Below are 114,855 nucleotides of genomic sequence, written 5' to 3' on the forward strand. Positions count from 1 at the left end.
AGCGCGATCTTCGCCACTGCATTGGCGCTGCTGGTGCTGGCCGTGGTGCCCCGCTCCCCCGCCTCCTGAGCCCGGCGGCGCAATGCCGGGGGCCTGCCCAAGCACTGCCTGGGCCGTAATACAACCATCACCAAAGCTTAATGGCGCTGACACCGCGCCTACATAGCCTGACCCTGCCGCCCCCATGGCGGCATGTCTGCCCTCAGGCCAGCTTTGGAGACACGCCATGACCCAGACCGCCCTCACCGCCGCGCGCCGCCCCGAACGCCAACTGCGGGCAGAGCGCCTGATCGGCCCTGCCGCTGTGCAACAGGCCCAAGCCTTGCGCTATCGCGTATTCAGCGCCGAATTCAATGCGTCCTTGAGCGGTGCCGACAAGGGCCTGGACACCGACGACTTCGACGCCTGGTGCCTGCACATCGGTGTGCGGGACCTGGCCACCGGCGAGCTGGTCGCCACCACCCGCCTGCTCGACCACCGCGCCGCCGGCCACATGGGCCGCTTCTACAGCGAGGGCGAATTCCACCTGCATGGCCTGAGCCACCTGCAAGGCCCGATCCTTGAGATCGGCCGCACCTGCGTGGCAGCCGAGTACCGCAATGGCGGCACCATCGCGGTGCTCTGGAGCGAGCTGGCCGAGGTGCTCAACGAGGGCAACTACAGCTACCTGATGGGCTGCGCGAGCATCTGCATGCAGGACGGGGGGCTGCAAGCCGAAGCCATCATGCGGCGGCTGCGCGAACGCTACCTGTGCAACCAGAACCTGCGCGCCGAGCCCCGCAACCCATTGCCAGCACTGGACGTGCCGGCCAACCTGATCGCCGAAATGCCGCCGCTGCTCAAGGCTTATATGCGCCTGGGGGCGAAGATCTGTGGCGAGCCCTGCTGGGACCGCGAATTCCAGGTAGCCGACGTGTTCATCCTGCTCAAGCGCGCCGAGCTGTGCCCACGTTATGCCCGCCACTTCAAGGCGGCGGTGTAATGCGTGCGCTGCGCCTGGGGCGCATTCTGCTGGCGGTGGGCATGGGCCTGATGATGGCTTGCACCCTCGCACTGTTCGAACGCCTGGGCGTGCCTGACCACCAGGCACGCCGGCAACGCTGGACCCGCCGCTTCATGGCTGCGGTGTGCCAGGGCCTGCCCTATCGCATCCAGGTGCGTGGCACATTACCGACCACGCCGATGCTGTGGCTGAGCAACCATGTGTCGTGGACCGACATCGCGGTACTGGGGCAACTGGCGCCCATGGCTTTTCTTTCCAAGGACGAGGTACGCCATTGGCCGATCGCCGGGTGGTTGGCAACCCGCGCCGGCACCTTCTACATTCGCCGCGGCGCCAGCGACGGCCAGCGGCTGCGCCAGGAAATGGGCGAGCACTTGCGCCAGCGAGGGCCGCTGGTGATCTTCCCCGAAGGCACCACCACCAATGGCCGCGACGTGCGCACCTTCCACGGCCGCCTGCTGGCCTGCGCCATCGAACAAGGTGTGCCGGTGCAGCCGGTTGCGTTGCGCTACCTGCGCGATGGGCAACGCTGTGAAGTCTCGCCCTTCATCGGGGACGACGACATGCTCTCGCACATGATGCGCCTGCTGCGCCAGCCGTTGATCGATGTGGAAGTGCACTTGCTGGCGCCGATTGCCAGCAATGGGCAGGAGCGCGCAGCGCTCGCGCACGCCAGCCAGGCAGCCGTGCGCGGAGCGCTTCAGGGCGTGCCGCTGGCCACGCCCTCCTCCGAGCCGGTGCCTGCAACCGCTTGACGCTGTTGCGCGGCGAACGCTTGCAACACGGGGTAAAAGCGGCGGAAGTCATCAGTGAGCGGCTCGTAAAGCCGCTCCAATTCGTCCATCACCCCGTCCAGCACCCCGGCGCGCGACAGCCGCCGGCCGATACCTTTAAACACCCCCTCCAACACCTCGAAGCGCTGGTAAGCGCCCAGCCAGTCATGGGCGATCATGTGTGGCGCGATCTGCTCCAGGCGGCCGGGCAGGTCGCCAGTGCGCTCCAGCAGGCGGTAAACCGAAGCACTGAACACCGCCAGTGGTTCTTCTGAGTACTGCTGCCAATGGCGGGCCAGGCAATGGTCGAAGAACACGTCCAGCACGATACCGGCGAAACGCCTGCGCCCTTCGGGAAAGCGCGCCAGCGCGGCCAGCACCAGCGGGTGGCTGTCGGTGTAGCGGTCGACGGTTCGATGCAGGCGGATGCTCGCTTCCAAGGCTGGGCTGAATCGCCCTTCGAGCGGGCCTTTGACGAAGTCACCGTAGAGGCTGCCAAGGCGCTGCTGGTCGCTCGGGCCGCCCAGGTGAAGGTGGGCAAGATAGTTCATGGCGCCAGCCTACAACGAAACGCCCCCGCTCCACGCTATCAATCCCATCGATAGCAATCATGCCTGCCAGGCATTGGTATATCGGAAAACTCCGATTTACATTTCGTCTCAACACGATATACGCCACGAGCCGACCATGCCCGACGACCTCGACGCCATCATCAAAGCCCTGGCCCACCCGCTGCGGCGGGAGATCCTGCGTTGGCTCAAGGACCCGCACGGCAATTTTCCCGAGCAGTATCACCCTTATGAGCAAGGGATTTGCGCAGGCCAGATCGACCAGCGCTGCGGGTTGTCTCAATCGACGGTGTCGGCGCACCTGGCCACGCTGCAGCGCGCAGGCCTGATCAGCAGCCAGAAGATCGGCCAGTGGCACTTTTTCAAACGCAACGAAACCACCCTGCAGCGTTTTCTGGAACAGCTGCGCGACGAACTTTGATCGCCCAGGCCGCCTTATCGCCTGGGCCTGGCAACTCACTGACCCAAGAGACGTAGACATGACGACGATTTTCGACCCGATCACACTGGGCGACCTGAACTTGCCCAACCGCATCATCATGGCGCCGCTCACCCGCTGCCGCGCCGATGAAGGCCGCGTACCGAACGCGATGATGGCCGAATACTACGTCCAGCGCGCCAGCGCCGGCCTGATCCTCAGCGAAGCCACCTCGGTGACGCCGATGGGCGTTGGCTATCCCGACACCCCCGGCATCTGGTCGGACGCTCAGGTCAAGGGCTGGGCGAACGTCACCCGCGCCGTGCACGCCGCCGGCGGGCGCATCTTCCTGCAACTGTGGCACGTGGGCCGCATCTCCCACACCAGCTACCTGGACGGCGAGCTGCCGGTAGCACCCAGCGCCATCCAGCCCGCGGGGCACGTCAGCCTGATCCGCCCGCAAGTGGACTTCCCCACCCCACGCGCGCTGGAAACCGCCGAGATCGCCGAAGTGATCGAGGCCTACCGCAAGGGTGCCGAGAACGCTAAAGCTGCCGGTTTCGACGGTGTAGAAATTCACGGTGCCAATGGTTACCTGCTGGATCAGTTCCTGCAGAGCAGCACCAACCAGCGCACCGACCAGTACGGCGGCTCGCTGGAAAACCGTGCCCGGCTGATGCTGGAAGTCACCGATGCTGTTGTCGGTGTATGGGGCGCGGGCCGCGTAGGCATGCACCTGGCGCCGCGCGCCGATGCACACGATATGGGCGATGCCAACCGCCTGGAAACCTTCAGCTACGTGGCTCGTGAACTGGGCAAGCGCGGCATCGCGTTCATCTGCGCCCGTGAGAAGGAGGGCGAGGACAGCCTGGCTGCCCAGCTCAAGCAAGCCTTCGGCGGCGCCTACATCGTCAACGAACGCTTCACCAAGCAGACAGCCAATGCCGCGCTGCAAAGCGGTGTTGCGGACGCTGTCGCGTTCGGTGTGCCGTTTATCGCCAACCCGGACCTGCCCGAGCGCCTGGCGGCCGACGCTGCGTTGAACGAGCCAGACCCCAGCACGTTCTACGGCCAGGGCGCCAAAGGGTATCTGGATTACCCGCGCCTCTGACCTGCCTCTGCAGTGCACACAGCCCTGGCCTCTGGCCGGGGCTTTTTCGTTTTAGGGGCAACATGACCGCACCCTTTCAGGGGATATCGATAAGCGATAGCGATTGGTATCTATTCACTTACGATAAATTGATGCTGTTGCGATGAATTACTATTTACATTTTTTTCACTTTTAAATAGCCTTCTGCCACCCGCCAACCTGGCGGCTTTCTCGCAGGCCTCATGGATGAATACCCGCACTCACGGCGCGCCAACGCAGCGCGCCGCGCGAGGGTGTGTGCCTGCGTTTCTTGCCGAGGACACACAACACATGAAGCACTTCCCCTTGCTCAAGCTGGCAGTGGCGGTCTCGCTGCTCAGCGCCGGTGCTGCCCACGCAGCGGCCGAAACCCCTTCACAAACGCCTGCCACCGAGGCCGATGGCAGCATTTCGCTTGGCGTCACTTCGGTGACCGGCGATGGCGTTGCCGGGCAATCGACGACTGAAGGGACTGGGTCCTATACGACGGGAAGATGAGTACGGCGACCAAGCTGAACCTGTCGCCGCGTGAGACACCACAATCGGTGAGCGTGATTACACGCCAGCGCATAGAAGACAAGGGGATGAACGACCTGAACGACGTCGTGCAGAACGCACCGGGTGTCACCCTTCAGAAATACGGTGCCGATCGCCAGCAGTTCATGTCGCGTGGCTTCAAGATCGACAACATCATGTACGACGGGCTCTCCACCAGCGTCGGGACCTACACCCAGGACACCATTTCTTCAGCCGATATGGCTATGTTCGACCGCGTGGAGGTGGTGCGTGGCGCAACCGGCCTGATGACCGGCGCCGGCAGCCCCGCCGCGACCTTGAACCTGGTGCGCAAGCGCCCCACTGATACACCTCAGGTCAGCGTGACCACCAGCGCGGGCAGCTGGGACCGCTACCGCACCGAGCTGGACGCCTCCAATCGCCTCAACGAATCCGGCACTTTGCGTGGCCGAGTGGTAGCAGCCTATCAGGACAACAAAAGCTTTCAGGACCTGAAGACCAACCAGCGCCAGACCTTCTACGGCGTACTCGAAGCAGATCTGAGCGACGCCACCACCTGGACGATCGGTGCTTCCAAGCAGCGCGACGACAACCGTTCCGACTGGGGCGGCATCCCCAGTGGCCCTAATGGCGAAGACCTGCACCTGCCTCGATCCAGCTTCCTCAGCAACCAGTGGTCGTATTGGGACAAAGACAACTACAGCTTCTTCACCGACGTGACCCACCGTTTCGACAACGGCTGGACGGGCAAACTCGCAGCGCAGAAGATCTGGGCCAATCTGGACTCCTTCGCGGCGTACTCGACCGCCAACACCGATGGCACTTTCAGCCAGAACTCGGGCCACTACATCAACTCGGATTACCAGACCAACTACGATGCGTCGCTGACGGGCCCCTTCCAGCTCTTCGGGCGTGAACACCAGTTGAGTGTGGGCACCAGCTACCGGCAGGAACGGTTCGATCAGAACGGCGGGAACCTGCCTTCGTACACGTATGATCCGTTCAACTTCTATCACAACGCACCGGAAGGTAATCCCAACCTGTACAGCTGGGAGTACCGCAATACCGCGACCGAAAAATCCGCCTATGCCGTGGCGCGCTTCAACCCGATCGACCCGCTGCACGTGATCATCGGTTCGCGGGTGCTCTGGTACAAATGGGATGATCGCTCCGGCGACACCGACTACAACCAGACGCAAAAGGTGACCCCTTACGCCGGCATCGTCTACGACCTGAACGACACCTACTCGGTGTATGCAAGCTACACGCAGATCTTCAAACCTCAGGCGGGCGTGACGGCGAACAACAGCGCGCTTGAGCCCATGACGGGCGAAAACTACGAGTTGGGCCTCAAGGGGGCTTATCTCGATGGCGCACTCAACGGCTCGATCGCGCTGTTCGACCTGACCCAACAGAAACGGGCCTACACACTGGATCAGCGATGCGGGGCGGTTCAGTGCTCGGCAACAGCCGGTGAGGTCCGCAGCCAGGGCATCGACGCCGAGATCAGCGGGGCGATCACGCCCAACTGGCAGGCATCGGCGTCATACACCTATGTGCTCAGCCAGTTCGTCAAGGATCAGGCCAAGGAAGGCATGTTGTTCGACCCATCACAGCCCAAACACCTGTTCAAGGCCGCCACCACCTACAACCTGACGGGCGATCTGCATAAATGGCGCGTCGGTGCCGACATCTATGCTCAGAGCGGGACGTTCCAGCATGTGGGCACCGGCCTGAGCGACCAGGCTAGTTATTCGGTAGTCGGGCTGATGGCCGGCTACCGCTTCAACGACCATTGGGATGGCCGTGTCAACGTGAACAACCTGTTCGACACCAAGTATTGGCAGGGGCTGCCTGAGACCTTCGGCGGGGGCATCTATGGCGACCCACGCAACCTGATGTTCAGCCTGAAGTGGACGCTTTGATCATCTAGGAGCTACAAGCCAGAAGCGCAGAGCTACAACTTCAGGGCCACGGCTAACCACCGTGGCCCGTTTCGTTCGACCGCATCAACGCCGCGCGTCGATCTGCTGCTGCAGGTTCTGGATCTGGCTTTGCAAGGTATTGAAGTTGCGCGTGGCCTGGCCGCGGAAAGAGTCGAACTCCTGATTGCTGGGCCCGTTACTGGCGCTGGCGGCCGGACGGTTTTCCAGTTCGCTGCGCAGCACGATCAGGTCCTGTTCCACCTGGCCGATGCGGTTACCGGTATCACCCTGTTTCTTCAGCGCGGCAACATCGCCTTCCAGCCCTTTGAGGCGGGTGTCGTTGCTGCCCTGCGCGGCCTGGGCAGCCTTGAGGCTGGCGAGGTCGGCGGCCATCGCCTTGAGTGCCTGGTCATGGCTGGCCTGCTGGCTGTTCAATTGCGCCGTGAGTTGGTCCAGGCGCTTGCCCAGGTCGCCCTGTTGGCCGGCCACGCCCTGAGCGGTGCGGCTCTGGTCGTCGAATTGGCCTTGCAACTGCTTGAGCGCCTGCTTGAACGACTCGGTGTCGGTGGTGGCGCTGGTTTCGCCGGCGGCCATCTTGCCGCTGATGTCGCGCAGGCGGCCGGCGGCCTCTTCACTGACCTTGGCAAACTCTCCTGGGTGGCCACCAGCTGTTGCTCCATCAGGGAGATCTGCTGAAAGCTCCACCAGCCCAGCACCCCCAGCGCGATCACCAATGCCAGCACCAGCGCCCAGAGCGCGCCGCTGCCAGGCGCCTTGACCTTTACCACCGGCGGGGAATACACCGCCTCCTGCTCGCGCGCTGGCGCGCGGCGGGCTGCCTTGCGAGGCTCGGTGCCAGGCTCCGGCTCACTCGCGAAGTCATGGTCGCGAGCATCGGCGCGCAGGCTCGGCAGGTTTTCGTCGAAGTCATCAACGGCGTCTTTTCGCATGGCAAGCCTTTGAACAATTCAGATAAATGAGGGCGATTCTAACCCGGAACGCACTCGCCGCTCAGCGATAACGCCCGCTGGCGTCCTGGCTTCGCCACCAGAGTGCGAACTCATCGAGCGCAGGCCACAGGCCCGTGGCCGGGGCATAGCCCAGATAATGCCGCGCGCGATGGGTGTCGAGGGTGAAATCTTCAGTCAGCCGCTTCACGTCCTCGAGGTGCGAACCGTGGCCGCGGCCGGCCCGGCCAGGCCCGGCATGCACCCTCGGCAAGCCCGGCGCGCAACCGCGCCAAGGCAATGCTGCGCCCGGGCGGCACGCGCGGCAGGCCCAGTTGCCGCGCCACATACGCAACCGCGTCCCACAAGGGCACAGGCACACCATTGCTGATGTTGTACGCACGCCCCAACGCCTCATCGTTGGCTTGCAGGGCGAGCCAAAGCGCTTCGCAAAGGTTGTGCACACTGGTGAAATCGACCGGTTCAAACCGTCGCCCAGCACGCTCAGACGCTGCTGCTCATGCAAGCGCACCAGGCGCGGCAACCATTGCCGATCACCGGCACCGACCACGCGCGTTGGGCGCAGTGCAACCACCTGCATCCCGAATTCCTCAGCGCCGAAAACCCGCTGCTCGGCCAGGAACAAAGCCCGCGCGTAGGCGCGGCGGTGCTGAGGCGGGATCTGCTCCTCGCGCACGGCTTCGCGGGCAGCGCCGCTGTAATAGAGCTGAGCGCAAGACAGGTGTACGAAACGCGGCACGTGCTCTTTAAGGCAGGCCTCCACCAGGTGTTCCCGTCACGCCCTGGCGCCCCTGCTCGAGCGCTTGCGCCCGTAACCAGGCGTCGGCGGGGCCAGCGCAATGCACCACGGCCTCGACCCCGGCGCACAGCCGCCGGGCGAAATCGGCATCAGCCAGCTCACCTTCCAGGCACTGCGCGCCCGCACGCACCAGGCCTTCGAGCCGCGCGAGCGCTGCGGCTGGCGATACGCACCTGGCAACCTCGGCCCATCGCCATATGCGCAAAGCGCGCGCCGATGAAACCGCTGGCACCTGTGACCAGAGATATTCATGAAACTCCCTTGTTCGATTGCCCGGTTGCGCTGACGCCCTGCGGCGGGATCAAGGCACGCCGTGCCTGATGCAACAGATGGCGGGTCAGCTGATCGCAGCAGTTGCCCGCCATTGCGCCAATGATGCCAGTACAGCGGCACGTCACTGTGAAATCCGGCAGCAGCTCCACCAGCGTGCCTTCGGCCAGTTGCCGCGCCGCCTGGGCCTGAGGAATCAGCCCCCAGCCGGCGCCCGCCTCGGCCATGCGCAGGAACCCTTCACTGGAAGGGCACAGATGATAGACCTGCACCGTTTCAACGCCCAGCGAAGCCATGTAGCGGTGCTGGAGAAAGTCGTCCGGCCGAAGATCAATGCCGGCGCGCGCGCCAAGGCCTGGGCACTGAAGCCACCCGGCAGGTACTGCTCGATGAATGCCGGCGTTGCCAACGGCAGGTAGCGCATCGCCCCCAGCGGCTGACTGCGCGCGCCTGCGACCGGGCGCTCGGCCGCGCAGACGCAGGCTGCCACCTCACCGGCGCGCATGCGTTTAAGGCCCACATCCTGATCTTCCACCAGCAACTCCAGCAGCAAGCCCTCGGCACGGCAGAAGTCGCCCACCGCCGCTGCCCACCAGGTGGCAAGGCTATCGGCATTGAGTGCGATACGCAGGCGTTCGGGGCGGGTGTCGTCATCCAGGGTCGGTACCTCGCCGCGCAGGTCGCGTTCAAGCAAGCGCACCTGCTGCACATGGTTGAGCAAACGGCGGCCTACGTCGGTGGGCGTGGGAGGGCTGGCCCGCACCAGCACCGGCTGGCCGACGCGTGCTTGCCAGCAACTTGATGCGCTGCGACACGGCCGACTGCGACAGGCCCAAAGCCAGTGCGGCGCGCTCGAAACCACCCTGCTCCACTACGCCAGCCAATGCGGCCAGCAATTTGTAATCGAACAATGTCTGGCTCCGGGCTCAGGAAGTAGGCGATATAAGAATTGCTAATGATGTATATCTTATATTCGTTTTTCTGATTTTTCTTTTTTCGTCACACTTTCTGCCTCTTTTACGGATCTGGATGCACGCAGCCATGTGGCAGAGCTATCTCAACGGGTTACTGGTTTCGGCCAGCCTGATCATTGCCATCGGCACTCAGAACGCCTTCGTACTGGCGCAAAGCCTGCGCCGCGAGCATCACCTGCCGGTAGCCCTGCTGTGCGTGCTGTGCGATGCGGCGCTGATGAGCGCAGGCGTGTTCGGCCTGGCCAGCGTGCTGGCGCACAACGAAACCTTGCTGCTGCTCACTCGCTGGGGCGGCGTCGTGTTCCTGCTTTGGTACGGCGCCAAGGCATTGCGCCGTGCGCTGGCCAAAGAGGCGCTGAGCACCACCGAGGACGCCGGCAAGCGCTCACGCCGGGCGGTATTGCTCAGCGCGCTGGCGGTGACCCTGCTGAACCCGCATGTGTACCTGGACACGGTGCTGCTGGTGGGTTCACTCGGGGCCCAGCAGGCTGAACCGGGGCGTATGTGGCGGGCGCCGCCAGCGCGTCGGCGTTGTGGTTCTTCGCCCTGGCACTGGGGGCTGCGTGGCTGGCACCTTGGCTGGCAAGGCCCGCGACCTGGCGGGCGCTGGACCTGATGGTGGCGGTGATGATGTTCGCGGTGGCCATACAGCTGATGATGAGCTGAACCTGCGATCGCTCTGGAACCTCTATCCCACACAGTTGTTGCGTGGTTATACCCTACACCCGGTGCTATGATCCCGGAGCTCGCCAAAGAGAGTACAAACTCCCTGGCGCCCCTGGCCGCCCGTGAACGGCCCCGAGTTTATGACCTGATCAGGAGAACCGACATGGCTTTTGAATTGCCGCCGCTGCCTTATGCACACGACGCCCTGGCGCCGCACATCTCCAAGGAAACCCTGGAATTCCACCACGACAAGCACCACAACACCTATGTCGTGAACCTCAACGGCCTGGTCCCCGGCACCGAATTCGAAGGCAAGAACCTGGAAGAGATCATCAAGTCCTCTTCCGGTGGCATCTTCAACAATGCCGCCCAGGTGTGGAACCACAGCTTCTACTGGAACTGCCTGTCGCCTAACGGTGGCGGCGAGCCTACCGGCGCACTGGCCGATGCGATCAACGCAGCCTTCGGCTCGTTCGCCAAGTTCAAGGAAGAGTTCACCAAGACCTCCGTCGGCACCTTCGGCTCCGGCTGGGGCTGGCTGGTCAAGAAAGCCGACGGCTCCCTGGCACTGGCCAGCACCATCGGTGCCGGTTGCCCGCTGACCAGCGGCGAAACCCCGCTGCTGACCTGCGACGTCTGGGAACACGCCTACTACATCGATTACCGCAACGTTCGCCCCAAATACGTCGAGGCGTTCTGGAACCTGGTGAACTGGGAATTCGTTGCCCAGCAGTTCGAAGGCAACACCTTCAAGGCCTGATTTTTCAAGCCTTGCCAGCGCCCCGCTTTCGCGGGGCGTTTCTTTTTCAGGCGCTTCTAGCCTGCCCGCTCAAGTTTCAGGCATGATCGGCCGACACATGAAACGACGAACGTCTGCATCAATGTGCCCATAACCGCCTGCGTTCGGGCGCGCCCCTTGACTATCCCTGGCTTTGCGAAGTTTCATGGCGATTTGATGCCAACCAGCGTGTGCGCTCCCAGGCGCCAGCGAGAAGGAATCCTCTACATTGAAGCTGGAACTCAAGCACAGCTTGTCAGTGAAGCTGCTCAGGGTCGTGTTGCTGGCTGCCCTCGCCGTGGGGGTGGTGCTCAGTTGTGCGCAGATCCTGTTCGATGCCAGCAAGGCTCACCATGCGCTGAACACTGATGCGCAGCAGATCCTGGGCATGTTCCGCGACCCCTCGACCCAGGCGGTCTACAGCCTGGACAAGGAAATGGGCATGCAGGTGCTCGAAGGGCTGTTCCAGGATCAGGCAGTTCGCCAGGCCAGTATTGGCGTGCCCGGGGAGCCAATGCTGGCGGAAAAGTCCCGCCCCCTTGCCAGTAACTCCTGGCGCTGGCTGACCGACTCGATCCTGGGCCGGGAAAAGACCGCCAGCATTCGCCTGGTGGGCCGCGAGCCGTACAACGAATACTACGGCGACCTCGCCATCACCCTGGACACCGCCAATTACGGCGAGAGCTTCATCGCAAGTTCGGTGATCATCTTCGTCTCCGGTGTGTTGCGGGCCCTTGCGATGGGCCTGGTGCTCTACCTGGTGTATCACTACCTGCTTACCAAGCCGCTGTCGCGCATGCTCGACAGCCTCACCCAGATCAACCCCGACCGCCCCGCTCAGTACCAGTTGCCCCTGCTCAAGGGCCACGAACGCAACGAGCTGGGGCTGTGGATCAACACTGCCAACCAGTTGCTGGCCTCCATCGAGCGCAACACCAGCCTGCGGCATGAGGCCGAAAACAGCCTGCTGCGCATGGCTCAATACGATTTTCTCACCGGCCTGCCCAACCGCCAGCAGTTGCAGGACCAACTCGACAAGATCCTCACCGACGCTGGCCGCCGACAACGCCGGGTGGCAGTGCTGTGCCTGGGGCTGGATGACTTCAAGGGCGTGAACGAGCAGTTCAGCTACCAGAGCGGCGACCAGTTGCTGCTGGCCCTGGCCGACCGGCTGCGGGCGCACAGCGGTCGGCTGGGTGCGTTGGCACGGCTGGGTGGCGATCAGTTCGCGCTGGTGCAGGCCGATATCGAGCAGCCCTGACGAGGCCGCCGAGCTCGCGCAAGCGGTGCTCGACGACCTGGAGGCACCCTTCGCACTGGATCAGGAACAGATTCACCTGCGCGCAACCATCGGCATCACATTGTTTCCCGAAGACGGTGACAGCACCGAGAAGCTGCTGCAAAAGGCCGAGCAGACCATGACCCTGGCCAAGGCCCGCTCGCGTAACCGCTATCAGTTCTACATCGCCAGCGTCGACAGCGAAATGCGCCGCCGCCGCGAGCTTGAGAAGGACCTGCGCGAAGCCCTGGCCCGCGACCAGCTGAGCCTGGTCTACCAGCCGCAGATCAGCTACCGCGACAACAGCGTGGTGGGCGTCGAGGCGTTGCTGCGCTGGGCCCACCCGGAGCGGGGGAACATTCCGCCCGACCAGTTCATCCCGTTGGCCGAGCAGAACGGCAGCATCATCGCCATCGGCGAATGGGTGCTCGACCAGTCCTGCCGCCAGCTGCGCGACTGGCACGATCAGGGCTTCACCGGCCTGCGCATGGCCGTGAACCTCTCCACCGTGCAACTGCACCACGCCGAGCTGCCGCGGGTGGTCAGCAACCTCATGCAGATCTACCGCCTGCCACCGCGCACGCTGGAACTGGAAGTGACCGAAACCGGCCTGATGGAAGACATCACCAGCGCTGCCCAGCACCTGCTGAGCCTGCGCCGCGCCGGCGCGCTGATCGCCATCGACGACTTCGGTACCGGTTATTCATCGCTCAGCTATCTCAAGTCACTGCCGCTGGACAAGATGAAAATCGACAAGAGCTTCGTCAAGGACGTGCTCGACGACGACGACGACGCCACCATCGTGCGAGCCATCATCCAGTTGGGCAAAAGCCTGGGCATGCAGGTGATCGCCGAAGGGGTCGAAACGCGAGAGCAGGAAGCGTACATCCTGGCTGAAGGGTGCCATGAGGGGCAGGGCTGGCTGTACAGCAAGCCGATGCCGGCCAAGGATGTAACGGCGTTTCTGAGGCAGGCTCGTGAGAGTGTGGTGGGTGAGGCCGCCGGCTGATTTGGGTTGCGCCTCAGGCGTCCCAGGTAGTGGTAAGGCCGGGGACATAAAAGGTGACCAATTACCTGAGCACCGGGTCAGCAATTGAGCAACACTCCTGGCCGCTTCAACCCGCCATCCAAGCCTTCGCACAGGCGGGTACACCCCTCCTGAAATGGCCCAATGGGCAGGCGCTATGAACCTGGCTGAACTCAATCAACAGAACAAGAAAGCTGAAACCACTGTATTCAATACTGCGGTCTTCTCGGCCAATGCCTGGATGACCTTGCTGGCCCCTTTGGTAATAGGGGTGTTAGCTAGCAAGCTCTATGCAAGAGAAGATTTTTCGGGTGTGGAGATCAGCTTTTTCTTCATGGCACTGTCCATACACATCTCCTTTGCATCCATCATTTTTGTCGCCAGCAATCGCAAATCCACCTCGCTGGCGTTCGATGAAATTCATAACGAAAACAAAATCTTCAAGGCTGAAGTCATTCCTAGAGCCAAAATGCTTTATGAGGTGTCAAGGACTCAACAAGCCGTTATCTATCTGATGACGCTTGAGCTGGATGCCGTTTGTGACGAGATAAAACTGCGCTCCGCTGAGTTGACCTTGCCTGAACGCATAAAACGATGGGAGTCAGGGCTTGATCGAATTCTCTCGCATTTGGTCGACCACCGAACCCAGCTGTTTGGCTACAGCCCTGATGCCTTGTACAACTTTGCGCTCTACCTGTTCGATGATGAAAGTGGAGAACTGGTCATCAACTGGCGCTCTCATGATAATCGCTTGAAAGTGTCGAACCGGCGTTGGAAGCCTGGCTTTGGGCACGTGGGGCTCGCTTTCATTCAGGGCGAAGCAAAAATCTGCATGGATATAACCCGCAGCTCCGAAATTTCCAACGCAGCTTTAGCAGGCTCGGATGACAGGAAATATAGGTCATTCATTTCCGTTCCGATCAAGGATGCGTACAAACTTATGGATGGCGAGCGGCCGTTGGGTGTGCTTGTATTCACAAGCAACGAGACAGCGCAGTTTTCCTGGGAGAGGGACAAGCTGTTCACCCTCACCATGGCTAAAATATTGTCGCTTTACATCGAACGTCATATCACTTCGCTGATGGAGGCCAAACCATGAAATCTCTTTTCAGAAAAAGCCAGATTTCCAGCCTGGCAGCCGGGTCCGAAAAGTCGCCCTCCGCGGCCCTGATCTCTGAAAGCCTGGACTTCGAGAGCGCACTCATCGAAGACTCCAAGCGAAATGGCTCTTTCTCCAGAGAGTGGGCTGAAGCAGAAGTGGAAAAAAGCGGCGACTACTTTACCCAACAGCTGTACCAGGGGCTCTGAAAGCAACGCCGCGAAGCAGGTTTGATTACACTGACGCCTGTAGGAGACACCGCACAATTTCCCCCTATGGCTCTTGCGGCGAGGGGAAGCCTTTGAGCACAAAAGGTTTTGTCAGGTCGCATCCGCGTGGCTGATCCACCCCTTGATCAACACCCCGCCACACGCCAGCACCGCCGGCACCAGCAGCGCGGTCAACACCTGCTCGAATTGCCACCCCATCCCCAGCAGGGTCGCACCGATCCAGGCGCCGAGAATGGCGCCGAAGCGGCCCACACCGAGCATCCACGACACCCCGGTAGCGCGTCCGTGAGTCGGGTAGAAGCGCGCGGCCAGCGATGGCATGGCCGATTGCGCGCCGTTCACGCACATGCCCGCGGCGAGCACCAGGGTCGCCAGCAGCATCGTGTCGCCCAGGCTTTTGCCCACGGCCCAGGCGAATACGCCAGCGAACAGGTAGAACACGCCGATGACCTTGTGCGGGTTGAACCGGTCCATGGCCCAGCCGACAGCCACCGAGCTGAGCACGCCGCCGAACTGGAACAGCGCGCCGATGAACGCCGCCTGTTCCAGGCTCGCGCCACTTTCACGCATCAGCGTGGGTAGCCAACTGGTGAGCAGGTAAACGATCACCAGCCCCATGAAATAGGTGAGCCACAGCAGCAAAGTACCGGCGCTGTAGACGCCGCTGAAGATCACCGCGAACACGTTGCGCGCCTTCACGCCCTGCTGTTCCGGCACGCTGAAGGCCTGTGCCTGCGCGGCCTGTTCGCCGATCGGGCGCAGCACCTTGCGCACCCGCTCGGCCGGTTGCCCGCGCACCACCAGAAAGCGTGCCGATTCTGGCAGCCAGAACGCCAGGGCCAAGGCCAGCAGCAGCGGCAGCACACCGCCCACCAGCAGCAGGCTGTGCCAGCCCCAGGCCGGGATCAGCCAGGCCGAGATGAACCCTCCGCCGGCCATGCCCAGGTTGAAGCCGCAGAACATGCTGGTCACCAGCAGCGACTTGAGCCGCTCCGGGGTGTATTCGGACAGCAGCGTGGTGGCATTGGGCATCGCCGCGCCCAGCCCGAGACCGGTGAGCAAGCGCAGCAGCACCAGTTGTTCGAGGTTGGCACTGAACGCACAGGCCAGGCTGAAGATGCCGAACAGGAAGGCCGAAACCACCAGCACACCCTTGCGCCCGAAGCGGTCTGCCAATGGGCCGGAGCCCAGGGCGCCGAATACCATGCCGATCAGCGCGGCGCTCATCACCGGGCCCAACTGGGCGCGGTTGATGCCCCAGTCCTGGCTCAACGCAGGCGCGATGAACCCCATCGCCGCAGTGTCCAGGCCGTCGAGAAACACGATAAGAAAGCACAGCAGCGCGATGCGCCATTGGTATCGCGACAGCGGCTGGGCGTTGATGAATTGCTGGACATCGAGGGTGCCGGCAGGCGAGGCAGCCTGCGCGGGCGCACCGGCAAGCTCGCCGGCAGCAGTCAGCGTCTGGGACATGGCGTTGTGCTCTTGTTGTTGGATGCGGCAAACGCTAAGCGCGGCAGGGCGGGCCAGCAAGGCACCGGCCTGAAATCGGTGCGGTTATCGCACGCTTTGCACTGACGCTGCTTTGCGAAACGCCAAAGGGCTTTGCCCGGTCATGCGCTTGAAGAACCGCGAAAAATACGCCGGCTCAGAAAAACCCAAGGCGTCAGAGAGCTGGTTCACACTCAAGGTCGAATACACTAGCTCCCGCCGTGCCTCCAGCGCCAGGCGCTCATGGAGCATCGCCAATGCGCCCTGCCCGCTCAGCCGCATCACCACATCACGCAGATGCGCTGTGGTGATGCCCAGTTGCCGGGCATAGCGCTCCAGGTTCCAATGCTCACGAAAGTGCGCCTCCACCAGCGCGGTGAACGCGGCCAGGTGCGCCTGCCCTGGCGCCGGCCTGCGGCTGGCCTGGCGTTGCTGGCGTTGCCTGGCCAGCCAGGCAGCGAGCAGGCCCAGCAGCGATTGCACGGCCAATTCCCGTGCCGCCAGCAAGGGGTTGGCGTATTCCGCCGCAAGTTGCTCGAACACCCCTGTTAGCCAGCCGCCCTCCCTGCCCAGCGGATACAACCCGGCACGTTCCAGCACCACACGTTGATCACCCAGCGCGTGCTGCAGGGAAGCCACCAGTGGGGCAGCGAGGGTCAGCACCTGGCCATCGACCGCGTCGCTGAAACGAAACCCGTGCACGCACAGCGGCGGTACCAGCTGAACAGCCGGCTGTTCGATGCGTACCCGGCGCCCTTCCAGCTCGATGTCGGCCCACCCCTGGCGCAGGAACAGCACCTGGGTGAGGTCGGCGTGCCGGTGCGGGCGGATTTCCCAGCCATGCAATCGGCTGCGGCTGGGGATCGATTCACAGTGCAGAAAATCCGGTGCAGGCCACTCCAGGCCATCGCCGTAAAGCTTGAACACCGGCACTGCAACCCCAGGCTGCGCGGGGCGATAGCGCTGCATACACGCCTCCTCGAGTTGCGAAAAGTCCAGAAACTAGCACGGAAAATGCCTTAACCGCAGCACGCTTGCAGGCTAAAAATACAGGAAACCTCTTCACAAGATAGGGCCATGCGCCCACCACAACATGAGGCTACCACCATGCAAACCTGCGTCGCGATCATCGGTGCCGGCCCGGCTGGGCTGCTGCTGGGCCAGCTGCTGCACAACGCTGGCATCGCCAACGTCATCCTCGAACGCCAGAGCGCCAGCCACGTACTGGGGCGCATCCGCGCCGGTGTGCTCGAACAGGGCACCGTCGAGTTGCTCCATGAAGCGGGCGTCGGCCAGCGCCTGGCGGCAGAGGGCCTGGTCCACGAAGGCTTCGAGCTGTCGCTGGGTGATCGCCGCGAGCGCATCGACCTCAAGCGCCTCACCGGCCGCACGGTTACGGTGTACGGGCAAACCGAAGTCACCCGCGACCTGATGCAGGCGCGCGAACGCAGCCAGGCCCTCACCTGTTACAACGCCAGCGACGTTCGCCTGCATGCGCTGGAGAGCGACAAGCCTTACGTGACGTTCGAATACCAAGGTGAGCAGGTGCGCCTGGATTGCGACTACATCGCAGGCTGCGACGGCTTTCATGGCGTGGCCCGGCAGTCGATCCCCAGCGACCGCCTGCGCACCTTCGAGCGCGCCTGGCCGTTCGGTTGGCTGGGGGTGCTGGCCGACACGCCGCCGGTCAACGAGGAGCTGATTTACGCCAGCCACGCGCGCGGTTTTGCTTTGTGCAGCCAACGTTCGCACACCCGTTCGCGTTACTACGTGCAAGTGCCCGCCGATGAAAAGGTCGAGCAGTGGAGCGATGAGCGCTTCTGGAACGAGCTGCGCGCCCGCCTGCCGGGGGATGTTGCCCAGGCCCTTGTCACCGGCCCCTCCATCGAGAAAAGCATTGCCCCACTGCGCAGCTTCGTGGCCGAACCCTTGCAGCATGGCCGCCTGTTCCTGTTGGGCGATGCCGCCCACATCGTGCCGCCCACCGGGGCCAAGGGTTTGAACCTGGCGGCGGGCGATGTCAGCACGCTGTACCGCATCCTGGTGAAGGTTTACCGCGAGCAGCGCACCGACCTGCTTGAGCGGTATTCACCGCTGTGCCTGAAACGCATCTGGAAGGCAGAGCGCTTTTCCTGGTGGATGACCTCGATGCTGCACACCTTCGAGCAGCGTGACGGGTTCAGCGAGCGTATCAGCCAGGCGGAGCTCGAGTATTTCCTCGACTCGGAGGCCGGGCGCACCAGCATCGCGGAAAACTACGTGGGGCTGGCGTACGAACCCATTGAATAAAGGCTACATGAATCAACCGTTTTGTAACCTGAGGTTTCCTTCATCTAGCGCCAAATGAAAATCCTTCGCATCATGTCGGCCGCTCGGGGGCGCCCCCACCGGTTACCTTCATTGATGCAGGATTTCGCCATGACTCGTACTCCACTGGCTGCGGCCAGCTTGCTGGCCATCGCTGTCGCACTCAGCGGCTGCGGCGACAACAAGGACACCAGCAAACCCGCGGCGCAAGCGCCAGCTCCCGCTTTAGCGCCCGCCAGCACTCCTGCGGCAGCGCTTGCCGAGGCGAGCAGCAAGGCGGTGGTGGCGCATTACGCCGAAATGGTCCACGCAGTATTCAGCGACTCGCTGACCGGCGCGCAAAAGTTGCAGGCCGCCATCGACGCCTTCCTCGCCAGCCCCACCGATGCCACATTGAAAGCCGCGCGCCAGGCCTGGATCGACGCCCGCCCGGCTTACCTGCAGAGCGAAGTGTTCCGCTTCGGCAACACGATCATCGATGACTGGGAGGGCCAGGTGAATGCCTGGCCATTGGACGAGGGCTTGATCGACTACGTCGACGAGCATTACGAACAGGCCCTTGGCAACCCGGCCGGCAAAGCCAACATCATCGCCAACACGAAGGTCCAGGTCGGCGAGGACACACTCGACGTCAGCCAGATCACTCCCGAGCTGCTGGCCAGCCTCAATGAAGTGGGCGGTTCGGAGGCCAACGTCGCCACCGGTTACCACGCCATCGAGTTCCTGCTCTGGGGCCAGGACCTCAATGGCACCGGCCCCGGCGCGGGCAACCGACCGGCTTCCGATTACCTGCAAGGCGCCGGTGCCACTGGCGGGCACAACGATCGCCGCCGCGATTACCTCAAGGCCGTGACCCAGCTGCTGATCACCGACCTTGAAGAAATGGTCGGGCAGTGGGCACCGGGCAAAACCGACAACTATCGCGCCACCCTGCTGGCAGAACCCGCCGATGCGGGCCTGCGCAAGATGCTTTTCGGCATGGGCAGCCTGTCGCTGGGCGAGCTGGCCGGTGAACGCATGAAGGTGGCGCTGGAAGCCAATTCGCCGGAAGACGAACACGACTGCTTCAGCGATAACACCCACAACTCCGAGTTCTGGAACGCCAAGGGCATCCGCAACGTTTACCTGGGCGAATACACTCGCCTGGACGGCAGCAAGCTGGCCGGCCCGAGCCTGTCGCAACTGGTGGCCAAGGTCGATGCAGGCACCGACGCTGCGCTCAAGGCAGACCTGGCCGACACCGAGGCCAAGATGCAGGTGCTGGTGGACAAAGCCAACCAGGGCGAGCACTTCGACCAATTGATCGCACCTGGCAACACCGCAGGCAACCAGGTGGTGCGCGATGCCATCGCCGCGCTGGTCAAGCAGACCGGTGCCATCGAACAGGCCGCCGGCAAGCTGGGCATCAGCGACCTGAACCCTGACACCGCCGACCATACGTTCTGAGGCCTGGCCCGCTCTTACGGGGCGGGCCGTTTTTACCTTCATGCTCCGATTGCGCCTTTGCTGGCCAGCCCTGTGGCTGGCCCTTTATCAAGCGGCTGCGACCAGGCCCCGCCGACGAACGTCGTGCAGCCGGGTGAAACACGCCCGGGCGGTGCTGCCACGGTGCCGCGCAGTGGCCGCCATGGCTTTTCATTACCAGCGGCCAACCTCAGCCCCGAGCAACGAGTCGATTTCAGCGTGGGCCGTTCCTTTTCCGCAACCCCTGGGTGATCGCGCCGTCCACCACCACAGCGCGTGATGGCCTGGGGCCTCTGTACAACGCAAACGCTTGCCAGGCCTGCCACCTGCGCAATGGCCGCGGCCATCCGCCGGAGCCAGATGCGCTCAATGCGGTGTCGATGCTGGTGCGCCTGTCCATCCCGGCCGGAGCCGGAAGCAGCGGCACGCTGCGCACCCAGGGCGTTGAGCCAGAGCCTGTCTACGGAACTCAGTTGCAGGACCAGGCCATTCCGGGCGTGCCGCCGGAGGGCCGCGTGCGGGTCAACTACCGCGAGCACAGCGTGCGTTTTGCCGACGGTTTCGAAGTGCGCTTGCGAACGCCAGAACTGATCATCGATCGCTTGGGCTATGGCCCGCTGCACCCCGCCACACAGTTTTCGGCACGCGTCGCGCCGCCGATGATCGGCCTGGGCCTGTTGGAAGCGATCCCCGAGGCCAGCCTGCTGGCCCAGGCCGCTCGCCAGCCGGCGCTTGGCCTGAGCGGGCGGCCCAATTACGTATGGGATAGCGCCAAGGCCCGAACAGTGCTCGGCCGCTTCGGCTGGAAAGCCGCACAACCCAGCCTGGATCAGCAGAACGCCCACGCTGCGCTTTCGGACATGGGCCTGAGCAGTTCGCTGCTGCCGGCGCAGAATTGCACGCCCGCCCAAACCGCCTGCCTGCAGGCTGCCAACGGCAATGGCCTGGAAGGTGAAGGCGAGGTAAGCGACAACATCCGCCGGCTGATGCTGTTCTACACGCGCCACCTGGGCGTGCCGGGCCGCCCCGCCGCTGCCGACCCGCAAGTGCTCGAAGGCAAGCGCCTGTTCCACCAGGCCGGCTGCCAGGGCTGCCACGTGCCCAGCTGGGTGACTGCCAACGACGCCGCCGAGCCATCGCTGGCCGGCCAAACCCTCTGGCCCTACACCGACCTGTTGCTGCATGACATGGGCGAGGGCCTGGCCGATGGCCGCGGCGAGCTCCAGGCCGGCCCACGTGATTGGCGCACCGCGCCGCTGTGGGGGCTGGGCCTGACGCGCGCGGTCAGCGGCCACTCTCAACTGCTGCACGACGGGCGTGCCCGCGACCCGCTTGAAGCCGTGCTCTGGCATGGCGGCGAAGCCGAGCCGGCACGCCAGCAAGTACTGACTTTCGATGCCCGCCAGCGCGCCGCGCTGCTGGCCTTTCTCGACTCACTGTGAAGCCCTTGGGAGCTTTTGCCATGTTTCGCCCCAAACTCTTGTTCACCAGCCTTGCAGCCCTGGCGTTGGGTGCCTGCACCCCGCAGGATCGCCAGGCCAGCACCAGCGCAGCCTTGGCCAAGCAGGTGATCCTGCCCGGCTACAGCCAGTGGCTGGCGGCCGACCGCCAACTGGCTGCCAGCGCCCTGGCCTTTTGCGAAGGCCGCGAAGACCTCGCCAAGGCCCGCGCCGACTTTCTTGCGGCCCAGCGCGCCTGGGCCGCGCTGCAACCGATGCTGGTCGGCCCGCTGGCGGAAGGCAACCGCACCTGGGCAGTGCAGTTCTGGCCCGACAAGAAAAACCTGGTGGGCCGCCAGGTCGAGCAACTGCTCGCCAGTGGCAAGCCCGTCGACGCCGCCAGCCTGGCTCAGGGCAGCGTGGTGATACAGGGCCTCTCGGCCTACGAATACATCCTCTATGACAGCCAGCCCGAGCTGGCAGGCGCTGCACAAAAGGCCCGCTATTGCCCCTTGCTGATCGCCATCGGCGAGCGCCAGCACGCCTTGGCCGAGGACATCCTCGGCGCCTGGAATCGCCAGGGCGGCATGCTCGCGCAGCTCACCCAGTTCCCCAACGAGCGCTACGCCGATGCCCATGAGGCCTTGGCCGACCTGCTGCGCGCGCAGGTCACCGCGCTCGACACCCTGAAGAAAAACTCGGCGCGCCCATGGGCCGGCAAACCAAAGGTGTCGCCCAGCCGTATCAGGCCGAGGCCTGGCGCAGCGACGCCTCGCTGGCCAGTTTGCGCGCCAGCCTGGAGGCCGCCAGAACGGTGTGGGACGGGGTCGACGGCCAGGGTTTCAAGGGTTTGCTGCCCAAGGAGCACAAAGCGGTGGCCGAGCGTATCGATAACGCTTACGCCGCCACGCTTTCGCTGCTCGAACCCGATCAGCGGCTATCGGCCATGCTGCAGACGCCTGAAGGCCAGGAGCAACTCAAACGCCTGTACGACAGCCTCAACAGCGTCCATCGCCTGCATGAAGGCGAGCTGGCCCGCGCCTTGGGCATTCAATTGGGCTTCAACGCCAACGACGGGGACTGACCATGGCCGTGCGAGACCTGCTGAGCGCCGCCTGTAGCCTGGCTGGGCGTTTGCTGCCGGGGCGAGGCGGGCGTGCGCCGCTGCTGCTGTCGGCGCGTGATGATGCCCAGGGCCGGCATTACGCCGTCGCATGCCGGCTGGATGGTCGCGTGCTGTTCGCAACCGAAGTGCCACTGCGCTGCCACGCGGTGATCGACCACCCCCACCTGCCAGTGGCGTTGTGGGTGGCCCGCCGCCCTGGCCGCGAGAGCTACCTGATCGACCTGCGCAACGGCCGCCTGCTCCAGCGGCTGCGCACACCGCCCGAGCGGCACTTTTACGGCCACGCAGTGCTTCACAAAAGCGGCGAATGGCTCTACGCCACCGAAAACGACACCCGCGACCCTGGCCGCGGAGTATTGGGAATCTACCGCTTCGAGGCCAAGGGGCTGACGCGCGAGGGCGAAATGCCCACCCACGGCATAGGCCCGCATGAGGTCGCCTGGCTGCCAGGCGGCGAAACCCTGGTGATCGCCAACGGCGGCATCCGCACCGAGGCCGAGAGCCGGGTGGAGATGAACCTGGAGGCGATGGAACCCAGCCTGGTGCTGATGCAGCGCGACGGGCTGCTGCTGTCGCGGGAAGTGCTGGCGCAACCGATGAACAGCATTCGCCACCTGGCGATCGCCAACGACGGGACGATCCTGGCCTGCCAGCAATACATGGGGGCAGCGAGCGACCTTGCGCCCTTGCTGGCGATCAAACGCCCCGGCCAGGCTTTCGAAGCGTTTCCGGTAGCCGAGGCACAACTGCGCAACATGGCCCAGTACACCGCCAGCGTTGCCGTGCATGATCGCCTGCGGCTGGTGGCCTTGACGGCGCCCCGGGCCAACCGGCTGTTCATCTGGGCGATGGACACTGGCGTACTGCGGCTGGAAGCTCAGGTCCCGGACTGTGCGGGCGTGGCGGCATTGGCCGACGGTTTCGTCGTGAGTTCCGGCCAGGGGCGCTGCCGGCATTACCGCTGTGACAGCCCTGCGATCGAGGCCAACGCCTTGGCGCTGCCTTCCGGCGGCTGGGACAACCACCTGCATCAGGTGGCCTGAAAACACCATCGCCCAGCAAGGCTGGGCGATGGTATTGGTGCTGTCGCTCGTTTTCTTATTGCGCCCTTGTTCCCTGAGCCAAGCCGTAGACCAGTAACAGCAGGTCTGAGTCAGGCTTCACTGCCGCTTGGCTTTGTTGCGCGCGCGGGAGATGGCATAAGCCCTCTCCATGCACGGCACTCAGGATCGCAGGCCCCGGCTGATGCCAGGCTGCCATGGCGGCACCAGTGACCGCCAGGCCCGTGAGCACAAAGGCTGCACGTGCGGTTTTTATATTCATCACTCCAACCCTTTGACAACGCTGCCGAACGCTGCCTCGTAAAAGTAGAGCAATTTGGCCCAATCAGCATCGCTGAACGACGAGTGGCGTCGCAGTTGCCTGAGGTCGTGGGCCGCAGCCCGCTGTGCGCTGAACACCCGGCGGCACTTTTCAAAATCCAGCAGCGCCGCTTCCACCTTCAGCTCAGGGCCTTCCGCTTGAACACGGATGAAAACGTGCTTGATGTAGAGACAGCCGTGCTGCCAGCGGCCGCGGTGCATGCGTGCCAGGTTCTGCGCCAGGTCCTGCAGGAAGCGTTCATGGACCCACTCCCCGGTGTGCTCGCGGCCGCCTTCGGCGATCCACTGCTCATACTCTTCGAACCCTGCCAGCGACTCGGTGACCAGCAACGCCTGCCAACCGCTCTGCTGATCACGCTGTGCTTCGCAGAACCTCAGAGTAGGAACACGTACGTTGAGGCTGGCCACACCGGCCAGGGCATCGCGCTCGCGCAACACGGTAGGCCTGCCGAAGGGATGAAGAGGGCTGCGGTAGATGTGCCCGACCTGGCGCTTGACGTACAGCAGGCTGTCTTCGTCATACAGCCGCTGCACGCCACTTTCTCCACCTCTGCGCCGGTTGGGCTCTTCCACCCACTCCCCTTGGCGCGTCCAGTAATCCTGGAAGCTAGCTATCGCCATTATTGACCCCTCGAGCCGATGCACACGGAACTTTTTCTGGTTAGCACCGTAAGAGCTGCGGCGTACTTGAAAAGTTACGCGGATGTGAAAAAAATGTTTCTCTTTGCTTCTCGATTCACGCCGGGGTGGCAGGGGCAAGGTTTACCGTGAACCGGCAGCCATGGGGCTGCATGTGCGCAAGGTCGACCGACCAGCCCTGGTCGGCGCAAATCCGCTGCACCAGCGACAGCCCAAGCCCGAGGCCCTCGCCGCGCTTTTCGGTGCCGCGCACGAACGGCTTGAACATCGCCTCACGCTTGTCCTTGGGAATGCCCACGCCACTGTCCTCGACCACGAACTCGGTACCCTCGACCGCCAGCCGGATATAGCCCTGTTCGGTGTAATGCAGGGCGTTGCGCACCAGGTTGCTCATCACGGTTTGCAAAAAGGTGGCGTTGTAACTCGCTGCGCCCTCTGTGCGCTCGGGTTGCTCCAGGTGCAGTGCCAGGCCCTTGGCCTCGATCTGCCCCCGCCACTGACTGGCGAGGTCCGCCGCCACCTGGCTAAGGGTGGCCTTGGCAGCGAGGGAATCGTTGCGCTGTGCGCGGGCGAGCATCAGGAAGGTCTGAACCAATTCACGCATGTCTTCGCATGCACGGGTGATTCGCTCGACCTGCCTGCGTGAACGTTCATCGAGCAGGGGGCTTGCCAGCAGCAATTCGCAGGAGGTCGCCAATACCATCAGCGGCGTGCGCAGTTCATGGCTGACGTCACTGGTAAATAACCGTTCGCGGTTGAGCGCCTCACGCAGGCGCCCCAAGGTGGCATCGAATGCCACCGCCAGCTGGCCGACTTCGTCAGCGGCGTAATCCGGTGCCAGCGGCGGCGCCAGGCCCAGCAACTGGTCACGGTGGCGGACCTGGCGGGCCAGCCGGATGACCGGTGCCATCACCCGCCTTGCCAATAACCAGCCCAGAAACACCGCCAGTGCCAGGCTCAGCACAAAGCCGATCAGCACCACGGCAAACAGGATGCGCTCGCGTTCTTCGAAATCGCTCTGATCCTGCAGCAGCACGTAACGGCGGCCGTCTACCACCTGCACCATCGCGTGATAGGAAAGGTCCCCGCGAAACACCTCATGAAAGCCAGGGCCCAGGTGGCGAAGATCCTTGGGCAGGTCGAAGTCGCCCTGCCCGCCACTGAAATAGAACAGCTGGTCAGGCTCCGGGCGATGATTCCAGTCACTGATGCTGTCCATCATCAGCAAGCGCTGCAGGTCGCCACCGAGCCCGGCGGAAATGAGTTTTTCTTCGACCAGATGCACGGTGGCGACGATGCCAACCGCGAAAGCCCCCGCCACCAGTGCGCTCATCAGCGCAAAAGCGATGATGATGCGCTGGGCGAGGCTCTGCTTAAACTCCATCCCGGCCCTCGGTCAGGCGATAACCGACACCGTGCACGGTGTGCAGCAGCGGCTTGTCGAACGGCTTGTCGATCACCTGGCGCAGTTGGTGCACGTGGCTGCGCAGGCTGTCGCTGTCGGGGCAGTCGTCGCCCCACAGCGCTTCTTCGAGAACCTCGCGGCGCAACACATGCGGGCTCTTCTGCATCAGCACCGCCAGCAACTTGAGCCCCACCGGGTTGAGCTTGAGCAACTTGCCGCCCCGGGTGACTTCCAGAGTGTCCAGGTCGTAGATCAAGTCGCCGACCTGCAACGAACGGCGCCCGCCGCCTTGGGCACGGCGCATCACCGCCTCGATACGGGCAGCCAGCTCCGACAGGGCGAACGGCTTGACCAGGTAGTCGTCGGCGCCATTGCGAAAACCCTGCAGGCGGTCGTCGAGCTGGTCGCGGGCAGTGAGCATGATCACTGGCGTATCGCGGCGGGCGTCTTCACGCAGGCGTTTGCACAGGGTGTAGCCATCGATGCCGGGCAGCATGATGTCGAGCACGATCAGGTCGTAATGCTCGGTGGCCGCCAGGTGCAACCCGGACAGCCCATCCTGGGCGCAGTCGACCGTATAGCCCTTGAGCCCAAGGTAATCGGCAAGGTTGGCCAGGATGTCGCGATTGTCTTCGACGACCAGAATTCGCATGGGATTGCCCCTGTGGTGGCGTGGTTCGGTGCAAACGGCGCGCGCAGCTTAAGCCGAACCGGCCGCGGCCGCCAGTGTACATCCGCTTTGACGCTTTTTTTACCCAGGGTTCACAGCGGCCCCACACACACGGGCGCAGGCTGCGCGCTGTCCGTCCCCCCACGCCTTGCGGAGCCCCCATGCCTTCCTCCCCCACCCGGCCGCTGTCGCGCCCGCTCAACCTCTGGCTGACGCTGGGTATTCCGCTGCTCACTGCGGTGCTTTTGATACTGCTGGAACTGACCGACCTGGACATGTACCTGGCGCGATTGGCCTACGACCCGGCCGCAGGCGACTTCATCGGCCGCCACAGCTATTTCCTCGAAGACATCCTGCACGACCGCGCCAAGCAACTGGTGATCTGCATCGGCCTGCTTGCGTTGCTGGCACTCATCGGCAGTGCCTTCAACGAAAAGCTCGAAGGCATACGCCGCGAGCTGGGCTGCCTTGTGTTGTCGATGGCATTGGCCACCAGCTTCGTTACGCCTGTCAAGCAGCTCACTCAGGTGCAGTGCCCCTGGAGCCTGAAGGAATTCGGCGGCAGCGAAATCTACAGCAAGCTGCTGCAACCGCGGCCTGCGACCGACAAGCCCGGCCTGTGCTGGCCCGGCGGCCACGCGGCGACAGGCTTCACCCTGTTCGCGCTGTTCTTCGTGTTCCGTGACCGCAAGCCTAGGCTGGCGCGGGGGATGTTCGTATTCGCCATGGCCCTGGGCTCAGTGTTCTCGATAGGGCGCATGCTGCAAGGCGCGCACTTCTTCTCGCACAATGTGTGGACGGCGGTGTTCTGCTGGCTGATCTGCCTGGGGGCGTATTACGCGGTGCTCTATCGGCGCTCCGGCGAGGCCCGCGAACGGGCCCGGGCGCAATTGCCTCAGGTGTAGATCATCTTGCGGGCCATGCCGCCGTCGATCTGCCAGGCCTGGCCTGTGACGAAGCTGGCCTGCCCCGACAACAGCCACGCGACCAGCGCTGCAACATCCTCGACCGTGCCGACCCGGCCCGCCGGGTGCTGGGCATGCTCGGCAGCCGTGAGCGGCTCGGCGCGGCGTTCAGCGTTGTCGCGTACATCGATCCAGCCGGGGCTTACAGCGTTCACACGGATCTCAGGCCCAAGGCTCACCGCCAGCGCGTGGGTCAGCGCTACCAGGCCACCCTTGCTGGCGGCATAGGCTTCGCTGTCGCGCTCCGATTGCACCGCACGGGTGGAGGCAATATTGACGATCGCGCCGTTGCGCACGCGCAGGTAGGGCACCGCGCGCCTGGCCATCAGCATGGCGCCGGTCAGGTTCACCGCCAGAACGCGATTCCAGTGCGCCAGTGTCAGATGCTCCAGTGGCCGGCTGTGCGGGTCGGCAATCGCCGCGTTGTTCACCAGCGCATCGAGCCGGCCGAAGCGCGCCATGGTCTGCTCCACCGCCGCGGCGGCCTGCGCTTCGTCGGCAACGTCCAGAGTGATGAACATGGCCCTGTCGCCCAGCGCCTGGGCAACCTTCTGCCCCCGCGCTTCGTCGATATCGGCCAGCGCCACACGCCAGCCTTCGCAGATCAGCCAGGCTGCGACGCCCAACCCGATACCGCGTGCAGCGCCGGTAACCAGTGCCACACGGCCGTCATGGAAGCTGCCAGCGGCAGCGCCCATTTCGATCACAGCGCGGCCAGCCCGCGGGCGAGGTCTGCCTGCAGGTCGGCGACATCTTCCAGGCCTACCGCCAGCCGGATCAGGCTGTCGCGGATGCCGGCCGCTTCACGCTCCTGCGGGCTCAGGCGGCCGTGGGAGGTGGTGCCCGGGTGAGTGATGGTGGTCTTGCTGTCGCCCAGGTTGGCAGTGATCGACACCAGCCGCGTGGCATCGATGAAGCGCCAGGCGCCTTCTTTGCCGCCCTTGACCTCGAAGCTGAGCACACCGCCGAAACCGCGCATCTGCCGTTTGGCCAATGCGTGCTGCGGATGGCTGGGCAGGCCGGCGTAATGCACCTTTTCGATGCCCGGCTGTTGCTCCAGCCACTCGGCCAGGGCTTGGGCGCTGGCGCAATGGGCGCGCATGCGCAGGTTGAGCGTTTCCAGGCCCTTGAGGAAAATCCAGGCGTTGAAGGGGCTCAGGGAAGAGCCGGCAGTGCGGATCACGCCGACCATTTCCTTCATGTGCTCGGCACGGCCAGCCACCACGCCGCCCATGCAACGGCCCTGGCCATCGATGAACTTGGTGGCCGAGTGCACGACGATATCGGCACCCAGCTTCAGTGGTTGCTGCAACGCCGGGGTGCTGAAGCAGTTGTCTACCACCAGCAACGCGCCCTTGGCATGCGCGATCTCGGCGAGTGCGGCGATATCGACCAGTTCGGCCAGCGGGTTGGACGGCGACTCGACGAACAGCAGCCGCGTGTTCGGCCTGATTGCCTTTTCCCACCCGGCGACGTCTGCCAGCGGCACGTAGGAGACTTCGATGCCGAAGCGCTTGAAGTACTTGTCGAACAGGCTGATGGTCGAGCCGAACACGCTCTGGGAAATCAGTACGTGGTCGCCCGCACTGCACAGTCCCATGGCAACGCCGGTGATCGCAGCCATGCCGGTCGCGAACCCGACTGCTTGCTCTGCGCCTTCCAGCGCCGCGATGCGCTCTTCGAACGAGCGCACCGTGGGGTTGGTATAGCGCGAATAGACATTGCCCGGCACATCGCCAGCGAACCGCGCTGCAGCATCGGCTGCGGTACGGAATACATAGCTGGAGGTGAAGAACAGCGGGTCGCTGTGTTCGCCTTCGGGGGTACGGTGCTGGCCAGCTCGAACTGCGAGGGTGTCGAAAGCCACGCCTTCGAGGTCACTGTCCAGACGCCCTGCGTCCCAATCCTGACTCATGGCACCTGCTCCTTCAGTTGTTGTACAGGTCGATGATCGCACTCACCGCCTGCGTCTTGACCTTGGCCACGTCATTGCGCGCCTGGTCGATCTTCGCCAGGTAGCGCTCGTCGATGTCGCCAGTGATGTAGTTGCCGTCGAACACCGCGCAATCGAACTGGTCGATCTTGACCTTGCCGCCACCGACGGCGTCGATCAGGTCAGGCAGGTCCTGGTACACCAGCCAGTCGGCGCCGATCAGGTCGGCCACTTCCTGGGTGCTGCGGTTGTGCGCGATGAGCTCGTGCGGGCTCGGCATGTCGATGCCGTAGACGTTCGGGAAGCGCACAGCCGGGGCTGCGGAGCAGAAGTAGACATTCTTGGCGCCGGCTTCGCGTGCCATCTGGATGATCTGCTTGCAGGTGGTGCCGCGCACGATCGAGTCGTCCACCAGCATCACGTTCTTGCCGCGGAACTCCAGCTCGATGGCATTGAGCTTCTGCCGTACGGATTTCTTGCGCGCCGCCTGGCCGGGCATGATGAAGGTGCGGCCGATGTAGCGGTTCTTGACGAAACCTTCGCGAAACTTCACGCCCAAGTGGTTGGCCAGCTCCAGCGCCGAGGTGCGGCTGGTGTCGGGGATCGGGATGACCACATCGATGTCGTGATCGGGGCGTTCGCGCAGGATCTTCTCGGCGAGTTTTTCACCCATGCGCAGGCGCGCCTTGTACACCGAGATGCCGTCGATGATCGAATCGGGGCGCGCCAGGTACACGTGCTCGAAGATGCACGGTGCGTAATGGGGGTTGGGCGCGCACTGGCGGGTGTGCAACTGGCCGTCTTCGGTGATGTACACCGCCTCGCCCGGGGCCAGGTCACGGATCAGCGTGAAGCCCAGCACGTCGAGGGCCACGCTTTCGGAAGCGATCATGTACTCAACGCCTTCGTCGGTGTGGCGCTGGCCGAACACGATCGGGCGGATGCCATTGGGGTCGCGGAAGCCGACGATGCCGTAGCCGGTGATCATCGCAACCACCGCGTAACCGCCGCGGCAACGCTTGTGAACATCCTTGACCGCAGCGAACACGTCTTCTTCGGTAGGCTGCAGCTTGCCGCGCACCGCCAGCTCGTGGGCGAACACGTTCAGCAGCACTTCGGAGTCGGAGCTGGTGTTCACATGGCGAAGGTCAGACTCGTAGATCTCCTTGGACAGCTGCTCGGCATTGGTGAGGTTGCCGTTGTGCGCCAGGGTGATGCCATAAGGCGAGTTGACGTAGAACGGCTGCGCCTCGGCGGAAGTGGAGCTGCCCGCCGTGGGGTAGCGCACGTGGCCGATGCCCATGCTGCCCACCAGGCGCTGCATATGGCGCTGCTGGAAGACGTCGCGCACCAGGCCGTTGTCCTTGCGCAGGAACAGGCGGCCGTCATGGCTGGTGACAATACCGGCAGCGTCCTGGCCGCGATGCTGCAAGACGGTTAACGCGTCATACAGCGCCTGATTGACGTTCGACTTACCGACGATACCGACGATGCCACACATGCGACACAACCCCTGTTTAATGAACCTGAACGGCCTGCGGCTCCGCTGCCTTTTGGGCGGGGAGCAACTGGTCCTTGAACGGAATGGTGACCGGCGGCACGACACCGTCGTTCATCCATTGGCTGGTCTTGCCCACGATGAGGTTTTTAGACCAGTCGGCAACCAGCAGAAAACGCGGCAACAGCTGGGATTGCTGCCACCAGGCGTCCTGCTGGACCGGCCCCAGGCTGAGCAGCCCGGCGGCCACCACCACCAGCAAACCTCCCCGGGCGGCGCCGAACACCATGCCCAGGAAGCGATCGGTACCGGACAGGCCGGTCACGCGGATCAGTTCACCGATGAGAAAATTGACTAACGCCCCGACCAGCAAGGTGGCCAGGAACAGGATTGCGCAGCCGACGATGACGCGCGCCGAAGGGGTCTGGATGTAGTTCTCGAGATACGGCGCCAGGCCGCCACCGAACATCCAGGCCACACCACCGGCAATGATCCAGGTAACCAGCGACAGGGCCTCTTTGACGAAGCCTCGCTTCAAACTGATCAGAGCGGAGACGGCAACGATCGCCACGATCGCCCAGTCGACCCAAGTAAATGCCACGGCGCAGCCCGTTGACGGATAAGGCGGCGCATTTTACCAGAGGTAACAGGTTACCGCGATGGCGTATTCAAATCGCTGCGACGGCCTGAGGCTATCAGGATTTCTCGGGCTCGAAACGCACCACCAGGCCATTCAACTGCTGTTGGCGGTTGAGGTTCGCCCGCAAGCGATCCGCTTCGGTTCGCTCGATCACCGGCCCCACGAACACACGATTCTTGCCGTCTGCCGAACGCACGTAAGCGTTGTAGCCCTGTGTACGCAGGCGGTTCTGCAAACCTTCGGCACCGGCCCGGGTGGACAGGCTGGCTACCTGGATTGCCCAGCTCACAGGCACGCCGTTGGTATCGAGCTTGGCGCTGGTATCGGGTTTGCCGGAAACGCCCGCCACCGGCGCATTTGCCTGCGCCGGCTGAGCAGGCGGCGCAGGCGGAACCGGCAGTGGCGTACTGGCACGCGAACCCTGTGCGGGCTGGGCCTGCTTGCCGCTACCGCCCTGGGCCGGAGGAACAGGCATGCTCGGCGCCGTGACCGGCTGCGCGTTCGCCTGGGCCTGCTCGCTGCTCGCAGGCGGCGCAACGGGCTGATTTTCCGGAACCGGCACCGGCTCTACGGTGACTTGTGCCATGGCAGGTGCGCTGGGCGCTGCCGGCGCATCGACTCGCACCTGGCGGGTTTCATCCGGCCGGCTGAACAGCATCGGCAAAAAGATCACCGCCAGGGCTATCAATACCACGGCGCCGACCATCCGCTGCTTGACCACGCTATCGAGCATCGCCAAAAGGCCTCCCTACTCAGACCGCTCGCCCAGCCACTCAAGGGCTTGGGCCACACAGAAAAACGAACCGAACACCACGATTTCATCGCCCTCGCCCGCCCGCTCGCACTCGAAGTCGAGCGCAGCGGCGACGCTGTCATGAGACGCTACGCTCGCGCCAAGGTTCGCAAGCGCCTGCGCAAGTTCATCAGCCGGGCGGCTGCGGGGCGTAGGCAATGGCGCCACTGACCATCGTGCGAACGCTGAAGCCAGGGGGCCGACAACGCCGGGCAGGTCCTTGTCGGCCAGCAGGCCGAACACCGCAACCCGTTGCCCGGCGACCGGCCGGGCCTGCAAACGCTCGCGCAGGTACAGCGCAGCATGCGGGTTGTGGCCTACATCCAGCATCAGATGCACCTGGCGGCCGTTCCACTCGACCTGGCGGCGATCGAGCCGCCCAGTGACCCGTGCCGCGCTCAATGCACGGGCAAGCGCTTCGGGCTGCCACGCCAGGCCCGACAGGGCATAGCCCTGCAACGCCAGTGCAGCGTTCTCCATCGGCAGGTCAAGCAGCGGCAGGTCGTTCAGCACCAGTGGCTGGCCATCCCTGCTCGTGCCCTGCCAGGCCCATTGCCGGGCACCGACTTGCAGGTTGTAGTCGCGGCCACGCAATGACAGCGGGCAGGCCAGCGCCTGGGCCTGCTCAAGCAATGGTGCAGGCGGGTCGAGGTCGCCCACCAGCGCCGGCACGCCCGCGCGGAAGATACCGGCCTTCTCGAACGCCACCGACTCACGGGTATTACCCAGGTATTCGGCATGGTCCAGCCCGATGCTGGTGACAAGCGCGAGGTCGGCATCGACCAGGTTGACCGTATCCAGCCGCCCGCCGAGGCCGACTTCCAGTACCACGGCGTCAAGCCCGGCGCGCGCGAACAGCCAGAAGGCTGCCAGTGTGCCCATTTCGAAATAGGTCAGGGTGATGCCGCCGCGCGCGGCTTCGACGGCCGCGAAGGCCTCGCATAGAGCCTCGTCGGTCGCCCACTCGCCGCCCACGCTTACCCGCTCGTTGTAGGTAAGCAGGTGCGGTGAGCTGTAGACACCCACTTTCAACCCCTGGGCTTGCAGCAGGCTCGCCAGCAGGGCGCAGGTGGAGCCCTTGCCGTTGGTGCCGGTGACCACGACCTGGCGCGGCGCCAGGCGTGCGAGGCCCAGCCGCTGCATCACCTGGCGCGAGCGCTCAAGGCCCATGTCGATGGCCGAAGGGTGCAGTTGCTCAAGCCAGGCCAGCCACTGCGCCAGGGTGCGTTGGGTCATACCTCGGCAGCGACCGGCAGGTGAGCTTGCACAGGCGTGGGCTGGTTGGTCATCTGCGCCAGGATGCGAGCCAGGCGCGGACGCAGCTCGTCACGGGAGATGATCAGATCGATGGCGCCATGATCGAGCAGGAACTCGCTGCGCTGGAAGCCCTCGGGCAATTTTTCACGAACGGTCTGTTCGATGACGCGGGGGCCTGCAAAACCGATCAGCGCCTTGGGTTCGCCGACGATCACGTCACCGAGCATCGCCAGGCTTGCCGACACACCGCCGTAGACCGGGTCGGTCAGCACCGAGATGAACGGAATGCCTTCTTCGCGCAGGCGTGCCAGCACCGCAGAGGTTTTGGCCATCTGCATCAGCGAGATCAGCGCTTCCTGCATGCGGGCGCCACCGGAGGCGGAGAAGCAGATCATCGGGCAGCGGTTTTCCAGCGCGTAGTTGGCGGCGCGCACGAAGCGCTCGCCAACCACGGCGCCCATCGAGCCACCCATGAAGCTGAATTCGAAGGCGCTGCACACCACCGGCAGGCCCATCAAGGTGCCGCTCATGGAGATCAGAGCATCTTTTTCGCCGGTCTGCTTTTGCGCGCCGACCAGGCGGTCCTTGTACTTCTTGCTGTCGCGGAATTTCAGACGGTCGACCGGTTCCAGATCGGTGCCCAACTCTTCTCGGCCTTCTTCATCGAGAAAGATATCCAGGCGCTGGCGCGCGCCGATGCGCATGTGGTGGTTGCACTTGGGGCATACGTCGAGGGTCTTTTCCAGCTCTGGCCGGTACAGTACGGCCTCGCAGGACGGGCATTTGTGCCAGAGCCCCTCGGGAACCGAGCTCTTCTTCACCTCCGAACGCATGATCGAAGGGATCAGTTTGTCTACCAGCCAGTTGCTCATGCTTGCTCATCTCCAGTAACGGGGCTGCCATTCCAGCCAGGTGCCCCGGCCTTGGGTGTGTGTTCGGGCGTGGTGGCGCCAAGGCGCCGCCCGGTAAACCAAGGTGACGGCCGCTGGCCATCACCGTATTGAAATGTGTGGACGGCACAGCCACGCCTGCCGTCACATGTGCTCAATTTGCCGCCGCCTCGCCTACCGCAGCGGTGAACGCCTTCATGAGCCCGGCATCCTTGATGCCTTTGGCAGCCTCCACACCGCCGCTCACATCCACGGCCCAGGGCCTGACCTGGGCAATGGCCTGGCCGACGTTGGCCGGGGTAAGGCCGCCGGCCAGGATGACCGGCAGGCCAAGGCCCGCAGGCACCAACGACCAGTCGAAGGCCTGCCCGGTGCCACCCGGCACGCCTTCGACGAAGGTGTCGAGCAGCACGCCGCGGGCACCGCTGGCGCGGTAGGCGTGGCAGGCTGCGGTGATGTCGTCACCGGCGCGCACGCGCAAGGCCTTGACCCACGGGCGGCCATGGCCTTCGCACTGCGCGGGTGTTTCGTCACCGTGGAACTGCAGCAGGTCGAGCGGAACAGCGTCGAGAATCTCCCCGAGCTCGCAGCGGCTGGCATTCACGAACAGGCCAACCGTGGTCACGAACGGCGGCAAAGCCTGCACGATCGCCCTCGCCTGCTGCACCGTGACCGCTCGCGGGCTTTTGGCATAGAACACCAGGCCAATGGCATCGGCGCCGGCATGGGCGGCCGCAAGGGCGTCTTCCACGCGGGTGATGCCACAGATTTTGCTGCGAACAGCGGCCATAAAGGAAAACTCTGCCTGCAAAGAAGGGCCGGATAGTAGCAAACCCGACCCGGCCCGTCAGCCCGCGGGTTCATTCAGTGGCGTTAAAAAATGGGGCCCGATGTATCGCACCGGCACCTCGTAAACCTGGGGATACTCCACTTCCACCAGGTACAGGCCGAAGGGATGAGCAGTTACCCCACCCTCACGGCGAGAGCGACCTTCCAGCACCTGGCGCGCCCATTCCACTGGCCGCTCCCCTGCACCAATGGCCATCAGCACGCCGGCAACGTTGCGCACCATGTGGTGCAGGAAGGCGTTGGCACGGATATCGAGCACGATCAGTTTGCCGAACGCCTGCACGCGCAGATGATGCACTTGTTTGATCGGCGACTTGGCCTGGCACTGACCGGCACGGAAGGCAGTGAAATCATGCGTGCCCACCAACGCCTGGGCCGCTTCGGCCATGCGCTCGACATTCAGTGGCCGGTAGTTCCAGGTCACCTCCTCGCCCATGTGCGCCGGGCGGATCGGGTCGTTGTAGATCACATAGCGATAGCGCCGCGCCTTGGCCTTGAAACGGGCGTGAAAATCGGCCGGCATCACTTTGGCCCAGGTCACGCTGACGTCGTGGGGCAATTCGGCGTTGGCGCCCATCACCCACGCCTTGAGCGGGCGCTGCACCTGGGTATCGAAGTGCACCACTTGCCCGCAGGCGTGTACGCCAGCATCGGTACGCCCGGCGCACATCAGTGAAATGGGGGCGGCCGCTACCCGCCCCAGCGCGCGCTCCAGGGTTTCCTGAACCGTCTGGGCGGTGCTGGCCTGGCGTTGCCAGCCAGCGTAGCGCGAACCTTTGTACTCAACGCCCAAGGCGATGCGGGTGTAGCCTTCGGCGGCGATTTCACTGGCGGCGGGTTCAGAGCTGTTCACGGTCGGGCCTGCTGTAGAAAAACGAAAGCGGCAGCCCTCAGGGGCTGCCGCCTGGGTGAAACGCGAGGGTCAGGCTAGCTGTTCAAGCATGCGCCGGGCTTCGCTTTGCTGGGCACTATTGCCCTCCTTCATGACCTCATCGAGGATGTCGCGAGCTCCATCGGAGTCCTGCATTTCGATGTAGGCCTTGGCCAGGTCCAGCTTGGTGGTCACTTCGTCGGTTTCGGCCATGAAGTCGAAATCGTCGAGGCCACCGCTGTTCTGGTTCATGTCACGTGAGAACTGCCCCAACTGCGCGTTGACCTCATTCAGGTCGGCGGCGAAGCGGTCTTGCTCCTCAGGGTGCTCGTCAGCCAGCGACAGGTCGAAGTCGTCCGGCAGCGAGGCGGCTGGCGCCGGCTCAGGCTCGAGGTCGTCCAGTTCATCGGTCGGCGATGGCGCCGGATCGTGGGCGGGTACGTCCAGATCGAAATCGGCCAGGTCCAGTTCCCGGGCTCGCTCGGCTTCGGTATCGCGCAGCAGCGCGTCGAAGTCCAGGTCATTGATCGCTGCACTTTCGGCCTTTGGCGCAGGCTCTGCGGTCACCGGGTCGATGCCGTCCAGGCTCAGGTCGAAGTCGGTGTCGAACACCTCACCGATGGGCTCGGGCGCATCGGGTTCGTCCTGCAGCAGGTCCTTGACGTATTGGGCATCCATCTCGGCAGCCACCGCTGCCGCGCTGAGCCCGGCGACGGCCGCGACACCGACCATGGCGGGGAAACGCGACTTGAGGTTCTCGACCTCGGCCTGATTGGCGCCACTGGCTTGCAGGCGGCGCTCGTTGGCAACGAACAGATCGCGGTCACCTTGCTGCGCATAGACTTCCATCAGCTTCAGGCGCAGCTCGCTGCGGCCTGGCTCAGCCTCGACTGCTGGCTCCAGCAGGTCAGCAGCATGGTTGAAACGGCCACGCTCGATGGCGTCCTGGGCCTGGGTGAGGACATCGTCAGCCGCCGGGGCCTTGACCAGGCTGGCAACGGTGGGCACGTCGTTTTCAGGCGGTGGCGCAGGCGCGAACGGCGCCGGGCCACTGGCAGCCGCCTGCGCGGCTGCAGCGGACGCCGCGACCATCGCCGGGGTGAGCTTGACGTTGGGTGCCTGTGGATCAAGGCCTTCGAAACTGGTCAGGGGAAGTTCGAAATCTTCCTCCCGGAACTCACGCTCTTCTTCCAGCGCCCGAGCCATGCGCGTGTGCTTTTCGGCCTGTTCCTGCGCTTTACGCCGCCTGGCCAGCAACCAGGCTGCAAGCAGCACGACCAGTAGCGCGATGCCACCAGCCGCGCCCAGCACGTACGGGTTGCTGGCCGTCGCGGGCGTGCTCAGAAGCGGGCGCGTTGGCGGGCGCTGCACCTGACGCATCGGCGCCCGGCGCGGCGGCGCCCGGCACGGCGGCGCCCGAAGCTCCCGCAGCAGGCTCTGTGGCCTTGCCGTCGGGTGTAGCAGGAGTTTGCCCGGTAGCACCCTCGGATGGCGTTGGCGAAGGAGCCGAGCCAGGGTTTGCCGCCGTACCGGGTGCCTGGCTGAGCTGTGCGTTGATCGCAGGCGTGGAAGGCGTGGCCGAACCAGGCGCTGCCGGTTGGGCGGAAGGCGCCGCAGCGGCAGCCTCCAATCGCGCCAATTGGTCGTTTTTCAGGTCGATCAGGCGCTGAAGCTTGTCGAGCTGGCTTTGCAGGTCAGCGTTACGGCTGTTGAGCTCGTCGTTTTCACGGCGCGTCGAGTCGAGGCTCTCCTGGGTTGTGGAAAGCTGATCGCGCAACGCCTTCTGGTCCGCTGCCGCGCCTCGGCCATTGCGAGCATCACCGGAGACCAGGGTCAGGTTGTCTTTTGGATCGACAGCCGGCGCTGAGCCCTTGGCGCCCCGGCGCGTGGCGTCGACCTGTTGCGCGCGTGGGCCGATGCGGCGCCCTTCGCGCCAGGCCGCGTTCTGCCGGGCCACCTCGGTAACCGCCTGGGGCTGGGCCAGGGCGGTAGCGTTCGGCGCATCGGGCAGGCGCAGCACCTGGCCTGCACGCAGGCGGTTGATGTTGCTGTCGAGAAACGCATCAGGGTTGAGCGCCTGGATGGCCAGCATGGTCTGCTGCACCGAGGCACCGGCCGGGCGCACCCGGGCAGCGATTTCCCAGAGCGTATCGGGGCTCTTGGTAGTGTATTGAGCGTTCTTGCTCGCCGTAGTGACCGCAGGCGACGCTGTACCGCGGGCCGCAGGCGCTGCGGCTGCGCCCTGTGGCGAAAATCTGGACGGGTCGACCAGCACGCTGTAGTCGCGCATCAGGCGCCCGGCCGGGTACACCACCTGCACCAGGAATTTGACCATCGGGTCAGGCAACGCGCCGCTGGAAGTGACCTGAATCACGCTGCGGCCCTGGGCGTTGATCACCGGAGTGAAGTTCAGCTGGTTCAGGTACGCCGCACGGTTGACCCCGGCTTTGCTGAAGTCGTCGGGCGACGCCAGGCTCGGGACGATCTCGGGCGCGGTCAGGTTACCGACATCACGCAATTCGATCTCCGCCAACAGCGGCTGATTGGGGGCCGACTTGAGCGTCACCTCTCCCAATTCCAGGGCTTGTACGAGCCCCGAGGACAATGTCGATGCCGCGGCGATCGCCAATGCCAGCTTACGGAGATGAACCATGGCCAATTCCTTTGTGAACTTACAGGGTGAAGCCAGAAACACGACGAAAAACAACGCTCAAGTATCTTTTAGGCAAGGTCTTTTATCAACAATTCCGCAATTTGCACAGCGTTGAGGGCTGCGCCCTTGCGCACGTTGTCCAGCGTCAACCACAGGTTGACCTCACATTCACTGCGAAGGCCCGGCCGCAACCGGCCGGCATACACCACGTCCTGGCCTACCGCATCGCCAACCGGCGTGGGGTAGTCCCCTCGTCTTCCACCAGCTCCAACCCCTTGGCCTGGCTGAGCAACCGGTTGACTTGAGCGATATCAACGGCCGCATCACTGACCAGGCTCAGGGTGAGGCTATCGCCGAAAAATACCGGGACCTGAACGCACGTCGCGGCTACTTCCAGTAAAGGCAGTTCCAGCACTTCTCGCAATTGCGCGTCGATACGCTTTTCCAGCGCCAGTTGACCAGCGGCATCGGGCTTGCCGACCTGAGCGAGCACGTTGAACGCAATTTGCCGGTCGAAGTGCCGAGGCTCCAGCGGCCTCGCATTGAGCAACTCGGCGGTTTGCCGGGCCAGTTCCTCTACCCCTTCACGCCCGGCACTGGAAACAGCCATGCAGCCGGTGACGGTCAGGCGCTTGGGCGCCAACACCTGGCGCAATGGCGCCAGCGCCACGGCCAGCGCAACGACCGGGCTGCATGGGCTGACCGCCTCGCGAGCGGTGAACGCTTCGGCGTTGGCTTCGGGCACGATGGCAGGGGCATCGAGCACGCCGGCCAGGTCGATGATCGCGCACCCGGCCTGGCGCGCGCGTGGCGCGAAAGCCTGCGTGGTAGCGGGCGCGGCAGCGAAGAACACCAGCCCCACCTGGCTGAAGTCGAAGGCATCGACCTCACGCACGCGCAGGTTCTTGCCGCGAAACGGCAACGACTTGCCCGCCGACTCCAGGCTCGCCAGCAGATGCAGGGTGCCGACCGGAAAGCTGCGCTCCTCGAGGATTTCCACCAGGGTTTCCCCCACACGGCCAGTGGCACCGACGATGGCGATATCCAGGGTTGCGGGCATGGGTTGACCTCTTTGGGGGAATGCGAAAGGGGCGAGACTTTAACAGGGCCGGCGGTGCGCCCGCCACAGGCGATAAAAAACCCGCGGGCCTTTCGGCGCGCGGGCTCGTGCGATCCGCTGATGATCAGCGCTCGAGCAGGATACGCAGCATGCGCCGCAGCGGCTCGGCAGCGCCCCACAGCAGTTGGTCGCCCACGGTGAAGGCACCCAGGTACTGCGAACCCATGTTCAGCTTGCGCAGGCGGCCCACCGGCACGTTCAGGGTGCCAGTGACCTTGGTGGGAGTCAGCTCCTGAAGGCTGGCTTCACGTTGGTTGGGCACCAGGGTGACCCAAGGATTGTGCTGGCTGATCAAGCCTTCGATGTCAGCCATCGGCACATCCTTGTTCAGCTTGATGGTCAGCGCCTGGCTGTGGCAACGCATGGCGCCGATGCGCACGCAGATGCCGTCGACCGGGATCGGGTTCTTGAAGCGGCCCAGGATCTTGTTGGTCTCGGCCTGGCCTTTCCACTCTTCACGGCTCTGGCCGTTGGGCAGTTCCTTGTCGATCCAGGGGATGAGGCTGCCGGCCAGTGGCACACCGAAGTTTTCGGTCGGATAGGCCTCGCTGCGCATGGCCTCGGCGACCTTGCGGTCGATGTCGAGGATGGCGCTGGCGGGGTTGGCCAGTTCGTCGGCTACCGACTGATGGGTGGCGCCCATCTGGCGAATCAGCTCGCGCATGTTCTGCGCGCCCGCACCCGATGCAGCCTGGTAGGTCATGGCGCTCATCCACTCCACCAGGCCTGCTTCGAACAGGCCGCCCAGGCCCATCAGCATCAGGCTGACGGTGCAGTTGCCGCCGATGAAGTTCCTGGTGCCGGCCTCAAGCTTCTGGTCGATGGCCTTGCGGTTGACCGGGTCGAGCACGATGACTGCGTCATCTTCCATGCGCAGGCTGGAGGCAGCGTCGATCCAGTAACCCTGCCAGCCCGCCTCGCGCAGTTTGGGGAAGACTTCGCTGGTGTAGTCGCCGCCCTGGCAGGTCAGGATCACATCGAGGCCCTTGAGCTCGTCGATGTTGTAGGCGTCCTTGAGCGGGGCGACGTCCTTGCCGATGGCAGGGCCCTGGCCGCCGACGTTCGAGGTGGTGAAAAACACCGGTTCGATAAGGTCGAAGTCCTGCTCTTCCAGCATCCGCTGCATGAGCACGGAGCCAACCATACCGCGCCAACCGATCAGACCTACACGTTTCATCGCAACTGCACCTTGGTTAGAAGTGGGCCACCGCGGCTGTGGTTCACGCGGTGGGCCGGAGAGATTACAGATTTCGCAGCGCCGCGACTACTGCGTCGCCCATTTCCCGGGTACCGACCTTGCGGCAGCCTTCGGACCAGATGTCACCGGTGCGAATGCCCTCGTCGAGCACACGGCTCACCGCCTGCTCGATGGCGTCGGCGGCCTCGGCCTGGTTGAAGGTGTAACGCAGCATCATCGACACCGAGAGGATGGTTGCCAACGGGTTGGCGATGCCCTGCCCGGCGATGTCCGGCGCCGAACCGTGGCACGGCTCGTACATGCCCTTGCCGGCGGCATCCAGCGAAGCCGAAGGCAGCATGCCGATCGAGCCGGTGAGCATGGAGGCCTGGTCGGAAAGGATGTCACCGAACATGTTGTCGGTCACGATCACGTCGAACTGCTTGGGCGCGCGCACCAGCTGCATGGCGGCGTTATCGACGTACATGTGGCTGAGCTCGACGTCCGGGTAATCCTTGGCCACTTCCTCGACCACTTCGCGCCACAGCTGGCTCGAAGCGAGCACATTGGCCTTGTCGACCGAGCAGAGCTTCTTGCCGCGTACACGGGCCATCTCGAAACCGACCTTGGCGATGCGGCGCACTTCGCTTTCGCTGTATGGCAGGGTGTCGTACGCCTGGCGCTCGCCGTTCTCCAGTTCGCGCTGGCCACGCGGGGCACCGAAATAGATGCCGCCGGTCAGCTCGCGGACGATCAGGATATCCAGGCCCGCGACCACGTCACGCTTGAGGCTGGAGGCGTCGGCCAATTGCGGATAGAGGATCGCCGGGCGCAGGTTCCCGAACAGGCCCAGTTGCGCACGGATCTTCAGCAGGCCGCGCTCGGGGCGGATGTCACGCTCGATCTTGTCCCACTTCGGGCCGCCCACGGCGCCGAGCAGCACGGCATCGGCCTTGCGCGCGGCGCTAAGAGTGGAGTCGGCCAGCGGCACACCGTACTTGTCGATGGCCGCGCCACCGATCACGTCGTGCTGCAGTTCGAAACCCAGGCCGAACTTCTCGTTGGCCAGCTCCAGCACCTTGACCGCCTCGGCAGTGATTTCAGGGCCGATGCCGTCACCGGGAAGAATCAGGATCTGCTTGCTCATGCTTTCCTCTTGATCACAAACGGCGCTCCAAGGGGAGCGCCTGGTCAATGCTGCGGCGCTTGCGCCAGTGTATTAACGAAACAGCCAGGGCTGGCTTTGCCGATGGCGTGCCTCGAAGGCCTGGATCGCTTCCGCGTCCTGCAGCGTCAGGCCGATGTCGTCCAGGCCATTGAGCAGGCAGTGGCGTCGGAAGGCGTCCACTTCGAAAGGGTAGGCCTTGCCATCAGGGCGCGTCACGGTACCGGCGGCGAGGTCGACACTCAATTGATAGCCTTCCTGGGCTTCAACCTGCTGGAACAGCTCTTCTACCGAAGCTGCATCCAGAATGATCGGCAGCAGGCCGTTCTTGAAGCTGTTGTTATAGAAAATGTCAGCGAAGCTGGGCGCGATCACGCAACGGAAGCCGTACTCGTCGAGCGCCCAGGGTGCGTGCTCGCGGCTTGAGCCGCAGCCGAAGTTTTCACGCGCCAGCAGCACGCTGGCGCCCTGATAGCGTGGCTGGTTGAGCACGAATTCGGTATTGAGCGGGCGCTTGGAGTTGTCCTGGTAAGGCTGGCCCACGTCCAGGTAACGCCACTCGTCGAACAGGTTCGGGCCAAAGCCGGTGCGCTTGATCGACTTCAGAAATTGCTTGGGAATGATCTGATCGGTGTCGACATTGGCGCGATCCAGGGGCGCTACCAGGCCGGTGAGCTGGGTAAAGGCTTTCATGCTGCGCTCCCTTGGGTCAATTCACGGACATCGATGAAATGGCCAGCCACTGCGGCGGCGGCGGCCATCGCCGGGCTCACCAGGTGCGTGCGCCCACCGGCGCCCTGGCGGCCCTCGAAGTTGCGGTTGGAGGTGGAAGCACAGTGCTCGCCCGATTCCAGCCGATCCGGGTTCATCGCCAGGCACATCGAGCAGCCCGGTTCACGCCATTCGAAACCGGCCTCCAGGAAGATCGTGTGCAGCCCTTCGCGCTCGGCCTGCTCTTTCACCAGGCCCGAGCCCGGTACCACGATCGCCTGCTTGACCGAAGCCGCCACCTTGCGGCCCTTGGCCACTTCAGCGGCGGCGCGCAGGTCTTCGATGCGCGAGTTGGTGCAGGAGCCGATGAACACGCGGTCCAGGTGGATCTCGGTGATGGGCTGGTTGGCGCGCAGGCCCATGTACTTGAGGGCGCGCTCGATCGAGCCGCGCTTGACCAGGTCCGGCTCACGGGCAGGGTCCGGAACGTTCTGGTCGACTGCCAGCACCATTTCGGGAGAGGTGCCCCAGCTGACCTGCGGCAGGATCTGCGCAGCATCCAGGTTCACCACGGTGTCGAATATCGCGTCATCGTCGGACTTGAGATCAGCCCAGCTGGCCACGGCCCGTTCCCACTGGTCGCCGTTCGGGGCAAAGGGGCGGCCCTTGACGTAGGCCAGCGTTTTCTCGTCGCACGCGACCATGCCGACCCGTGCGCCCGCCTCGATCGACATGTTGCAGATGGTCATGCGGCCTTCCATCGACAGGTCGCGGATAGCGCTGCCGGCGAATTCCATCGCGTGGCCATTGCCGCCAGCAGTACCGATCTTGCCGATCACTGCAAGCACGATGTCCTTGGCGGTGACGCCCGGGGGCAACTGGCCCTCCACGCGCACCTGCATGTTCTTCATTTTCTTGGCCACCAGGCATTGAGTTGCGAGCACATGCTCGACCTCCGAGGTGCCAATGCCATGGGCCAGCGCGCCGAAGGCGCCGTGGGTGGAGGTGTGCGAGTCACCGCAGACGACCGTCTGGCCGGGCAAGGTGGCGCCCTGCTCCGGGCCGATCACGTGGACGATACCCTGGCGCGGGTCGTTCATCTTGAATTCGGTGATGCCGTATTCATCGCAGTTGTCGTCGAGGGTTTGCACCTGCAACCGCGACACCTGGTCGACGATGGCCTCGACGCCGCCTTTGCGATCAGGCGTGGTCGGTACGTTGTGGTCAGGCGTGGCGACGATCGAGTCGACGCGCCAGGGCCTGCGCGAGGCCAGGCGCAGGCCTTCGAACGCTTGCGGCGAGGTTACCTCGTGGACGATGTGGCGATCGATGTAGATCAGCGACGAACCGTCGTCACGCTTTTTGACTTCGTGCGAATCCCAGAGCTTGTCGTACAGCGTCTTTCCAGCCATCAGGTATTCCTCATCAGGACTTTCTATGCCGTTTCGCTTAATGAGCGCGCGAGGGGGCTTGTAGGTTCGGATGCTATAACGCTAAATTCAATAACTCAAATTCATACTTTTTATTAACTGCATAACGCGAGGGAATTGAGCAGATGGACTTGGCCAACTTGAATGCGTTCATCGCCATTGCCGAGCTGGGCAGTTTTTCCGCCGCCGGCGAGCGCCTGCACCTGACCCAACCGGCAATCAGCAAGCGCATCGCCAGCCTCGAAAGCCAACTGGGCAACCGGCTGTTCGACCGCCTTGGCCGCGAAGTGAGCCTGACCGAATCGGGCCGCGCCCTGCTCCCGCGGGCCTACCAGATCGTCAATGTACTGGAAGATACCCGCCGCGCCCTGACCAACCTCAACGGCGAGGTCTCCGGCAGGCTGACCCTGGCCACCAGCCACCACATCGGCCTGCATCGCCTGCCGCCCCTGCTGCGCGCATTTACCAAGCGTTATCCCAATGTAGCCCTGGACATTCAGTTCCTCGACTCCGAAGTGGCCTATGACGAGATCCTCCACGGCCGCGCCGAAGTGGCCGTGATCACCCTGGCCCCCGAGCCCTATGGGCAGATCAAGGCCACTCATATCTGGGACGACCCGCTGGATTTCGTCGCGGCGCCCGAGCACCCCCTGGCCCGCCAGCAAGAGGTCACGCCGGCTGACATCGCTCAGCACCCGGCTGTGTTCCCCGGCAACAACACCTTCACTCACCATATCGTGCAGCACCTGTTCCGCGCTCAGGGCCTGGCGCCGAACATCGCCATGAGTACCAACTATCTGGAAACCATCAAGATGATGGTTTCCATCGGCCTGGCCTGGAGCGTGCTGCCGCGCACCATGCTCGACGATCAGGTGGTGCGGCTGCACCTGCCCGGAGTGCAGATGAGCCGCAAGCTGGGCTACATCGTGCACACCGAACGTACGCTTTCAAATGCCGCGCGCGCGTTCATGGCTTTACTTGAGGCCGAAATCGTCTTTGCTTGAGGGGGAGAGGACATTCCTCTGGCCGACAGGAAGCCGGTGATGCCGCACACATCCCTCCACACCGAGCGACTGCCGCGCCTGGTTGCCGCCCCTTGTGACGACGAACACGCCCTGACGGCGAGCGCACTGCAAGGCGCCGGGCTCATAGCTTGGCGCTGGGTATTGGCCAATGGCGAATGCGAGGTGGCCCTGGCTGCCTGGCATCACGAAGGGCTGGCACTGCCGCACTCTACGGAGCCCGCCTACCTGAGCCTGGTGTTCGAGGCCGACCGGCCGGCCATGCAGTTGGCGTTCGAACACACACTGGCAGGCCAGCCGCCACGCCAGCCCCTGGACCACCGCCTCAAGCTCGAAGACGGCCATTGGCAATGGATGCGCCTGAGCGCTCGCCTGTTGCAAGGCCGGGAAGGGCCTTGCCTGGCCGGAACCCTCGGGCAGAGGCCGGAAAACCTTGCCGATGCCGACCGTTTCGCCCGGCTCTTTCATGCCAGCCCCTATCCCAGCAGCGTGACCGAACGCGCCACGGGGCGCTTCATTGAGGTGAACCCCTGCTTTTGCGAAACATTCGGCTGGCCAGCGGAGGAAACCCTGGGGCGCACTGCCGAGGACCTCAGCCTTCGGGGCAACGACCAGCAGCGCCGCGCGCTGCTGATCGACCTGGAAGCCGATGGCCGGGTCGAACACCGGGAAGTGCTCGGGCGGCGACGCTCCGGCGAGCTGGTAAGCCTTGAGGTGAATGTCGAGCCGATCCAGTTCAATGGGCTCGATTGCCTGCTGCTGACCACCCGCGATGTGACGTTGCTCAAGCTCGCCGAGGCGCAGGTACGGCACCTGGCTTACCACGACCCGCTAACCAACCTGCCCAACCGCGCGCTGCTGATGGAGCGCCTGGCCCAGCAAGTGGCCGATGCCAAGCGCTTGAACCTGCGCGGTGCCCTGCTCTTTCTGGACCTGGACCACTTCAAGCACATCAACGACTCGCTTGGCCACCCGGTGGGCGACACGGTGCTGAAGGTGATCACTGCGCGCCTGGAAGCCAGTATGAGTTTCCAGGATACGGTCGCGCGCCTGGGCGGTGACGAGTTCGTGGTATTGATCAGCGGCCTGGCAGGCAACCTCGACCAGGTCACCCAAGCTGCCCAGCACACCGCCGACAGCCTGCGCGAATTGCTGGCCCAGCCCATGACGATAGAAGGCCAACGTTTGCTGGTCACACCCAGCATCGGCATCGCGTTGATCCCGGACCACGGCACCCACCCCGCCGACCTGCTCAAGCGCGCCGACATCGCGCTGTACCGGGCCAAGGATTCAGGCCGTAACACCGCGCAGCTGTTTCACGGCAGCATGCAGGAGGCCGCCAGCGAACGGCTGCGCCTTGAGAATGACCTGCGCCTGGCAAGTGCGCGTGGGGAATTTCACCTGCATGTGCAGCCGCAAGTGGATGCGCGCCACAACCGCATCGTCGGTGCCGAAGTGCTGTTGCGCTGGCTGCACCCGCAACTTGGGCAGCAATCCCCTGCCCAGTTCATACAGGTGCTCGAGGAAAGCGGCATGATCCTGGAGGTGGGCAACTGGATCCTCGACCAGGCCTGCAGCGCTTGCGCGCGGCTGCTTGGAGAAGGCTTGATCGATCCCGAGGCGTTTTCCTTGTGTGTGAATATCAGCCCGCGGCAGTTTCGCCAGGCTGACTTCGTGGAACGTATCGAGCGCAGCCTGAGCTCGAACGGGCTACCGCCCAGCCTGTTGAAGCTGGAAATCACCGAAGGCATCGTGATTCAGAACCTCGAAGACACCATCGGCAAGATGCACGCGCTTAGACAGCTGGGCGTGAGTTTCGCAATGGACGACTTCGGCACCGGCTATTCGTCGCTGACCTATCTCAAGCGCCTGCCAGTGGAAGTGCTGAAAATCGACCAGGCATTCGTGCGTGACTGCACGCATGACCCCAACGATGCCGAGATCATCCGAGCCATCCTTGCCATTGCGGCAAGCCTGAAGTTGACCGTAATTGCGGAGGGGGTAGAACTGCCCGAGCAACTGGAATTCCTCGAGCGGCTGGGTTGCCATCTCTACCAGGGCTACCTTTACAGCCGGCCGCTGCCCTGGCCTGGATTCAGGGCGCTGTTGCTGCACGGTTGAGGGCTCATGACGTAAAACGAAAAGGGGGGCGCCCACCAGGCGCCCCCCTCTGTACACCGCTACGAAGCGTTCACGTAGCGTTCATGCGCTCACTGCAGAGCGGGCTTGCCGCTCCCGATCGGAATGCGCTTTGCTTTGGCCTCTTCGGGCACCACACGCAGCAGGTCGATATTCAGCAGGCCATTTTCCAGCGCTGCGGCTTTGACCTCGATATGGTCAGCCAGGCGGAACGACAGTTTGAAAGCGCGTTGAGCGATGCCCTGGTGCAGATAGGTCACGCTTTCGGGCTTGCCTTCACGCTGCTTGGTGCCGGTGACGGTCAGGACGCCCTTCTCCACGTGCAGCTCCAGGTCTTGTTCCTGGAAGCCTGCCGCCGCCACGACGATGCGGTATTGATCGTCACCGTGTTTTTCGACGTTGTAGGGAGGGTAAGTGCTGCCCGAGTCGTTGCGTGCCGCCGATTCGAACAGATCATTGAAGCGATCGAAACCGACAGAGTGGCGAAACAGGGGAGCCAGGGAAAATGCGGTAGTCATGTCAATCTCCTGAGATTCAGCGAGTTAGGTTCTTCACGCGACCCGACTTCGGCATCGCGTACTCGACTAAATGGAGATAGCCTCGGCGGTTTCAAGACCGTTCGTCGGCTCCACGCCGATCAGCCGGCCGATGCGGTCGCAGTCGGTTTCGCGGCGCAACGCGTCGAACAGCACCACAGCCTCCGGGTAGCTGCGGGTGAGCATGGCCAACCATTGCTTGATGCGCCCCGGCGCGTAGCGCGGCGAGAGCTTGTTCAATGCCTGGGCCCAGAAGCATTGCAGCAGCGGCAGCAACTCGGCCCAGGTCATCGGCTCGCAGGCCTGGCCTTTTTTCGCAGCAGCGATCTGCCGGGCCAGGTCGGGCCGCGACACCAGGCCACGCCCCAGCATGATGTCACGCGCGCCACACACCTCCCGACAACGCCGCCAATCATCGACCGACCAGATTTCACCGTTGGCATACACCGGCACTGCAACCGCATCCTGCACCTTGGCGATCCACTCCCAATGCGCCGGCGGCTTGTATCCATCGAGCTTGGTGCGCGCATGCACCACCAGTTGCTCGGCGCCGCCGTCGACCAGGGCGCGCGCGCAATCCAGCGCGCCGTGCGGGCTGGCATAACCCAGGCGCATCTTGGCGGTGACCGGAATGTGCGCAGGCGTGTGCCGGCGCACGGCGCTGACGATGCTGTGCAGCAGCTCAGGCTCGTCGAGCAGCACCGCCCCGCCGCGGGATCGGTTCACGGTTTTGGCCGGGCAGCCGAAGTTCAGGTCGATCACGGGCGCACCCAGCTGTGCCGCCACCGCCGCGCTCTCGCCAAGCAACACCGGGTCCGAGCCCAGCAGTTGCACCCGCAGCGGCGTACCGGCGCGGGTCTGGCTGCCACGCGCCAGCTCAGGCGCCAGCCTCTGGAATGCGGAGGCTTGCAAGGCCCGATCCGAAACCCGCACGAACTCGGTCACGCACCAGTCCACGCCGCCTACGCGGGTGAGCACGTCACGCAGGATGTCGTCCACCAGGCCTTCCATCGGAGCCAACGCGATCTGCATGATTCAGGCCCGCCGAGCGATGGCAGCGCCATAGCCTTCGATGAACTCGGGCGGCATCCGCTTGGGCTTGCCCGTAGAAAGCTCGATGCAGACGAACGTGGTTTGAGCGCGCAGCAACGTTGTGCCGTCAGCCGGGCGCAGGAGCTGGAAACGGCGGTTCATCCGCAGCTTTTCGTCCCAATCGACGATCCAGGTGCCCATCAGCAATTGTTCGCCTTCATAGGCGCTGGCGAGGTAGTCGATTTCATGGCGCACCACGGCCATGGCGCGATCGAGCCGGCGATACTCGGCAAGGTCCAGGCCCAGGCGCTGGGAATGGCGCCAGGCGCAGCGTTCGAGCCAGGTGACGTAGACGGCGTTGTTGGCGTGGCCAAGGCCGTCGATGTCTTCGACGGCAACGCTCAGGGAAAGGGTGAAAGGCTCAGGGGCGTCCCAGTTCATGTAGCCTCCAGGCGGGATGACTGTCGGAACATTTTCAGGCCGGAAAAACAAAAGGCCCATTCAATATTCGAATGAGCCTTGATTCCCGGAGACCGGGTAAACAGTGGCGTCCCCTAGGGGACTCGAACCCCTGTTACCGCCGTGAAAGGGCGGTGTCCTAGGCCACTAGACGAAGGGGACGCAAACCTTCGAGCAGGCCCGCCGCAGCAGACCCTGGCAAATTGGTGGAGCTAAACGGGATCGAACCGTTGACCTCTTGCATGCCATGCAAGCGCTCTCCCAGCTGAGCTATAGCCCCGATTTTACGCCTGGCGGCGCGCACGGCAGTTGCCGAAGCGATTTGGCGTCCCCTAGGGGACTCGAACCCCTGTTACCGCCGTGAAAGGGCGGTGTCCTAGGCCACTAGACGAAGGGGACGAACCTTCTACCACATGGACCAGCTTGGATGCTGATCCTGCTGGAGTCAAAACAACCGACTGCAACATGAGGAATTTGGTGGAGCTAAACGGGATCGAACCGTTGACCTCTTGCATGCCATGCAAGCGCTCTCCCAGCTGAGCTATAGCCCCACTAGCGTGGCACCGTTTGATTTGGCGCCGTGTCGTGGACGGGGCGCATATTAAGGCGCGCCCCCTACCCTGTCAAACGAATTTTCAAAAAAACCTGAAAATTTTTCCAAGGCCTTTCAATGGCTTAGGGCCAGCCACCACCGCGGCCGCCCCATGAAAAGCGACGGCCGGCCGGTTAAAGGCTGCTGAACAGCTTTTCCCATTCCTTGTTTTCTTTCTTCGACACACCGCCCAGCAGGTCCAGAGCCTGACGCAAACGGAAGCGCGTGAGGTCCGGCCCGAGGATTTCCATTGCATCGAGCACCGAGACCGAGCTTGCCTGGCCAGTGATGGCCGCAAACATCAGCGGCATCGCGTCGCGCAGCTTGAGCCCAAGCCCTTCGGCCACTTGCTGGATGCACTCGGTGATGCGCTCCTTCTCCCACTGGCGCAGGGCCTCCAGCTTCCACAGGATCAGTTGCATCAGCTGCCGCACCTGATCTGCCGACAGCTTCTTGTGGGCGAACAGGCTGGCATCCGGCGAAACGCCCCCTTCGAAGAAGAAGCCTGCCAGTGGCGCGATCTGCGAGAAAGTCTCCACGCGGCCCTGAACGTGCGGGGCAATGCGCATCAGGTAGTCGCTGTTGAAGGCCCACGCCCGCGCGCGCGCGGCAAACTCTTCCACCGGCAGCTCGCGCAGCCACTGGCCGTTGAGCCAGGAGAGCTTCTCGATATCGAAGATCGGCCCGCCCAGCGAGATGCGCGAGAGGTCGAAATGCTCGACCATTTCGTCCAGCGAGAACTTCTCGCGCTCGTCGGGCATCGACCAGCCCATGCGGCCGAGATAGTTGAGCATGGCCTCAGGCATGAAGCCCATGCGCTCGTAGAAGGTGACCGACGTCGGGTTTTTGCGCTTTGACAGCTTGCTCTTGTCGGGATTGCGCAGCAGCGGCATGTAGCAGAGCTTGGGTTGTTCCCAACCGAAGTACTCGTACAGCTTGATCAGCTTGGGCGCCGACGGCAGCCACTCTTCGCCACGCAGCACGTGGGTGATGCCCATCAGGTGGTCATCGACCACGTTGGCCAGGAAGTAGGTGGGCAGGCCATCGGCCTTCATCAGCACCTGCATGTCCATGCGGTCCCACGGGATTTCCACATCGCCACGCAGCATGTCAGGCACGATGCACACGCCTTCGCTGGGCACCTTCATGCGGATCACGTGCGGCTCGCCTGCTGCCAGACGGCGCTGCACTTCCTCGGGGCTGAGCAGCAGCGCACGGCCGTCGTAACGCGGAGTCTCGCCGCGCGCGGTCTGCTCGGCACGCATCTGGTCGAGCTCTTCGGCGGTGCAGAAGCAAGGGAATGCATGGCCAGCGTCGACCAGTTGCTGGGTGTAACGCTTGTAGATCTCGCTGCGCTCGCTCTGGCGGTATGGGCCGTGGGGGCCACCAACGTCCGGGCCTTCGTTCCACTCGATCCCCAGCCAGCGCAGGGCGTCGAAAATCTGCTGCTCCGACTCGCGAGTGGAGCGCAGTTGGTCGGTGTCCTCGATGCGCAGGATGAATTCGCCGCCGTGCTGCTTGGCGAAACAGTAGTTGAACAGGGCAATGTAGGCCGTGCCAACGTGGGGGTCGCCGGTAGGCGAAGGCGCGATGCGGGTGCGAACAGTGGTCATTGCGGATCTCGAGCGAGCTGAACCAAAAACCGGAATCTTACATGCACCGTAAAGTGAGGGGTAGGCTGGGTAGCGCCTGCCCTGCCCAGCAGCCCGAACCCAGCCACACCTTAGAGGCGCTCGCCCGGCCTACCATCTCAGCAGGTCACCCTCGGGAGGCTGGCGCCTCATCTCGACTTTCAACAGTTTGTCATTGCGAAAAAGCAGGTACTGCCAGGCACCACCTTTGGGGCCGTAAGCCAGTACCTCTAATTTATCGGCTCCTTTTCGCGGTACGCCGTTGCTTCGCAGGGCAGGCCCTTGCTCGGCGCGAGCGGCTGGCTGCCCGCAGGATTCCACTACATCGGCCAAGCCCGCCCCAGCTGCAACGAGTTTTGCCCCACACCGAATATCTGCCAGCGACGCTAGCGGTAGAAGCAAAACGATTGCAAGAAAGTACCGCGCAACCATACCGAAACCTCTGGGCACATGGATCATAGATTCCTGATCAGTTTACTTTTTCAAGAGGGTGCAGGTAAAAATCAAATGCAATAACTGATTTTTTCCGGCACGGTGTCACCCTGTCATAACCAGAAATCAGTACTGAAGAACCCGATACGGCGCAAAGATCATAAAAGCGTCATGCCAGGATGCAGGTAAATCATGTTATCCGAGAAGCTGAAAAACCATTTGAAAGCCAGGGGTTGGTGGTTCGACGACGAAAGCCAAGAGTATGAGCTGGAGCTTCTGAAACTAGGTATTCCGAAGCATACGGACTTTGGTGAATTCTATCTGCACGCAGAAGATGGCCCATCGTTCCTTTCCGGTGGCAAAGAGATTCATCACATCTGCTGGTTCTCCAGAAATACGAATTTCAGCCTGGCACTGCAACACGCCGAGGCCCTGCTGGGAACCACTGACGAATACATACCCCTGGATAGTTTCGAAGCAGAATCAGGTTATTTCTACAACAAGCGGACTGAAGAAGTATTTGAAATAACCTTGGGAGCAAACCTTGCTGACTTTCACAACGGAAACCTGAAGGCAAGATGGGAGAGTTTCAATTCCTTTCTGGAAGACTACTTCGGAATCAAGTAATGAATTACCCACGCCCCCCTGCATTTTCATGGAGGGCGCAACACAAGTGCCTGCCACCAGATTCCGAAGGTTTCGCTCGCGCGTGCGCTCCAGTGGCTGAAACAGCGGGCTCTGTATAAAACCTAAAGAGCCTTGAGCCGCTCCCGCAACTTGCCGATCTCGTCTCGCGTACTGGCCGCTGCCTCGAACTCCAGCTCCCGCGCCTGGCGCAGCATCTGCTCTTCGAGCACACCGATGCGCTTGGCGACCTCTTCCGGCGTGCGCAGCTGGGTTTGTGCGGCGGCCTGTTCGGCCTTGGCAGCGGCCTTGCGCTTCTTGCTGCGCCCGCCGGGCACGTTGGCGCCTTCGAGGATGTCGGCGATGTCCCGCACCACACCCTTGGGCACGATCCCGTTGGCCTCGTTGAACGCCAATTGCTTCTCGCGGCGCCGTTCGGTTTCGTTGATCGCCCGCTCCATTGAGCCGGTCATGTTGTCGGCATACAGGATCGCCTTGCCGTGCAGGTTGCGGGCAGCGCGGCCAATGGTCTGGATCAGCGAGCGCTCCGAGCGCAGGAAGCCTTCCTTGTCGGCATCGAGGATCGCCACCAGCGACACCTCCGGCATGTCCAGGCCTTCGCGCAGCAGGTTGATCCCTACCAGCACATCGAAGGTGCCCAGGCGCAGGTCGCGGATGATTTCGACCCGTTCCACGGTGTCGATGTCCGAGTGCAGGTAGCGCACCCGCACATCGTGGTCAGCGAGGTAGTCGGTGAGGTCTTCGGACATGCGCTTGGTGAGCGTGGTCACCAGCACCCGCTGGTCCAGCGCCACGCGCTGGTGAATCTGCGAGAGCAGGTCATCGACCTGGGTGCTGGCCGGGCGCACTTCGATCTGCGGGTCGACCAACCCGGTGGGGCGCACCACTTGCTCGACCACTCGGCCGGCATGGTCTGCCTCATAAGGGCCGGGCGTTGCGGACACGAAGATCGTCTGCGGGCAGGCCGACTCCCACTCCTCGAAGCGCATAGGGCGGTTGTCCAGCGCCGAGGGCAGGCGGAAGCCGTATTCCACGAGCGTCTCCTTGCGCGAGCGGTCGCCTTTGTACATCGCGCCCACCTGCGGCACGCTCACGTGCGACTCGTCGATCACCAGCAGTGCATCGGCAGGCAGGTAGTCGTAAAGCGTGGGCGGCGGCGCGCCCGCCGGGCGCCCGGAGAGATAGCGCGAGTAGTTTTCGATGCCGTTGCAGTAGCCCAGCTCCAGCATCATCTCCAGGTCGAAGCGCGTACGCTGCTCAAGGCGCTGAGCCTCGACCAGCTTGTTGGCGCCACGCAGGTAGTCGAGCCGCTCCTGCAATTCCACCTTGATGTTCTCCACGGCACCCAGCAGCGTTTCACGCGGGGTGACGTAGTGGCTCTTGGGGTAGAAGGTGAAGCGCGGCAGGCGGCGGATCACCTCGCCGGTCAACGGATCGAAGGCCGAGATGTTCTCCACCTCATCGTCGAACAGCTCCACACGGATGGCTTCAAGGTCGGATTCGGCCGGGAAGATGTCGACCACATCGCCCCGCACGCGGAACGTGGCACGCGCGAAATCCATCTCGTTGCGCGTGTACTGAAGCTCGGCCAGCCGGCGCAGCAGCTCGCGCTGGTCCATTCGATCACCCCGGTCGACGTGCAGCACCATGCGCAGGTAGGTTTCGGGGCTGCCCAGGCCGTAGATGCACGACACGGTGGTAACGATGATGGTATCGGGCCGCTCGAGCAGCGCCTTGGTGGCCGACAGGCGCATCTGCTCGATGTGGTCGTTGATCGAGGCATCCTTCTCGATGAAGGTGTCGGAAGACGGCACGTAGGCTTCAGGCTGGTAATAGTCGTAGTAGGACACGAAGTACTCGACAGAGTTGTTCGGGAAAAACGCCTTGAACTCTCCGTAAAGTTGCGCAGCCAGGGTTTTGTTCGGTGCGAGCACCAGGGTGGGCCGCTGCACCTGCGCGATGACGTTGGCCACGCTGAAGGTCTTGCCCGAACCGGTCACACCCAGCAGCGTCTGATGGGCCAGGCCCGCATCGATGCCTTCGACCAGTTGGCGAATGGCCTCGGGCTGATCGCCAGCGGGCTTGTACTGCGTGACCAGCTCGAATTTCGACATCAATACCTCGTCGGCGCCCTGAGGCAGCCCGGTTGAAAAACTGTATCCATGAACAGTACTCACCCACAGTGGACAGCGTCAACCGCGCAACTGCTTCATGGGCTTGCCGCCTGGCATGAGGGCGATGAAAAAAACCCGGTAAAACCAGGTGCAACCCGTCGCGAACAAACCGGGCCCACTCTATACTCTTTCACCGTTCGCGCGCCCCGCGCATCTGTCTACCCAACAAGAGCCACGGTCACTCAAATGAGCCTGTTTTCCGCTGTCGAATTGGCACCCCGCGATCCTATCCTGGGCCTCAACGAAGCATTCAATGCCGACACCCGCACTGACAAGGTCAACCTGGGCGTGGGCGTTTATTGCAACGAAGAGGGGAAGATCCCCCTGCTGCGCGCTGTGAGCCAGGCCGAGCAGGCACGCGTTGCGCAACAGGCCGCTCGTGGCTACCTGCCGATCGACGGCATCGCCGCCTATGACCAGGCTGTGCAAAAACTGCTGTTCGGCGAAAGCTCCCCACTGCTGGCTGCTGGCCGCGTCGTCACCACCCAGGCTGTGGGCGGCACCGGCGCACTCAAGACTGGCGCAGACTTTCTCAAGCGCCTGAACCCCAACGCCGTCGTCGCCATCAGCGATCCAAGCTGGGAAAACCACCGCGCACTGTTCGAAAGCGCCGGTTTCCCGGTGCGCGAATATCGCTACTACGATGCGACCAGCCACGACGTGAACCGTTCGGGCATGCTCGAAGACCTGCAAGCCCTGCCGGCCGGTTCGATCATCGTGCTGCACGCCTGCTGCCACAACCCGACCGGCGTCGACCTCTCGCCTGCCGACTGGGAAAACGTCCTGCAGGTGATCAAGGCCAAGGGCCACGTCCCATTCCTGGACATGGCCTACCAGGGCTTTGGCGAAGGCATCTACGAAGACGCGGCCGCCCTGCGCCTGTTCGCAGATTCGGGCCTTGAGTTCTTCGTTTCCAGCTCCTTCTCCAAGTCGTTTTCGCTCTACGGCGAGCGCGTGGGTGCTCTGTCGATCGTGACCGAATCGCGCGAAGCTGCAACGCGTGTGCTCAGCCAGGTCAAGCGCGTCATCCGCACTAACTACTCCAACCCGCCCACCCATGGCGCTACCATCGTGGCCAGCGTGCTCAACTCACCTGAATTGCGTGCCCTGTGGGAACAGGAGCTGGGCGAAATGCGCCAGCGCATTCGCGGCATGCGCACTGCACTGGTCGAGCGCCTGGCCGCCCACGGCGACTTCAGCTTCGTGGCACGCCAGGCTGGCATGTTCTCCTACTCGGGCCTGAACGCAGCCCAGGCGCAGCGCCTGCGCAGTGAGTTCGGCGTATACGCGCTAGACACCGGCCGCATCTGCGTGGCGGCACTGAACAACAGCAATATCGATGCGGTCACCCAGGCAATCGCCAAGGTGCTGTAAGGTCTGAAAAGGCCAAAAGGGGGAGCAGCCCTTTGGTTGACTTCCCCTTTTCAATCAGTAAGATAGCGCCCGTTGTTCCGCGATAGCTCAGTCGGTAGAGCAAATGACTGTTAATCATTGGGTCCCTGGTTCGAGTCCAGGTCGCGGAGCCATACCTTCTTCCCCGCTCCATCCCTTTTCGCCATTTTGCTGTGCGAACTTGCCAAAATGGCAAGTGCACTCCACAGTTGTTCAAGCATCCCGATTGCACGTAACTGCTCGTACGGCAACGCTTCAGTGGCTGTGGCAAAGCAATGAGCCTGGCGCCGGCACACGTGGCCAGCCAGCTCCCGGCCCGACCTGTGCGGCCCGACCTGCGCGGCCCGACCTGAACCTCCGGTTTTCGTGGTAGATCACAATGCTCAACAGTCGCCAGGCGGGCCTCAGCTTCGCCAAGAGAATCGTCGCTCCCCGTGCGCTGGGCTGCGCGCTCAGTTTCATCTACATCGCCGCGATCATCCAGGGCACGGGCACACCGGCCTGGGTGTGGGGCGCAATGGTCGCCAACGGGTTTTTCTGGCCGTGGGTTGCCCAGGCTCTCGCACACCGCTCCCCGCACCCTTACCGCGCCGAGATGCGCAACCTGCTGATGGACTCTTTGTTCGCCGGCGCCTGGGTGGCCGTAATGCGCTTCAACCTGCTACCCACCGCTCTGCTGTTGTCGATGGTGGCGATGAACAACGTAGCAGCCGCAGGCTTCGGTTTCCTGCTGCGCGGGCTTGCCGCCAAGGCGCTGGGGGCCCTGGCCATGTGTGGGCTGATCGGCGCGCAGGTGCAATGGCGTACAAGCCTTGAGGTGATGATCGCCAGCTTGCCGATGCTGGTGATCTACCCGCTGACCGTCGGCTGGACCAGCCATGCTCTGGCGGTGAAGCTGTTCCAGCGGCGCAAGGCGTTCGACATCATCAACAGCTACGGCGACAACAGCCGCCTGCTGGCCTACAACCCCTGGATGAGTGAGCTGGCCGCCGACCACCAGCGCTGCCGGCGCAGCAACGGCCATTCGACACTGGCGGTGATCGGCATCGATGGGCTTGCAAGCCTGCACCGGCGGCATGGCCACTGGGTAGCCGAAGCCATCAGTAAGCGCTTGGGCCACATCGTGCTGGCCGAGACCCGCAACGCCGACGTGGTTGGCACCAATGGCTCCGATCAATTCTTCATTCTGTTCCCTGGCCTGAGGGAGCGTGCGGCGGCTCAATGCCTGCATCGCATCCGCGAGCAGTTCTGCCGCTTCGGCCAGGCCGATGCTGAGCTACCCTTGTTATCGGCGAGCGCTGGCATGGCCGAATACAGTTACTTGCAGGCAGGCGAGTGGGACTGGTTCGAAGCCGCGCGGCGGGCACTGGATGAAGCACGCCTGCCGCTGCCTTCGCCGCAAATGGTGGCTGGCTGAACAGCCGCTGCGGGAATGAACGCTCCCGGCAGGCGTCTGGCTGCAGCAAGCAAAAAAATCAGCCTCTTCAATCGACAAAAACACGGAGTTGCCATGAAATCACTGTCTCGCATCGCGCTATTGGCCATGGCCTTGGCCGCCACCCACGCCATGGCTGCGCCCGCCACGGTCGGCAAGAGCGACAAAGGTGACGTGCTGGTCAATGCCCAAGGCATGACCCTGTACACCTTCGACAATGACATGCAAGGCATGTCGATGTGTGACGGCCAATGCGCCACCAATTGGCCGCCCCTGAAAGCTGACAGCGGCAGCTCGGCCGAGGGTGACTGGACGACCGTCAAGCGCAGCGACGGCAGCCTGCAATGGGCCTACAAGGGCAAGCCACTGTACACCTGGGCCAAGGACAGCAAGGCTGGCGACACCACCGGTGATAACGTCAAGAACGTCTGGCACGTCGCCAAGCCCTGAAGCACAAAGCCCGGCTTCGCTCAGCTGGCCGGGCCCAGCGCGAAGAAGCAGCCCCCGCTCCACACCCCGAGGTACTCTGCGCCATCCACCTGGCCAGGCACTGCCAACTCGACCAGCTCATAGAACACATTGCGGTTGATCAGTGCCTCGAACCCGCCACGAGCCCGCACATAGGGGAAGGCTCACCTGTGGCAGGGTCGGTTTCGACACGCAGCGGGTGCTCTGCACCGGCATCGAACGCGTTGTCGCAGTTGTCGGTAAACCTCAATGTCTGCCGTTCGCCCTGCCCCGTCGCTTCGAGCGCAACCACTAAGAACGGCGCATCATCGACCCTGATCCCCACTTTCTCGACTGGCGTCACCAGATACCAGCGATCACCTTCGCGCTTGAGGATGCTGGAGAACAGCTTGACCATCGCCTTGCGGCCGATCGGCGACCCCATGTAATACCAGGTGCCGTCTCGGGCAATGCGCATGTCGATGTCGCCGCAGAAGTCGGGATTCCACAGGTGTACCGGGGGCAGGCCGCGCTCGCTTGCGGGAATCTGCCCCAATAGGTCGTTGGCCTTGGCCGGGCCGCTCATGGCGCCTCCTTATCGGCTGATACCCAGAAGGCTACGAGCGTAATCCTCCATCGGGGGGCCAAGCAAATCGGCAGGCTTGTGGTTGTAGAGCGTCAGCAGGCCGCCACGGGCACGGATGGTGGCGGTATCGATCAGGTAGCGAGTGCTGGTTTCGATCACCATCATCTGCACTACGCCATGGTCGACGCCCAAGCGATCGACCGCCTCCTGATCCTGCCATTCATCGGTGTTGCCAATGCGGTCATCGGCGGCGGCGAAGCGGGTATAGAGCAGGTAATTGGCGCCGAAGCTGCGAGCTTCGGCAAGTGCTTGCTCAAGGCCCAGCGGTTGCGCCGCGCGCCGTACCATAGGGAAATACTGGACGAAACCGGTGAAGGCTTCCTCGGCCACTACGTTGGGCCGCGGGTAGTTGCTGCCAGGTGGGGCAAAAGGGCCTTGGGCAATGTAGACGAAGGAATCGGGCTGCAGGCGGAAGTTGTTGATACGGCGGGTCTGGCTGTGATCCAGCACGCCTGCGTCGCTCAGTTGATCCTTGGCCACTTGCCCCATGTCGCTTACGCTCATGCAGCCGCCCAGTGCCAGTACCGCTAACATCACCCACGCCGTGCGCATCGTTCCTCCCGGGCCGGTGTCGGAAAACCGGCGAATGCCCCGACGATGCAGCTTTCACGCCAACGCGCTAGGCCACAGGCTCGCCGTCGCGCCGCCGGCGGTTGCCCATGCGCACCCCGATGTCCATCAGGAACTGGAAAAAACCGTCCTGGTCTTCCAGCACGTTGCTCCAGAATGGCGAGTGATACAGCGCCACCGCGCCGTGTACCAATGCCCAGGCGGCGCAGTAGTGGTAGTACGGGGGAACGTCCTCGAGCTTGCCCTCGTCGATGCGGCCTTTGATCAGTTGGGTAAGCCGCTCGAAGTTGGAAGCACGGATGCTGTGCAACTGCTCCACCAGCTCGGGAACCTGATTGGCCTTCACCACCTTTTCTTCGAGCCGGTCGAACAGCCGATAGCGCTGTGGGTCGCGCATGCGGAATTCGAAATAGGCGCGCGACAAGGCTTCGCGATCGCGATCCACATCTGCCGAGTGCAGCAGTGCGTTGAGGTCGCGTTCGTAATCGAGCATCAGCCGCAGGTAAACCTCGGCCTTGGAGCGAAAGTGCTTGTAGATGGTACCTTTGCCGATCCCGACGGCGTCGGCGATCATCTCGACGGTGACGCTGTCTTCTCCCTGTTCCAGGAACAGCTTGAGCGCGGCGTCGAGGATTTCTTGTTCACGGCGGCGAAATTCACGGACTTTACGCGGTTCTTTCTGCATCGGCTGCATAACGGGACTGTTCACGTTAGAAGCCGCCATTATGCCTGCTTGGCGCCAAATTGCACGGGTGTTACATATGTCGACCTACTTCCAAGAATTCCCCAGGCCGAAGGCCTTCTGTATCTGAACCACGCTGCCGTCGCACCATGGCCCAAGCGCAGCGCTGATGCCATCAGCCAATTCGCACAACAGAACATCACACTGGGTGCGCGCGATTATCCGCAATGGGTCAAGGTCGAGGATCGCCTGCGCGAGCGGCTTCAGCGCCTGCTCAATGCCCCTGGCGTGGATGACATTGCCTTGGTGAAAAACACCTCCGAGGCGCTGTCGTTCGTGGCCCAAGGGCTGAGCTGGGCCGAAGGTGACCAGGTCATCATCAGTGACGAAGAGTTTCCGTCCAACCGCATCGTCTGGGAGGCGCTCAAGCCCCAGGGCGTTGAAGTCGTGGCTGTCAGCCTGGCAGGAGAGGACCCTGAAGCGGCCTTGCTTGCCGCCTGCGGCCCACGCACTCGTTTGCTGGCCATCAGCTCGGTGCAGTACGCCAGCGGCCTGAAGTTGGACATGGCGCGGCTGGGGGCGGGCTTGAAGAGCAAGGGCGTATTGTTCTGTATCGATGCGATCCAGCAACTGGGTGCTCAACCGTTCGACGTACAGGCCTACGATTGTGACTTCGCCATGGCCGACGGCCACAAATGGTTGCTCGGCCCCGAAGGCCTCGGCGTTTTCTACTGCCGTGCGAGCGTGCGCCCCACCTTGACGCTGCGCGAGTTCGGCTGGCACATGGTCGAGCGCATGGGCGACTACAGCCGTACCGACTGGGAGCCGGCGCACAGCGCGCGGCGTTTCGAATGCGGCAGCCCGAATATGCTGGGCACAATGGGATTGGAGGCCAGTATCGGGTTGCTGGAAGAGGTTGGGATGGATGAGGTCGCACGCTTGATCGAAGCCCGCATCGAGCAACTCAGCCAAGGCCTGGCCGCGATTCCCGGGGTAGTTCAGCATCACCCCGCCAACCCCGCGCGCCGTGCTGGCATCCTCACCTTCAGTGTTGCCGGCAAAGACCCTCAGGCACTGTGGCGCCAACTGATGGACGCAGGGGTCGTGTGCATCCCTCGCGGCAAAGGCATTCGCCTGTCACCACACTTCTATACACCACCAGCCGTTATCGAACGCGCACTGGAAATCATTGCCATCCTGGCGCGCCAATGAGTGCTAAAAAAAACGTGCTGATTCCGAAACTGTTTAAAAAACGTACAGCGGTGGGTTGAAACCGCTCAAGGGTGGCCAATACTGAAGATGTTGGCCGCACTATCCCCCAAGTGGCCGGCCGATAAAGGTGTCGACGGACCGCGCGCCTTTGCACTACTCCTAATGGTCTTGACCCGGACTCCTCCCCCAGAATCCGGGTTTTTTTTGCCCACTCAGGCCAGGCGTGACAGCGGGAACAGGCGCTTGAAGTTTTCCGAGGTCTGCTCGGCGAACTGCTCGAAGGGCACCCCACGCAGCATGGCGAGGTATTCGGCAACTTCACGCACATATTGCGGCAGGTTCGGCTTGCCGCGATAAGGGATCGGCGCGAGGTACGGTGAATCGGTTTCCACCAGCAAGCGATCGGCCGGCACCTGGCGCGCCACATCCCGCAAGGCGTCGGCATTGCGGAAGGTTACGATGCCCGAGAGTGAGATGTAGTAACCCATGTCCAGGGCTGCCTTGGCCATCGCCCAATCTTCGGTGAAACAATGCAGCACGCCGGCTTGTGGCAGTGCAGCTTCTTCAAGCAGAGCCAAGGTATCGGCGCGTGCGGAACGGGTGTGGATGATGACTGGCTTGCCGGTGATCGCTGCGGCCTCCAGGTGCACTCGAAACGACGCCTGCTGCACATCGGCCGCCTCCGGCTCGTAGTGATAATCCAGGCCTGTTTCGCCGATGGCGACCGCATGCGGATGGTCGAGTGCGTTCACCAGCCAGCTCAGCGTCGGCAGGCCGTCGGGGTTGACGTCCAGAGGGTGCACACCCACCGAGCAGTCGACGTCGGCGTAGCGCTCGGCCAACGCCTTGACTGCGTCGGCATTGCTGGCGCTGACGCCTATACACAGGAAATGGCTCACGCCCCGTTGACGAGCTGCATCGAGTGCAGCGTCGAGAGAACCGGAATGGGCCGTGAGGTCGAGGCGGTCCAGGTGGCAGTGCGAATCCACCAGGCGAAAATCGGTATCAGGCATCGATCAATTACATCGTGTGGGTCGGCCGGTCGGACTTCAGCGCGCCGGCGAGGTAGGTTTCGATCTTGCTGCGAGCGGTATCGTCGCCGTCGTTGAACTGCACACCGACGCCCGCCGCACGGTTGCCTTGAGCACCCCGTGGCGTGATCCAGGCGACCTTGCCGGCCACCGGAATTTTTTCGGGTTCATCCATCAGGTTCAACAGCATGAACAACTCATCGCCCAGCTTGTAGCTCTTGCTGGTAGGAATGAACAAACCGCCGTTGCGCAAGAACGGCATGTAGGCAGCGTAAAGCACCGCCTTGTCTTTGATGGTCAACGACAGGATGCCATTGCGAGGCCCTGGCGAAGCTGGTTGATTCATGAGGATCCCTTGGTTGACGACCCACTAACCCTGGCGCGGCAAACCGGCCCACTGGACCAGAAGCGCCTCGAGCAGCAGCGCACGGTTGAGGTTGGCCTTGGCCATGACCTTCTGCCGATGTTGCAGCAGCCAGTCCTGCATCTGCAGAACACCGGCCTGGGGGCTCTTCTGCGCCAGATATTGCAGCACCTTGCGCATATCGCTCAAGCCCAGCCCTTGCTCGTCTTCTGTTAATTGATAGCACAGGATACGGTGCGCCCAATCGCAGAACCAGTCGAACAGCAAAAGCAGTGGCACATTGCCCCAACTCTCCGCCAGTTGGCTAGCCCCTTGTTGTTGCTTGAGCAGCTTCTTGATGCCTTCGACCACAAGACCACGCATTTCGCGCACTTTTTCACCGTGCATGCGCAGCGCCACCAACGGCGACCCGGCGGCCAGCGTCAGCAGTAACTCGCGCTCCTCGGCCGGCTCTTCGGGCAGCCGCTCAGCCAGCCATGCCTGGCTCTGGCCTGCATTGGGCAAAGGGCAGGCCTGCTGCACGCAGCGGCTGCGCACAGTCGCCAGCAAACGGCTGGGCTGGTGGCTGACCAGAATCATCACCGTATTGCCCGAGGGCTCTTCAAGGCTTTTGAGCAGGGCGTTGGACGCATTGATGTTCATCGCCTCGACAGGCTCGATCAAGACCACCTTGCGCCCACCGAGCTGGGGCGTCTGCGCCACGAACCCGACAAGCTCGCGGACCTGGTCGACCCGGATGGCCTTGTCGGCTTCTTCGGGCAGGAGCAAAAAACGGTCCGGGTGAGTGCCCGCTGCGAGCAGCAGGCAACCCTTGCACTGGCCGCAGGCCTGCCCCTGGGGCTGTTGGCAAAGCAATAGCGCGATCAGGCGCTCGGCAAAGGCACGTTTGCCAATGCCCGCAGGGCCGTGAAACAGGTAGGCGTGAGCATGCTGGCTGCGGCCGGCGTATTGCTGCCACAGCGCCTGCTGCCACGGGAATGCCTCAGCCACGGGCGCGCTCCAGAAGCTCCGGCAGCAGCACCAGCAGGCTGTGCTGCACCTGCGCCAGCGACTGGGCTGCGTCTATCACACGGTAACGCGCGGGGCTCGCTTGAGCACGGGCAAGGTAGGCTTGGCGCACCGCTTCGAAGAACGGCCGGCCCTCTTGTTCGAAACGGTCGAGCCGGCCTCGCGCGGCAGCGCGTGCAAGGCCGATGTCCACCGGAAGGTCGAACACCAGCGTGAGATCTGGTTGGAGGCCTTGCTGCACGAACTGCTCCAGCGTCGCAATGCGATCGATGCCGATGCCACGGCCGCCACCCTGATAGGCGTAGGTCGCATCGGTGAAACGATCACACAATACGACCGCCCCCCGCTCCAGCGCAGGCCGGATGACCCGCGCCAGATGCTGCGCTCGCGCGGCGAACATCAACAGCAACTCGGCATCGACCGCCATGGTTTCGTCGCTGGGGGCCAGCAGCAGCTCACGGATGCGCTCGGCGAGTGGCGTGCCGCCGGGCTCGCGCGTCAGCACCACATCGTGGCCTGCCTGGCGCAAATGTTCGGCAAGAAACTCGCGGTTGGTGGTTTTACCGGCACCCTCGGGGCCTTCCAGGGTAATGAACAGGCCTGTCACTTGGGCGTCCTCATGGTTGTTCGGCAGGGGCAGCAGGCTCGGCGGCTTCCCCGGGTTTCCCGCCTTCGCCCTGTTCGGGGGCAGGCGTTGCATCGCCAGGCAGCTCCGCCGGGGCCTGAGCTGCTGGGCTGGAACGGTAGTCGGCGCGACGCTTGAGCTGGTATTGGCGTACCGCGTCGTTGTGTTCGTCGAGGTTCTCGGAGAACACATGGCTGCCGTCGCCGCGCGCAACGAAATACAGGCTGCGGCCCGAGGCCGGGTTAAGCGCAGCATGCAACGCCTCCCGCCCGACGATGGCAATAGGCGTCGGCGGCAAGCCGGCGTTAAGGTAGGTGTTGTAGGGCGACGGTGCCTTGAGGTCAGCACGGGTGATCTTGCCGTTGTAGCGCTCACCCATGCCGTAGATCACCGTTGGGTCGGTCTGCAACAGCATGCCCGCCTGCAAGCGGCGGACGAATACCCCGGCGATCTCGCCGCGCTCCTGTGGCACCCCGGTTTCCTTCTCGATCAGGGAGGCCAGGATCAACGCCTGGTAGGGGTCGGACAGAGGGACATCGTTGGCACGGTTCTGCCATTCCTGAGCCAGCACCGCATCCAACCGGTCGTACGCCTGGCCAAGCAGCTCCAGGTCACTGGTGCCTTTGACATAACGGTAGGTATCGGGGAAAAACCGGCCCTCAGGGAAAACAGCCGGGTGGCCAAGTTTTTCCATGACCTGTTCATCGCTGAGGCCAGCCAGGGTTTGCTTGAGCTTTTCCTGCTTGGCCAAGGCCGTACGAACCTGGCGGAACGTCCAGCCTTCGACCAAAGTGAGGTTGTACTGCACCACCTCGCCACGCTGCCACAAGCCGATCAGGTCACGTACCGTCATGCCCGGGGTCAGACGATACTCGCCGGTGTGCAGCGTCAGGCCGTTTGAATTGAAGCGCCAGTACCAGCGTAGCCAGAAGGCGTCGCCCAACGTACCGCTGCTTTCAAGGCGGCGGAACATGCCGACGGGCGAAGCACCGGCAGGCACGTCGATCAGTTGCTCGGCACCGAGCTGCAGCGGTTGATCTACCGAAGACTTGACCTTCCAGGCCGCGCCGCCGAGCGCGAGGGCTGCCAGCAACAGGATGCCTTCGAGCACCATCAGCAATTTACGAATCACGAATCAGCTATCCAGAAGGGTATGGGCCAGGCGTTGCAGTTTACGAGTCACGCCGCCGACCGGCCACTGATTGTCACCACAGGCAACAACTGGCCAGATGCCGTAGACGCCGTTGCAGACGAAGACTTCGTCTGCGCCATGCAGGTCAGCGATGCTCAGGTCGGCCACCTCAGCCTGCAAGCCTTGGGCAGGCGCCTGTGCCAGGAGTTCTGCGCGCAAGGTCCCGGCCACTCCGCAGCGGGAGAGGCCAGGCGTGAACAGCGCCTGGCCCTTTACCAGAAAGAGGTTGCTGAATACGCCCTCGATGATCCGACCCTCGGTATCGCGCATCAGCCCTTCGGCGTACCCGCTCCCTTGCCATTCGGCCCGCGCCAGCACCTGTTCCAGCCGGTTCAGATGTTTGAGGCCGGCCAGGGCCGGCTGCAATGCCAGGGGCGTAGTGCACTCGAAAAGCCGCACTCCGCTTTCGGCGTAACTGGCCGGCCAGGCAGGTAACTGCGAGGCCTGGAGAACTCGAACGGCTGGCACATCGGGGGCCGCGCCATAGCCACGCGGGCTATCACCCCGGTGAGGATGAGCTTGAGCACGCCCTCGCCCATCGCATGGGCATACGCCTGGATCTCACGCTCGATCAGTTCCAGCTCAGCCAGCAAGGCCAGGCGAGCGATGCCATCCGACAACCGAGCCAGATGCCGAGCCAGCAGGCAGGCACGGCCATTGATCACCTTGATCGTCTCGAACAGCCCGTCACCGTAGGCAAGGCCGCGATTACCCAGCCCCAGGCTTGCCTGAGGCTGGCCGTCGACCCAAGGCTGCATCAGCCCTCGAACCGCCGGAACACCAGCGTGCCGTTGGTGCCGCCGAACCCGAAGGAGTTCGACACAGCGACCTCGATTGGCATCTTGCGGGCCTCGTGCGGCACGAAATCCAGGTCGCAGCCTACATCTGGCTCGTCGAGGTTGATGGTCGGCGGAGCCACCTGGTCGCGCAGTGCAAGCACAGTGAAGATCGCCTCGACAGCGCCCGCTGCACCCAGCAGGTGGCCGGTCATCGACTTGGTCGAGCTGACAGCCAGGCGTTGGGCATGCTCGCCGAACACAGACTTGATGGCATTGACTTCGGCCAGGTCGCCGGCGGAGGTAGAAGTGCCGTGGGCGTTGATGTACTGGACGCTGTCAGGTACCAACTGCGCATCGCGCAGAGCGTTGGCCATGCAGCGAGCAGCGCCGGCGCCATCTTCGGGCGGAGAGGTCATGTGGAAGGCATCGCCGCTGGTGCCAAAGCCTACCAGCTCTGCAAGGATCGTGGCGCCACGGGCACGAGCGTGCTCGAGCTCCTCAAGCACCAGCGCGCCTGCGCCATCCGACAGCACGAAACCGTCACGGCCCTTGTCCCAAGGGCGGCTTGCGCGTGCCGGCTCGTCATTGCGGGTCGACAAGGCGCGAGCGGCACCGAAGCCACCCATGCCCAGGCCGCAGGCGGCCATTTCGGCGCCGCCGGCGATCATCACGTCCGCCTCGCCATAGGCGATGTTGCGCGCGGCCATGCCGATGCAATGGGTGCCGGTGGTGCACGCCGTGGAGATGGCGTAGTTGGGGCCTTGAACACCCAGGTGGATCGAAAGAAACCCCGAGATCATGTTGATGATCGAGCCCGGCACGAAGAACGGCGAAATACGCCGAGGCCCCTGCGCGTGCAACGTGCGGCAGGTTTCTTCGATGTTGGTCAGGCCACCGATGCCCGAGCCCATGGCAACGCCGATGCGCTCGCGGTTGGCATCGGTTATTTCAAGGCCTGCGTCACGCACGGCCTGGAACCCGGCTGCCAGGCCGTACTGGATGAACAGATCGAGCTTGCGCGCTTCTTTCGCGGAAATATATTGCTCGACGTCAAACCCTTTGACCGAGCCGCCAAAACGGGTTGAAAAGGCAGACAGGTCCGTATGTTCGATCGGCCCGATGCCACTGCGGCCTTCCAGAATGCCCTGCCAACTGCTGGCCACGTCAGTGCCCAACGGCGACAGCATGCCCATTCCGGTTACCACGACGCGTCTACGCGACACAGTGCTCTCCTTCAAAAACAAAAAGGCTACGCCCTTCAAAGAAAAAACCGCACGCCGGATCGGCAGTGCGGTTTTTTCCGACTGAAAGCGTCAGCGACCAACTATCAGCCCTTGTTGTGGGCGTTCACGTAGTCGATAGCGGCTTGAACGGTCGTGATCTTCTCGGCTTCTTCGTCTGGAATCTCGGTTTCGAATTCTTCTTCCAGAGCCATTACCAGCTCAACGGTGTCAAGAGAGTCCGCGCCCAGATCTTCGACGAAGCTCGCCTCCGGTTTCACTTCATCTTCTTTGACGCCCAGTTGCTCGGCGACGATTTTCTTGACACGTTCTTCGATGCTGCTCATACCTAATTTTCACTCCTAATGGACACTATGTCAGGCAACTGGCCGGGGGTAATTTTATAGGAAGAAAGCCGCTTTTCAAGTTCAAAGCGCTTCTGCCCGCCCCTTGAGGCCAGCTGCCCAAAATTCGGGTTCAGCTTTATAACGGATTTCAGGCCCCGAGTGGGACATTTTTTCGAACGCCTGTTCTCCGGATATTACATATACATGCCGCCATTCACAGGAATGGTCGCGCCTGTCACGTAGCCTGCACCCTCGGATGCCAGGAAGGCAACCACACTGGCGATTTCCTGGGCCTGGCCCAGACGACCGGCAGGGATTTGCGCCAGCAGTGCCTGACGCTGTGCGTCAGGCAGCTCGCGGGTCATGTCGGTATCGATGAAGCCTGGGGCCACCGAATTGACGGTAATATTGCGCGAACCCACTTCCCGCGCCAGCGCGCGGCCGAAGCCCTCCAGGCCCGCCTTGGCGGCGGCGTAGTTGGCTTGCCCGGCGTTACCCATGGCGCCGACCACCGAACCGATGTTGATGATCCGCCCCCAGCGGGCCTTGGTCATCCCACGCAGCACGCCTTTGGAGAGGCGGAACAGGCTGTTGAGGTTGGTATCGATGACGTCGGTCCACTCATCGTCCTTCATGCGCAGCATGAGGTTGTCACGGGTGATGCCAGCGTTGTTGACCAGGATCGCTGGCGCACCGAAACGCTCGGAGATCGTGGCCAGCACCGCCTCAACCGAAGCTGCATCAGTCACATTCAGCGCGAGGCCGGTGCCTTCGATGCCGTTTTCCTTCAGGGCGGCGGCAATACGCTCGGCGCCGGATTCGGTGGTAGCGGTGCCAATCACGATGGCACCCTGGCGGCCCAGTTCGTGTGCGATCGCCTGGCCGATGCCACGGCTGGCACCAGTTACCAGTGCCACTTTACCTTGCAGGCTCATGCCTGTTTCTCCTGTATCAGGCCAGCGCCGCACGGGCGGCGGCGAAGGCGTCTGGGGTATCGAGGTTGAGCGTGCTGACGCCATCGGCGCAACGCTTGTTGAGGCCGGCCAGCACCTTGCCCGGGCCGCATTCGACCAGTTGGGTGGCACCCTGACCCGCGAGCCAGGCGACCGACTCGACCCAACGCACGGGCATGTAGAGCTGGGCAAGCAGGTTCTGCTTGAGATCGCCCAGATTGCCAGGCACCTGCGCGGTCACGTTCTGCACCACCGGAATACCGGGCGCCTGCCAGTTCAAGGCTTCGATTGCAGCGGCGAACTTCTCGGCAGCCGGCTTCATCAGCGCGCAGTGCGACGGCACGCTCACCGGCAGCGGCAAGGCACGCTTGGCGCCCTTGGCCTTGCAAGCCTCCATCGCCCGCGCAACCGCAGAGGCGGAGCCTGCGATCACGACCTGGCCTGGCGAGTTGAAATTGACAGCGCTGACCACTTCGCCCTCTTCGCTGGCGGCGCAGGCGGCGATCACTTCCTCATCGGTAAGCCCGAGAATGGCGGCCATTGCGCCCTGCCCTGCCGGCACGGCCTCCTGCATCAGTTGCCCACGGCGCTCGACCAGCTTCACGGCATCGGCAAGGCCAATGCTGCCGGCGGCGACCAGTGCGCTGTATTCACCCAGGCTGTGCCCGGCGACATAGGCAGGTTGTGCACCGCCTTGCGCCTGCCACAACCGCCACAAGGCAATGGATGCGGTGAGAATGGCGGGCTGGGTCTTGTCGGTCTGATTGAGCAGTTCCGCCGGCCCGTGCTGGCACAGAGCCCAGAGGTCGTAGCCCAGCGCGTCGGAGGCTTCCTGGAAGGTGTCGGTCACCAGGCTGTGCTGCTCGCCCAGGTCGGCCAGCATGCGCAGCGCCTGGGAACCTTGCCCGGGGAAAACGAATGCGATGGATGCAGACATTGAAACAGCCCCTTTTGGAATTCATTGGCTCGGGCATGCCTGTTGCCATGCCCGAAAAACGATATTTGGATGCAAGCTTCGACTCGGCGGTCACAATTGAAGCACGCGCCCGCTCACGCACTAAAGCAAAAACGCACCGATACGGTGGCGCAAACGCTCGGGCAGATTATCGCGAACCTGCACCTGGGCACGCACGATGGCGCTGCGCAAGCCCTCTACGCCCGCCGAGCCGTGGCTTTTCACCACGATGCCCTGCAACCCCAGGAAACTGGCACCGTTGTGCCGGGCAGGCGCCAGGTCCTGGCGCAGCCGCCTCAGCAACGGCAAGGCCATGGCGCCGGCCATGCGCGCAATGAGCCCGCTGCTGAACAGCGCCTCGATACGCGCCCCGATCATCGAGGCCAGGCCCTCGCTGGCTTTGAGCATCACATTGCCGACGAACCCGTCGCACACCACCACATCGGCGTCACCGCGGTACAACCCATCGCCCTCGACGAAGCCGATATAGTTCAGCTCCGGGGCTTTTTGCAGCAATGCCGCAGCAGCCTTGACCTGCTGATTGCCCTTGATGTCCTCGGTGCCTACATTGAGCAGCGCAACGCGCGGCCTCGGGATGCCCGCAGCCTCGGCAGCGACAGCCCCCATCACCGCGAACTGGTAGAGGTGCTCGGCGCTGCAATCGACATTGGCGCCCAGATCCAGCAAATGGCAAACACCGGTTCGAGTCGGGATACCCGCGACCATCGCCGGCCGATCCACACCCGGAACAGTCTTCAGAACGTGCCGAGACAACGCCATCAGCGCGCCGGTGTTGCCGGCACTGACCACCGCTTGCACTTTGTCGTCACGCAACAGTTGCAAGGCCACTCGCATTGAAGAATCGGGTTTGCCGCGCAAAGCTTGCGCGGGCTTGTCGTCCATGCCGATCACCTCGCTGGCAGCGACGATTTGCAGGCGAGCGCGATCCACACCCGGATGGGCGGCAATCAAGGATTCAAGCAATTGAGGTTGACCGACGAGGGCCAGGTGCAGCGAGGGGGAGTCTGAAAGGCAGGCGATGCAAGCCTCGACAATGTTGCGGGGACCGAAGTCCCCGCCCATTGCGTCGATCGCGATGATCTGAGCGGACAAGGATTACTCGTCGGCGCCCTTGTCGATCACTTTGCGGCCGCGGTAAACGCCTTCAGGCGATACGTGGTGACGCAGGTGTACTTCGCCAGTGGTCTTTTCGACCGACAGAGCGTTTGCAGTGAGGGCGTCGTGCGAACGGCGCATGTCACGTGCAGAGCGGGATTTTTTGTTCTGCTGAACAGCCATAGTGATTAACTCCTAAACGTTTGGGTCACGCTTTAACTGCGCCAAGACACTGAACGGGTTGGACCGTGGTACCTCGTCCTCGCCAGGCTCGGGCTCATTGGCGCCCGCCGGCTGCTGGCATTCTTCCGGATGATGAGCGGGGACGATCGGGAGGGCGAGCAACAGCTCGTCTTCCATCACACCCCGCAGATCCAAAGGATCCTCGCCCAGTTCCAGCACGTCGTAGCCTGACGGCAGCGACTGTGTGTTCGCCCCAACCTTTACCACAGCGTAGGTACACTCGCTGTCGACAGGCAGGGTGACCAGCTCGAGGCAACGCTGGCAAACCATTTTGACCTCAGTACGGAGGTCGCTGTGGATTACCACGGTGCCGTCTTCGTCTCGATCGAAGACGAATCGGGCCTGCACCGCACCGACATTGTCGGAAAGCGGATCGCAGAGTCTCTTCAAATCGGCGAGGGGCACGCTACCTTCTACGGTGGCGTTGCGGTCGGCCAATTTGCGCGGATCAACGTGAGGTGGAATCGGGTCATTCAACATAGGCGCGCCATTCTAGGGATGCCCCTTGCAGGTGTCAAAGGAAATTCGGCCATCGGCGCATCCGCCAGGCCGAGGTAGAATCCTTCCTTTTATATAAGGAGGCTCGCATGCCGCCGATCGTCCTGGCGTCCAGCTCACCGTACCGCCGCGAACTGCTCAACCGCCTGGGGCTGCCCTTCAGCTGCCGGTCGCCCGATATCGACGAAAGCCGGCTGCCCGATGAGCCGGTGCTGGCGCTGGCATTGCGCCTGGCTGAAGCCAAAGCCAGGGCTCTGGCGGCCAGCCACCCCCATCACCTGATCATAGGTTCGGACCAGGTAGCGGTGCTGGATGAGCGCATTCTGGGCAAACCGGGAAGCCATGCGGCCGCTACCGAGCAGTTGCTCGCTTGCAGCGGCCAGGCGGTGCGCTTCCTGACAGGCCTGGCGCTGCTCGACAGCCGCAGCGGCGAATGCCAGGTCGATTGCGTTGCATTCACCGTTCACTTGCGTGCGCTCGATGCAGCGACCGTGGAGCGCTACCTGCGCGCCGAGCAGCCTTACGACTGCGCAGGCAGCTTCAAGGCCGAGGGGCTGGGCGTGAGCCTGTTCAGCCGCACCGAGGGCGAAGACCTCACCAGCCTGGTGGGCCTGCCCTTGATCCGGCTGGTGGGCATGCTGGCCCAGCACGGCATTCAGGTGCCCTGAATCAGCGCAGGGCCGGGCCCTGGAAGCCTGCCCACAGCGCGATGCGCTCAGCCACGCTGGCGCCGAGCTTCTTGGAGAAGCGGTCCAACGGCGACTCTTCCTTGGTGAAGTCAACGATGTCCTTCGCCTTGATCAGGTCCCGTGCCACATAGCTGCTGCTGCCCAACCCGTCGATCAGCCCCATCGGCAAGGCCTGCTCACCCGACCAGATCAAGCCGGAGAACAGCTCCGGATGGTCTTTGTCTTTCAGGCGATCACCGCGCCCCTGTTTGACCTGAGCGATGAACTGCTGATGGGTGGTGTCGAGCACGCCCTGCCAGAAACGGGTTTCGTCCTCGCGCGCAGGCTGGAATGGATCAAGAAACGCCTTGTGCTCACCGGAGGTGTAGGCGCGGCGCTCGACGCCCAGTTTCTCCATGGTGCCCACGAACCCGTAGCCGGCCGCAGTTACACCGATCGAACCCACCAGGCTCGCCTTGTCTGCATAGATCTCGTCGGCAGCGCTGGCGATGTAGTAGGCACCGGAGGCACCCAGGTCGGTGATCACTGCATAGACCTTCAGCTCCGGCCGCTGCGCGCGCAGGCGGCGGATCTCGTCATAGATATAGCCAGCCTGCACCGGGCTGCCGCCGGGGCTGTTGATGCGCAGGATCACCCCTTGCACCTTGGTGTCTTCGAAGGCTTTGCGCAGGCTGCCGATAATGTTGTCGGCGCTGGCGTCTTCCTTGTCGGCGATCACGCCACGCACGTTGATCAAGGCGGTATACCGCGCCGCACTGGAAGCGCCCGCATCGATCTTGCCCCAAGGCGAAAACAGCGCAAGCATTCCCAGCAGGTAGACGAATGTCAGCAGCTTGAAGAAAATCCCCCAGCGCCGCGAACGCCGCTGCTCCTGCACGCTGGCCAGCACTGCCTTTTCCAGCAGCTTCCAGCTGCGATCATCCTGGGGTGGAAGCGCGCCATCCTCGGCGCGTGGAGCTTTCCATTCGTCGGCCATTGCTTTGCTCGTTCAGGTGAAGAAAATCAACGCCGCCCGGCCAGCCAGGGTTCCAGTGCCTGGAACGCCTCGATGGCATGGGTCGGCTCGTATTGGCGCAGGATGCCCAGCTCGATCGCACCGTAACCGACCGCCACGCTTGCCACGCCGGCATTGTGCGCCATCTGGATATCGAACGCAGAGTCTCCGACCATTACTGCCCTGGCCGGTTCTACCCCACAATGTTCGAGGATCTCGCGCAGCATACGCGGCGCAGGCTTGCTTTCGGTTTCATCGGCGGCGCGGGTGATGTCAAAGAAGGTTTCCAGGCCATGGGCACGCAGCACTCGGTCCAGGCCGCGGCGTGCCTTGCCGGTGGCCACGGCCAGCTGGTAACCCTGCTCACGAAATTGCTGCAAGCCGTGTGCAACCCCGGGAAACAGAGGTGACGGTTCAGCATCCATGGCCATGTAGCGATCAGCATAACGCTGGCGGAACGCGTGCAATGCCTGATCGTCGAGCATCGGGTGCAACTGGCTGATCGCCTGGCTGAGTTCCAGCCCGATGATGCCCTTGATGGCCGATGTGGCGCAGGGCTGCAAACCGCCAGCCACTGCCGCGTGCTCCATGGCATCGACGATGCGGCCGATGGAGTCGGCCAATGTGCCGTCCCAGTCAAACACGATCAGGTCGAATTCACGCACTGGCCAGTTTCTCCACCGTGCTGTGCCACATCTCGTCCACCGAAGCCTCCAGGCGCAGGACCTGGCCATCAGGCATAGGCACGTTCAGCGCATAGGCATGCAGGAACAGGCGCTTGCCACCCAGGTCCCGGATTTCGCGGCTGAAGGCTTCGTCGCCGTACTTGGGATCGCCTGCGATGCAGTGCCCGGCGTGCAGGCTGTGCACGCGAATCTGGTGAGTACGCCCAGTGACCGGGCGCGCTTCCACCAGCGTTGCGAAGTCACCGAAACGGCGCAGCACCTTGAACAGTGTCAGCGCTTCCTTGCCTTCAGGATTCACCTCGACCATGCGCTCGCCCGAGCGCAGGTTACTCTTGAGCAACGGCGCGTTGATCTGCTTCTTGGCTGTAGGCCAATGGCCACGCACCAGAGCCATGTAGCGCTTGTCGACACCATCCCCGCGCAGCGCCTGATGCAAGTGGCGCAGCATGCTGCGCTTCTTGGCGATCATCAGAAGGCCCGAGGTGTCACGGTCGAGACGGTGCACCAATTCAAGCTCATCGGCCTGCTGAGGCCTGAGCTGGCGAAAGGCTTCGATCACGCCGAAGCTCAACCCGCTGCCGCCGTGCACAGCGATGCCTGCGGGCTTGTTGAGTACGATCAGGGCTTTGTCTTCGTGGACGATCGCCGCCTCGAGACGCTGCAACAGGCCTTGAGCCACCGGCACAGGCTCGTCCTTCTCGGGCAGGCGCAGGGGCGGCACACGGATGATATCGCCGGCCTGGAGTTTGTACTCAGGCTTTATGCGCCCCTTGTTGACGCGCACTTCACCTTTGCGCAGGATGCGATACACAAGGGTTTTTGGAACACCCTTGAGTGCGGTGAACAGGAAGTTGTCGATGCGTTGGCCGGCAAGTTCGGCCGGAACTTCAAGCATTTGCACGCTGGAAGTGGGAGTTGGGGTCGTGTTCATGGCGCGCATGATAGCAATTTTTCATGCAATTGAAGCACTTAAACATTGCTGATATAGTCGCGAACGCCGCCTGTTGCGGCCGAAGAACAAAGCAAGGCCAAAAGCCCGCGTTTTCTTCACGTTGAACCAGGACGTAAGGCCGTCCTACGGGGGTTTGAACCGGTTGCGAACCCATGGCTCGCCCGGCCCTGCAAAAGCCCGGAAACACCAGCATGCATGTGGCTTGCGCGTCTCGCTGCCCGGCGCTGGCAGTTGTTCCCGGTCCAAGCAGGCGCATTCCCCGGAAAATGCAAAGCCTTGGTTTTTACAGAGCGCGAGCCCGCTATTTGAGAGGTTTCGCGATACATACCACCCCGTTGCGGATTCTGCGCGCGGCAGCACCCGAATGATCAGGGATACGTGTAGGGTGGAGACGTACAAGCGTGGAGCGAATGCCTCGCTGCGCCAGGAAGCGGCCAACCGGCCCTCCGGCGGTGAGCCAGGCAAAGGCAGGTACCCAGGGTACCCACGTTCCAGGGCTTGATTCCTCCTCCTGGCTGAGTGCTTTTTGCGAACACACAAGCAGGACGCGTCACTCCGCAGGCAATGGCATATGGCCTTGCCGGGCGGCCCGGGCAGTACGCCCCGACGCACCTGAACACCGACCGTGAGAAGTCGTGTGTGCCGAACGCCGTTTCCGGCAGCCCGGAAACCGACGGTACTACATGAAAAGAATGCTGATTAACGCAACTCAACCCGAAGAGTTGCGTGTTGCCCTGGTAGATGGCCAGCGGCTCTACGATCTGGATATCGAATCCGGCGCGCGCGAGCAGAAAAAGGCCAATATCTACAAAGGCCGTATCACCCGCGTAGAGCCGAGCCTGGAAGCCGCTTTCGTCGACTTCGGCTCCGAACGCCACGGCTTCCTGCCGCTCAAGGAAATCTCCCGCGAATACTTCAAGAAGGCGCCCGAAGGCCGGGTGAACATCAAGGAAGTGCTCAGCGAAGGCCAGGAAGTCATCGTCCAGGTCGAGAAAGAAGAGCGCGGCAACAAGGGCGCAGCCCTGACCACCTTCATCAGCCTTGCCGGCCGCTACCTGGTACTGATGCCCAACAACCCGCGTGCCGGTGGCATCTCCCGCCGCATCGAGGGTGAAGAGCGTAACGAACTGCGCGAAGCGCTGAACGGCCTGCAGGCACCCGCCGACATGGGCCTGATCGTGCGCACCGCTGGCCTTGGCCGCAGCAGCGAAGAAATGCAGTGGGACCTCGACTACCTGCTGCAACTGTGGAACGCGATCAAGGAAGCCTCCGGCACCCGCGGCGCCCCATTCCTGATCTATCAGGAAAGCAACGTCATAATCCGCGCCATCCGCGACTACCTGCGCCAGGATATCGGTGAGGTGCTGATCGACAGCATCGAAGCCCAGGACGAAGCACTGACCTTCATCCGCCAGGTGATGCCGCAGTACGCCAGCAAGGTGAAGCTGTACGAAGACAGCGTGCCGCTGTTCAACCGCTTCCAGATCGAAAGCCAGATCGAAACCGCCTTCCAGCGTGTGGTCGAGCTGCCGTCCGGCGGCTCCATCGTGATCGACCCGACCGAAGCGCTGGTGTCAATCGACATCAACTCGGCGCGCGCCACCAAAGGCAGTGACATCGAGGAAACCGCACTGCAGACCAACCTGGAAGCGGCCGAGGAAATTGCCCGCCAGTTGCGCCTGCGCGATATCGGCGGCCTGATCGTCATCGACTTCATCGACATGACCCCGGCCAAGAACCAGCGTGCTGTCGAAGAAAAGGTGCGTGAGTGCCTTGAAGCCGACCGCGCCCGTGTGCAGGTAGGCCGCATCTCGCGTTTCGGCCTGCTGGAAATGTCCCGCCAGCGCCTGCGCCCTTCGCTCGGCGAAAGCAGCGGCATCGTCTGCCCACGCTGCAGCGGCACCGGCATCATCCGCGACGTGGAATCGCTGTCACTGGCGATCCTGCGCCTGATCGAGGAAGAAGCCCTCAAGGATCGCACCGCCGAGGTACGCGCACAGGTGCCGATCCCGGTCGCCGCCTTCCTGCTCAACGAAAAGCGCAACTCGATCACCAAGATCGAGCTGCGTACCCGTGCACGGATCATCATCCTGCCGAACGATCACCTCGAAACGCCGCACTTCGAAGTCCAGCGCCTGCGCGACGACAACCCGGACGTGCTGAGCAATCAGTCCAGCTACGAGATCGCCTCGGCCGAAACCGAAGAGCCGCAACCCATTGCCTCCACCCGCACACTGGTGCGCCAGGAAGCGGCAGTGAAAACCGCGCCGCCCCGCGGCAATGCACCGGTGCCGGCCGAGCCTGCCGAGGCAGCGCCTGCCGCTGCACCGGTCGCTGCCGCCGTGGTCGCTGAGCCAAGCCTGTTCAAAGGCCTGGTGAAGTCTCTGGTGGGCCTGTTCGCCGCCAAGGAAGCCCCTGCACCTGTGCCGCAGGCGGTCGAGAAGCCCGCTACCGAGCGCCCAGCGCGCAACGAAGAGCGCCGCCAGGGCCGCCAGCAGAGCCGTAACCGCAACGGCCGCCGCGACGAGCGCCGCGATGAAGACCGCAAACCACGCGAAGAGCGCCAGGAGCGCGCACCACGTGAGGAGCGTGCGCCCCGTGAAGAGCGTGCACCACGCGAAGAACGAGCGCCGCGCGAGGAACGCGCACCCCGTGAGGAGCGTGCACCCCGCGAAGAACGCCAGCCTCGTGAAGAGCGCGCACAACGCGAAGACCGCCCGCAGCGCCAGGGCCGCGATGATCGCCCCCGCCGCAGCCGCGATGACCGCCCGCGCGAACTGCGCGACCCATTGGACGCAACCCCGGCCGCTGAAGGCGCAGCAGCCGCTGCCGTAGCCGCCGTCGTACTCGATGCAGCAGAGCAGCAACCGGTTCGCGAAGAGCGCGCGCCGCGTGAAGAACGCCCAGCGCGTGAGGAGCGCGCGCCGCGTCCACCGCGCGAGGAGCGCGCTCAGGAAGATGCCGAGCACGCTGAAGACGAGCACTTGAACGAAGAAGGCCAGGAAGGTGAAGAAGGTGCCGAAGGCGATCGCCCACGCCGCCGTTCTCGCGGCCAGCGCCGCCGCAGCAATCGCCGCGAGCGCCAACGTGATGCCGGCGTCGAAGGTGTGGACGAGCCCGAAGGTGAGCAAACCGCAGCAGCCTCTGAAACGTCTGGCGAGGTTGTTCCTGCAGCCGCCGCTGGTGTGATCAGCGCTGCCGCAGAGGCACAGGCCCATGAGGCCGCCGAGCGCGCCACCGCCAACACTGAAGCAGAACCGGTCGCGCCGGTTGCCGAAGTGGTATCCGAGGCGGTATCCGAGCAAGCGCCCGTTATCGCGCAAGCGCCGGAATCCCAGCCGGAACCGGAACTGGCCTCGCCCGAGATCGTCGCTACCCCGGTAGAACAGGCTGCCACGGTCCTGGAATCTGTGCCAGAACCGGCACAGCCCGTCGCAGCCGAGGCAGCGCCAGAGCCGATTCCCGAGCCTGCCCCAGCTGCCGCCGAACCAGCGCCTGCTATCGAGCTGCCCGCTGTGGTCGAAGCTCCAGAGCCAGCCATTGCAAGCCAGGAGCAAGCCCCAGCCCCGGTCGAAGCACCGATTCAGGTGCAACCGGTCGAGGCAGTCGCCGAGGCGCCGGTAGCCGCCAGCGGTGGTCGTGCACCGAACGACCCGCGTGAAGTGCGCCGCCGCAAGCGCGAAGCCGAGCTTGCAGCAGCCGCTGCCCGCGAAACCGAGCAGGCCGCAAAACTGGCTGACGCACAGGCACTGGCTGAAGTTCACGCACCGGTTGAGGCAGAAGTGCCAGCACCTGTGACCATCGACCCGCCAGCTGGTGAAAGCCTGGCTGCGGGCGCAGAGCAGGCTAGCGAAGCGCCTGTTGTGGTTGAAGCCGACCCGGTCGTACAGGATGTGCAGCCTGCCCAGGAAGTGACCGAGCCGCATACTCCGAACGCCACCGACGTGGCCGAGGAGCACGACAAGGCTCACAAGCCTCAGGCCTGAAGCGTTTGGTGAGATGAAAAACCCCCGTCAGCGATGCTGGCGGGGGTTTTCTATGCCTGCGGGCGGTCTCACACCAGTAGGAGCGCAGCTGTGCTGCGCGACGCTGCGATCTGCCGACCGGCCGGCCAGGTGCTCGATAGACAGAGACCAGGAAGCCCCGCACACTCTTCGATACCTGCGCGTCGCGCGGCAAAGCCGCTCTCCTACTCAGCCCGTCGCACAGGGCATATCCACCCCTCACGATCTGCCTGCCGCACTGGCCCAAGAGCTGTGAAAAGCTGGCAGACGAAAAAGTCCCGGCACAAGGCCGTAATGCTGTTCACTTAAGCGGAGCAGTCTTGCGATCCACCGGATACCGGGTGCTTCCCGACGGATGATGTTGTAAGCCAGTAACAGCCCCCTGGATTTCCTGATAGATCAGCTCGACCTTCTTGCTCCGCAGCGTCACCGCGCTTCACGCACTTCCCAATGGGTGGGCAGACTCGGGTTTCGCTTGCGCGCCTGAGGCGAGACCTTCATCCGCACTCGGCGATCATTCTCGCTATAGCGCTCGACTTCCTCCATCACCAGACCCTTGCGGGTCGGCGTTAACCAGTGCCGATTGCTTCCTCCATCTGCGACCTTCAAGAGCAGATCAGCCCCCCAAAAGCCTTTGTCGAACAACGTGATCGAGTTTTCCGGAATCTGGCCCAGAAAGGTTTCGGCCAAGCGCATCTCACTGCCGCGATAAGGGCTGAGCTGAGCGTCGAGGGTCACGTGAGAACGCACATTCATCAAGGCAACAAGCCGCAGCATCGGAAAAGGTGTCTGGCGCTCGGTGCCGGTATTACCAGAGCCGAAATGCTCCCTCAGCTCAGGATAATCAGGGGTTCGCAGCAATGCGCCATCCACCGCGAACACTTGCAAACCGTTCCAGTCATCGCCTTCATATCGCTCGCAACCCCACTGCTTGCCTGTTTGGCGGAACAAGGATTCGACTGGATCGGCACCTAGTCGCTTACGCGCTTCAGTCACGCCGCTGCGCGCCAGTAACTGATCGGAAGCCAGGCCTTGAGCGCAAATATTCAGCCGCCTGGCCACCTCATGCACGGGCTCATCACGGAACAAGGCCATGCCCAGAACCAGCCAAAGTACCTGATCGCTCGGCAAACGCCGGCGTCGTATGGTGGCCTGTGCAGACAGGTTGAGCGCACTGGCAACCCATTCGACAGGGATGTTCTGGGTAAAGGTGCTGAGGTCGGAGAAGTTGAAGAGGTCACCGAGGTCGAGCAATTGCTGCTGAATGGGCATAAAAAATCCGATACCAGGAGGCTGGTATCGGATTCTCGAGAAAGCCCGGCTAGGACTCAAATGCTTAAGTGAACAGCATTACGGCACAAGGCCGGGGCTTTTTGTTACAGCGAAGGGTGCCGGGTGGCTTACATCATGCCGCCCATACCGCCCATGCCGCCCATGTCCGGCATGCCGCCGCCAGCTGCCTTGTCTTCCGGCAGATCAGCGACCATGGCTTCGGTGGTGATCATCAGGCCACCGATCGAAGCTGCAGCTTGCAGGGCCGAACGGGTTACCTTGGCAGGGTCGAGGATGCCCATTTCGATCATGTCGCCGTATTCGCCGGTTGCAGCGTTGTAGCCGTAGTTGCCCGAGCCTTGCTTGACCTTGTCGACCACGACGCTCGGCTCGTCACCGGCGTTGGCGACGATCTGGCGCAGCGGTGCTTCGACAGCACGGCGCAGCAGAGCGATACCGACGTTCTGCTCTTCGTTGTCGCCCTTGAGCGAAGCAATGGCTTGCAGAGCGCGAACCAGAGCAACACCGCCGCCAGGCACCACGCCTTCTTCGACGGCTGCGCGAGTAGCGTGCAGGGCGTCTTCAACGCGGGCTTTCTTCTCTTTCATCTCGACTTCGGTGCCAGCACCGACTTTGATCACAGCAACACCGCCGGACAGCTTGGCCAGGCGCTCTTGCAGTTTTTCACGGTCGTAGTCCGAAGAAGTGTCGGCGATCTGAGCACGGATCTGAGCGACGCGAGCCAGGATGTCTTCCTTGGAGCCAGCACCGTCAACCACGGTGGTGTTCTCTTTGGACATGGTCACGCGCTTGGCGTTGCCCAGGTGCTCCAGGGTGGTGCTTTCCAGGGTCAGGCCGATCTCTTCGGAGATGACGGTACCGCCAGTCAGAACAGCGATGTCCTGCAGCATGGCCTTGCGGCGGTCGCCGAAGCCAGGTGCCTTGACGGCAGCGACCTTGACGATGCCGCGCATGTTGTTGACGACCAGGGTCGCCAGCGCTTCGCCTTCGACGTCTTCAGCGACGATCACCAGCGGGCGGCCAGCCTTGGCAACAGCTTCCAGAACTGGCAGCAGCTCGCGGATGTTGGAGATCTTCTTGTCGACCAGCAGCAGCAGCGGGCTGTCCAGCTCGGCAACCATGGTGTCTGGCTTGTTGACGAAGTAAGGGGACAGGTAGCCACGGTCGAACTGCATGCCTTCGACGACCGACAGTTCGTTTTCCAGGCCCGAGCCTTCTTCGACGGTGATCACACCTTCGTTGCCGACTTTTTCCATTGCCTTGGCAATGATTTCACCGATATCGGTGTCGGAGTTGGCGGAGATGGTGCCGACCTGAGCGATGGCCTTGTTGTCGGCGCACGGCTTGGAGAGGTTCTTCAGCTCGGCGACGATGGCGATGGTCGCCTTGTCGATGCCACGCTTGAGGTCCATCGGGTTCATGCCGGCGGCGACCGATTTCAGGCCTTCGCTGACGATGGCCTGGGCCAGTACGGTAGCGGTGGTGGTGCCGTCACCGGCTTCGTCGTTGGCCTTGGAGGCAACGTCTTTGAGCAGCTGGGCGCCCATGTTCTCGAACTTGTCTTGCAGTTCGATTTCCTTGGCGACGGAAACGCCGTCCTTGGTGATGGTCGGCGCGCCGAAGCTCTTGGACAGAACCACGTTGCGGCCTTTCGGGCCCAGGGTCGCCTTGACGGCGTCAGCCAGTACGTTTACGCCCACCAGCATTTTCTTGCGAGCGGAGTCACCGAATTTAACGTCTTTTGCAGCCATGATCGTATTCCTTGAATTCTGTGAAGTGACAAAGGGTCAGCGAGTTGCCGATCAGCCTTCGATAACGGCCAGGATTTCGTTCTCGTTCATCACCAGCAGGTCTTCACCATCGACCTTCACGGTGTTGCTGCCCGAGTACGGGCCAAACACGACCTTGTCACCGACCTTCACAGCCAGAGCGCGCACTTCACCGTTATCCAGGACACGGCCCGGGCCGACAGCGACGATTTCGCCGCGGTTAGGCTTCTCGGCGGCAGAACCGGGCAGCACGATGCCGCCAGCGGTTTTGGATTCTTCTTCGCTGCGACGAATGACAACGCGGTCATGCAGAGGACGAAGCTTCATTAGTCGATCTCCTGTTATGGTTTTGAGCGGCCGGCGTGCCGGCCTTCGGATTCAATTCCCCGGCCCTGGGCCGGTTGCGGCACGCCCGGGGCGAGCCACCAAATAATGTCCGGCATCACTGCCGGAACCTTGCGGTGACCCATAAATGAGGCCGGTGGTATTTATTACAAGGGCGGCTCTGAAAATATTTTGCGCTGCAAATGCATGAGGCCCCCGCAGGAGCCTCATGTGAAATGCCTACCAGGCCGGTCAGTCGCGGCGTTCGTATTCGCCCTCGATCACCTCAGGGCGATGCCGGTGGGGAGGCTGGGGGCATCGGGTTGAGCATCGGCAAAAGCACGCTGGCGCTGGGCCTGCTCACGCGCTTTGTCCTGGAGCGCTCGCGCGGCCCACTGGCGAGTGAACGGCAGCAGGCACAGCAGGCCCAGCACGTCGCTGATGAAACCTGGCACCAGCAACAGGCCGCCACCGAGCGCCAACATCAGGCCGTTGAGCATCTGGGCGCCTGGCGCTTCGCCACGCTGCAGGCTTTCGCGGGCACTCAGTGCAGTAGCCAGCCCCGCCAGGCGCATGATCACAGCGCCCAGCACGGAGCCGGCGATGATCAGCAGCAAGGCCGGGAAGAAGCCGATCGCCGCACTGACCTGAACGAATACGAACAGCTCCAGCACGGGGAAAAGAATCAGTAAAAACAGAAAGGCACGCATCAATGATGTCCTCGACGCAAGATTGCCTGCGTTAGATGCAGGCGAGTGGCCGAAATTCAAGGTCAGCCGATCGAGCGAGGCGGCCAGGCATCGGTGTGGGCCAGTGCTACCAAGGCTTCGCGTACTTGTTTCGGCGTATTACAGGTACTGCTGAACGGCAACCAATGGAGGCGCTGGCCGATACGCAAGTGGAACCCTTCGCTATCCACCCCGGCCATCACTGCCTGGGTGTGTACCGGTAGTTTTGCCAATTGGACGTAGTGGGCAATGGCCTTGGCATGGTCGGCATTCATATGTTCGACCATGCCCCGCTCCACCTCACCGGCGAAGGGGTTGGCCAGCGTTACCTCGTCCAGCCAATGAATGGCGCCAAAACCGCCGATATAGCGGTGGCGTACCGGCACCAACACCCAGAAGTCGAAATCATGCGCCCGGTCATACTCGGCCGCTTCCGGGAAATAACGATAGTAGCGCTCGGCCGCAGCATCGATCTGCGTTTGCCCTTCCAGTTGCTGTGCGTGCGCCATGATCGTCAGGCGAGCCGCCGCCTGGGCGTCATCGGCGCCCGGCTCAGCCAGCAGCAGCGAGCACTTCGGATCGGCCTTGAGGTTACGGGTGTGCTGGGCAATGCGGCTGATCAACAACAGCGGCCTGCCTTGGGCATCCAGGCAGTACGGCGCGACAGAGCCGAACGGAAAGCCCGGCATGGCCTGGGATTGAGTGGCCAGAGCGCCTTGGTACTGGCTCAGCAACAGGGCACGGGCGGCGATGGAAGGGGTTTCAGCCATGGGCGGGGCTCCGGTGTCGAATGCCGGCTACCCTACCACAAGGCTCGAACTTACCAGGTGACGCCAAAACCTGCGGTGTAGCGGCTGCTGCTCAGGTCGTTGTTGTCCTTGGTGCCGCTGATCAGGTCTTTTTCGTACTTCACGTTCAGTGAAGCCCATTCGGTGACCTTGTAACGCAGGCCTACCTCGGCATCGAGGCTGTAGTCAGCTGCGCCTGAAAGCGGCTTGCCCAGTTCACCGGTACTGAACAGCTCGAACGTCTTGCCGATCAGGTAACGGTTGTAGTCCCACTTGAGCGACGCCGAATAAAAGGTATCGGAGGACCCATCGGAATACTGGTAGCGGTTGTTATTGATCAGCGTGCCGAGGCTGAACGCGCCCAGTTCGTCATCCCAGAACTGATAGCCAGGGCCGGTACCGATCTGGCGCTGGCGCGACAGGTCTTCGACGTTGTCGTGCTTGTAGTTGAAGCGCGTCTGCCAGAACCACTTGTCGGTCAGGAAGCGGTCCAGCGCGTATTCGGCGCTCCAGTTGTCGGTGGTGGTCAGGCCGTTTTCTTTCTCGCGGTTGTATTCGCCATCGGCGGTGTGGCGCCACAGGCCATGGCGAGCGCTGGTCTTGAAGGCCAGGTTGTAATCATCGGTGTCGTTCTGGGCACGCTTGAAGTCCAGCGCCGCATCGGCGCTGCCCTTCCAGGTGAAGTCCTGAACCAATGGCCGGGGCTTCATGATCTGCTGGATGCTGGCAAGGTCAACAGTTTCAGGGGCGCCACCGTCAGCGATCACGACCTTGCCCTCTTCGGCAGGCTGGATCGACCGAGAAACGGTGTTCTCTTCCTTGCGATCATTGCCCTGCTTGACCAGCAACTCCCGGTCGCTCTGCAGCGTCTTGACCTTTTTCATGTCGATAGGGATGGAGCCACCGTAGTCGGTGGTCAACATCAACTTGCCGCCGTCGTACACCGTAATGGTGCCCGTCAGGCGATCTCCATTTTTCAACCACACGGTATCGGCAAAAACCGGCGCGCAAGCGGATGCAACGGCGACGCACAAGAAGGTTCTGGACAACATAGGCAAATCGGCTCGGCTGGATGAAGGTTTGGGCATTATCCTTTGGATAACGACAGACTGTGGACTGACACGACAATGCCCGATGAGTTCCTGCCCCTGCACGATAAAAGCGTAACGAGCGCGTTACATGACCCGCGCAAGACCGCGCTTTACACGGTACTTGCGCAGGTGCCGGCCGGTTGCGTGGTGAGCTATGGGCAATTGGCCGAAATGGCCGGGCTGGGCCGCGCGGCGCGTTGGGTAGGGCGCACATTGAGCCAACTGCCGGAGGGTTCTGCCCTGCCCTGGCACCGCGTGCTCGGTGCGGGCGGGAAACTCTCCCTGGCTGCCGGCACCGCCAGTGGCGACGAGCAACGTGCGCGCCTGCGCGGTGAGGGGCTTGCCATTACCAACAATCGCGTGGATATCCGCCGGCATGGCTGGCGCCCGATGGATCACTACGGTTAGAGTGCGCCCTTTGTTTCGCGAGAATACGAGGCCGATGTACCCCATGCCCGGTAAAACCTGGCGAGCCGCACTGGCCGCCTATGCCAGCCCGTCGACGCTCGTACTGCTGCTTTTGGGATTTGCCGCCGGCCTACCCTACATGCTCGTGTTCTCGACCCTGTCGGTATGGTTGCGCGAAGCGGGAGTCGCCCGCGAAACCATCGGTTATGCCAGCCTGATCGGCCTTGCCTATGCGTTCAAGTGGGTGTGGTCGCCGCTATTGGACCAATGGCGCCTGCCAGGATTGGGCCGTCTTGGCCGGCGCCGCTCCTGGTTGGTGCTGGCCCAGGCCATGGTGGCGCTGGGCCTGGTCGGCATGAGCTTCTGCGACCCGCAAAAACATCTGCCTTGGCTGATCGCCATCGCTGTGCTGGTGGCCTTCGCCTCGGCGACCCAAGACATCGCCGTAGACGCCTACCGCCTGGAAATCGCCGGCGACAGCCGCCAGGCTGCCCTGGCCGCCAGCTACATGGCGGGCTACCGGGTTGCAGCGTTGCTGGCCACGGCAGGTGCGCTGTTCTTTGCAGAAGGCTTCGGCTCTACCGGGTTCGCCTACCTGAACTCCGCGTGGGCCAGCACTTACCTGCTGTTCGGCTTGCTGATGCTGCCGGCACTGCTCACCACCTTGCTCATGCGCGAACCCGACGTGCCACTGCCCACGCAGCTGTCGGCGGCACGCTACAACTTCATGCACCAGATCGCCTCGGTGGTGGTGCTGATCATCCTGCTGGTCTCTGTGCCGGCGATGTTCACCCAGCTCTACAACACCGATTTCGCTGCCCTTTTCAACGGCAGCCTGAGCCTGATGGACCTGCTGCTCGAAGACCGCGCCTTCCTGCGCGCGATTCTCTACATCACCCTTACCGTACTGTGCCTGTCCTCGGTGGGCCGCAAGGGGCTGGCCCCGGTGCTCACCCCGGTGAACGACTTCATGCTGCGCTACCGCTGGCAGGCACTGCTGTTGCTGGGGCTGATCGCCACCTACCGCATGAGCGACACGGTGATGGGCGTGATGGCCAACGTGTTCTACATCGACATGGGCTTCACCAAGGACCAGATCGCCAGCGTCAGCAAGCTGTTCGGCCTGGTGATGACCCTGGTCGGTGCCGGTGTCGGTGGGCTGCTGATCGTGCGCTTCGGCATCTTGCCGATCCTGTTCATCGGTGGCGTGGCGTCGGCAGGCACCAACCTGCTGTTTCTGATGCTCAGCGACATGGGGCCCAACCTTGAAATGCTGGTGGTCACCATCTCCCTGGACAACTTCAGCTCAGGCATGGCCACGTCAGCCTTCGTGGCTTACCTGTCGAGCCTGACCAACCTCAAGTTCTCCGCCACCCAGTACGCGCTGCTCAGCTCCATCATGCTGCTGCTGCCTCGGTTGATCGGCGGCTACTCAGGGGTGATGGTGGAAAAGTGGGGCTACCACAACTTCTTCCTGGCCACGGCCCTGATGGGCGTGCCGACGTTGATACTGATCATGGTGCAGGCGCGCGTTCAGCTGAAGCCTGAATGAGCTTCTAGCTTCTAGCTTCAAGCCTCGAGCAAAGAAAAAGCAGATCTGCACGGCGGTGCAGGTCTGCTTTTTGTTGTCGCTGGCGGCTCTCAGCTGGAAGCTGGTGAGCTGTTTTCCTGGACCACTCGGATGACGCGCTGCGGATAGGGGATATCAATCCCAGCCTCACGCAGGCGATCGCGCACTTCCAGGTTCAGGCGGTTGGTCATGCCACCCAGGTCCGAGGTGTTGGTCCACAGGCGCAGTTGCAAGGTGATGGAGCTGTCGCCCAAGGTGGTGACCGAAGCGTCGGGGGCCGGGTCTTGCAGCACGCGGGGGTCGTTGCCGAACTCCAGCAGGATGTCCATGGCCTTCTTCAGGTCCGCATCGTAGTCCACGCCCACGTTGTACAGAATCTTGCGCGTCGGCTGGCGGTTGGTGTTGGTGATGATGCCGTTGGACAGCGGGCCGTTGGGCATGATGACGGTGCGGTTGTCAGCGGTGCGCAGCACGGTATGGAAGATCTGGATCGCGTCCACCGTACCGGCCACACCTTGCGCCTCGATCCAGTCGCCCAGGCGGAACGGCCGGAACAGCAGAATCAGCACCCCACCGGCGAAATTGGCCAGGCTGCCTTGCAACGCCAGGCCGATGGCCAGGCCAGCGGCACCGAGTGCAGCGACGAACGAGGTGGTCTCGATGCCGATCATCGAGGCAACGCTGATCACCAGCATCACCTTCAACGCAATGTTGGCGATGTTGCTGATGAAGCTTTGCAGGGCAAGGTCGACGCTGCGAATGGCAAGCAACTTACCCACGCGCCGGGTCAACTGGTTGATCAGCCACCAGCCGATGGCCAGGGTGAGAACGGCCAGCAGCACGCGGCTGCTGTATTGCATGATCATGGGGATCCACGATTGCGAGGTGCGAACCAGGTGGTCGACTTCGGCGTTCAGGTCCATTCAACTCTCCTATCCAATACATCCACGACGGGGCCCAACCCCCGCCGTAGTCAGCTTCCGACGCCCAAGCGGCGCTTGCGGTTCCCCGCCTGTCGCCGCCCTTAGCTCAATCGCGGAAGTTGTTGAACTGCAGCGGCATGCCGAATTCGTGGCCGCGCAGCGCCGCGATGGCTTCCTGCAGGTCGTCGCGCTTCTTGCCGGTGACGCGCACTTGCTCGCCCTGGATAGACGCCTGCACCTTGAGCTTGGCGTCCTTGATGTGGCTGACGATCTTCTTGGCCAGCTCTTTATCGATGCCTTCGCGCAGCACCGCGTCCTGTTTCATTTCCTTGCCCGAGGCATAGGCGTCCTTCACCTCCAGGCACTTTACGTCGATCTTGCGCTTGACCAGGCTCATGCGGAGGATTTCCAGCATGGCCTCGAGTTGGAACTCAGCCTCGGCGGTCAGGCTCACGGTCAGCTCCTTGAAGGCGAAGCTGCCCTTGCCGCGCAGGTCGTAGCGGCGGTCCAGTTCCTTGATTGCGTTGTCGACCGCGTTGGTCACTTCATGCTTGTCCAGCTCGGATACAACGTCGAACGAAGGCATTGAAGGTTCTCCTGTTTGGAAAGTGAATGGGTAATCCGACCATCGGGCGCACGCACTTTTCGCGCCCGGCTTGACGATAGGAATGCCGGCTCATTATAACGGGTGCCAGCATTACGATATGCCCCGGTTTCAAGGCAAACGCTCAAGGGACAGCGTCGTATTGAAGTACTGCGGCGGTTTTCTTCCTTTCATTGCGAGCGCTCCATGCCTACCACTCACCTGAGCCTTCTGCTGGTCAACGACGACCCGGCTATCAATACGCCCATGGCCGCCGTGCTCAACGGCGCCGGCTACGAAGACGTACGCCACTGCGATCATCAGGCCGCCAGCCGCCATCTGGAGCTGCGCGCGCCTGCCGTGGTAGTCACCAGCGGCCGCCAGGGCCTGGTGCTGGCATCGCAAATACGCCAGCTCGACGAGCGCCACGACCGCTACACCTGGATCATCCTCATCGACGAGCGCGAAAGCGCACAACTGCTCGACCCGCTCGCCGGGCTGGGTGTAGATGACGTGGTTGCCCCTGATCAAGTGGCGACGCAACTGCTGCCACGCGTGCATGCCGCCGACCATCTCAGTGCCTTGCTGCTGCGCCTCAAGCACGAAAACCGCCTGCTGCGCGATAACCTCGCAAGCCTTGAGCAACGCAACCAGGTCGATGCGGTGACGGGCCTTGGCAACGAGCGTTACCTCAAGCAGAAGCTGGTCGACAGCCTGCGACAGATCCACGCCCGTGGCGGCGCCCTGTGTTACCTGCTGATCGGGCTGCGCAATGGCCAGACATTGCTGCAGAGCCACGGCCAAAGCTTCTACGACGACCTGATGCAGTCGGTCGCCCGGCGCCTGCAACAGATGGTGCGCCCGCTGGATGTGCTGGTTCGCCTGGACGAACACCATTTCGTGCTGGTCACCCTGCCGGCAGACCTGCAGGAATGCGCACCCAGCAGCTTCAAGCGCTTGTTCGACGGCCTGAACCAGAAAGGGTTCCTGACCCAGGCCGGCACCATCGAAGTGCAGGCGGGCGTTGCGCTGGTGGGTGTCGACGCCGCCTGCCTGCCGATGGACCCGGCCCACCTGCAACGCGAAGCGGCGCAACTGCTGTGCCGCTCTCACGCTGCCGGCGTGGTAACCGCCAAGCGCATGGTGCCGGTGGGCTGAGATGGCCCATTGGCACGTGCTTGGGGCTGGCAGCCTCGGTGGGCTGTGGGCCTGCCGCCTGGCGCAGGCGAAGCTGCCAGTCACCTTGCTGCTGCGCGACTCGGCACGCGTGGCCAGCTACACGCGCGGTGGTGGCCTTACCTTGATCGATGGCGCACACCAACAGCATTGGCCGCTGCCGGCCGAAACGCTCACTGCACCCGAACCCATCGCCCACCTGCTACTGGCCTGCAAAGCCTACGACGCCTTGCCGGCCGCCCAGGCACTGGCACCGCGCCTGGTGCCGGGGGCAGTGGTGTTGCTGCTGCAAAACGGGCTGGGCAGCCAGCAAGCGGTGGCCCAGGCCCTGCCCCATGCGCGGTGTATCGCCGTGTCGAGCACTGAGGGTGCGTGGCGTTCGGCGCAAGGCGCGATCACCCGTGCCGGCGCCGGGCAGAACTGGCTGGGTGACGCCGCAGCGCCCCCGGCCTGGCTGGCAGACCTGCGCCAGGCCCACATTCCCTTCGAATGGACAGCGGCCATCGAAATGCGCCTGTGGCGAAAACTGGCGATCAACTGTGCGATCAACCCGCTCACCGTCTTGCTTGGCTGCGCCAACGGCGAACTGGCGCAACACCGCGATGCGGTCGACGGGCTGTGCCAGGAGCTTTCGACACTGCTGCAGGCGTGCAATCAACCCGATGCAGCGGCCGGCTTGAACGAAACGGTCTGGCAAGTCATCGCCAGTACCGCCAGCAATTACTCCTCGATGCTTCAGGACGTTCGTGCAGGCCGGCGCACTGAAGTCGACTACCTGCTGGGCTACGCCCTGAACCAGGCACATGCGCACAGCCTTCACCTGCCCGCACTCGAAGCTTTGGCCAAGCGCCTGGCTGCGCGGCTGGCCGCCGGCGTTTGATACACTCCCCACGCCTGCACCTCACTTTTACCGGACGCCCCCATGCCCTTGCGTCAACGCCTGGAAAACCTCCCCGTCGGGCAAAAGCTGCTCGCCGCACTGCTGGTGCTGATGATCACGGTACTGCTGGTGGCCAACCTCACGTTCATCAGCGCCGCGTACTGGATCTCCCAGGAAAGCATGGCGCCCCAAGCCCTGCAGACCATCGGCCGGCTCACCGGCAACCCTGGGCTGGCCGAGCGCGCCAGCCGCGATACTGCCAGCGCCAGCGCGCTGCTCAGTGAACTCGACAGCTACGCGCCGCTGCGCGCTGCGGCGGTCTACGGTACCACCGGTGACCGCCTGGCGATGGTGCAGCACGGCAGCCACCTCGGCCTGCCACCGAACATCAACGACGTGCAGCCCTGGCGCGCTACCGAGTTTCGCAGCAACCAACTGGTCGACCTGCCCAGCGGCGGCCAGCTGTTGCTGGTGGCCAGCAGCGAGCTGCCGGTGGCGTTCTACACGGGCACCCTCACGGCGAGCCTGGGCATTCTGGTGTTCAGCGTGCTGTTGTGGATGCTCATCGCCCGGCAGATTCGACGCCTGATCACCGCGCCTATCTACCAGCTCGAAGAGCTCTCCCGCCGCGTTACCCGCGAAGAGAACTACGCCCTGCGCGCTCAGCCGGGCAACCACGACGAAATCGGTAGCCTGGCTGAGGCCTTCAACACCATGCTTTCGCGCATCGAGGCACGCGAGCAGCAGCTCAAGCGCGCACGTGACGATTCCCAGGCCGCCTTCAACGCCGCCCAGGGCCTGGCCGAGCAGACCCGCAACAGCAACCGCAAGCTCGAACTCGAAGTGCAGGTGCGCAGCAAGATCGAGAAAAAGCTCACCGGTTTCCAGAACTACCTCAACAGCATCATCGACTCGATGCCCTCGGCGCTGATCGCGCTGGACGAGCAGCTGTACGTGACCCAGTGGAATCAGGAGGCCAGCGCCCTTTCCGGCACGCGTCTGGATGAGGCGCTGAACCAACCGATCTTCCTGGCTTTCGAGCCGCTGAAGGCCTTCCTGCCGCAGCTCAAGGCCTGCGTGGAGCAACATCGCGTGGCCAAGATCGACCGGGTCACCTGGCCCCGTGACGACGCCACTCACCACTACGCCCTGACCTTCTACCCCCTGACCGGTGGCGCCGGGCGCGGCGTGGTGATCCGCATCGACGACATCACCCAGCGCCTGTCCCTGGAAGAGATGATGGTGCAGTCGGAAAAGATGCTCTCGGTAGGCGGCCTGGCCGCCGGCATGGCCCACGAAATCAATAACCCGCTGGGCGCAATCCTGCACAACGTGCAGAACATTCGCCGGCGGCTGTCCAGCGACCTTGCCAAGAATCAGGAAGTCGCCGACGAGGCCGGCATCGACCTCGCCGAAGTGAACCGCTACCTGGGCCTGCGCGAGGTGCCGCAACTGCTTGACGGCATCCACAGCGCCGGCGCGCGGGCAGCCAAGATCGTCACCCACATGCTCTCGTTCAGCCGCCGCAGTGACCGCCAGCTCGCACCCTGCGACCTGCCCGCGTTGATTGACCAGGCGCTGGAAATCGCTGGCAACGACTTCGACCTGACCGAGGGCTTCGACTTCAAGGGCCAGGCCATCGTGCGCCAGTTCGACCCCGCGCTGGGGCCGGTGCCGGCCACCGCCAACGAGCTGGAGCAGGTGCTGCTCAACCTGCTGAAGAATGCAGCACAGGCCATCCACCAACGGCCGGAAGGCGCAGAGCCCGGGCGTATCGTGCTGCGCACCCGGATCAACGGCCCCTGGGCCGAGATCCAGGTGGAAGACAACGGTGTGGGCATGCCCGAAAGCGTGCGCAAGCGCACCTTCGAGCCGTTCTTCACCACCAAGGACATCGGCCAGGGCACCGGCCTTGGCCTGTCGGTGTCGTACTTCATCATCACCAACAACCACAAGGGCCAGATGGAGGTGCAGTCCACGCAAGGGGTAGGCACCTGCTTCACCTTGCGCCTGCCGCTAAAGGCCGCTGAGGCTATTTCAGGGAGCTGACACATGGGTTATCGCTTGTCGAAGATCTACACCCGCACCGGTGACCAGGGCCAGACCGGGCTGGGCGATGGCCGCCGGGTACCCAAGGACCATCCGAGGGTGGAGGCGATCGGCGAGGTCGATACCCTCAACAGCCATATGGGGCTGTTGCTGGCGCAGATGGCGGGCGAGCCAGCATTGGCCGAAGTGCATGACCTGCTTGCGCCTTGCCAGCACCGCTTGTTCGACCTGGGCGGTGAACTGGCGATGCCGGGCTACCAGGCGCTCGGCGCGGTGGATATCGAGCAGCTGGAAGCGGCGATCGACCGATGGAACGATGAGCTCGGCCCACTGGAAAACTTCATTTTGCCCGGCGGCAGCCTGCGCGTGGCCCAGGCCCACCTGTGCCGCAGCCAGGCGCGGGCAGCAGAGCGCCGTTGCCAGGCGCTCAACGCACAGGAGCCGCTGGAAGGGTTTGGCCTTGCCTACATCAATCGGCTCTCGGACCTGCTGTTCGTAACCGCGCGCATCATCGGCCGCCGTGAGGGCGTGAGCGAAGTGCTCTGGCAATCGCGCCCGTCACAGCGCTGAGCCGAAACCTCAGGCCATACCGCCATTGACTCGCAGCACCTGCGCGTTCACCCATTGGCCATCAGGGCCGGCAAGGAAAGCCACCGCCCCGGCGATCTCATCCGGTTGGCCGATCCGCTGCATGGGTGCCATCCGAGCGATCTGCTCCACGGTTTCGGCGCTCTTGCCTTCGAGGAACAGCTCGGTCTCGACCGGGCCGGGTGCTACCACATTGGCGGTGATCCCGCGCCCGCGCAGCTCGTTGGCCAGCACCTTGACCAGGCCCTCCACACCCGCCTTGCTGGCGATGTAGGGGCCATAGCCGGGGAACGCCTTGGCGATCACGCTGCTGGATAACGCGATGATTCGCCCGCCCTCCTGCAAGCGCTTGGCAGCCTCGGCCAGTACCAGGAATGCGCCGCGCAGGTTGGTGGCGATCATCCGGTCGAAGCTGTGCAACTGAGCGCTATCGATCGGCGCCATGCCCATGACGCCTGCGCTGTTGACTACCACACGCAAGGTGCCGAAGGCCTGGGCGGCTTCGAACATGGAGGCGACCGCCGCAGGGTCGGCAATGTCACCTTGCACGGCCATCGCGCGCCCACCGGCGGCCTGGATCGCCTCTACAGCCTCCTGCGCCGCCTGCGCGTTACCTGCATAGTTGACGGCGACCGCAAATCCATCGCGGGCCAGGCGCAATGAAATGGCGCGGCCGATGCCACGAGAGCCGCCAGTGACCAGCGCTACCGGGGTTGTTTCTGCTGACATGTCGAGTTTCTCCAATGCGAGGGTTCCGAGCCAGTGTGGCCTATTCCAGCCGCGCCGATAAATGCAGCAAAATGGGCAACACTGTTCAACGAGGCTCAACAAAGTCATGGATCGCCTGACCGCCTTGCAGCTGTTCACCCGCATCGTCGAAACCGGTAGCTTCACGCGTGCCGCCGACGGGCTTGGCATCCCCCGCGCCACCGCTACCCATGCAATCAAGCAGCTCGAAGCCAGCCTCACTACACGCCTGCTCGAACGCAGCACCCGGCATGTGCGCCCTACCCTGGAGGGCCAGAGCTTTTACGAGCGCTGCGTGTTCATTCTCGATGAGCTGTGCGAGGCCGAGTCCTCGCTGCGCAACGTTGCCCGCAGCCCAGGCGGCCCCTTGCGGGTAGACATCAGCGGCCCGCAAGCCTCGCGCATCCTGTTGCCACGCATTGCCGAGTTTCACCAGCGCTACCCGCGCATCGAGCTCACGGTGGGCTGCAGTGACCGGCTGGCGGATCTGATAAGCGAAGGCATCGATTGCGTGATCCGTGCTGGCACACCACGCGACTCGGCAATGGTCGCCCGGCCACTGGCGAGCATGCCGCAGGTGATCTGCGCAAGCCCGGCCTACCTGAGCGCGCACGGCACACCCTCGCACCCCGATGAGCTGGCCGAGCATCAGGCGGTGCGGTTCTTCTCGGGTAACGGGACAGACTACCCGTTCGAGCTGTACGTCGATGGCCAGATAAAGAAGCTCCCCGCCAAGGGCTGGATGGCGGTGAACGATGCCGAGAGCTATGGGGTGTGCGCCCTGCAGGGTTGCGGGCTGGTGCAGCTGCCGCGTTATCACGTCGAGGATGACCTGGCGGCAGGCCGCCTGGTGGAGGTGCTGGCAGCCTGGCAAAGCCCGCCGATGGCAGTGACGGCCCTTTACCCTGACCGGCGGCAGTTGTCGGCACGGGTACGGGTGTTCGTCGACTGGGCAAGGCAGGTGTACGAGGAGCGCTTCGGTGCCAGGCCTCAGGGGTAATTGGGTATCTCGCCCAGGCGCCTGATGCCGTCGAAATGCTGCGGGTCATGCAGGAATGCCAGCATCACCTGGCGCCAGGTCGGGTCGGCGAAGGTTTGCACGTGCGCGCCACGGGTCAGTTGTAGCGCGCGCGGCGGCGGCAAGGCCTTGTACAGCTCGATGCCGTTGTGCAGCGGCACGATGGGGTCGTCCAGGCTCTGGAACACCAGTTTGGGCAGGTCGGCCAGCTGCGCGGCGCTGTTCACGGCGCTGTCACCGTCGGGGATTACCCAACTCAATGGCACCTGTAACGGCCAGGTTGCCCAGGCGCTGGCGAGCGCCGTGCGTGCAGCGCCTCGGTAACTGGCCGGGGTGTCGTCGAGCACCAGCGCCGTGAACCGCTTGCGCTGCTCGGGGTGGGTGGCCAGGTAATGCACTGCCATGGCGCCGCCCAGGCTCTGGCCCAACAGCACACGAGGCGGGCCCTGGGCTTCAGGCCGGGCATCGAGCCAGTTCATGGCTGCGTCAATGTCCTGGTAGATGGCCGGCAACGACGGTTTTCCCTGAGACTCGCCGTAGCCGCGGTAGTCGAACATCAGCACTTGGTACCCCTCTGCCGGCAACCACGCCACACCGCCCAGGTGCCAGGCCAGGTTGCCGCCATTGCCATGCAGGTGCAGCACTGTGCCCTTGACTGGCACACCGGATTTTGCCGGCAACCACCAGCCGCTCAGGCGCAGCCCATCGGCCGTGGTGAGCGCTACCGGCTCCCAGGCAAGCTTGGCCGCATTCGGGGTGATGGGCACCTGGCGCTCCGGGTAGAACAGCAAGCCGCTGCACCCCACCAGCGCCAGCAGCAGCGCCGCGCTACAGAATGTTCGAATAATCCGCTTCAATGCGGTCCAGGCTCAGGTGGTTGAGGAAGTTGGAGAAACACATCCACGCCGACAGCGCGTTCATGTCCCGGAATTGTTCAGGCAAGTACTTGGGCGGTGCTACCAGGCCTTCTTCCACCAGTTGGCGCAGGGTGCGCATGTCTTCGAGCGTGGTCTTGCCGCAGAACAGCAACGGCACCTGTTCCAGCTTGCCCTTGCGCACGGCGAGCTGGATGTAGTTGTAGACCATGATGAAACCCTTGAGATACGAAAGGTCCTTGGTGAAGGGCATGCCGGTGGGTACCGAGCCGCGGAACACGCGGCTGGCATTGGCGTAGCTTTCGGGCATGCCGAAGCCTTGCTCGCGGAAGAACCCGAACACTTCGAGAAAGTCGGCACCCTCCTCTACCATATGGATGGCGCGGGTACGGTTGGTCAGCTTGCGCAGGCGGCTGGGGTAGGAGGCGAATGCAATCACCTCCATCAGGATCGCCAGGCCTTCCTGAGTGACCGTCGAGGAAGGCGGCCCTTTAGCCAGAAAGGTGCAGATCGGCTGGTTCAGGCCATTGAGGGTGGTGCCCACGTGCACCAGGCCTTCGTGGACCTCCAGCGCCCGCACATCACGCTCGTTGAACATCGCATCGGCACGTACCTTGATGTAGTCGGCCCCGGCGGCGGCATCGGCGACGATGCCATCGGACTCGAACACCCGAATGGTGTCCTCGGCCTCGCCGAAGGTGCGGTTGAGGCGGCTTTGCAGCATGCCCACGGCCGCCTTGGCGTCGAGTGTCTTGGGTTCGTCTTTCAGATCACCGCGGCCGTCGATGTTGTCGAGATAGTTCGACAGCATCATGCCCAGGTCGGCCAGGGTGGGGTCGCCGGCATGGAAGGCGTCGGAGGCCGCGCCGTACAACTCCTGGGAAATCAGCCCGAAATCCTCGGTGCCGCGCGCTTCGAGCATGCGCACCACCATGCGGTATTCCTTGCACATGCGGCGCATGATCTGCCCGACCGGGTTGAACTGCCCCAGGTGGCGGGTCACGTCCCGTTCGATGCTCTGGAATTCCTGCTTGACTGCGGTGGCGTCGAAGCCAAGCGGGCGGGCCTGATAGTAGGCGCGGTCGACTTCGGGCAAGGCCTTGCCCTTGGCTGCCAGGAAGGCGTGCTTGACCTTGTCGTCCCATTTGACCGCATCGAGCACGCGGATGGGCGCCTGGGCGGCGACGATGCGGTCAGACAGCGACCGAACCGTTTGCTGGTATTCGTCCAACGGCGGTTCCTCGTTCAATTGCGGGTGTCGCGCCGGTAGCGGGCGATCTCACTGAAGGCATCGGAATGCGCCGGGTCATCGAGCCAGGCGAACACTCGCTCGGCGGAACTGCTGACGGCGACACCATCGCCCTGGTCGTTGGAAAACGGCTCGCCTGCCAGGTCGCCGCTGGCGATGGCCTGCTTGATTTCATCAACGCTCAAGTTGTAGACCACCAGCTCACCCTGCTCGGTCAGCTCGAACCCGACCAGTGCGCGGCGCCCACCGAAGGCGGCCGGCAACACGGTAGTGGCATACCAGCGCTCACCATGATGGCTCACGCGGAACACAGCCTCCTCGCGCGGCTCATGCACGCCCGCCGAGCTGACTGCGCGGTACTGGCGCTCACCCACCTTGCGGATTTCCAGGTTCAAGTGCTCGCCCCAGGCATCGCGCGCGATCCAGTGGCCGAGCAAGCCCGGCGGGGCTTTCTCACCGCCGGTCAGGGGAGCGTCGAACGTGGCCAGGCAGCCGCCGAGCAACAGCAACGCGATAAACGCCAAACCTGTTCGCAAAAGCGCCATCCAGAACTCCTGAGGATCAGGCCGAAGCCATCACCAAATGCATGTAGCGGGTCATGGTCGCCAGCGACGGGTCGCTGGCGGGAAGTTGTTCGTTCGGCGGCAACTCGGCTTCGAGCAAGGCCTGGTACTCCATGTGGGCGATCACCGCGCTCAGCACCTGCGCATCCTGCTCGGGCTGTGCAGAGCCCAGCACCCGCAGAATCTGGCACGCACCGCTCAGCAGAATAGCCTGATAATCCACCACCAGCCCGGCCAGGCGCGGGGTGAGCAGTGCTTCCTGGCGAAACGCCTGCTCGGCCATCAGGTAATCGCGGCGGGATGCAACCTGCTTGCGCACGTAATCGGTGACCATCTGCGCGATTTCGTCGGCCAGCCGCCCCTTGGCCGCTGGGCTGCCGTCACCCTCTGCGATCAGGTCCAGCAGGATGGCTTCGGTGGTTTCCCACAACTTGGCCATGTATTCGGCGCTGCGCTCTACATAGCGGGCGAAGGTGTCGGCCAGCAGGTCTTCGATGTCCTTGAAGTAATAGGTGGTGGCCGACAGCGGCACGCCCGCCTCAGCGGCCACCGCGCGGTGGCGCACTCCTCTGACCCCGTCACGCACAACGATGCGCATGGCGGCATCGAGTATTTCCTGGCGTCGCTGCTCACTGCCTTGGCGGCTGGCCTTGCGGCCCTGGTAGCGCACGTTGTTGGCAACGGCGTTGGCGACATTGGCGGCGCCCGGTTGGCTTGCGACGTTCACGATCCTTTGAATCCTCGGTAGTGGAGTGCCGTTCCGTTCATGGCAAGTCGCCATTTTGCCGGAATCAGCGTGCGGCGGCGAGAGGCGCCGCCGCTCAGGCCGCAGGCCAGAACCCTCGGATGCCTGCCACGCCTTGCGCTCCGATTTCCCAGGCGCGTGCCTGGTCACCTGGGCGCATGCCGCCGAGCAGGAACACCGGGCGGCCGAAACCTGCCACCAGTTGCCGTGCGGCCTCCCACCCCAGGGGCTGGGCATCGGGATGCGTCTGGGTTGGTTGCAGCGGTGACAGTGTCACGAAGTCCACGTCCATGCGCTGGGCAAGCTCGAGCTCTTCAGGGCCGTGGCAGGAAGCGGCCAGCCAACGATGCTTGGGAAAGGGGCGGCCGTTATTGGCGTACTTGCGCAGTTGCTCTGCGGTGAGGTGCCAACCGGCGGCGGGGAAATCGCCCGTCCACTCGAGCGGCCCCTTGAGCATCAACTGCGCCTTGCCGGCGCACAAGCCGATTGCATCCACTGCCAGGTCGCGGTACTGCGGGTCGTAGATGTTCGGCGCGCGCAGTTGCACAAGCCCGGTGCCCTGCGCCACTGCCGCCTGGATACCCTTGAGCAGCACCGGCCCCTCCAGCCCCTCGGGGGTGATCAGGTACTGGGCAGGCAACCTGGCCGCAGCGATGATCGGCTCGTTGGCGGCCGGGAAGTCGTAGTCACCCAGGGCGCGTGGGCTCACCCAGGCCAGCGGCTGGCCTTCGACGCCGTGCGGCTGGCCACTGAACGCGGTGACTTCCCAGACATCGAGCAGCACCTGCTTGTCGGGGTAGTCATGGGGGATGGTGATCAACGGCCGTGCTTCTACGACCTCGATACCCAGCTCTTCGCGCAGCTCGCGGGCCAGGCCATCACGCGGTACCTCGCCGGCTTCGAGCTTGCCGCCGGGAAATTCCCACAGGCCACCCTGGTGCTGCGCGTCACTGCGCCGAGCGATCAGAATGCGGCCATCTTCGCCACGGATCACCGCAGCGACTACATGTATGCGTTTCACGTTTCCTCCAGGCCAGCGGCTTGCCAGGCCTTGAAGGCCGGCCACTGGTAGATGGTGTCGGCCCAGTCAGCCACTTCGGCGGGCAAGGCAACCTGATAGCTGCGCAGGCGCACCGCTATCGGGGCGAAATAGGCATCGGCCAGGCTCTGTTCGCCAAACAGCCACGGCCCTTCGCTGGTGCGCGCGGCGCGGCATTCGCCGAGCAATTCGAGCATGCGGTCGAGGTCGCCCTGCAGCTCGGCACTCACCGTTTGCAAAGGGGCATCGTGGTGCAGGTCGAACGGCATCGCCTGGCGCAAAGCCGTGAAGCCACTGTGCATCTGCGCGCAGGCCGAACGCGCCAGGGCGCGCGCGGCGACATCCTCCGGCCACAGGCCAGGGTGGCGCTCGGCCAGGTATTCGGCGATCGCCAGGCTGTCAGCGATCACGCCGTGGGCAGTCTTGAGGATCGGCACCTTGCCGGCGCCCGAGTGGGTGAGCAGGCGCGCGCGGGTATCGGGCTGGTAAAGCCGCACGAGAATCTCCTCGCACGGCTCGCCCGCCAGCTGCACTGCGAGCCAGCCACGCAGTGACCAGGATGAATAGCGTTTGTCGGCAATGATCAGCTGCATGGCGAACTCCTTGTCGCGTGGAAGGCTCAGGTACGGTATTCGGCGTTGATCTTCACGTACTCGTGGGAGAGGTCAGTGGTCCAGATCGTCTCGGCGCACTCACCACGGCCCAGCTCGATACGAATGGTGATCTCCTCACGTGCCATCACCTCGGCGCCCTGCGCTTCGGTGTAGCTGGCGGCGCGGCCGCCTTGCCGGGCGATGCACACGTCGCCCAGGTACACGTCGATCTTGCTCACATCCAGTTCAGGCACACCTGCGCGGCCCACGGCGGCCAGGATGCGGCCCCAGTTGGGGTCGGAGGCGAACAGTGCGGTCTTTATCAGTGGCGAATGGGCCACAGCGTAACCGACGTCCAGGCACTCCTGATGATTGCCACCGCCATTGACTTGCACAGTAACGAACTTGGTCGCACCTTCACCGTCGCGCACGATGGCCTGGGCCACTTCCATGCACACCTCGAACACGGCCTGCTTGAGTGCCTCGAACAGCGGGCCGCGGGGCTCGGCCACTTCCGGCAGGTTAGCCTTGCCGGTGGCGACCAGCATGCAGCAGTCGTTGGTGGAGGTATCGCCGTCGATGGTGATGCGGTTGAACGACTTGTTGGCGCCGTCCAGGATCAGGTCCTTGAGCACCGCCGGGGCGACCTTGGCGTCGGTGGCGATGTAGCCAAGCATGGTGGCCATGTTCGGGCGGATCATCCCGGCACCCTTGCTGATACCGGTCACGGTCACGGTCACACCCTCGTGGGTGAACTGCCGGCTGGCACCCTTGGGCAGCGTGTCGGTGGTCATGATGCCGGTGGCGGCTTCGGCCCAGTTGCCTTCCGAGAGGTCATCCAGGGCGGCCTGCAGCGCGCCTTCGATCTTTTCGACCGGCAGCGGCTCGCCGATCACGCCCGTGGAGAACGGCAGCACGGCACTGGCGTCCACGCCCGCCAGCCTTGCGAGGCTGGCGCAGGTGCGCTCCGCAGCCGCCAGGCCCGGTGCGCCGGTGCCGGCGTTGGCATTACCGGTGTTGGTCAGGAAATAGCGCACCGCGCCGCTCACGCGCTGTTTGGCAATGATCACCGGTGCTGCGCAAAAGGCGTTGAGGGTGAACACGCCAGCGACGCTGGAGCCCTCGGCGCAGCGCATCACCACCACGTCTTTACGGCCTGGGCGCTTGATGCCCGCCGAGGCGATGCCGAGTTCGAAACCGGGGACCGGGTGCAGGGTAGGCAATGGGCCAAGACCGACAGCCATGGAGACGCTCCTTAGTGAAAATGAACAAGACGTGGCGAACAGGATAGTAAAACGCCGCGGCGGCAGAGCCGGCGCGGCGAGTTCTGCACAGCGCGCTCGAGGTTACTCGATGCGGCCGTGGCAGTGCTTGAACTTCTTGCCCGAACCGCACCAGCACAGCTCGTTGCGGCCAAGCTTCTGATCGTTGCGGGCAGGTGCCTGGGCAGTAGCCATGGCCACGGCGACATCATCGCCCTCTTCCAATGCCTCAGGTTGCTCGAGGCCCGGCGCTTCGGCGTGCTGGAACTGCATACGCTCGGCCAGTGCCTCGGCCTCGCGGCGCAGGCGCGCCTCTTCCTCGGCCGGGTCTTCGCGGCGCACCTGAACGTGCGAGAGCACGCGGATGGTGTCGCGCTTGATGGAATCGAGCAGCTCCTGGAACAGTGCGAAGGACTCGCGCTTGTATTCCTGCTTGGGGTTCTTCTGCGCATAGCCACGCAGGTGAATACCGTGGCGCAGGTGGTCCATGGTGGAAAGGTGGTCTTTCCACAGGTCGTCGAGCACACGCAGCAGGATCTGCTTCTCGAAGGTGCGCAACGCGTCGGCGCTGGCCTGGTCTTCTTTTTCCAGGTACGCAGCGAGGATTTCGGCCAGCAGTTTTTCGCGCAGGGTTTCCTCGTAGAGCTTGTCGTCTTCGTCGAGCCATTGCTGGATCGGCAGCTTCACGGCGAAGTCGCTCGCCAGTGCAGCTTCCAGACCGGCGATGTCCCACTGCTCAGGCAGCGACTGCGGCGGAATGTACTGGGCGACCATCGCGTCCAACGCTTCCTGGCGGAAGGCGGCGATGGTGTCGCCGATGTTGTCTGCCGACAGCAACGTGTTGCGCATGTGGTAGATCACCTTGCGCTGTTCGTTGTTGACGTCGTCGTATTCGAGCAATTGCTTGCGGATGTCGAAGTTGCGACCTTCGACCTTGCGCTGCGCCTTCTCGATGGCGTTGGTGACCATGCGGTGCTCGATGGCCTCGCCCGATTGCATGCCCAGGGCTTTCATGAAGCTCTTGACGCGGTCGGAGGCGAAGATGCGCATCAGCGGATCTTCCAGCGACAGGTAGAAGCGGCTGGAGCCGGCGTCACCCTGGCGGCCGGCACGGCCACGCAGCTGGTTGTCGATACGGCGCGATTCGTGGCGCTCGGAAGCGATCACGTGCAGGCCGCCGGCCTCGAGCACCTGCTGGTGGCGCTTCTGCCAATCGGCCTTGATCTGTGCGACCTGCTCCTGGCTTGGCTCTTCCAGGGCCGCCACTTCGACTTCCCAGTTGCCGCCCAGGAGAATGTCGGTACCACGGCCAGCCATGTTGGTGGCGATGGTGAGCGCGCCGGGGCGACCGGCCTGGGCGATGATCTCCGCTTCCTTTTCGTGGAACTTGGCGTTGAGCACCTTGTGCTCGATGCCTTCCTGGCGCAGCAATGCCGCCATGTGCTCGGAGGTTTCGATGGTGGCGGTACCGACCAGTACCGGCCGGCCCTTGGCCATGCTTTCCTTGATATCGGCGACGATGGCGGCGTACTTCTCGTCTGCGGTGAGGTATACCAGGTCGTTGAAGTCCTTGCGCGCCAGCGGGCGGTTCGGCGGGATCACCACCACCGGCAGGCTGTAGATCTGCTGGAATTCGAACGCTTCGGTGTCGGCGGTGCCGGTCATGCCGGAAAGCTTGGTGTACAGGCGGAAGTAGTTCTGGAAGGTGGTCGACGCCAGTGTCTGGCTTTCGGCCTGGATATTGACGTTTTCCTTGGCCTCGATCGCCTGGTGCAGGCCCTCGGACAGGCGGCGGCCCTGCATGGTACGGCCGGTGTGCTCATCGACCAGCACGATCTGACCGTCCTGCACGATGTATTCAATGTTGCGATTGAACAGCTTGTGTGCGCGAAGTGCGGCGTAGACGTGGGTCAGCAGGCCCAGGTTGTGCGCCGAATACAGGCTCTCGCCCTCGGCCAGCAGGCCGACGTGGGTGAGCATCTCTTCGATGAACTGGTGCCCGGCTTCGTTGAGCTCGACCTGGCGCGCCTTCTCATCGATGGTGTAGTGGCCTTCTTCGGTGACCTGGCCTTCGACTTCTTCGACGTGCTGCTTGAGCTGCGGGATCAGCTTGTTGATCTCGATGTACAGGCGCGAGCTATCCTCGGCCTGGCCGGAGATGATCAGCGGGGTACGGGCTTCGTCGATCAGGATGGAGTCGACTTCGTCGATCACGGCGAAATTCAGCTCGCGCTGGAATTTGTCTTCCAGGCTGAAGGCCATGTTGTCGCGCAGGTAGTCGAAACCGAATTCGTTGTTGGTGCCGTAGGTGATGTCGCTGGCGTAGGCGGCGCGTTTCTCTTCGGGCGGCTGGAATGGCATCACGATGCCGACCGACAGGCCGAGGAACTCGTACAGCGGGCGCATCCAGTTGGCGTCGCGGCGGGCCAGGTAATCGTTGACGGTGACGACGTGAACGCCTTTGCCGGACAGCGCGTTCAGGTAGACAGCCAGGGTACCGACGAGGGTTTTACCTTCACCGGTGCGCATTTCGGCGATGTTGCCTTCGTGCAGCGTCATGCCGCCGATCAGCTGAACATCGAAGTGGCGCATGCCCATGATGCGCTTGCCTGCCTCGCGGCACACCGCGAAGGCTTCAGGCAACAATTGATCGAGTGTTTCACCTTTGGCCAGGCGCTCCCTGAACGCTTCGGTCTTGCCGCGCAGCTGTTCATCAGAGAGAGCGACCATTTGCTCTTCGAGCGCATTGACGGCACCGACCGTCTTGAGCATGCGCTTGACCTCACGCTCGTTCTTGCTCCCGAAAAGTTTCTTCAACAAAGGCGAAAACATATTGGCTGGATCTTCCACACATAGGGATGGAGGGCGGCCCCCAGGAGTCGCCCGAGCAGCCCTCATGGCCGCACGCGAACGAGCATTCTACCCCGAAACGCTGGTGAGGAAAGTGGTGATGACCACAGTACTGGCACGGCGCTTTTACGGAGCCGGTACACAATAGGGGCGTTTGCGCGAACTTCAAGGCGGCTGAAACATTCGTCATGAAGCGATCGTCGTGAAGCGATCGTCGTGAAGCGATCGTCGTGAAGCGATCGTCGTGAAGCGATATTCAGACGCCAGGGCGTACCTGTGGTTTCTGTTAAGATCGCCGCTACCTTTTTCGATACCCCTTGCCTATGGCCTTCCGCCCACACACCGCGCGCGAACCGCTGGTTCTGCTGCGCGAAGCGCGCCCACTCAAGGCGCTGTTCAGCCAGACCTTGCGCATCACTCGGTTGCAGCGTCTGCTCGACAGCCAGTTGCAACCGGCCGCGCGCGCACATTGCAGGCTGGCGAGCTGGCGGGAGGGTACATTGCTGCTGATCGTGACCGACAGCCACTGGGCCACGCGCCTGCGCTATCAGCAGAAGCGCTTGCAGCGCGACCTGCAGGCGTTGCCCGAGTTCGCAGGGCTCAGCAGGGTGTTGTTCAAGGTCAGGCCCCCGTTGGCACACGCCAAGGTCACCGGGGCTGCGTCCCAGCTATCCAGCAACGCTGCCGAGAGCCTTCACGAAACCGCACAAGGCATCAGCGACCCCGCGTTGCGTGCCGCACTCGAGCGGCTGGCCAGCCGCGTCTACAAAGGCTGAAGCAAGCCCCGCCTGCAACCTTTGCCAATTCTTTTGGCGCGCCAATAAAAAAGGCCACCTTTGAGGTGGCCTTGAAAGTGAAGCTAAGGAGAGAGTTTGAAACTCAGACCGCGGCAACCGGGCGCATGTAGGAAATCGGCGCGGTGCTGGCATCTTCGAACGTGACCACTTCGAATGCATCGGGCTCGGACAACAGCTGACGCAGCAGGCGGTTGTTCAGCGCGTGGCCGGACTTGAACCCGTGGTATTCGCCGATGAGGCTCTTGCCCAACAGGTACAGGTCGCCGATGGCGTCGAGGATCTTGTGCTTGACGAATTCGTCTTCGTAACGAAGGCCGTCTTCGTTGAGCACGCCTTCCTTGTCTACGACAATGGCGTTCTCGACGCTGCCGCCCAGGGCGCGATTATGCTTGCGCATGTATTCGAGGTCGCTGATGAAGCCGAACGTGCGGGCACGGCTGACTTCCTTGACGAACGAAGTACTGGAGAAATCGACGCTGGCGGTTTGCGTACGGTCTTTGAACACAGGGTGATCGAAGAAGATCTCGAAGCTGACCTTGAAGCCCTCGAACGGAAGGAAGGTGGCGTGCTTGTCGCCCTCCCGCACGGTGACTTCACGCAGGATACGGATGAATTTCTTCGGTGCGTCCTGCTCTTCCAGGCCGGCGGACTGGATCAGGAATACGAACGGGCCGGCGCTGCCGTCCATGATCGGCACTTCCGAAGCCGAGAGCTCGACGTAGGCATTATCGATCCCCAGCCCGGCCATGGCCGACAGCAGGTGCTCGACGGTGTCGACCTTGACGTCACCCTTGAACAGAGTGGTCGACATGGTGGTTTCACCGACGTTCAGCGCGTAGGCAGGCACCTGGACGACAGGGTCCAGGTCGGTACGGCAGAAGACGATACCGGTATCCACAGGTGCGGGTTTGAGGGTCAGATAAACCTTTTCCCCGGAATGGAGGCCCACGCCCGTGGCACGGATAATGTTCTTCAGAGTGCGTTGTTTAATCATGGCAATGGCCGCTTCAGCGCAGGGTGCGATCGGGTATCAACAAAGGCTGCGGATCATAGCAGACCCCGCCTTTGCTGAACACCAATCACCCTTATACTCCTGATTAAGAAAATCAATCGGCTTGACGACGCAGGAATGCCGGGATGTCCAGGTAGTCCAGATCGTCATTGGGATTGATTTTCGCAGCGGTGGCAGCACCACCATGAGCCTGGTTGCGCAGAACGGTCGGGCGGTCCAGGTCGCGGTAGTTCACAGCCGCCTGCTCGGCACGCTGGGCGGCAGGTTGCTGAACGGGCGCCGCCTGTTGCACGGGCGAGGCCTGCAGGGTGTTGTCGACTACCTTGGTGGGCTTCTCGATGCGTGCGCCCAGGCCGGTGGCGACCACGGTCACGTGCAGCTCGTCACGCATGTCAGGGTCGATCACGGTGCCGACCTTGACCATCGCGTGGTCGGAGGCGAAGGCTTCGATGATGTTACCCACATCGGAGTACTCGCCCAGCGACAGGTCCGGGCCTGCGGTGATGTTGACCAGGATGCCACGGGCGCCCTGCAGGTTGACGTCTTCGAGCAACGGGTTGCGGATGGCAGCCTCGGTGGCTTCACGCGCACGGTTCGGGCCGCTGGCGGCGCCGGTGCCCATCATGGCCATGCCCATTTCGCTCATCACGGTGCGCACGTCGGCGAAGTCGACGTTGATCATGCCCGGGCGCTTGATGATGTCGGAGATACCGCGAACGGCACCGGCCAGTACGTCGTCGGCCTTGGCGAAGGCGCTCAGCAGGCTTGCATCCTTGCCCAGGATGGTCAGCAGCTTTTCGTTGGGAATGGTGATCAGCGAGTCGACGCTTTCCTGCAGGGCGCGGATGCCTTCATCGGCGATCTGCATGCGCTTGCGGCCTTCGAACGGGAACGGGCGGGTCACCACTGCCACGGTGAGGATGCCCATCTCCTTGGCCACTTCAGCGATGATCGGCGCAGCGCCGGTACCGGTGCCGCCACCCATGCCGGTGGTGATGAAGACCATGTTGGTGCCTTGCAGCACTTCAGCGATGCGCTCGCGGTCTTCCATCGCGGCCTGGCGGCCGACTTCCGGGTTGGCGCCAGCGCCCAGCCCCTTGGTCACGCCGGTTCCCAGTTGCAGCACGGTGCGCGCGCCGATGTTCTTCAGCGCCTGAGCGTCGGTGTTGGCGCAGATGAACTCGACGCCTTCGATGTTGCTCTTGACCATGTGGTTGACCGCGTTACCGCCGCCACCGCCGACGCCGATCACTTTGATGACCGGGCTTTGTGGAATGTTGTCTACGAGCTCGAACATGTTCCCTCTCCTGTAGTTCTATTTGGTTTTTTGCCTACTGCTACTGCTGATGAATCTGAATCAGAAGTTGCCTTGCACCCAGCGCTTGATGCGTTCAAGCACCGGGGCCTTGGGTTCCTCGCTGGTGTAGCCGCTGTTACCGGTAAGGCCGGTCAGCGTCACACCGTCGGACTGCTTGTGCAGGCCATAGGTCAACAGCCCTACGCCTGTCGAATAGATCGGGTTGCGGATCACGTCGTCGAGGCCGCGCACACTGTGCGGCACGCCCAGGCGTACCGGCATGTGAAAGATCTCTTCAGCCAGTTCCACCGCGCCTTCCATTTTCGACGTACCGCCGGTGAGCACGATGCCCGCCGGGATCAGATCTTCGTAGCCGCTGCGGCGCAGCTCGGCCTGGATCAGGGTGAACAGCTCGTCGTAGCGCGGCTCGACCACTTCGGCCAACGCCTGGCGTGACAGTTCCCGCGGCGGGCGGTCGCCTACGCTCGGCACCTTGATCGTTTCGCCGGCACCGGCAAGCTTGGCCAGGCAGCAGGCGTAGCGGATCTTGATCTCTTCGGCGTACTGGGTCGGAGTGCGCAGCGCCATGGCGATGTCGTTGGTGACCTGGTCGCCCGCGATCGGGATCACTGCGGTGTGGCGGATGGCGCCTTCGGTGAAGATGGCGATGTCGGTGGTGCCGCCGCCGATGTCCACCAGGCACACGCCCAGTTCTTTCTCGTCATCGGTGAGTACCGAATAAGCCGAAGCCAGTTGCTCGAGGATGATGTCGTCGATTTCCAGGCCACAACGGCGCACGCATTTTTCGATGTTCTGCGCCGCGTTCACCGCGCAGGTCACCACGTGGACCTTCGCCTCCAGGCGCACGCCCGACATACCCAATGGCTCGCGTACGCCCTCCTGGTTATCGATCACGTAGTCCTGCGGCAGGGTGTGCAGCACACGCTGGTCGGCCGGGATCGCAACGGCCTGAGCGGCGTCGAGCACGCGCTCGAGATCGGCAGTGCTGACTTCACGGTCGCGAATGGCAACGATGCCGTGGGAGTTCAGGCTGCGGATATGGTTGCCGGCGACGCCGACGAACGCCGAGTGGATACGGCAACCAGCCATCAGCTGCGCTTCTTCGACCGCGCGCTGGATCGACTGCACGGTCGACTCGATGTTGACCACCACGCCTTTTTTCAAGCCACGGGAAGGGTGGGTACCGATACCGACGATTTCCAGGGTACCGTCCGCCGCGACTTCGCCCACCAGCGCCACCACCTTGGAGGTACCGATGTCGAGCCCGACGATCATTTTTCCGCTATGCGCGTTTGCCATTGTCCTGCCTCTTCCTCAATTCTTCGCCACGGCCGCCTGGGCCTGCGGGGCTGCGTTCGGGTCCCGCCAGCCTACGGCCAAGCCGTTGGAGTAGCGCAGATCGACGCGAGCGATATTTGTCATCTGGTCTTTGAGCGTTTTGTCATAGATGGCAATGAACCGGCGCAACTTCTCCACCAGATGATCACGCCCCAGCAACAGTTCCATCCCCGGCCCGGCAGCGCCGGCACCGGTAGTCAGGAACCAGCTGCCACGTTCGCGCAACTCCAGCCGGGCAATGGAAAAGCCCATCGGCCGGAGCATCTGGCTCAACACCTGGTACTGCTGCATTACCTGTTGCTGCGCACGCTGCGGCCCATAGAGCTGCGGCAGGTGCTCGTAATTGGCCAACTCCCGTGGCGCGAACGCCTGGCCCTGGTTGTTCAGCAGCTGGTCATCGCCCCAGCGGGCGACGGGTAGTTGCTCTTCCAGGCGAATCACCACCTGATCCGGCCACACCCGGCGCACTTCGGCGTGGGCAATCCATGGCATGGTCTGAAGATCCGCACTCAGCCCGTTCAGGTCGATGCTGAAAAACCGCGAATTCACATAGGGCGCAATGCGCTGCTGCACCGCCTCCTGGCTGATGTAGCTCAAGTCACCCTGCACGTTGATGCGAGTGATGGGGCGGTCGACATAGGGCATGGCGTACTGGGTGCCATACCAGCTGCCGACACCGAGGCCGACAACCAGCAGCGGCCACAGCAGCTTTTTCAGCCAGCCGGTGCCCGGGCGCGGAATGCGCACGCTCAGGGGCTCCTTGGCCACCATGCGGCTGGCACCCCGTGGGGGAGCCTTGCGGCTGGGCAGCGGTTGCTGATGACGAATCGACGCGCCACGCATGTCGTTAACCCCGTGCCGCTACGCTGGCGGCAAGAATGGAAAGCACCAGTTGTTGGAAATCCAGGCCGGCGGCGCGAGCGGCCATCGGTACCAGGCTGTGATCGGTCATGCCGGGGGAGGTGTTGACCTCCAGCAGCCAGAATTCACCGTTTGCGTCCTGCATCACATCGACACGCGCCCAACCCGCGATGCCCAGTGCCTTGCAGGCCCGCAGGCACAGCTCGGCCAGCGCCTGCTCGCGCTCCGGCGCGAGGCCGCAGGGCACGCGATACTGGGTGTCGGAAGCCAGGTACTTGGCGTCGTAGTCGTAGAACGCATGGGAGGTGCCCAGCGCGATGGCGGGCAAGGGCTGGTCGCGCAGGATGGCCACGGTGTACTCCGGGCCGTCGATCCATTGCTCGACCAGAACGTTCGAATCGTAGGTGCTTGCGTCTTTCCAGGCTTCGACCAAAGCTTGCAAACCCATCACTTTGGCCATGCCGATACTGGAGCCTTCATGGGCCGGTTTGACGATCAAAGGAAAGCCCAGTTCCTCGGCCGCGGAAAAACAATCCGATTCGCTGGCAAGCACCGCGTGGCGCGGCGTCGCGATGCCAAGGCTGGCCCACACCTGCTTGGTGCGCAGCTTGTCCATCGCCAGCGCCGAAGCGAGTACGCCGCTGCCGGTATAAGGAATGCCCAGGCATTCGAGCAGGCCTTGCATGCTGCCGTCTTCGCCGCCGCGGCCATGCAGCGCGATGAACGCGCGATCAATGCGCTCGCGTTGCAGCACGTCGAGCAGGTCATCGCCCACATCGATGCCGAACGCGTCCACACCTGCGGCCTGCAACGCACGCAGTACCTCGGCGCCGGAGTTCAGCGACACCTCTCGCTCGGCGCTCTTGCCGCCGTACAGCACGGCGACCCGGCCGAAGTCCGAAGGGGTCATGTTGGCGATCAGTTGCGCGTGGTCAGCCATCATGCCCCCTTCGCCGCTGCGAACAGCGGGCTTTTGAGCAGTTGTGGGGCAATGGCGCCGACATCACCGGCGCCCTGGCACAGCAGGATGTCGCCTGCACGCAGTACGGGCCTGACCACCGGAGCAAGTTCGGTACCGCGCTCGACGTAGATCGGGTCGAGCTGGCCGCGTTGGCGAATGCTGTGGCACAGCTGGCGGCTGTCGGCGCCGGGGATCGGCTCTTCGCCGGCCGGGTAGACTTCCATCAGCAGCAGCACGTTGGCATCACCCAGCACCTGCACGAAATCGTCGTACAGGTCACGGGTGCGGCTGAAACGGTGCGGCTGGTACACCATCACCAGGCGGCGCTCCGGCCAGCCACCACGGATGGCGTTGATCACTGCAGCGACCTCCCGCGGGTGATGGCCGTAGTCATCCACCAGCATTACGCTGCCGCCGTCCACCGGCAGCTCGCCGTACACCTGAAAGCGCCGGCCAACGCCCTGAAAGCCCGAAAGCCCCTGCACGATCGCCTCGTCGCTGATGCCTTCGTCGCTGGCAATGGCGATGGTGGCCAGGGCGTTGAGCACGTTGTGGTTGCCAGGCATGTTCACCGACACCTCGAGCGGCTCACGCTCACGCCGCAGCACGGTGAAGAAGGTGCGCATGCCTTGCTGGCGAATGTTGATCGCACGCACGTCAGCCTCTTCGCTCAACCCATAGGTGACCGTAGGGCGCGCGACGTGCGGCAGGATTTCGCGTACGACGGGGTCGTCCAGGCACACTACAGCCAGGCCGTAGAACGGCAGGTTGTGGAGGAATTCGACGAAGGTCTTCTTCAGCTTGTTGAAGTCGCCTTCGTAGGTCGCCATGTGGTCGGCGTCGATGTTGGTGACCACAGCCACCAGCGGCTGCAGGTGCAGGAAGCTGGCGTCGCTTTCGTCGGCTTCGGCGATCAGGTAACGGCTGGTGCCCAGCTGCGCATTGGTGCCCGCAGCGGTCAGCCGGCCACCGATCACGAAGGTCGGGTCCAGGCCGCCGGCGGCGAATACCGAGGCGATCAGGCTGGTGGTGGTGGTTTTGCCATGGGTGCCGGCCACAGCGATGCCATGGCGATAGCGCATCAGCTCGGCGAGCATCTCGGCGCGTGGCACCACCGGAATGCGCCGCTCCAGCGCAGTGGCCACTTCCGGGTTGCTCTTGTTGACGGCACTCGACACCACCAGCACGTCGGCAGTAGCGGAGTTTTCCGCCTGGTGGCCGATGAAGATCTCGGCACCGAAGGTCTTCAGGCGCTCGGTCACTGCCGAGGCTTTGAGGTCCGAGCCGGATACCTGGTAACCCAGGTTCAACAGCACCTCGGCGATACCGCACATCCCTACCCCGCCGATACCCACGAAGTGGATGCGACGAATGCGGCGCATCTCGGGCTGGGCCATGGCTTTCTGGCTCTCAACCATGGGCCACCTCCAGGCAGGTTTCCACTACGGTACGGGTTGCGTCGGGCTTGGCCAGGCGGCGTGCGGTACTCGCCATGGCACTGAGTTTTTCCGGTTGCATCAAAACCTCTTTCAGGCGCGCGGCAAGATCCGCGGCGCCGGTTGTCGCTTGTGGCAGCAAGAAGGCAGCGCCTTCCCGGGCCAGGTAATCGGCATTGCGTGTCTGGTGGTCGTCGATGGCGTGGGGCAATGGCACCAGCATCGAGGGCAGCCCGGCGGCGGCCAGCTCGCTGACGGTCAGTGCGCCGGCGCGGCAGATCACCAGGTCTGCCCAGGCATAGGCCTGGGCCATGTCGTCGATGAAGGGCTCCACTTGCGCCTCTACGCCGGCCTCGCGATAGCGCTCGGCAGTCACCTGACCGTGCTGCTTGCCGGCCTGGTGGAATACCTCGGGGCGATGAGCCTCAGGCACGTGAGCCAACGCCTGCGGCACCAGCTTGTTCAGTGGCTCGGAACCCAGGCTACCGCCCATCACCAGCAAGCGCGGGCGGCGCCCGTCCAGCCGCTGGCGAGGGGTTTCCAGGAACAGCTCCGGGCGCACCGGGTTGCCGGTGGTGCGGCGCTTGGCCTGGGCCTTGAAGGTTTCCGGGAAGGCTTCGCACACCCGCGCGGCCAGGGGCACCAACATGCGGTTGGCGGTGCCGGCTACGGCATTCTGCTCATGCACGATCAGAGGAACGCCTGCCAGCCGTGCGGCCAGGCCTCCCGGGCCGGTAACGTAGCCACCGAAGCCGACCACGCACACTGGCGAGAGCTTGCGGATGACCGCCCGCGCCTGGCTCAGAGCCTTGAGCAACACGAATGGGGCCTTGAGCAAGGAGCTCACACCCTTGCCACGCAAACCACTGACGTTGATCAGGTGCAGCTCGAAGCCGGCCTTGGGCACCAGGTCGTTCTCGATGCCGCGCGGGGTGCCGAGCCAGTGGACACGGTAGCCACGCGCCTGGAAGTCACGTGCGCAGGCCAGCGCCGGGAAGACGTGCCCGCCGGTGCCACCTGCCATGATCAGTACGTTACCGGCCATGTTGGGGCTCCTCGGCGAAATCGCTCTCGTCGAATTCCACTTCTTCACTGCCCAGGTGCGTGCGGCTTTCCCACTCGATGCGCAGCAGCAGGCCCAGGCAGGCGCAGCAGATCACCAGCGAGCTGCCGCCGTAGCTCAGGAACGGCAGGGTAAGGCCCTTGGTCGGCAAGCGGCCGACGTTCACGCCGACGTTGATCAGAAACTGGCCGATCCACAGCACCGAAAGCCCATAGGCGCTGTAGGCAGCGAAATACTGCTTGGCCTTTTCGGCCCACAGGCCGATATACATGCCGCGTACGCACACGAACACGAACAGTGCCACGGTACACAGCGAACCGATCAGCCCCAGCTCCTCGGCCAACACCGAGAATACGAAGTCGGTGTGCGCCTCGGGCAGGTAGAACTGCTTCTGCACGCTGTTGCCCAGGCCCACGCCTAGCCACTCGCCACGGCCGAAGGCGATCAGCGCCTGGGTGAGTTGGTAGCCCGAGCCGAACTGATCGGCCCATGGGTCGGTGAAGGAGGTCAGGCGTGCCATCCGGTAGGGCTGGGCATACACCAGCGCAACCACCGCCATCACACCGCCGACCACCAGCATGCCGAAACGCAGCATGCCCACGCCGCCAAGAAACAGCATGGCGCCGGCAGCACCCATCATGACTACGGTGGCACCGAAGTCAGGCTCCATCAGCAGCAGGAACGCCATCGGCAACAACACGATCAGCGGCTTGAGGAAGCCCATCCAGCTTTCACGCACTTCCTGCTGGCGGCGCACCAGGTAGCCCGCCAGGAACAGCACCACGAACACCTTGGCAATTTCCGAGGGTTGCACGTTGAACGCGCCGAAGCCGATCCAGCGCATCGAACCATTGACCTCCCGGCCAAGGCCCGGCACCAGCACCACGATCAACAGGCCGAAGGCAGCCAGCAACAGCAGCGGGCCCAGGCGCTGCCAGGTGGCGATCGGAATCATCATCATCACGCCTGCGGCGCCCAAGCCGATGACCAGGTAGATGATGTGGCGGATCATGTAGTAGAGCGGGTTACCCATCTGCGCAGCGGCCACTTCCGAGGAGGCAGAAGTGATCATCACCAGGCCCAGGCCCAGCAGTGCAAGGCAACCGGCGAGCATGGGGAAATCCAGGTCGATGCCGCGGTTGCTGATCAGTGGGGACGGATAAGGTTTGATGATGTTGAAGATCATGGCAGTGCCCTCACCGCTTCGGCGAACAACCGACCGCGTTCTTCATAGTTCTTGAACATGTCCAGGCTTGCGCAGGCAGGCGACAACAGCACGGCATCACCCGGCTCGGCCAGCTCGGCGCTGCGCGCCACCGCTTCGCCCAGGGACTGGACAGGCACCTGCAGGCAAGCACCTTCGAGCACCTGGCCCAGGCGCGGGCCGTCACGGCCGAGCAGCACTACGGCGCGGCAATAGGCGGCGACGGCAGGCTTGAGCGCTGCGAAGTCGGCGCCCTTGCCGTCCCCGCCCGCTACCAGCACCAACTTGCCGGCAATATCCGCGCCCAGCCCTTCGATGGCTGCAAGCGCTGCACCGACATTGGTGGCTTTGGAATCGTCGTACCAGGCAACACCGGCCCGCTCACGCAACCACTGGCAACGGTGTGGCAGGCCGCTGAACGCTCGCAGAGCGTCGAGCATCGCCGGCATCGGCAGCCCGGCCGCATGGCCAAGGGCAAGCGCCGCAAGGGCGTTGGCCTGATTGTGCGCGCCGCGCACTTTCAGCTCGCTGATCGGCATCAGCAGCTCGAAGGCGTGAGCGAGGTATTTCTCACCGCCCTCTTCGCGCAGGCCGAAGGCGTTGAAATCCGGTGTATTCAGGCCAAAGCTGAAACTGCGCACGCCCTCTACCAGCAACGGCCGCGACAGGGCGTCCTCACGGTTGACCACCACCTGCCGCGCGCCGCGGAACACACGGTGTTTGGCCAGATGATAGGCAGGCATGCCGCTGTAGC

General features: G+C 63.4%; 95 protein-coding genes, 5 tRNA genes and 14 pseudogenes (2 of these 114 cut by a window edge). 35 read left to right on the forward strand and 79 right to left on the reverse strand.

From position 1 onward, the window contains the following. The 3 genes from LN139_RS15155 to LN139_RS15165 form a co-directional block, all read left to right on the forward strand. A protein-coding gene (locus tag LN139_RS15155) for an MgtC/SapB family protein (protein ID WP_236354833.1) crosses the window boundary here: on the forward strand, positions 1-69 show its final stretch. 411 nt of this gene lie to the left of the window's left edge; 69 of the gene's 480 nt are visible here — the last part of the coding sequence; its start codon lies off the left edge, out of view; it ends in the stop codon at positions 67-69. Between the two features lie 157 nt (positions 70-226). Beyond that, positions 227-982, forward strand: coding sequence for an L-ornithine N(alpha)-acyltransferase (gene olsB, locus LN139_RS15160; protein ID WP_236354835.1), 756 nt, complete (start codon positions 227-229; stop codon positions 980-982). Next, positions 982-1,758 (forward strand): lysophospholipid acyltransferase family protein, encoded by a 777-nt coding sequence (locus tag LN139_RS15165; RefSeq protein ID WP_236354836.1) that lies wholly within the window; start codon positions 982-984, stop codon positions 1,756-1,758. Before olsB ends, LN139_RS15165 begins: the two co-directional genes overlap by 1 nt. Here LN139_RS15165 and LN139_RS15170 read toward each other — a convergent pair. After that, positions 1,704-2,327 carry an acyl carrier protein phosphodiesterase gene (locus tag LN139_RS15170; protein WP_236354845.1) on the reverse strand — a complete coding sequence of 208 codons (624 nt, stop codon included), beginning with the start codon at positions 2,325-2,327 and terminating at the stop codon, positions 1,704-1,706. The genes LN139_RS15165 and LN139_RS15170 overlap by 55 nt on opposite strands. A gap of 136 nt (positions 2,328-2,463) precedes the next feature. Here LN139_RS15170 and LN139_RS15175 point away from each other — a divergent pair, with 136 nt between their 5' ends. The 3 genes and pseudogenes from LN139_RS15175 (at position 2,464) to LN139_RS15185 (ending at position 6,333) form a co-directional block, all read left to right on the forward strand. Then, entirely contained in the window at positions 2,464-2,766 is a 303-nt protein-coding gene (locus LN139_RS15175; RefSeq protein WP_236354847.1) for an ArsR/SmtB family transcription factor, read from the forward strand. A 58-nt stretch (positions 2,767-2,824) separates the two neighbouring features. Continuing rightward, the gene (locus LN139_RS15180; RefSeq protein ID WP_236354849.1) at positions 2,825-3,874 is read left to right on the forward strand and encodes an alkene reductase; all 1,050 of its coding nucleotides are present in this window, start codon (positions 2,825-2,827) and stop codon (positions 3,872-3,874) included. Between the two features lie 309 nt (positions 3,875-4,183). After that, positions 4,184-6,333 (forward strand): annotated as a pseudogene (locus tag LN139_RS15185) (TonB-dependent siderophore receptor). 84 nt (positions 6,334-6,417) lie between these two features. Here LN139_RS15185 and LN139_RS15190 read toward each other — a convergent pair. The 3 pseudogenes from LN139_RS15190 to LN139_RS15200 form a co-directional block, all read right to left on the reverse strand. Then, positions 6,418-7,283: pseudogene (locus LN139_RS15190) on the reverse strand (ATPase). Positions 7,284-7,344: 61 nt separating this feature from the next. Further along, positions 7,345-8,297: pseudogene (locus tag LN139_RS15195) on the reverse strand (NAD-dependent epimerase/dehydratase family protein). A 51-nt stretch (positions 8,298-8,348) separates the two neighbouring features. Then, positions 8,349-9,281 (reverse strand): annotated as a pseudogene (locus LN139_RS15200) (LysR family transcriptional regulator ArgP). A gap of 130 nt (positions 9,282-9,411) precedes the next feature. Here LN139_RS15200 and LN139_RS15205 point away from each other — a divergent pair. From LN139_RS15205 to LN139_RS15225, 5 genes and pseudogenes are all read left to right on the forward strand, one after another. Beyond that, positions 9,412-10,010, forward strand: a pseudogene (locus LN139_RS15205) (LysE/ArgO family amino acid transporter). A 163-nt stretch (positions 10,011-10,173) separates the two neighbouring features. Next, on the forward strand, positions 10,174-10,770 hold the full coding sequence (locus LN139_RS15210; protein WP_236354852.1) for a superoxide dismutase: 597 nt from the start codon (positions 10,174-10,176) through the stop codon (positions 10,768-10,770). A gap of 247 nt (positions 10,771-11,017) precedes the next feature. Next, positions 11,018-13,076, forward strand: a pseudogene (locus LN139_RS15215) (putative bifunctional diguanylate cyclase/phosphodiesterase). Positions 13,077-13,251: 175 nt separating this feature from the next. Next, entirely contained in the window at positions 13,252-14,193 is a 942-nt protein-coding gene (locus tag LN139_RS15220; RefSeq protein ID WP_236354854.1) for a GAF domain-containing protein, read from the forward strand. Continuing rightward, complete coding sequence (locus LN139_RS15225; protein WP_236354858.1) at positions 14,190-14,402, forward strand: hypothetical protein; 213 nt, start codon at positions 14,190-14,192, stop codon at positions 14,400-14,402. The genes LN139_RS15220 and LN139_RS15225 overlap by 4 nt, the downstream gene beginning before the upstream one ends. A 111-nt stretch (positions 14,403-14,513) precedes the next feature. Here LN139_RS15225 and LN139_RS15230 read toward each other — a convergent pair whose 3' ends face one another. Both LN139_RS15230 and LN139_RS15235 read right to left on the reverse strand, forming a co-directional pair. Next, on the reverse strand, positions 14,514-15,896 hold the full coding sequence (locus LN139_RS15230; protein ID WP_236354860.1) for an MFS transporter: 1,383 nt from the start codon (positions 15,894-15,896) through the stop codon (positions 14,514-14,516). 84 nt (positions 15,897-15,980) lie between these two features. Then, positions 15,981-16,883, reverse strand: coding sequence for a helix-turn-helix domain-containing protein (locus LN139_RS15235; RefSeq protein WP_236354862.1), 903 nt, complete (start codon positions 16,881-16,883; stop codon positions 15,981-15,983). A gap of 138 nt (positions 16,884-17,021) precedes the next feature. On the opposite strand from LN139_RS15235, the gene pobA reads away from it, so the two are divergent. From pobA to LN139_RS15260, 5 genes and pseudogenes are all read left to right on the forward strand, one after another. Next, on the forward strand, positions 17,022-18,203 hold the full coding sequence (pobA, locus tag LN139_RS15240; RefSeq protein ID WP_236354865.1) for a 4-hydroxybenzoate 3-monooxygenase: 1,182 nt from the start codon (positions 17,022-17,024) through the stop codon (positions 18,201-18,203). 129 nt (positions 18,204-18,332) lie between these two features. Then, positions 18,333-19,667, forward strand: a complete 1,335-nt coding sequence (locus tag LN139_RS15245) for an imelysin family protein (protein WP_236354872.1) — start codon at positions 18,333-18,335, stop codon at positions 19,665-19,667. A gap of 48 nt (positions 19,668-19,715) precedes the next feature. Continuing rightward, positions 19,716-21,127: pseudogene (locus LN139_RS15250) on the forward strand (di-heme oxidoreductase family protein). 20 nt (positions 21,128-21,147) lie between these two features. Beyond that, a pseudogene (locus tag LN139_RS15255) lies at positions 21,148-22,208 on the forward strand (imelysin family protein). A 2-nt stretch (positions 22,209-22,210) separates the two neighbouring features. Further along, on the forward strand, positions 22,211-23,293 hold the full coding sequence (locus tag LN139_RS15260; protein WP_236354885.1) for a DUF1513 domain-containing protein: 1,083 nt from the start codon (positions 22,211-22,213) through the stop codon (positions 23,291-23,293). Positions 23,294-23,572: 279 nt separating this feature from the next. Here the strand turns inward: LN139_RS15260 and LN139_RS15265 are convergent, their stop codons facing one another. The 3 genes from LN139_RS15265 to colR form a co-directional block, all read right to left on the reverse strand. Next, positions 23,573-24,253, reverse strand: a complete 681-nt coding sequence (locus LN139_RS15265; protein WP_236354887.1) for a lipopolysaccharide kinase InaA family protein — start codon at positions 24,251-24,253, stop codon at positions 23,573-23,575. A 115-nt stretch (positions 24,254-24,368) separates the two neighbouring features. Further along, positions 24,369-25,655, reverse strand: coding sequence for a sensor histidine kinase (locus LN139_RS15270; RefSeq protein ID WP_236354890.1), 1,287 nt, complete (start codon positions 25,653-25,655; stop codon positions 24,369-24,371). Beyond that, positions 25,645-26,328: a two-component system response regulator ColR gene (colR, locus tag LN139_RS15275; protein WP_236354898.1), complete on the reverse strand. Its 684-nt coding sequence runs from the start codon at positions 26,326-26,328 to the stop codon at positions 25,645-25,647. Before colR ends, LN139_RS15270 begins: the two co-directional genes overlap by 11 nt. Positions 26,329-26,507: 179 nt before the next feature. On the opposite strand from colR, the gene LN139_RS15280 reads away from it, so the two are divergent. Next, positions 26,508-27,251 carry a phosphatase PAP2 family protein gene (locus tag LN139_RS15280; protein WP_236354911.1) on the forward strand — a complete coding sequence of 248 codons (744 nt, stop codon included), beginning with the start codon at positions 26,508-26,510 and terminating at the stop codon, positions 27,249-27,251. On the opposite strand, the gene LN139_RS15285 is transcribed toward LN139_RS15280, so the two are convergent. The 15 genes and pseudogenes from LN139_RS15285 to leuC form a co-directional block, all read right to left on the reverse strand. Further along, entirely contained in the window at positions 27,242-28,009 is a 768-nt protein-coding gene (locus tag LN139_RS15285) for an SDR family oxidoreductase (protein WP_442964444.1), read from the reverse strand. The genes LN139_RS15280 and LN139_RS15285 overlap by 10 nt on opposite strands. A gap of 5 nt (positions 28,010-28,014) precedes the next feature. Then, positions 28,015-29,226: an O-succinylhomoserine sulfhydrylase gene (locus tag LN139_RS15290; protein WP_236354916.1), complete on the reverse strand. Its 1,212-nt coding sequence runs from the start codon at positions 29,224-29,226 to the stop codon at positions 28,015-28,017. A 13-nt stretch (positions 29,227-29,239) separates the two neighbouring features. Beyond that, positions 29,240-30,745 (reverse strand): amidophosphoribosyltransferase, encoded by a 1,506-nt coding sequence (purF, locus tag LN139_RS15295; protein ID WP_236354919.1) that lies wholly within the window; start codon positions 30,743-30,745, stop codon positions 29,240-29,242. A gap of 16 nt (positions 30,746-30,761) precedes the next feature. Beyond that, a complete protein-coding gene (locus tag LN139_RS15300; protein WP_236354923.1) occupies positions 30,762-31,343 on the reverse strand; it encodes a CvpA family protein in 582 nt (193 codons plus the stop codon). Between the two features lie 94 nt (positions 31,344-31,437). Then, positions 31,438-32,121, reverse strand: coding sequence for an SPOR domain-containing protein (locus LN139_RS15305; protein WP_236354937.1), 684 nt, complete (start codon positions 32,119-32,121; stop codon positions 31,438-31,440). Between the two features lie 9 nt (positions 32,122-32,130). Beyond that, positions 32,131-33,411: a bifunctional tetrahydrofolate synthase/dihydrofolate synthase gene (folC, locus tag LN139_RS15310; protein WP_236354942.1), complete on the reverse strand. Its 1,281-nt coding sequence runs from the start codon at positions 33,409-33,411 to the stop codon at positions 32,131-32,133. Next, on the reverse strand, positions 33,408-34,304 hold the full coding sequence (gene accD, locus LN139_RS15315) for an acetyl-CoA carboxylase, carboxyltransferase subunit beta (RefSeq protein ID WP_236354945.1): 897 nt from the start codon (positions 34,302-34,304) through the stop codon (positions 33,408-33,410). Before accD ends, folC begins: the two co-directional genes overlap by 4 nt. A gap of 172 nt (positions 34,305-34,476) precedes the next feature. Further along, the gene (locus tag LN139_RS15320; RefSeq protein ID WP_236354949.1) at positions 34,477-35,112 is read right to left on the reverse strand and encodes a phosphoribosylanthranilate isomerase; all 636 of its coding nucleotides are present in this window, start codon (positions 35,110-35,112) and stop codon (positions 34,477-34,479) included. Between the two features lie 57 nt (positions 35,113-35,169). Beyond that, positions 35,170-35,994, reverse strand: a complete 825-nt coding sequence (gene truA, locus LN139_RS15325; protein ID WP_236360439.1) for a tRNA pseudouridine(38-40) synthase TruA — start codon at positions 35,992-35,994, stop codon at positions 35,170-35,172. Between the two features lie 99 nt (positions 35,995-36,093). Continuing rightward, positions 36,094-38,695: pseudogene (locus LN139_RS15330) on the reverse strand (FimV/HubP family polar landmark protein). A 185-nt stretch (positions 38,696-38,880) separates the two neighbouring features. Continuing rightward, positions 38,881-39,755 (reverse strand): annotated as a pseudogene (locus LN139_RS15335) (aspartate-semialdehyde dehydrogenase); the annotation flags it as partial. A gap of 124 nt (positions 39,756-39,879) precedes the next feature. After that, positions 39,880-40,992, reverse strand: a complete 1,113-nt coding sequence (gene asd, locus LN139_RS15340) for an aspartate-semialdehyde dehydrogenase (protein WP_236354974.1) — start codon at positions 40,990-40,992, stop codon at positions 39,880-39,882. Between the two features lie 64 nt (positions 40,993-41,056). Continuing rightward, complete coding sequence (gene leuB / locus LN139_RS15345; protein ID WP_236354978.1) at positions 41,057-42,139, reverse strand: 3-isopropylmalate dehydrogenase; 1,083 nt, start codon at positions 42,137-42,139, stop codon at positions 41,057-41,059. Positions 42,140-42,211: 72 nt separating this feature from the next. Continuing rightward, positions 42,212-42,850 carry a 3-isopropylmalate dehydratase small subunit gene (leuD, locus tag LN139_RS15350; RefSeq protein WP_236354979.1) on the reverse strand — a complete coding sequence of 213 codons (639 nt, stop codon included), beginning with the start codon at positions 42,848-42,850 and terminating at the stop codon, positions 42,212-42,214. Next, entirely contained in the window at positions 42,847-44,280 is a 1,434-nt protein-coding gene (leuC, locus tag LN139_RS15355) for a 3-isopropylmalate dehydratase large subunit (RefSeq protein ID WP_236354981.1), read from the reverse strand. Before leuC ends, leuD begins: the two co-directional genes overlap by 4 nt. Before the next feature lie 143 nt (positions 44,281-44,423). Between leuC and LN139_RS15360 the strand changes: the two genes are divergently transcribed. Continuing rightward, entirely contained in the window at positions 44,424-45,302 is an 879-nt protein-coding gene (locus LN139_RS15360) for a LysR family transcriptional regulator (RefSeq protein ID WP_236354984.1), read from the forward strand. A gap of 39 nt (positions 45,303-45,341) precedes the next feature. Beyond that, the gene (locus tag LN139_RS15365; RefSeq protein ID WP_329610962.1) at positions 45,342-47,441 is read left to right on the forward strand and encodes a putative bifunctional diguanylate cyclase/phosphodiesterase; all 2,100 of its coding nucleotides are present in this window, start codon (positions 45,342-45,344) and stop codon (positions 47,439-47,441) included. Positions 47,442-47,530: 89 nt separating this feature from the next. Here the strand turns inward: LN139_RS15365 and LN139_RS15370 are convergent, their stop codons facing one another. The 9 genes from LN139_RS15370 to LN139_RS25775 form a co-directional block, all read right to left on the reverse strand. Beyond that, positions 47,531-47,977 (reverse strand): Hsp20 family protein, encoded by a 447-nt coding sequence (locus LN139_RS15370; protein WP_236354989.1) that lies wholly within the window; start codon positions 47,975-47,977, stop codon positions 47,531-47,533. A gap of 66 nt (positions 47,978-48,043) precedes the next feature. After that, positions 48,044-49,027 carry a tRNA dihydrouridine synthase gene (locus LN139_RS15375; RefSeq protein ID WP_236354992.1) on the reverse strand — a complete coding sequence of 328 codons (984 nt, stop codon included), beginning with the start codon at positions 49,025-49,027 and terminating at the stop codon, positions 48,044-48,046. Between the two features lie 3 nt (positions 49,028-49,030). Next, positions 49,031-49,468: an acyl-CoA thioesterase gene (locus LN139_RS15380; RefSeq protein WP_236354995.1), complete on the reverse strand. Its 438-nt coding sequence runs from the start codon at positions 49,466-49,468 to the stop codon at positions 49,031-49,033. A gap of 104 nt (positions 49,469-49,572) precedes the next feature. Further along, positions 49,573-49,648: transfer RNA gene (locus tag LN139_RS15385), tRNA-Glu, on the reverse strand. A 42-nt stretch (positions 49,649-49,690) separates the two neighbouring features. Further along, positions 49,691-49,766: transfer RNA gene (locus LN139_RS15390), tRNA-Ala, on the reverse strand. A 43-nt stretch (positions 49,767-49,809) separates the two neighbouring features. Beyond that, positions 49,810-49,885, reverse strand: a tRNA-Glu gene (locus tag LN139_RS15395). Positions 49,886-49,961: 76 nt separating this feature from the next. Next, positions 49,962-50,037: transfer RNA gene (locus LN139_RS15400), tRNA-Ala, on the reverse strand. A 175-nt stretch (positions 50,038-50,212) separates the two neighbouring features. Beyond that, complete coding sequence (gene gltX, locus LN139_RS15405; RefSeq protein ID WP_236354998.1) at positions 50,213-51,691, reverse strand: glutamate--tRNA ligase; 1,479 nt, start codon at positions 51,689-51,691, stop codon at positions 50,213-50,215. Between the two features lie 129 nt (positions 51,692-51,820). Then, on the reverse strand, positions 51,821-52,168 hold the full coding sequence (locus tag LN139_RS25775) for a DUF2845 domain-containing protein (RefSeq protein ID WP_442964325.1): 348 nt from the start codon (positions 52,166-52,168) through the stop codon (positions 51,821-51,823). 165 nt (positions 52,169-52,333) lie between these two features. On the opposite strand from LN139_RS25775, the gene LN139_RS15410 reads away from it, so the two are divergent. After that, on the forward strand, positions 52,334-52,768 hold the full coding sequence (locus LN139_RS15410; RefSeq protein WP_236355000.1) for a hypothetical protein: 435 nt from the start codon (positions 52,334-52,336) through the stop codon (positions 52,766-52,768). Between the two features lie 122 nt (positions 52,769-52,890). Here the strand turns inward: LN139_RS15410 and uvrB are convergent, their stop codons facing one another. Further along, positions 52,891-54,900, reverse strand: coding sequence for an excinuclease ABC subunit UvrB (uvrB, locus tag LN139_RS15415; RefSeq protein ID WP_236355004.1), 2,010 nt, complete (start codon positions 54,898-54,900; stop codon positions 52,891-52,893). 246 nt (positions 54,901-55,146) lie between these two features. Here uvrB and LN139_RS15420 point away from each other — a divergent pair, with 246 nt between their 5' ends. The 4 genes from LN139_RS15420 (at position 55,147) to LN139_RS15435 (ending at position 58,237) form a co-directional block, all read left to right on the forward strand. Beyond that, positions 55,147-56,334, forward strand: coding sequence for an amino acid aminotransferase (locus tag LN139_RS15420; protein WP_236355008.1), 1,188 nt, complete (start codon positions 55,147-55,149; stop codon positions 56,332-56,334). 76 nt (positions 56,335-56,410) lie between these two features. Continuing rightward, a tRNA-Asn gene (locus tag LN139_RS15425) sits at positions 56,411-56,486 on the forward strand. 245 nt (positions 56,487-56,731) lie between these two features. After that, positions 56,732-57,769: an MASE2 domain-containing protein gene (locus tag LN139_RS15430; protein ID WP_236355021.1), complete on the forward strand. Its 1,038-nt coding sequence runs from the start codon at positions 56,732-56,734 to the stop codon at positions 57,767-57,769. A gap of 93 nt (positions 57,770-57,862) precedes the next feature. Continuing rightward, complete coding sequence (locus LN139_RS15435) at positions 57,863-58,237, forward strand: COG4315 family predicted lipoprotein (protein ID WP_236355036.1); 375 nt, start codon at positions 57,863-57,865, stop codon at positions 58,235-58,237. 20 nt (positions 58,238-58,257) lie between these two features. Here LN139_RS15435 and LN139_RS15440 read toward each other — a convergent pair. From LN139_RS15440 to LN139_RS15450, 3 genes and pseudogenes are all read right to left on the reverse strand, one after another. After that, positions 58,258-58,820, reverse strand: a pseudogene (locus LN139_RS15440) (DUF1285 domain-containing protein). Between the two features lie 9 nt (positions 58,821-58,829). Then, positions 58,830-59,432: a DUF4823 domain-containing protein gene (locus tag LN139_RS15445; protein ID WP_236355039.1), complete on the reverse strand. Its 603-nt coding sequence runs from the start codon at positions 59,430-59,432 to the stop codon at positions 58,830-58,832. A 67-nt stretch (positions 59,433-59,499) separates the two neighbouring features. Further along, positions 59,500-60,135, reverse strand: coding sequence for a TetR/AcrR family transcriptional regulator (locus LN139_RS15450; protein WP_236360441.1), 636 nt, complete (start codon positions 60,133-60,135; stop codon positions 59,500-59,502). Positions 60,136-60,183: 48 nt separating this feature from the next. On the opposite strand from LN139_RS15450, the gene LN139_RS15455 reads away from it, so the two are divergent. Next, a complete protein-coding gene (locus LN139_RS15455; RefSeq protein ID WP_442964326.1) occupies positions 60,184-61,344 on the forward strand; it encodes an aminotransferase class V-fold PLP-dependent enzyme in 1,161 nt (386 codons plus the stop codon). Positions 61,345-61,556: 212 nt separating this feature from the next. On the opposite strand, the gene LN139_RS15460 is transcribed toward LN139_RS15455, so the two are convergent. The 13 genes and pseudogenes from LN139_RS15460 to LN139_RS15520 form a co-directional block, all read right to left on the reverse strand. After that, positions 61,557-62,357, reverse strand: a complete 801-nt coding sequence (locus LN139_RS15460) for a TatD family hydrolase (RefSeq protein ID WP_236355040.1) — start codon at positions 62,355-62,357, stop codon at positions 61,557-61,559. Between the two features lie 7 nt (positions 62,358-62,364). Continuing rightward, positions 62,365-62,721: a PilZ domain-containing protein gene (locus LN139_RS15465; protein ID WP_236355054.1), complete on the reverse strand. Its 357-nt coding sequence runs from the start codon at positions 62,719-62,721 to the stop codon at positions 62,365-62,367. A gap of 24 nt (positions 62,722-62,745) precedes the next feature. Beyond that, complete coding sequence (locus LN139_RS15470; protein WP_236355056.1) at positions 62,746-63,729, reverse strand: DNA polymerase III subunit delta'; 984 nt, start codon at positions 63,727-63,729, stop codon at positions 62,746-62,748. Beyond that, a complete protein-coding gene (tmk, locus tag LN139_RS15475) occupies positions 63,722-64,354 on the reverse strand; it encodes a dTMP kinase (RefSeq protein WP_236355059.1) in 633 nt (210 codons plus the stop codon). Before tmk ends, LN139_RS15470 begins: the two co-directional genes overlap by 8 nt. Before the next feature lie 10 nt (positions 64,355-64,364). Further along, a complete protein-coding gene (gene mltG, locus LN139_RS15480) occupies positions 64,365-65,504 on the reverse strand; it encodes an endolytic transglycosylase MltG (protein WP_236355061.1) in 1,140 nt (379 codons plus the stop codon). Between the two features lie 3 nt (positions 65,505-65,507). Then, a pseudogene (gene pabC / locus LN139_RS15485) lies at positions 65,508-66,322 on the reverse strand (aminodeoxychorismate lyase). Continuing rightward, complete coding sequence (gene fabF, locus LN139_RS15490) at positions 66,322-67,566, reverse strand: beta-ketoacyl-ACP synthase II (protein WP_236355071.1); 1,245 nt, start codon at positions 67,564-67,566, stop codon at positions 66,322-66,324. The pseudogene pabC and the gene fabF overlap by 1 nt, the downstream one beginning before the upstream one ends. Positions 67,567-67,670: 104 nt before the next feature. Further along, positions 67,671-67,910: an acyl carrier protein gene (gene acpP, locus LN139_RS15495; RefSeq protein WP_236355073.1), complete on the reverse strand. Its 240-nt coding sequence runs from the start codon at positions 67,908-67,910 to the stop codon at positions 67,671-67,673. Between the two features lie 194 nt (positions 67,911-68,104). Then, positions 68,105-68,845 (reverse strand): 3-oxoacyl-ACP reductase FabG, encoded by a 741-nt coding sequence (fabG, locus tag LN139_RS15500; RefSeq protein ID WP_236355076.1) that lies wholly within the window; start codon positions 68,843-68,845, stop codon positions 68,105-68,107. A 16-nt stretch (positions 68,846-68,861) separates the two neighbouring features. After that, entirely contained in the window at positions 68,862-69,800 is a 939-nt protein-coding gene (fabD, locus tag LN139_RS15505) for an ACP S-malonyltransferase (RefSeq protein WP_236355078.1), read from the reverse strand. A gap of 120 nt (positions 69,801-69,920) precedes the next feature. After that, positions 69,921-70,931, reverse strand: coding sequence for a phosphate acyltransferase PlsX (gene plsX / locus LN139_RS15510; protein WP_268944760.1), 1,011 nt, complete (start codon positions 70,929-70,931; stop codon positions 69,921-69,923). Between the two features lie 3 nt (positions 70,932-70,934). Further along, entirely contained in the window at positions 70,935-71,117 is a 183-nt protein-coding gene (rpmF, locus tag LN139_RS15515; RefSeq protein ID WP_026146372.1) for a 50S ribosomal protein L32, read from the reverse strand. Between the two features lie 12 nt (positions 71,118-71,129). Next, complete coding sequence (locus tag LN139_RS15520) at positions 71,130-71,657, reverse strand: YceD family protein (RefSeq protein WP_236355080.1); 528 nt, start codon at positions 71,655-71,657, stop codon at positions 71,130-71,132. A 107-nt stretch (positions 71,658-71,764) separates the two neighbouring features. Between LN139_RS15520 and LN139_RS15525 the strand changes: the two genes are divergently transcribed. Beyond that, on the forward strand, positions 71,765-72,343 hold the full coding sequence (locus LN139_RS15525; RefSeq protein ID WP_236355087.1) for a Maf family protein: 579 nt from the start codon (positions 71,765-71,767) through the stop codon (positions 72,341-72,343). Position 72,344: 1 nt separating this feature from the next. On the opposite strand, the gene LN139_RS15530 is transcribed toward LN139_RS15525, so the two are convergent. The 3 genes from LN139_RS15530 to rluC are packed head-to-tail and all read right to left on the reverse strand — an operon-like array spanning position 72,345 to position 74,975. After that, positions 72,345-73,340 (reverse strand): S49 family peptidase, encoded by a 996-nt coding sequence (locus LN139_RS15530; RefSeq protein WP_236355090.1) that lies wholly within the window; start codon positions 73,338-73,340, stop codon positions 72,345-72,347. A 26-nt stretch (positions 73,341-73,366) separates the two neighbouring features. Continuing rightward, on the reverse strand, positions 73,367-74,023 hold the full coding sequence (locus LN139_RS15535) for an HAD-IIIA family hydrolase (protein ID WP_236355091.1): 657 nt from the start codon (positions 74,021-74,023) through the stop codon (positions 73,367-73,369). Continuing rightward, positions 74,016-74,975: a 23S rRNA pseudouridine(955/2504/2580) synthase RluC gene (gene rluC / locus LN139_RS15540; RefSeq protein WP_236355093.1), complete on the reverse strand. Its 960-nt coding sequence runs from the start codon at positions 74,973-74,975 to the stop codon at positions 74,016-74,018. The genes LN139_RS15535 and rluC overlap by 8 nt, the downstream gene beginning before the upstream one ends. A gap of 704 nt (positions 74,976-75,679) precedes the next feature. On the opposite strand from rluC, the gene rne reads away from it, so the two are divergent. Beyond that, the gene (gene rne, locus LN139_RS15545) at positions 75,680-78,982 is read left to right on the forward strand and encodes a ribonuclease E (RefSeq protein ID WP_236355096.1); all 3,303 of its coding nucleotides are present in this window, start codon (positions 75,680-75,682) and stop codon (positions 78,980-78,982) included. A 360-nt stretch (positions 78,983-79,342) separates the two neighbouring features. Here rne and LN139_RS15550 read toward each other — a convergent pair. The 6 genes and pseudogenes from LN139_RS15550 to LN139_RS15575 form a co-directional block, all read right to left on the reverse strand. Then, a pseudogene (locus tag LN139_RS15550) lies at positions 79,343-80,266 on the reverse strand (IS4 family transposase); the annotation flags it as partial. A gap of 134 nt (positions 80,267-80,400) precedes the next feature. Further along, positions 80,401-82,044, reverse strand: a complete 1,644-nt coding sequence (gene groL, locus LN139_RS15555; RefSeq protein WP_097088977.1) for a chaperonin GroEL — start codon at positions 82,042-82,044, stop codon at positions 80,401-80,403. A gap of 51 nt (positions 82,045-82,095) precedes the next feature. Further along, positions 82,096-82,389, reverse strand: a complete 294-nt coding sequence (locus LN139_RS15560; RefSeq protein ID WP_236355097.1) for a co-chaperone GroES — start codon at positions 82,387-82,389, stop codon at positions 82,096-82,098. Between the two features lie 249 nt (positions 82,390-82,638). After that, positions 82,639-83,096 (reverse strand): annotated as a pseudogene (locus tag LN139_RS15565) (FxsA family protein). A 62-nt stretch (positions 83,097-83,158) separates the two neighbouring features. Further along, positions 83,159-83,884: a HugZ family pyridoxamine 5'-phosphate oxidase gene (locus tag LN139_RS15570; protein ID WP_236355099.1), complete on the reverse strand. Its 726-nt coding sequence runs from the start codon at positions 83,882-83,884 to the stop codon at positions 83,159-83,161. A 50-nt stretch (positions 83,885-83,934) separates the two neighbouring features. Continuing rightward, a complete protein-coding gene (locus tag LN139_RS15575) occupies positions 83,935-84,954 on the reverse strand; it encodes a DUF481 domain-containing protein (RefSeq protein WP_236355102.1) in 1,020 nt (339 codons plus the stop codon). Between the two features lie 75 nt (positions 84,955-85,029). On the opposite strand from LN139_RS15575, the gene LN139_RS15580 reads away from it, so the two are divergent. Both LN139_RS15580 and LN139_RS15585 read left to right on the forward strand, forming a co-directional pair. Beyond that, a complete protein-coding gene (locus LN139_RS15580; RefSeq protein ID WP_236355103.1) occupies positions 85,030-85,401 on the forward strand; it encodes an MGMT family protein in 372 nt (123 codons plus the stop codon). Between the two features lie 43 nt (positions 85,402-85,444). Further along, positions 85,445-86,953: an AmpG family muropeptide MFS transporter gene (locus LN139_RS15585; protein ID WP_236355105.1), complete on the forward strand. Its 1,509-nt coding sequence runs from the start codon at positions 85,445-85,447 to the stop codon at positions 86,951-86,953. Positions 86,954-87,042: 89 nt separating this feature from the next. On the opposite strand, the gene LN139_RS15590 is transcribed toward LN139_RS15585, so the two are convergent. Beyond that, complete coding sequence (locus LN139_RS15590) at positions 87,043-87,894, reverse strand: mechanosensitive ion channel family protein (protein ID WP_236355106.1); 852 nt, start codon at positions 87,892-87,894, stop codon at positions 87,043-87,045. Positions 87,895-88,000: 106 nt separating this feature from the next. After that, complete coding sequence (locus LN139_RS15595) at positions 88,001-88,480, reverse strand: YajQ family cyclic di-GMP-binding protein (RefSeq protein WP_236355108.1); 480 nt, start codon at positions 88,478-88,480, stop codon at positions 88,001-88,003. Between the two features lie 204 nt (positions 88,481-88,684). Between LN139_RS15595 and LN139_RS15600 the strand changes: the two genes are divergently transcribed. The 4 genes from LN139_RS15600 to LN139_RS15615 are packed head-to-tail and all read left to right on the forward strand — an operon-like array spanning position 88,685 to position 93,152. Further along, positions 88,685-89,635: a GGDEF domain-containing protein gene (locus tag LN139_RS15600; protein WP_236355114.1), complete on the forward strand. Its 951-nt coding sequence runs from the start codon at positions 88,685-88,687 to the stop codon at positions 89,633-89,635. A gap of 1 nt (position 89,636) precedes the next feature. Further along, positions 89,637-90,533, forward strand: a complete 897-nt coding sequence (locus tag LN139_RS15605; RefSeq protein WP_236355116.1) for a putative 2-dehydropantoate 2-reductase — start codon at positions 89,637-89,639, stop codon at positions 90,531-90,533. 42 nt (positions 90,534-90,575) lie between these two features. Continuing rightward, complete coding sequence (locus LN139_RS15610) at positions 90,576-92,582, forward strand: ATP-binding protein (RefSeq protein ID WP_236355123.1); 2,007 nt, start codon at positions 90,576-90,578, stop codon at positions 92,580-92,582. Between the two features lie 3 nt (positions 92,583-92,585). Next, the gene (locus LN139_RS15615) at positions 92,586-93,152 is read left to right on the forward strand and encodes a cob(I)yrinic acid a,c-diamide adenosyltransferase (protein WP_236355127.1); all 567 of its coding nucleotides are present in this window, start codon (positions 92,586-92,588) and stop codon (positions 93,150-93,152) included. A 9-nt stretch (positions 93,153-93,161) separates the two neighbouring features. Here the strand turns inward: LN139_RS15615 and LN139_RS15620 are convergent, their stop codons facing one another. After that, on the reverse strand, positions 93,162-93,899 hold the full coding sequence (locus LN139_RS15620) for an SDR family oxidoreductase (protein ID WP_236355128.1): 738 nt from the start codon (positions 93,897-93,899) through the stop codon (positions 93,162-93,164). A gap of 106 nt (positions 93,900-94,005) precedes the next feature. Here LN139_RS15620 and LN139_RS15625 point away from each other — a divergent pair, with 106 nt between their 5' ends. Then, positions 94,006-94,917 carry a LysR family transcriptional regulator gene (locus LN139_RS15625; RefSeq protein ID WP_236355131.1) on the forward strand — a complete coding sequence of 304 codons (912 nt, stop codon included), beginning with the start codon at positions 94,006-94,008 and terminating at the stop codon, positions 94,915-94,917. On the opposite strand, the gene LN139_RS15630 is transcribed toward LN139_RS15625, so the two are convergent. The 8 genes from LN139_RS15630 to secA all read right to left on the reverse strand — a co-directional run bounded on the left by LN139_RS15630 (position 94,908) and on the right by secA (position 104,093). Continuing rightward, positions 94,908-95,792 carry an alpha/beta hydrolase gene (locus tag LN139_RS15630; RefSeq protein ID WP_236355132.1) on the reverse strand — a complete coding sequence of 295 codons (885 nt, stop codon included), beginning with the start codon at positions 95,790-95,792 and terminating at the stop codon, positions 94,908-94,910. The two genes, LN139_RS15625 and LN139_RS15630, sit on opposite strands and share 10 nt — an antisense overlap. Further along, positions 95,764-97,041 carry a flavohemoglobin expression-modulating QEGLA motif protein gene (locus LN139_RS15635; RefSeq protein ID WP_236355133.1) on the reverse strand — a complete coding sequence of 426 codons (1,278 nt, stop codon included), beginning with the start codon at positions 97,039-97,041 and terminating at the stop codon, positions 95,764-95,766. The genes LN139_RS15630 and LN139_RS15635 overlap by 29 nt, the downstream gene beginning before the upstream one ends. A gap of 14 nt (positions 97,042-97,055) precedes the next feature. After that, entirely contained in the window at positions 97,056-97,604 is a 549-nt protein-coding gene (locus tag LN139_RS15640) for a hypothetical protein (protein WP_236355134.1), read from the reverse strand. Between the two features lie 16 nt (positions 97,605-97,620). Then, entirely contained in the window at positions 97,621-98,352 is a 732-nt protein-coding gene (locus LN139_RS15645) for a TetR/AcrR family transcriptional regulator (RefSeq protein ID WP_236360447.1), read from the reverse strand. Positions 98,353-98,443: 91 nt separating this feature from the next. Next, on the reverse strand, positions 98,444-99,388 hold the full coding sequence (locus LN139_RS15650; RefSeq protein ID WP_236355135.1) for a Nudix family hydrolase: 945 nt from the start codon (positions 99,386-99,388) through the stop codon (positions 98,444-98,446). Continuing rightward, positions 99,385-99,999, reverse strand: coding sequence for a glutathione S-transferase family protein (locus LN139_RS15655; RefSeq protein ID WP_236355136.1), 615 nt, complete (start codon positions 99,997-99,999; stop codon positions 99,385-99,387). Before LN139_RS15655 ends, LN139_RS15650 begins: the two co-directional genes overlap by 4 nt. A 26-nt stretch (positions 100,000-100,025) precedes the next feature. Next, positions 100,026-101,243, reverse strand: coding sequence for a bifunctional glutamate N-acetyltransferase/amino-acid acetyltransferase ArgJ (gene argJ / locus LN139_RS15660; protein ID WP_236355137.1), 1,218 nt, complete (start codon positions 101,241-101,243; stop codon positions 100,026-100,028). Between the two features lie 102 nt (positions 101,244-101,345). Then, a complete protein-coding gene (gene secA / locus LN139_RS15665) occupies positions 101,346-104,093 on the reverse strand; it encodes a preprotein translocase subunit SecA (protein WP_236355138.1) in 2,748 nt (915 codons plus the stop codon). Positions 104,094-104,434: 341 nt separating this feature from the next. Here secA and LN139_RS15670 point away from each other — a divergent pair, with 341 nt between their 5' ends. Next, positions 104,435-104,887, forward strand: a complete 453-nt coding sequence (locus LN139_RS15670; protein ID WP_236360450.1) for a DUF721 domain-containing protein — start codon at positions 104,435-104,437, stop codon at positions 104,885-104,887. 103 nt (positions 104,888-104,990) lie between these two features. Here the strand turns inward: LN139_RS15670 and lpxC are convergent, their stop codons facing one another. The 9 genes from lpxC to murD all read right to left on the reverse strand — a co-directional run. Then, complete coding sequence (lpxC, locus tag LN139_RS15675; RefSeq protein ID WP_236355139.1) at positions 104,991-105,902, reverse strand: UDP-3-O-acyl-N-acetylglucosamine deacetylase; 912 nt, start codon at positions 105,900-105,902, stop codon at positions 104,991-104,993. A 112-nt stretch (positions 105,903-106,014) separates the two neighbouring features. After that, positions 106,015-107,217: a cell division protein FtsZ gene (gene ftsZ, locus LN139_RS15680; RefSeq protein ID WP_236355140.1), complete on the reverse strand. Its 1,203-nt coding sequence runs from the start codon at positions 107,215-107,217 to the stop codon at positions 106,015-106,017. A gap of 60 nt (positions 107,218-107,277) precedes the next feature. Beyond that, positions 107,278-108,537, reverse strand: coding sequence for a cell division protein FtsA (gene ftsA, locus LN139_RS15685; protein WP_236355141.1), 1,260 nt, complete (start codon positions 108,535-108,537; stop codon positions 107,278-107,280). Between the two features lie 15 nt (positions 108,538-108,552). Beyond that, on the reverse strand, positions 108,553-109,419 hold the full coding sequence (locus tag LN139_RS15690) for a cell division protein FtsQ/DivIB (protein ID WP_236355142.1): 867 nt from the start codon (positions 109,417-109,419) through the stop codon (positions 108,553-108,555). A 4-nt stretch (positions 109,420-109,423) separates the two neighbouring features. Continuing rightward, positions 109,424-110,380, reverse strand: coding sequence for a D-alanine--D-alanine ligase (locus LN139_RS15695; RefSeq protein WP_236355143.1), 957 nt, complete (start codon positions 110,378-110,380; stop codon positions 109,424-109,426). After that, a complete protein-coding gene (murC, locus tag LN139_RS15700; RefSeq protein WP_236355144.1) occupies positions 110,377-111,816 on the reverse strand; it encodes a UDP-N-acetylmuramate--L-alanine ligase in 1,440 nt (479 codons plus the stop codon). Before murC ends, LN139_RS15695 begins: the two co-directional genes overlap by 4 nt. Then, complete coding sequence (gene murG / locus LN139_RS15705) at positions 111,809-112,879, reverse strand: undecaprenyldiphospho-muramoylpentapeptide beta-N-acetylglucosaminyltransferase (protein ID WP_236355145.1); 1,071 nt, start codon at positions 112,877-112,879, stop codon at positions 111,809-111,811. Before murG ends, murC begins: the two co-directional genes overlap by 8 nt. Then, positions 112,869-114,083, reverse strand: coding sequence for a putative lipid II flippase FtsW (gene ftsW, locus LN139_RS15710; RefSeq protein ID WP_442964327.1), 1,215 nt, complete (start codon positions 114,081-114,083; stop codon positions 112,869-112,871). The genes murG and ftsW overlap by 11 nt, the downstream gene beginning before the upstream one ends. After that, a protein-coding gene (murD, locus tag LN139_RS15715; RefSeq protein WP_236355146.1) for a UDP-N-acetylmuramoyl-L-alanine--D-glutamate ligase crosses the window boundary here: on the reverse strand, positions 114,080-114,855 show its 3' portion. Its footprint extends 571 nt past the window's final position; 776 of the gene's 1,347 nt are visible here — the last part of the coding sequence; the start codon falls outside the window, past its right edge — the gene reads right to left on this strand; the stop codon is at positions 114,080-114,082. Before murD ends, ftsW begins: the two co-directional genes overlap by 4 nt.

The organism is Pseudomonas sp. KNUC1026 (assembly GCF_021650705.1).
Taxonomy (GTDB): domain Bacteria; phylum Pseudomonadota; class Gammaproteobacteria; order Pseudomonadales; family Pseudomonadaceae; genus Aquipseudomonas.

What these genes read in the sequence shown, in the direction of transcription:
- LN139_RS15695 (WP_236355143.1), bottom strand. Translation starts at nt 110,380, where the DNA reads ATGATGGCTGACCACGCGCAACTGATCGCCAACATGACCCCTTCGGAC.
- argJ (WP_236355137.1), bottom strand. Translation starts at nt 101,243, where the DNA reads ATGGCTGTCGGTCTTGGCCCATTGCCTACCCTGCACCCGGTCCCCGGT.
- LN139_RS15265 (WP_236354887.1), bottom strand. Translation starts at nt 24,253, where the DNA reads ATGGCGATAGCTAGCTTCCAGGATTACTGGACGCGCCAAGGGGAGTGG.
- LN139_RS15670 (WP_236360450.1), top strand. Translation starts at nt 104,435, where the DNA reads ATGGCCTTCCGCCCACACACCGCGCGCGAACCGCTGGTTCTGCTGCGC.
- LN139_RS15430 (WP_236355021.1), top strand. Translation starts at nt 56,732, where the DNA reads ATGCTCAACAGTCGCCAGGCGGGCCTCAGCTTCGCCAAGAGAATCGTC.
- LN139_RS15230 (WP_236354860.1), bottom strand. Translation starts at nt 15,896, where the DNA reads ATGTCCCAGACGCTGACTGCTGCCGGCGAGCTTGCCGGTGCGCCCGCG.
- rluC (WP_236355093.1), bottom strand. Translation starts at nt 74,975, where the DNA reads ATGAACACGACCCCAACTCCCACTTCCAGCGTGCAAATGCTTGAAGTT.
- LN139_RS15590 (WP_236355106.1), bottom strand. Translation starts at nt 87,894, where the DNA reads ATGGACCTGAACGCCGAAGTCGACCACCTGGTTCGCACCTCGCAATCG.
- secA (WP_236355138.1), bottom strand. Translation starts at nt 104,093, where the DNA reads ATGTTTTCGCCTTTGTTGAAGAAACTTTTCGGGAGCAAGAACGAGCGT.
- LN139_RS15460 (WP_236355040.1), bottom strand. Translation starts at nt 62,357, where the DNA reads ATGCCTGATACCGATTTTCGCCTGGTGGATTCGCACTGCCACCTGGAC.
- accD (WP_236354945.1), bottom strand. Translation starts at nt 34,304, where the DNA reads ATGAGCAACTGGCTGGTAGACAAACTGATCCCTTCGATCATGCGTTCG.
- LN139_RS15520 (WP_236355080.1), bottom strand. Translation starts at nt 71,657, where the DNA reads ATGTTGAATGACCCGATTCCACCTCACGTTGATCCGCGCAAATTGGCC.
- LN139_RS15165 (WP_236354836.1), top strand. Translation starts at nt 982, where the DNA reads ATGCGTGCGCTGCGCCTGGGGCGCATTCTGCTGGCGGTGGGCATGGGC.
- LN139_RS15220 (WP_236354854.1), top strand. Translation starts at nt 13,252, where the DNA reads ATGAACCTGGCTGAACTCAATCAACAGAACAAGAAAGCTGAAACCACT.
- LN139_RS15600 (WP_236355114.1), top strand. Translation starts at nt 88,685, where the DNA reads ATGCCTACCACTCACCTGAGCCTTCTGCTGGTCAACGACGACCCGGCT.
- LN139_RS15360 (WP_236354984.1), top strand. Translation starts at nt 44,424, where the DNA reads ATGGACTTGGCCAACTTGAATGCGTTCATCGCCATTGCCGAGCTGGGC.
- acpP (WP_236355073.1), bottom strand. Translation starts at nt 67,910, where the DNA reads ATGAGCAGCATCGAAGAACGTGTCAAGAAAATCGTCGCCGAGCAACTG.
- LN139_RS15615 (WP_236355127.1), top strand. Translation starts at nt 92,586, where the DNA reads ATGGGTTATCGCTTGTCGAAGATCTACACCCGCACCGGTGACCAGGGC.
- LN139_RS15465 (WP_236355054.1), bottom strand. Translation starts at nt 62,721, where the DNA reads ATGAATCAACCAGCTTCGCCAGGGCCTCGCAATGGCATCCTGTCGTTG.
- ftsW (WP_442964327.1), bottom strand. Translation starts at nt 114,083, where the DNA reads ATGATCTTCAACATCATCAAACCTTATCCGTCCCCACTGATCAGCAAC.
- LN139_RS15445 (WP_236355039.1), bottom strand. Translation starts at nt 59,432, where the DNA reads ATGCGCACGGCGTGGGTGATGTTAGCGGTACTGGCACTGGGCGGCTGC.
- gltX (WP_236354998.1), bottom strand. Translation starts at nt 51,691, where the DNA reads ATGACCACTGTTCGCACCCGCATCGCGCCTTCGCCTACCGGCGACCCC.
- LN139_RS15420 (WP_236355008.1), top strand. Translation starts at nt 55,147, where the DNA reads ATGAGCCTGTTTTCCGCTGTCGAATTGGCACCCCGCGATCCTATCCTG.
- leuD (WP_236354979.1), bottom strand. Translation starts at nt 42,850, where the DNA reads ATGAAAGCCTTTACCCAGCTCACCGGCCTGGTAGCGCCCCTGGATCGC.
- leuB (WP_236354978.1), bottom strand. Translation starts at nt 42,139, where the DNA reads ATGAGCAAGCAGATCCTGATTCTTCCCGGTGACGGCATCGGCCCTGAA.
- LN139_RS15570 (WP_236355099.1), bottom strand. Translation starts at nt 83,884, where the DNA reads ATGGCTGAAACCCCTTCCATCGCCGCCCGTGCCCTGTTGCTGAGCCAG.
- olsB (WP_236354835.1), top strand. Translation starts at nt 227, where the DNA reads ATGACCCAGACCGCCCTCACCGCCGCGCGCCGCCCCGAACGCCAACTG.
- rne (WP_236355096.1), top strand. Translation starts at nt 75,680, where the DNA reads ATGAAAAGAATGCTGATTAACGCAACTCAACCCGAAGAGTTGCGTGTT.
- LN139_RS15530 (WP_236355090.1), bottom strand. Translation starts at nt 73,340, where the DNA reads ATGGCCGACGAATGGAAAGCTCCACGCGCCGAGGATGGCGCGCTTCCA.
- LN139_RS15380 (WP_236354995.1), bottom strand. Translation starts at nt 49,468, where the DNA reads ATGAACTGGGACGCCCCTGAGCCTTTCACCCTTTCCCTGAGCGTTGCC.
- LN139_RS15605 (WP_236355116.1), top strand. Translation starts at nt 89,637, where the DNA reads ATGGCCCATTGGCACGTGCTTGGGGCTGGCAGCCTCGGTGGGCTGTGG.
- LN139_RS15225 (WP_236354858.1), top strand. Translation starts at nt 14,190, where the DNA reads ATGAAATCTCTTTTCAGAAAAAGCCAGATTTCCAGCCTGGCAGCCGGG.
- fabD (WP_236355078.1), bottom strand. Translation starts at nt 69,800, where the DNA reads ATGTCTGCATCCATCGCATTCGTTTTCCCCGGGCAAGGTTCCCAGGCG.
- LN139_RS15320 (WP_236354949.1), bottom strand. Translation starts at nt 35,112, where the DNA reads ATGGCCGCTGTTCGCAGCAAAATCTGTGGCATCACCCGCGTGGAAGAC.
- LN139_RS15365 (WP_329610962.1), top strand. Translation starts at nt 45,342, where the DNA reads ATGCCGCACACATCCCTCCACACCGAGCGACTGCCGCGCCTGGTTGCC.
- purF (WP_236354919.1), bottom strand. Translation starts at nt 30,745, where the DNA reads ATGTGTGGCATCGTCGGTATCGTCGGTAAGTCGAACGTCAATCAGGCG.
- folC (WP_236354942.1), bottom strand. Translation starts at nt 33,411, where the DNA reads ATGACCCAACGCACCCTGGCGCAGTGGCTGGCCTGGCTTGAGCAACTG.
- LN139_RS15170 (WP_236354845.1), bottom strand. Translation starts at nt 2,327, where the DNA reads ATGAACTATCTTGCCCACCTTCACCTGGGCGGCCCGAGCGACCAGCAG.
- murC (WP_236355144.1), bottom strand. Translation starts at nt 111,816, where the DNA reads ATGGTTGAGAGCCAGAAAGCCATGGCCCAGCCCGAGATGCGCCGCATT.
- LN139_RS15640 (WP_236355134.1), bottom strand. Translation starts at nt 97,604, where the DNA reads ATGGCGCTTTTGCGAACAGGTTTGGCGTTTATCGCGTTGCTGTTGCTC.
- LN139_RS15410 (WP_236355000.1), top strand. Translation starts at nt 52,334, where the DNA reads ATGTTATCCGAGAAGCTGAAAAACCATTTGAAAGCCAGGGGTTGGTGG.
- LN139_RS15580 (WP_236355103.1), top strand. Translation starts at nt 85,030, where the DNA reads ATGCCCGATGAGTTCCTGCCCCTGCACGATAAAAGCGTAACGAGCGCG.
- LN139_RS15180 (WP_236354849.1), top strand. Translation starts at nt 2,825, where the DNA reads ATGACGACGATTTTCGACCCGATCACACTGGGCGACCTGAACTTGCCC.
- LN139_RS15610 (WP_236355123.1), top strand. Translation starts at nt 90,576, where the DNA reads ATGCCCTTGCGTCAACGCCTGGAAAACCTCCCCGTCGGGCAAAAGCTG.
- LN139_RS15690 (WP_236355142.1), bottom strand. Translation starts at nt 109,419, where the DNA reads ATGCGTGGCGCGTCGATTCGTCATCAGCAACCGCTGCCCAGCCGCAAG.
- LN139_RS15245 (WP_236354872.1), top strand. Translation starts at nt 18,333, where the DNA reads ATGACTCGTACTCCACTGGCTGCGGCCAGCTTGCTGGCCATCGCTGTC.
- LN139_RS15595 (WP_236355108.1), bottom strand. Translation starts at nt 88,480, where the DNA reads ATGCCTTCGTTCGACGTTGTATCCGAGCTGGACAAGCATGAAGTGACC.
- LN139_RS15375 (WP_236354992.1), bottom strand. Translation starts at nt 49,027, where the DNA reads ATGCAGATCGCGTTGGCTCCGATGGAAGGCCTGGTGGACGACATCCTG.
- ftsA (WP_236355141.1), bottom strand. Translation starts at nt 108,537, where the DNA reads ATGGCAAACGCGCATAGCGGAAAAATGATCGTCGGGCTCGACATCGGT.
- LN139_RS15285 (WP_442964444.1), bottom strand. Translation starts at nt 28,009, where the DNA reads ATGGGCGCTGCCGCTGGCAGCTTCCATGACGGCCGTGTGGCACTGGTT.
- LN139_RS15260 (WP_236354885.1), top strand. Translation starts at nt 22,211, where the DNA reads ATGGCCGTGCGAGACCTGCTGAGCGCCGCCTGTAGCCTGGCTGGGCGT.
- LN139_RS15525 (WP_236355087.1), top strand. Translation starts at nt 71,765, where the DNA reads ATGCCGCCGATCGTCCTGGCGTCCAGCTCACCGTACCGCCGCGAACTG.
- LN139_RS15280 (WP_236354911.1), top strand. Translation starts at nt 26,508, where the DNA reads ATGCCTTCCTCCCCCACCCGGCCGCTGTCGCGCCCGCTCAACCTCTGG.
- pobA (WP_236354865.1), top strand. Translation starts at nt 17,022, where the DNA reads ATGCAAACCTGCGTCGCGATCATCGGTGCCGGCCCGGCTGGGCTGCTG.
- LN139_RS15450 (WP_236360441.1), bottom strand. Translation starts at nt 60,135, where the DNA reads ATGCAGAAAGAACCGCGTAAAGTCCGTGAATTTCGCCGCCGTGAACAA.
- asd (WP_236354974.1), bottom strand. Translation starts at nt 40,992, where the DNA reads ATGAAACGTGTAGGTCTGATCGGTTGGCGCGGTATGGTTGGCTCCGTG.
- rpmF (WP_026146372.1), bottom strand. Translation starts at nt 71,117, where the DNA reads ATGGCTGTTCAGCAGAACAAAAAATCCCGCTCTGCACGTGACATGCGC.
- LN139_RS15235 (WP_236354862.1), bottom strand. Translation starts at nt 16,883, where the DNA reads ATGCAGCGCTATCGCCCCGCGCAGCCTGGGGTTGCAGTGCCGGTGTTC.
- lpxC (WP_236355139.1), bottom strand. Translation starts at nt 105,902, where the DNA reads ATGATTAAACAACGCACTCTGAAGAACATTATCCGTGCCACGGGCGTG.
- murG (WP_236355145.1), bottom strand. Translation starts at nt 112,879, where the DNA reads ATGGCCGGTAACGTACTGATCATGGCAGGTGGCACCGGCGGGCACGTC.
- LN139_RS15625 (WP_236355131.1), top strand. Translation starts at nt 94,006, where the DNA reads ATGGATCGCCTGACCGCCTTGCAGCTGTTCACCCGCATCGTCGAAACC.
- LN139_RS15290 (WP_236354916.1), bottom strand. Translation starts at nt 29,226, where the DNA reads ATGAGTCAGGATTGGGACGCAGGGCGTCTGGACAGTGACCTCGAAGGC.
- LN139_RS15270 (WP_236354890.1), bottom strand. Translation starts at nt 25,655, where the DNA reads ATGGAGTTTAAGCAGAGCCTCGCCCAGCGCATCATCATCGCTTTTGCG.
- LN139_RS15370 (WP_236354989.1), bottom strand. Translation starts at nt 47,977, where the DNA reads ATGACTACCGCATTTTCCCTGGCTCCCCTGTTTCGCCACTCTGTCGGT.
- LN139_RS15575 (WP_236355102.1), bottom strand. Translation starts at nt 84,954, where the DNA reads ATGTTGTCCAGAACCTTCTTGTGCGTCGCCGTTGCATCCGCTTGCGCG.
- LN139_RS25775 (WP_442964325.1), bottom strand. Translation starts at nt 52,168, where the DNA reads ATGATCCATGTGCCCAGAGGTTTCGGTATGGTTGCGCGGTACTTTCTT.
- fabG (WP_236355076.1), bottom strand. Translation starts at nt 68,845, where the DNA reads ATGAGCCTGCAAGGTAAAGTGGCACTGGTAACTGGTGCCAGCCGTGGC.
- LN139_RS15655 (WP_236355136.1), bottom strand. Translation starts at nt 99,999, where the DNA reads ATGCAGCTGATCATTGCCGACAAACGCTATTCATCCTGGTCACTGCGT.
- LN139_RS15585 (WP_236355105.1), top strand. Translation starts at nt 85,445, where the DNA reads ATGCCCGGTAAAACCTGGCGAGCCGCACTGGCCGCCTATGCCAGCCCG.
- groL (WP_097088977.1), bottom strand. Translation starts at nt 82,044, where the DNA reads ATGGCTGCAAAAGACGTTAAATTCGGTGACTCCGCTCGCAAGAAAATG.
- LN139_RS15175 (WP_236354847.1), top strand. Translation starts at nt 2,464, where the DNA reads ATGCCCGACGACCTCGACGCCATCATCAAAGCCCTGGCCCACCCGCTG.
- colR (WP_236354898.1), bottom strand. Translation starts at nt 26,328, where the DNA reads ATGCGAATTCTGGTCGTCGAAGACAATCGCGACATCCTGGCCAACCTT.
- LN139_RS15210 (WP_236354852.1), top strand. Translation starts at nt 10,174, where the DNA reads ATGGCTTTTGAATTGCCGCCGCTGCCTTATGCACACGACGCCCTGGCG.
- LN139_RS15620 (WP_236355128.1), bottom strand. Translation starts at nt 93,899, where the DNA reads ATGTCAGCAGAAACAACCCCGGTAGCGCTGGTCACTGGCGGCTCTCGT.
- leuC (WP_236354981.1), bottom strand. Translation starts at nt 44,280, where the DNA reads ATGGCTGGAAAGACGCTGTACGACAAGCTCTGGGATTCGCACGAAGTC.
- LN139_RS15435 (WP_236355036.1), top strand. Translation starts at nt 57,863, where the DNA reads ATGAAATCACTGTCTCGCATCGCGCTATTGGCCATGGCCTTGGCCGCC.
- LN139_RS15560 (WP_236355097.1), bottom strand. Translation starts at nt 82,389, where the DNA reads ATGAAGCTTCGTCCTCTGCATGACCGCGTTGTCATTCGTCGCAGCGAA.
- uvrB (WP_236355004.1), bottom strand. Translation starts at nt 54,900, where the DNA reads ATGTCGAAATTCGAGCTGGTCACGCAGTACAAGCCCGCTGGCGATCAG.
- ftsZ (WP_236355140.1), bottom strand. Translation starts at nt 107,217, where the DNA reads ATGTTCGAGCTCGTAGACAACATTCCACAAAGCCCGGTCATCAAAGTG.